At 72.9% G+C, this 111,065-nt stretch carries 109 protein-coding genes (1 of these 109 only partly in view); 47 read left to right on the top strand and 62 right to left on the bottom strand.

Going from position 1 to position 111,065, the window contains the following annotated elements; genetic code table 11:
- Window positions 1–140: 140 nt before the first annotated feature.
- The 4 genes from G127AT_RS11170 to G127AT_RS11155 all read right to left on the bottom strand — a co-directional run bounded on the left by G127AT_RS11170 (window position 141) and on the right by G127AT_RS11155 (window position 3,490).
- Entirely contained in the window at window positions 141–1,385 is a 1,245-nt protein-coding gene (locus G127AT_RS11170; RefSeq protein WP_210896897.1) for a sulfate/molybdate ABC transporter ATP-binding protein, read from the bottom strand.
- The gene (locus G127AT_RS11165) at window positions 1,382–2,149 is read right to left on the bottom strand and encodes an ABC transporter permease (RefSeq protein ID WP_210902078.1); all 768 of its coding nucleotides are present in this window, start codon (window positions 2,147–2,149) and stop codon (window positions 1,382–1,384) included. Before G127AT_RS11165 ends, G127AT_RS11170 begins: the two co-directional genes overlap by 4 nt.
- Before the next feature lie 113 nt (window positions 2,150–2,262).
- Window positions 2,263–3,021: a molybdate ABC transporter substrate-binding protein gene (gene modA, locus G127AT_RS11160; protein WP_210896895.1), complete on the bottom strand. Its 759-nt coding sequence runs from the start codon at window positions 3,019–3,021 to the stop codon at window positions 2,263–2,265.
- A gap of 67 nt (window positions 3,022–3,088) precedes the next feature.
- Window positions 3,089–3,490: a TOBE domain-containing protein gene (locus tag G127AT_RS11155; RefSeq protein ID WP_210896893.1), complete on the bottom strand. Its 402-nt coding sequence runs from the start codon at window positions 3,488–3,490 to the stop codon at window positions 3,089–3,091.
- A 145-nt stretch (window positions 3,491–3,635) separates the two neighbouring features.
- Between G127AT_RS11155 and G127AT_RS11150 the strand changes: the two genes are divergently transcribed.
- From G127AT_RS11150 to G127AT_RS11120, 6 genes are all read left to right on the top strand, one after another.
- The gene (locus tag G127AT_RS11150; protein ID WP_210896891.1) at window positions 3,636–3,860 is read left to right on the top strand and encodes a hypothetical protein; all 225 of its coding nucleotides are present in this window, start codon (window positions 3,636–3,638) and stop codon (window positions 3,858–3,860) included.
- A 190-nt stretch (window positions 3,861–4,050) separates the two neighbouring features.
- Window positions 4,051–5,205, top strand: coding sequence for a ThiF family adenylyltransferase (locus tag G127AT_RS11145; protein ID WP_210896889.1), 1,155 nt, complete (start codon window positions 4,051–4,053; stop codon window positions 5,203–5,205).
- Entirely contained in the window at window positions 5,202–6,428 is a 1,227-nt protein-coding gene (locus tag G127AT_RS11140; RefSeq protein WP_210896887.1) for a molybdopterin molybdotransferase MoeA, read from the top strand. Before G127AT_RS11145 ends, G127AT_RS11140 begins: the two co-directional genes overlap by 4 nt.
- Window positions 6,425–6,901 carry a cyclic pyranopterin monophosphate synthase MoaC gene (moaC, locus tag G127AT_RS11135; protein WP_210896885.1) on the top strand — a complete coding sequence of 159 codons (477 nt, stop codon included), beginning with the start codon at window positions 6,425–6,427 and terminating at the stop codon, window positions 6,899–6,901. Before G127AT_RS11140 ends, moaC begins: the two co-directional genes overlap by 4 nt.
- On the top strand, window positions 6,883–7,896 hold the full coding sequence (locus G127AT_RS11130; RefSeq protein WP_244857544.1) for an NTP transferase domain-containing protein: 1,014 nt from the start codon (window positions 6,883–6,885) through the stop codon (window positions 7,894–7,896). Before moaC ends, G127AT_RS11130 begins: the two co-directional genes overlap by 19 nt.
- On the top strand, window positions 7,893–8,126 hold the full coding sequence (locus tag G127AT_RS11120; RefSeq protein WP_210896883.1) for a MoaD/ThiS family protein: 234 nt from the start codon (window positions 7,893–7,895) through the stop codon (window positions 8,124–8,126). Before G127AT_RS11130 ends, G127AT_RS11120 begins: the two co-directional genes overlap by 4 nt.
- Window positions 8,127–8,485: 359 nt before the next feature.
- On the opposite strand, the gene moaA is transcribed toward G127AT_RS11120, so the two are convergent.
- From moaA to G127AT_RS11105, 3 genes are read right to left on the bottom strand one after another with little or no spacing between them, the layout of a single operon-like run.
- A complete protein-coding gene (moaA, locus tag G127AT_RS11115; RefSeq protein WP_244857543.1) occupies window positions 8,486–9,493 on the bottom strand; it encodes a GTP 3',8-cyclase MoaA in 1,008 nt (335 codons plus the stop codon).
- On the bottom strand, window positions 9,490–9,903 hold the full coding sequence (locus G127AT_RS11110; RefSeq protein ID WP_210902073.1) for a molybdenum cofactor biosynthesis protein MoaE: 414 nt from the start codon (window positions 9,901–9,903) through the stop codon (window positions 9,490–9,492). The genes moaA and G127AT_RS11110 overlap by 4 nt, the downstream gene beginning before the upstream one ends.
- The gene (locus G127AT_RS11105) at window positions 9,900–10,406 is read right to left on the bottom strand and encodes a MogA/MoaB family molybdenum cofactor biosynthesis protein (protein WP_210896881.1); all 507 of its coding nucleotides are present in this window, start codon (window positions 10,404–10,406) and stop codon (window positions 9,900–9,902) included. The genes G127AT_RS11110 and G127AT_RS11105 overlap by 4 nt, the downstream gene beginning before the upstream one ends.
- Before the next feature lie 349 nt (window positions 10,407–10,755).
- On the opposite strand from G127AT_RS11105, the gene G127AT_RS11100 reads away from it, so the two are divergent.
- The 7 genes from G127AT_RS11100 (at window position 10,756) to G127AT_RS11070 (ending at window position 20,537) form a co-directional block, all read left to right on the top strand.
- Window positions 10,756–12,081: an MFS transporter gene (locus G127AT_RS11100; RefSeq protein WP_210896879.1), complete on the top strand. Its 1,326-nt coding sequence runs from the start codon at window positions 10,756–10,758 to the stop codon at window positions 12,079–12,081.
- A gap of 6 nt (window positions 12,082–12,087) precedes the next feature.
- The gene (locus G127AT_RS11095) at window positions 12,088–15,840 is read left to right on the top strand and encodes a nitrate reductase subunit alpha (protein ID WP_210896877.1); all 3,753 of its coding nucleotides are present in this window, start codon (window positions 12,088–12,090) and stop codon (window positions 15,838–15,840) included.
- Window positions 15,840–17,477 carry a nitrate reductase subunit beta gene (gene narH, locus G127AT_RS11090; RefSeq protein ID WP_210896875.1) on the top strand — a complete coding sequence of 546 codons (1,638 nt, stop codon included), beginning with the start codon at window positions 15,840–15,842 and terminating at the stop codon, window positions 17,475–17,477. The genes G127AT_RS11095 and narH overlap by 1 nt, the downstream gene beginning before the upstream one ends.
- Window positions 17,474–18,244 carry a nitrate reductase molybdenum cofactor assembly chaperone gene (gene narJ, locus G127AT_RS11085; protein ID WP_210896873.1) on the top strand — a complete coding sequence of 257 codons (771 nt, stop codon included), beginning with the start codon at window positions 17,474–17,476 and terminating at the stop codon, window positions 18,242–18,244. The genes narH and narJ overlap by 4 nt, the downstream gene beginning before the upstream one ends.
- Window positions 18,241–18,999, top strand: coding sequence for a respiratory nitrate reductase subunit gamma (narI, locus tag G127AT_RS11080; protein WP_210896871.1), 759 nt, complete (start codon window positions 18,241–18,243; stop codon window positions 18,997–18,999). Before narJ ends, narI begins: the two co-directional genes overlap by 4 nt.
- A 321-nt stretch (window positions 19,000–19,320) precedes the next feature.
- Window positions 19,321–19,935 (top strand): ClpP family protease, encoded by a 615-nt coding sequence (locus tag G127AT_RS11075; RefSeq protein WP_210896869.1) that lies wholly within the window; start codon window positions 19,321–19,323, stop codon window positions 19,933–19,935.
- A complete protein-coding gene (locus G127AT_RS11070) occupies window positions 19,932–20,537 on the top strand; it encodes a ClpP family protease (protein ID WP_210896867.1) in 606 nt (201 codons plus the stop codon). Before G127AT_RS11075 ends, G127AT_RS11070 begins: the two co-directional genes overlap by 4 nt.
- 355 nt (window positions 20,538–20,892) lie before the next feature.
- Here the strand turns inward: G127AT_RS11070 and G127AT_RS11065 are convergent, their stop codons facing one another.
- The 3 genes from G127AT_RS11065 to G127AT_RS11055 all read right to left on the bottom strand — a co-directional run bounded on the left by G127AT_RS11065 (window position 20,893) and on the right by G127AT_RS11055 (window position 22,702).
- Complete coding sequence (locus G127AT_RS11065) at window positions 20,893–21,291, bottom strand: helix-turn-helix domain-containing protein (RefSeq protein WP_210896865.1); 399 nt, start codon at window positions 21,289–21,291, stop codon at window positions 20,893–20,895.
- An 81-nt stretch (window positions 21,292–21,372) separates the two neighbouring features.
- Window positions 21,373–22,014, bottom strand: a complete 642-nt coding sequence (locus tag G127AT_RS11060; RefSeq protein ID WP_210896863.1) for an SDR family oxidoreductase — start codon at window positions 22,012–22,014, stop codon at window positions 21,373–21,375.
- 112 nt (window positions 22,015–22,126) lie between these two features.
- Window positions 22,127–22,702, bottom strand: coding sequence for a GNAT family N-acetyltransferase (locus G127AT_RS11055; RefSeq protein WP_210896861.1), 576 nt, complete (start codon window positions 22,700–22,702; stop codon window positions 22,127–22,129).
- An 86-nt stretch (window positions 22,703–22,788) separates the two neighbouring features.
- On the opposite strand from G127AT_RS11055, the gene G127AT_RS11050 reads away from it, so the two are divergent.
- Complete coding sequence (locus G127AT_RS11050) at window positions 22,789–23,667, top strand: transposase (RefSeq protein WP_210896859.1); 879 nt, start codon at window positions 22,789–22,791, stop codon at window positions 23,665–23,667.
- On the opposite strand, the gene G127AT_RS11045 is transcribed toward G127AT_RS11050, so the two are convergent.
- Window positions 23,661–24,410: an EI24 domain-containing protein gene (locus tag G127AT_RS11045; RefSeq protein ID WP_244857542.1), complete on the bottom strand. Its 750-nt coding sequence runs from the start codon at window positions 24,408–24,410 to the stop codon at window positions 23,661–23,663. The two genes, G127AT_RS11050 and G127AT_RS11045, sit on opposite strands and share 7 nt — an antisense overlap.
- Window positions 24,411–24,461: 51 nt before the next feature.
- Here G127AT_RS11045 and G127AT_RS11040 point away from each other — a divergent pair, with 51 nt between their 5' ends.
- Window positions 24,462–24,647: a hypothetical protein gene (locus G127AT_RS11040; RefSeq protein WP_210896857.1), complete on the top strand. Its 186-nt coding sequence runs from the start codon at window positions 24,462–24,464 to the stop codon at window positions 24,645–24,647.
- Window positions 24,648–24,739: 92 nt separating this feature from the next.
- On the opposite strand, the gene G127AT_RS11035 is transcribed toward G127AT_RS11040, so the two are convergent.
- Entirely contained in the window at window positions 24,740–25,327 is a 588-nt protein-coding gene (locus G127AT_RS11035; protein WP_210896855.1) for a histidine phosphatase family protein, read from the bottom strand.
- A 145-nt stretch (window positions 25,328–25,472) separates the two neighbouring features.
- On the opposite strand from G127AT_RS11035, the gene G127AT_RS11030 reads away from it, so the two are divergent.
- Window positions 25,473–26,303 carry an SDR family oxidoreductase gene (locus G127AT_RS11030; protein WP_210896853.1) on the top strand — a complete coding sequence of 277 codons (831 nt, stop codon included), beginning with the start codon at window positions 25,473–25,475 and terminating at the stop codon, window positions 26,301–26,303.
- A gap of 115 nt (window positions 26,304–26,418) precedes the next feature.
- Here G127AT_RS11030 and G127AT_RS11025 read toward each other — a convergent pair whose 3' ends face one another.
- A complete protein-coding gene (locus tag G127AT_RS11025) occupies window positions 26,419–27,888 on the bottom strand; it encodes an MFS transporter (protein WP_210896851.1) in 1,470 nt (489 codons plus the stop codon).
- Window positions 27,889–27,997: 109 nt separating this feature from the next.
- On the opposite strand from G127AT_RS11025, the gene G127AT_RS11020 reads away from it, so the two are divergent.
- Complete coding sequence (locus G127AT_RS11020; protein WP_244857541.1) at window positions 27,998–28,444, top strand: MarR family winged helix-turn-helix transcriptional regulator; 447 nt, start codon at window positions 27,998–28,000, stop codon at window positions 28,442–28,444.
- A 55-nt stretch (window positions 28,445–28,499) separates the two neighbouring features.
- Here the strand turns inward: G127AT_RS11020 and G127AT_RS11015 are convergent, their stop codons facing one another.
- Complete coding sequence (locus G127AT_RS11015) at window positions 28,500–28,925, bottom strand: VOC family protein (RefSeq protein WP_210896847.1); 426 nt, start codon at window positions 28,923–28,925, stop codon at window positions 28,500–28,502.
- 393 nt (window positions 28,926–29,318) lie between these two features.
- A complete protein-coding gene (locus G127AT_RS11010) occupies window positions 29,319–29,717 on the bottom strand; it encodes a hypothetical protein (protein ID WP_210896845.1) in 399 nt (132 codons plus the stop codon).
- A gap of 656 nt (window positions 29,718–30,373) precedes the next feature.
- Between G127AT_RS11010 and G127AT_RS11005 the strand changes: the two genes are divergently transcribed.
- A complete protein-coding gene (locus tag G127AT_RS11005) occupies window positions 30,374–31,306 on the top strand; it encodes a 3-methyladenine DNA glycosylase (RefSeq protein WP_244857540.1) in 933 nt (310 codons plus the stop codon).
- Here the strand turns inward: G127AT_RS11005 and pcaC are convergent.
- The 12 genes from pcaC to G127AT_RS10945 form a co-directional block, all read right to left on the bottom strand.
- Window positions 31,234–31,650: a 4-carboxymuconolactone decarboxylase gene (gene pcaC / locus G127AT_RS11000; protein WP_210896844.1), complete on the bottom strand. Its 417-nt coding sequence runs from the start codon at window positions 31,648–31,650 to the stop codon at window positions 31,234–31,236. The genes G127AT_RS11005 and pcaC overlap by 73 nt on opposite strands.
- Window positions 31,647–32,423 (bottom strand): alpha/beta fold hydrolase, encoded by a 777-nt coding sequence (locus G127AT_RS10995; RefSeq protein ID WP_210896842.1) that lies wholly within the window; start codon window positions 32,421–32,423, stop codon window positions 31,647–31,649. Before G127AT_RS10995 ends, pcaC begins: the two co-directional genes overlap by 4 nt.
- Entirely contained in the window at window positions 32,420–33,874 is a 1,455-nt protein-coding gene (locus G127AT_RS10990) for a lyase family protein (protein ID WP_210896840.1), read from the bottom strand. Before G127AT_RS10990 ends, G127AT_RS10995 begins: the two co-directional genes overlap by 4 nt.
- A complete protein-coding gene (gene pcaG, locus G127AT_RS10985; RefSeq protein WP_210896838.1) occupies window positions 33,864–34,418 on the bottom strand; it encodes a protocatechuate 3,4-dioxygenase subunit alpha in 555 nt (184 codons plus the stop codon). Before pcaG ends, G127AT_RS10990 begins: the two co-directional genes overlap by 11 nt.
- Window positions 34,418–35,215, bottom strand: coding sequence for a protocatechuate 3,4-dioxygenase subunit beta (gene pcaH, locus G127AT_RS10980; protein ID WP_210896836.1), 798 nt, complete (start codon window positions 35,213–35,215; stop codon window positions 34,418–34,420). The genes pcaG and pcaH overlap by 1 nt, the downstream gene beginning before the upstream one ends.
- Before the next feature lie 154 nt (window positions 35,216–35,369).
- Entirely contained in the window at window positions 35,370–36,134 is a 765-nt protein-coding gene (locus G127AT_RS10975) for an IclR family transcriptional regulator (protein WP_210896834.1), read from the bottom strand.
- Window positions 36,135–36,354: 220 nt separating this feature from the next.
- On the bottom strand, window positions 36,355–37,563 hold the full coding sequence (locus G127AT_RS10970) for a M20 metallopeptidase family protein (RefSeq protein ID WP_244857539.1): 1,209 nt from the start codon (window positions 37,561–37,563) through the stop codon (window positions 36,355–36,357).
- Window positions 37,560–38,828, bottom strand: coding sequence for a metal-dependent hydrolase family protein (locus G127AT_RS10965; protein ID WP_210896832.1), 1,269 nt, complete (start codon window positions 38,826–38,828; stop codon window positions 37,560–37,562). Before G127AT_RS10965 ends, G127AT_RS10970 begins: the two co-directional genes overlap by 4 nt.
- 35 nt (window positions 38,829–38,863) lie before the next feature.
- Window positions 38,864–39,688, bottom strand: a complete 825-nt coding sequence (locus G127AT_RS10960; protein WP_244857538.1) for an ABC transporter ATP-binding protein — start codon at window positions 39,686–39,688, stop codon at window positions 38,864–38,866.
- The gene (locus tag G127AT_RS10955) at window positions 39,685–41,391 is read right to left on the bottom strand and encodes a dipeptide/oligopeptide/nickel ABC transporter permease/ATP-binding protein (RefSeq protein WP_210896830.1); all 1,707 of its coding nucleotides are present in this window, start codon (window positions 41,389–41,391) and stop codon (window positions 39,685–39,687) included. Before G127AT_RS10955 ends, G127AT_RS10960 begins: the two co-directional genes overlap by 4 nt.
- Window positions 41,381–42,430 carry an ABC transporter permease gene (locus G127AT_RS10950; RefSeq protein WP_210896828.1) on the bottom strand — a complete coding sequence of 350 codons (1,050 nt, stop codon included), beginning with the start codon at window positions 42,428–42,430 and terminating at the stop codon, window positions 41,381–41,383. Before G127AT_RS10950 ends, G127AT_RS10955 begins: the two co-directional genes overlap by 11 nt.
- Window positions 42,427–43,977 (bottom strand): ABC transporter substrate-binding protein, encoded by a 1,551-nt coding sequence (locus tag G127AT_RS10945; RefSeq protein ID WP_210896826.1) that lies wholly within the window; start codon window positions 43,975–43,977, stop codon window positions 42,427–42,429. Before G127AT_RS10945 ends, G127AT_RS10950 begins: the two co-directional genes overlap by 4 nt.
- A 175-nt stretch (window positions 43,978–44,152) precedes the next feature.
- Here G127AT_RS10945 and G127AT_RS10940 point away from each other — a divergent pair, with 175 nt between their 5' ends.
- Window positions 44,153–45,184: an Lrp/AsnC family transcriptional regulator gene (locus G127AT_RS10940; RefSeq protein ID WP_210896824.1), complete on the top strand. Its 1,032-nt coding sequence runs from the start codon at window positions 44,153–44,155 to the stop codon at window positions 45,182–45,184.
- Between the two features lie 585 nt (window positions 45,185–45,769).
- Here the strand turns inward: G127AT_RS10940 and G127AT_RS10935 are convergent.
- Window positions 45,770–46,783 carry an SDR family NAD(P)-dependent oxidoreductase gene (locus tag G127AT_RS10935; RefSeq protein WP_210896821.1) on the bottom strand — a complete coding sequence of 338 codons (1,014 nt, stop codon included), beginning with the start codon at window positions 46,781–46,783 and terminating at the stop codon, window positions 45,770–45,772.
- A gap of 167 nt (window positions 46,784–46,950) precedes the next feature.
- On the opposite strand from G127AT_RS10935, the gene G127AT_RS10930 reads away from it, so the two are divergent.
- Complete coding sequence (locus tag G127AT_RS10930) at window positions 46,951–47,196, top strand: hypothetical protein (protein ID WP_210896819.1); 246 nt, start codon at window positions 46,951–46,953, stop codon at window positions 47,194–47,196.
- A 24-nt stretch (window positions 47,197–47,220) separates the two neighbouring features.
- Here G127AT_RS10930 and G127AT_RS10925 read toward each other — a convergent pair whose 3' ends face one another.
- Window positions 47,221–48,207, bottom strand: coding sequence for a DUF5937 family protein (locus tag G127AT_RS10925; protein ID WP_244857537.1), 987 nt, complete (start codon window positions 48,205–48,207; stop codon window positions 47,221–47,223).
- A gap of 120 nt (window positions 48,208–48,327) precedes the next feature.
- Here G127AT_RS10925 and G127AT_RS10920 point away from each other — a divergent pair, with 120 nt between their 5' ends.
- Together G127AT_RS10920 and G127AT_RS10915 are read left to right on the top strand one after the other, a co-directional pair.
- Window positions 48,328–48,726, top strand: coding sequence for a cupin domain-containing protein (locus tag G127AT_RS10920; protein WP_210896815.1), 399 nt, complete (start codon window positions 48,328–48,330; stop codon window positions 48,724–48,726).
- A 2-nt stretch (window positions 48,727–48,728) separates the two neighbouring features.
- Complete coding sequence (locus G127AT_RS10915) at window positions 48,729–49,025, top strand: DUF4287 domain-containing protein (RefSeq protein WP_210896813.1); 297 nt, start codon at window positions 48,729–48,731, stop codon at window positions 49,023–49,025.
- 23 nt (window positions 49,026–49,048) lie between these two features.
- On the opposite strand, the gene G127AT_RS10910 is transcribed toward G127AT_RS10915, so the two are convergent.
- The 3 genes from G127AT_RS10910 to G127AT_RS10900 form a co-directional block, all read right to left on the bottom strand.
- A complete protein-coding gene (locus tag G127AT_RS10910) occupies window positions 49,049–49,420 on the bottom strand; it encodes a PLDc N-terminal domain-containing protein (RefSeq protein ID WP_210896811.1) in 372 nt (123 codons plus the stop codon).
- A gap of 139 nt (window positions 49,421–49,559) precedes the next feature.
- Complete coding sequence (locus tag G127AT_RS10905) at window positions 49,560–51,191, bottom strand: GMC oxidoreductase (protein ID WP_210896809.1); 1,632 nt, start codon at window positions 51,189–51,191, stop codon at window positions 49,560–49,562.
- The gene (locus tag G127AT_RS10900; protein ID WP_210896807.1) at window positions 51,188–51,940 is read right to left on the bottom strand and encodes an SDR family oxidoreductase; all 753 of its coding nucleotides are present in this window, start codon (window positions 51,938–51,940) and stop codon (window positions 51,188–51,190) included. Before G127AT_RS10900 ends, G127AT_RS10905 begins: the two co-directional genes overlap by 4 nt.
- A 126-nt stretch (window positions 51,941–52,066) precedes the next feature.
- Here G127AT_RS10900 and G127AT_RS10895 point away from each other — a divergent pair, with 126 nt between their 5' ends.
- Complete coding sequence (locus tag G127AT_RS10895; protein WP_210896805.1) at window positions 52,067–52,459, top strand: hypothetical protein; 393 nt, start codon at window positions 52,067–52,069, stop codon at window positions 52,457–52,459.
- Between the two features lie 30 nt (window positions 52,460–52,489).
- Here the strand turns inward: G127AT_RS10895 and G127AT_RS10890 are convergent, their stop codons facing one another.
- From G127AT_RS10890 to G127AT_RS10865, 6 genes are read right to left on the bottom strand one after another with little or no spacing between them, the layout of a single operon-like run.
- Window positions 52,490–53,278 carry a siderophore-interacting protein gene (locus G127AT_RS10890; protein ID WP_210896803.1) on the bottom strand — a complete coding sequence of 263 codons (789 nt, stop codon included), beginning with the start codon at window positions 53,276–53,278 and terminating at the stop codon, window positions 52,490–52,492.
- A gap of 60 nt (window positions 53,279–53,338) precedes the next feature.
- Window positions 53,339–54,313, bottom strand: coding sequence for a VOC family protein (locus tag G127AT_RS10885; protein ID WP_210896801.1), 975 nt, complete (start codon window positions 54,311–54,313; stop codon window positions 53,339–53,341).
- A 49-nt stretch (window positions 54,314–54,362) separates the two neighbouring features.
- Window positions 54,363–55,451, bottom strand: coding sequence for a 4-oxalomesaconate tautomerase (locus G127AT_RS10880; protein ID WP_210896799.1), 1,089 nt, complete (start codon window positions 55,449–55,451; stop codon window positions 54,363–54,365).
- Window positions 55,448–56,257 carry a DUF1932 domain-containing protein gene (locus G127AT_RS10875; RefSeq protein WP_210896797.1) on the bottom strand — a complete coding sequence of 270 codons (810 nt, stop codon included), beginning with the start codon at window positions 56,255–56,257 and terminating at the stop codon, window positions 55,448–55,450. The genes G127AT_RS10880 and G127AT_RS10875 overlap by 4 nt, the downstream gene beginning before the upstream one ends.
- On the bottom strand, window positions 56,254–56,958 hold the full coding sequence (locus G127AT_RS10870) for a 4-carboxy-4-hydroxy-2-oxoadipate aldolase/oxaloacetate decarboxylase (RefSeq protein WP_210896795.1): 705 nt from the start codon (window positions 56,956–56,958) through the stop codon (window positions 56,254–56,256). Before G127AT_RS10870 ends, G127AT_RS10875 begins: the two co-directional genes overlap by 4 nt.
- Complete coding sequence (locus G127AT_RS10865; RefSeq protein ID WP_210896793.1) at window positions 56,958–57,689, bottom strand: PIG-L deacetylase family protein; 732 nt, start codon at window positions 57,687–57,689, stop codon at window positions 56,958–56,960. Before G127AT_RS10865 ends, G127AT_RS10870 begins: the two co-directional genes overlap by 1 nt.
- A gap of 116 nt (window positions 57,690–57,805) precedes the next feature.
- On the opposite strand from G127AT_RS10865, the gene G127AT_RS10860 reads away from it, so the two are divergent.
- From G127AT_RS10860 to G127AT_RS10835, 6 genes are all read left to right on the top strand, one after another.
- A complete protein-coding gene (locus tag G127AT_RS10860; RefSeq protein ID WP_210896791.1) occupies window positions 57,806–58,435 on the top strand; it encodes a GntR family transcriptional regulator in 630 nt (209 codons plus the stop codon).
- A gap of 557 nt (window positions 58,436–58,992) precedes the next feature.
- Window positions 58,993–59,967, top strand: coding sequence for an ABC transporter substrate-binding protein (locus G127AT_RS10855; protein WP_210896789.1), 975 nt, complete (start codon window positions 58,993–58,995; stop codon window positions 59,965–59,967).
- Window positions 59,964–60,809 (top strand): ABC transporter permease, encoded by an 846-nt coding sequence (locus tag G127AT_RS10850; RefSeq protein ID WP_210896787.1) that lies wholly within the window; start codon window positions 59,964–59,966, stop codon window positions 60,807–60,809. The genes G127AT_RS10855 and G127AT_RS10850 overlap by 4 nt, the downstream gene beginning before the upstream one ends.
- Complete coding sequence (locus tag G127AT_RS10845; protein WP_210896785.1) at window positions 60,809–61,582, top strand: ABC transporter permease; 774 nt, start codon at window positions 60,809–60,811, stop codon at window positions 61,580–61,582. The genes G127AT_RS10850 and G127AT_RS10845 overlap by 1 nt, the downstream gene beginning before the upstream one ends.
- Window positions 61,572–62,396 carry an ABC transporter ATP-binding protein gene (locus tag G127AT_RS10840; protein ID WP_342344039.1) on the top strand — a complete coding sequence of 275 codons (825 nt, stop codon included), beginning with the start codon at window positions 61,572–61,574 and terminating at the stop codon, window positions 62,394–62,396. Before G127AT_RS10845 ends, G127AT_RS10840 begins: the two co-directional genes overlap by 11 nt.
- A gap of 186 nt (window positions 62,397–62,582) precedes the next feature.
- A complete protein-coding gene (locus tag G127AT_RS10835) occupies window positions 62,583–62,933 on the top strand; it encodes an avidin-fold protein (protein WP_244857536.1) in 351 nt (116 codons plus the stop codon).
- 3 nt (window positions 62,934–62,936) lie between these two features.
- Here the strand turns inward: G127AT_RS10835 and G127AT_RS10830 are convergent, their stop codons facing one another.
- Window positions 62,937–63,530: an Lrp/AsnC family transcriptional regulator gene (locus tag G127AT_RS10830; RefSeq protein WP_210896783.1), complete on the bottom strand. Its 594-nt coding sequence runs from the start codon at window positions 63,528–63,530 to the stop codon at window positions 62,937–62,939.
- Between the two features lie 141 nt (window positions 63,531–63,671).
- On the opposite strand from G127AT_RS10830, the gene G127AT_RS10825 reads away from it, so the two are divergent.
- Genes G127AT_RS10825 through G127AT_RS10805 form a run of 5 tightly spaced genes read left to right on the top strand, consistent with a single transcriptional unit; the run spans window position 63,672 to window position 68,960 of the window.
- On the top strand, window positions 63,672–65,273 hold the full coding sequence (locus G127AT_RS10825) for an ABC transporter substrate-binding protein (protein ID WP_210896781.1): 1,602 nt from the start codon (window positions 63,672–63,674) through the stop codon (window positions 65,271–65,273).
- A gap of 6 nt (window positions 65,274–65,279) precedes the next feature.
- A complete protein-coding gene (locus G127AT_RS10820) occupies window positions 65,280–66,341 on the top strand; it encodes an ABC transporter permease (protein ID WP_244857535.1) in 1,062 nt (353 codons plus the stop codon).
- Complete coding sequence (locus tag G127AT_RS10815) at window positions 66,338–67,312, top strand: ABC transporter permease (RefSeq protein WP_210896779.1); 975 nt, start codon at window positions 66,338–66,340, stop codon at window positions 67,310–67,312. Before G127AT_RS10820 ends, G127AT_RS10815 begins: the two co-directional genes overlap by 4 nt.
- Window positions 67,309–68,118, top strand: coding sequence for an ABC transporter ATP-binding protein (locus G127AT_RS10810; RefSeq protein WP_210896777.1), 810 nt, complete (start codon window positions 67,309–67,311; stop codon window positions 68,116–68,118). Before G127AT_RS10815 ends, G127AT_RS10810 begins: the two co-directional genes overlap by 4 nt.
- Entirely contained in the window at window positions 68,115–68,960 is an 846-nt protein-coding gene (locus G127AT_RS10805; protein ID WP_210896775.1) for an ABC transporter ATP-binding protein, read from the top strand. Before G127AT_RS10810 ends, G127AT_RS10805 begins: the two co-directional genes overlap by 4 nt.
- Before the next feature lie 223 nt (window positions 68,961–69,183).
- On the opposite strand, the gene G127AT_RS10800 is transcribed toward G127AT_RS10805, so the two are convergent.
- Together G127AT_RS10800 and G127AT_RS10795 are read right to left on the bottom strand one after the other, a co-directional pair.
- Complete coding sequence (locus tag G127AT_RS10800) at window positions 69,184–70,398, bottom strand: enterochelin esterase domain-containing protein (RefSeq protein ID WP_210896773.1); 1,215 nt, start codon at window positions 70,396–70,398, stop codon at window positions 69,184–69,186.
- 482 nt (window positions 70,399–70,880) lie between these two features.
- The gene (locus G127AT_RS10795; protein ID WP_210896771.1) at window positions 70,881–71,351 is read right to left on the bottom strand and encodes an SRPBCC domain-containing protein; all 471 of its coding nucleotides are present in this window, start codon (window positions 71,349–71,351) and stop codon (window positions 70,881–70,883) included.
- Window positions 71,352–71,686: 335 nt separating this feature from the next.
- Between G127AT_RS10795 and G127AT_RS10790 the strand changes: the two genes are divergently transcribed.
- A complete protein-coding gene (locus G127AT_RS10790) occupies window positions 71,687–72,502 on the top strand; it encodes a helix-turn-helix domain-containing protein (RefSeq protein WP_210896769.1) in 816 nt (271 codons plus the stop codon).
- A 190-nt stretch (window positions 72,503–72,692) separates the two neighbouring features.
- Here the strand turns inward: G127AT_RS10790 and G127AT_RS10785 are convergent, their stop codons facing one another.
- Window positions 72,693–73,142 (bottom strand): PaaI family thioesterase, encoded by a 450-nt coding sequence (locus tag G127AT_RS10785; protein ID WP_244857534.1) that lies wholly within the window; start codon window positions 73,140–73,142, stop codon window positions 72,693–72,695.
- Window positions 73,143–73,614: 472 nt separating this feature from the next.
- On the opposite strand from G127AT_RS10785, the gene G127AT_RS10780 reads away from it, so the two are divergent.
- Window positions 73,615–74,535, top strand: a complete 921-nt coding sequence (locus G127AT_RS10780; RefSeq protein WP_210896765.1) for a prenyltransferase/squalene oxidase repeat-containing protein — start codon at window positions 73,615–73,617, stop codon at window positions 74,533–74,535.
- Window positions 74,536–74,638: 103 nt separating this feature from the next.
- Here the strand turns inward: G127AT_RS10780 and G127AT_RS10775 are convergent, their stop codons facing one another.
- From G127AT_RS10775 to G127AT_RS10765, 3 genes are all read right to left on the bottom strand, one after another.
- Window positions 74,639–75,127, bottom strand: a complete 489-nt coding sequence (locus G127AT_RS10775) for a MarR family winged helix-turn-helix transcriptional regulator (RefSeq protein WP_210896763.1) — start codon at window positions 75,125–75,127, stop codon at window positions 74,639–74,641.
- Window positions 75,128–75,188: 61 nt separating this feature from the next.
- Window positions 75,189–75,782, bottom strand: coding sequence for an RNase H family protein (locus G127AT_RS10770; RefSeq protein WP_210896761.1), 594 nt, complete (start codon window positions 75,780–75,782; stop codon window positions 75,189–75,191).
- A 62-nt stretch (window positions 75,783–75,844) separates the two neighbouring features.
- Window positions 75,845–78,205 carry a DEAD/DEAH box helicase gene (locus G127AT_RS10765; RefSeq protein WP_425305855.1) on the bottom strand — a complete coding sequence of 787 codons (2,361 nt, stop codon included), beginning with the start codon at window positions 78,203–78,205 and terminating at the stop codon, window positions 75,845–75,847.
- Between the two features lie 294 nt (window positions 78,206–78,499).
- On the opposite strand from G127AT_RS10765, the gene G127AT_RS10760 reads away from it, so the two are divergent.
- Together G127AT_RS10760 and G127AT_RS10755 are read left to right on the top strand one after the other, a co-directional pair.
- Window positions 78,500–79,144, top strand: coding sequence for a histidine phosphatase family protein (locus G127AT_RS10760; RefSeq protein ID WP_210896760.1), 645 nt, complete (start codon window positions 78,500–78,502; stop codon window positions 79,142–79,144).
- A gap of 52 nt (window positions 79,145–79,196) precedes the next feature.
- Window positions 79,197–79,880, top strand: coding sequence for a TetR/AcrR family transcriptional regulator (locus tag G127AT_RS10755; protein WP_210896758.1), 684 nt, complete (start codon window positions 79,197–79,199; stop codon window positions 79,878–79,880).
- 478 nt (window positions 79,881–80,358) lie between these two features.
- Here G127AT_RS10755 and G127AT_RS10750 read toward each other — a convergent pair whose 3' ends face one another.
- The 4 genes from G127AT_RS10750 to G127AT_RS10735 are packed head-to-tail and all read right to left on the bottom strand — an operon-like array spanning window position 80,359 to window position 85,976.
- Complete coding sequence (locus tag G127AT_RS10750) at window positions 80,359–81,354, bottom strand: NAD(P)H-dependent flavin oxidoreductase (protein WP_210896756.1); 996 nt, start codon at window positions 81,352–81,354, stop codon at window positions 80,359–80,361.
- A complete protein-coding gene (locus G127AT_RS10745; protein WP_210896753.1) occupies window positions 81,351–83,555 on the bottom strand; it encodes a 3-hydroxyacyl-CoA dehydrogenase NAD-binding domain-containing protein in 2,205 nt (734 codons plus the stop codon). Before G127AT_RS10745 ends, G127AT_RS10750 begins: the two co-directional genes overlap by 4 nt.
- A 29-nt stretch (window positions 83,556–83,584) precedes the next feature.
- On the bottom strand, window positions 83,585–84,793 hold the full coding sequence (locus tag G127AT_RS10740) for an acetyl-CoA C-acetyltransferase (RefSeq protein ID WP_210896751.1): 1,209 nt from the start codon (window positions 84,791–84,793) through the stop codon (window positions 83,585–83,587).
- Between the two features lie 10 nt (window positions 84,794–84,803).
- The gene (locus G127AT_RS10735; protein ID WP_210896749.1) at window positions 84,804–85,976 is read right to left on the bottom strand and encodes an acyl-CoA dehydrogenase family protein; all 1,173 of its coding nucleotides are present in this window, start codon (window positions 85,974–85,976) and stop codon (window positions 84,804–84,806) included.
- Between the two features lie 183 nt (window positions 85,977–86,159).
- Between G127AT_RS10735 and G127AT_RS10730 the strand changes: the two genes are divergently transcribed.
- Window positions 86,160–87,371 carry an acyl-CoA dehydrogenase family protein gene (locus G127AT_RS10730; RefSeq protein ID WP_210896747.1) on the top strand — a complete coding sequence of 404 codons (1,212 nt, stop codon included), beginning with the start codon at window positions 86,160–86,162 and terminating at the stop codon, window positions 87,369–87,371.
- Window positions 87,355–88,104 (top strand): SDR family oxidoreductase, encoded by a 750-nt coding sequence (locus G127AT_RS10725; protein WP_210896745.1) that lies wholly within the window; start codon window positions 87,355–87,357, stop codon window positions 88,102–88,104. Before G127AT_RS10730 ends, G127AT_RS10725 begins: the two co-directional genes overlap by 17 nt.
- A gap of 36 nt (window positions 88,105–88,140) precedes the next feature.
- On the opposite strand, the gene G127AT_RS10720 is transcribed toward G127AT_RS10725, so the two are convergent.
- Entirely contained in the window at window positions 88,141–89,754 is a 1,614-nt protein-coding gene (locus G127AT_RS10720; RefSeq protein WP_210896743.1) for an alcohol dehydrogenase catalytic domain-containing protein, read from the bottom strand.
- On the bottom strand, window positions 89,751–91,379 hold the full coding sequence (locus tag G127AT_RS10715) for a long-chain-fatty-acid--CoA ligase (RefSeq protein WP_210896741.1): 1,629 nt from the start codon (window positions 91,377–91,379) through the stop codon (window positions 89,751–89,753). The genes G127AT_RS10720 and G127AT_RS10715 overlap by 4 nt, the downstream gene beginning before the upstream one ends.
- Window positions 91,380–91,538: 159 nt before the next feature.
- Between G127AT_RS10715 and G127AT_RS10710 the strand changes: the two genes are divergently transcribed.
- Window positions 91,539–92,783 carry a TetR/AcrR family transcriptional regulator gene (locus G127AT_RS10710; RefSeq protein ID WP_210896739.1) on the top strand — a complete coding sequence of 415 codons (1,245 nt, stop codon included), beginning with the start codon at window positions 91,539–91,541 and terminating at the stop codon, window positions 92,781–92,783.
- 3 nt (window positions 92,784–92,786) lie between these two features.
- Here the strand turns inward: G127AT_RS10710 and G127AT_RS10705 are convergent, their stop codons facing one another.
- The 8 genes from G127AT_RS10705 to G127AT_RS10670 all read right to left on the bottom strand — a co-directional run bounded on the left by G127AT_RS10705 (window position 92,787) and on the right by G127AT_RS10670 (window position 102,788).
- Window positions 92,787–94,280 (bottom strand): aldehyde dehydrogenase family protein, encoded by a 1,494-nt coding sequence (locus G127AT_RS10705; protein WP_210896737.1) that lies wholly within the window; start codon window positions 94,278–94,280, stop codon window positions 92,787–92,789.
- A 105-nt stretch (window positions 94,281–94,385) separates the two neighbouring features.
- The gene (locus G127AT_RS10700) at window positions 94,386–95,507 is read right to left on the bottom strand and encodes a phosphotransferase family protein (protein WP_210896735.1); all 1,122 of its coding nucleotides are present in this window, start codon (window positions 95,505–95,507) and stop codon (window positions 94,386–94,388) included.
- Window positions 95,504–96,922, bottom strand: a complete 1,419-nt coding sequence (locus G127AT_RS10695; RefSeq protein ID WP_210896733.1) for a cytochrome b/b6 domain-containing protein — start codon at window positions 96,920–96,922, stop codon at window positions 95,504–95,506. The genes G127AT_RS10700 and G127AT_RS10695 overlap by 4 nt, the downstream gene beginning before the upstream one ends.
- A complete protein-coding gene (locus G127AT_RS10690; RefSeq protein ID WP_210896731.1) occupies window positions 96,919–97,914 on the bottom strand; it encodes an electron transfer flavoprotein subunit alpha/FixB family protein in 996 nt (331 codons plus the stop codon). The genes G127AT_RS10695 and G127AT_RS10690 overlap by 4 nt, the downstream gene beginning before the upstream one ends.
- Before the next feature lie 69 nt (window positions 97,915–97,983).
- Window positions 97,984–98,760 (bottom strand): electron transfer flavoprotein subunit beta/FixA family protein, encoded by a 777-nt coding sequence (locus G127AT_RS10685; RefSeq protein ID WP_210896729.1) that lies wholly within the window; start codon window positions 98,758–98,760, stop codon window positions 97,984–97,986.
- Window positions 98,757–99,980, bottom strand: coding sequence for a CaiB/BaiF CoA transferase family protein (locus tag G127AT_RS10680; protein WP_210896727.1), 1,224 nt, complete (start codon window positions 99,978–99,980; stop codon window positions 98,757–98,759). Before G127AT_RS10680 ends, G127AT_RS10685 begins: the two co-directional genes overlap by 4 nt.
- Window positions 99,981–100,155: 175 nt before the next feature.
- Entirely contained in the window at window positions 100,156–101,376 is a 1,221-nt protein-coding gene (locus G127AT_RS10675; protein ID WP_244857533.1) for an oxygenase MpaB family protein, read from the bottom strand.
- Between the two features lie 227 nt (window positions 101,377–101,603).
- Window positions 101,604–102,788 (bottom strand): 3-hydroxyisobutyryl-CoA hydrolase, encoded by a 1,185-nt coding sequence (locus tag G127AT_RS10670; protein WP_210896723.1) that lies wholly within the window; start codon window positions 102,786–102,788, stop codon window positions 101,604–101,606.
- 253 nt (window positions 102,789–103,041) lie between these two features.
- On the opposite strand from G127AT_RS10670, the gene G127AT_RS10665 reads away from it, so the two are divergent.
- Genes G127AT_RS10665 through G127AT_RS10645 form a run of 5 tightly spaced genes read left to right on the top strand, consistent with a single transcriptional unit; the run spans window position 103,042 to window position 106,193 of the window.
- The gene (locus G127AT_RS10665) at window positions 103,042–104,298 is read left to right on the top strand and encodes an ATP-binding protein (protein ID WP_210896721.1); all 1,257 of its coding nucleotides are present in this window, start codon (window positions 103,042–103,044) and stop codon (window positions 104,296–104,298) included.
- A gap of 46 nt (window positions 104,299–104,344) precedes the next feature.
- Window positions 104,345–104,995 (top strand): DUF6518 family protein, encoded by a 651-nt coding sequence (locus tag G127AT_RS10660; RefSeq protein ID WP_210896719.1) that lies wholly within the window; start codon window positions 104,345–104,347, stop codon window positions 104,993–104,995.
- Window positions 104,996–105,055: 60 nt separating this feature from the next.
- Window positions 105,056–105,343, top strand: a complete 288-nt coding sequence (locus tag G127AT_RS10655; protein ID WP_210896717.1) for a type II toxin-antitoxin system Phd/YefM family antitoxin — start codon at window positions 105,056–105,058, stop codon at window positions 105,341–105,343.
- On the top strand, window positions 105,340–105,765 hold the full coding sequence (locus G127AT_RS10650; RefSeq protein ID WP_210896715.1) for a type II toxin-antitoxin system VapC family toxin: 426 nt from the start codon (window positions 105,340–105,342) through the stop codon (window positions 105,763–105,765). The genes G127AT_RS10655 and G127AT_RS10650 overlap by 4 nt, the downstream gene beginning before the upstream one ends.
- 41 nt (window positions 105,766–105,806) lie before the next feature.
- Entirely contained in the window at window positions 105,807–106,193 is a 387-nt protein-coding gene (locus tag G127AT_RS10645; protein WP_210896713.1) for an MmcQ/YjbR family DNA-binding protein, read from the top strand.
- Window positions 106,194–106,203: 10 nt separating this feature from the next.
- On the opposite strand, the gene G127AT_RS10640 is transcribed toward G127AT_RS10645, so the two are convergent.
- From G127AT_RS10640 to G127AT_RS10630, 3 genes are read right to left on the bottom strand one after another with little or no spacing between them, the layout of a single operon-like run.
- The gene (locus tag G127AT_RS10640) at window positions 106,204–107,787 is read right to left on the bottom strand and encodes a tripartite tricarboxylate transporter permease (RefSeq protein ID WP_244857532.1); all 1,584 of its coding nucleotides are present in this window, start codon (window positions 107,785–107,787) and stop codon (window positions 106,204–106,206) included.
- Entirely contained in the window at window positions 107,780–108,322 is a 543-nt protein-coding gene (locus tag G127AT_RS10635; RefSeq protein WP_210896711.1) for a tripartite tricarboxylate transporter TctB family protein, read from the bottom strand. Before G127AT_RS10635 ends, G127AT_RS10640 begins: the two co-directional genes overlap by 8 nt.
- Window positions 108,319–109,329: a Bug family tripartite tricarboxylate transporter substrate binding protein gene (locus G127AT_RS10630; protein WP_210896709.1), complete on the bottom strand. Its 1,011-nt coding sequence runs from the start codon at window positions 109,327–109,329 to the stop codon at window positions 108,319–108,321. The genes G127AT_RS10635 and G127AT_RS10630 overlap by 4 nt, the downstream gene beginning before the upstream one ends.
- Window positions 109,330–109,509: 180 nt before the next feature.
- Here G127AT_RS10630 and G127AT_RS10625 point away from each other — a divergent pair, with 180 nt between their 5' ends.
- Window positions 109,510–111,065: the 5' portion of an ATP-binding protein gene (locus tag G127AT_RS10625; RefSeq protein ID WP_210896707.1), read on the top strand. Its footprint extends 40 nt past the window's final position; the window shows 1,556 of its 1,596 coding nt (coding positions 1–1,556); the start codon lies at window positions 109,510–109,512; its stop codon lies off the right edge, out of view.

The following is a 111,065-nucleotide window of genomic DNA, read 5'->3' as shown; positions in this document are numbered from 1 at the left end:
GTCGCGCCGCCCATGCGGCAGAACCGGGCGCGACACGCGCGCACTCCTGCATTGCGCAAGGGGGTGCGCCAAGGGGGCGGGGCGGGAGGGCTGCCGGGCGGGGCGGGCGCGCGGGTGGATGCGGGGGTGCGCCGGGGCGGTCAGCCGGCGGCCGGGTGGAGGGCGACGTCGGCGGGGTCGATCGTGCAGAGCACGCGCGCGCCCGGGGCCGGACGCAGCTCCTCGGCGGCGCGCGCGTCGAGTTCGGCGTCGACGAACGCGCCCGCGTCGACGGCGAGCCGCAGTCGGACGCCGCCCGGGGCGGGGCGGAGGGCCGCGATGCGCGCCTCCCAGCGGTTCGGTGCGCGGACCGGCCGGGGTGCGGATGCCGCTTCGGCGCCCCTCGGGCGACCGCCCGCCACGGGTGCGGATGCCGGGGCGGCGCCCGCGGCATCCACCACCCGGACCCGCCCGGGGCGGAAGAGCGCGACGCCGGGCCCGGTGAAGCCGGCCGGTTCCGTCGAGGCGAAGGTGCCGGCCGGGGTGTCGAGGACGCCGTCGGCGGCCGTGCCCGGCACGAGCACGAAGCCCGCGATGGATGCCGCGAACGGCGTCCTCGGCGCCTGGAGCACCCCGTGGGTCGTTCCCTGCTCGACGATCACGCCCTGCTCGACGACGGCGATGCGGCCGGCGAGCACGATCGCGTCGATGACATCGTGGCTCACGACGATCGCCGGGATGCGGTCGGCGACGAGGATGCCGGCGAGCAGGGCCCGGATCTCGCCGGCCGCCTCGACGTCGAGGGAGGCGAACGGTTCGTCGAGCAGCAGCAGCTCCGGGCGGGCGGCCAGGGCGCGGGCGATCGCGACGCGCTGGCGCTGGCCGCCGCTGAGCTCCGCGGGGCGGCCGCCGCCGGAGCCGCCGAGGCCGACCGCGTCGAGCAGCCGCGCCGCCTCCGCACGGGCGTGGCCGCGGCGGACGCCCTGCGCGCGGGCGCCGAAGGCGACGTTCTCGAGCACGCTGAGATGCGGGAACAGTCCCGCATCCTGCTGCAGGAGCCCGATGCGGCGCCGCTCGGGCGGCAGGCGCAGGGGGCGCGACGCGCCGTCGGAGCGATCGACGCGGCCCTCCAGCAGTCGCCCGCCGAGGCGCACCTCACCCGCGTCCAGCGGAACGAGCCCGGCGAGAGCGGCCAGCAGCGTCGACTTTCCGGCGCCGTTCGGGCCGATGAGGGCGAGCACCTCGCCGGGGGCCACCTGCAGTTCCGCGTGCGCGGCGAAGCCGCCGCGGTGCACCTCGATGCGGGCGTCGAGGCCGTGCGGCCCGGCCGCGCGGGATGCGGCGGCGCGCGGCCGGTCGCGGTGCGATCCGGCATCCGCACCCGAAGCGCCCGCGGCCCCGCTCACCGTGCCGCCCCCGGCCGCCAGCCGCGCACCAGCACGAGCACGAGCACCGCCGCGATGACGAGCAGCCCGGCCAGGGCGACCGCCTCGCCGGTCGCGACGCCCGCGCCGTTGAACGCGGTGTAGATCGCCAGCGGCATCGTGCGGGTCGTGCCCGGCGCGTTGCCGGCGAACAGGGCGGTCGCGCCGAACTCGCCGAGGGCGCGGGCGAACGCCAAGGCCGTTCCGGCGAGGATGCCGGGCAGGGCGAGCGGCAGCGTCACCCGTCGGAAGACCGTCCAGCGGCCGGCGCCGAGCGTCGCCGCGACGGTCTCGAAGCCGGTTCCGCGGCCGCGGAGCACCCCCTCGACCGACAGCACCAGGAACGGCAGCGCGACGAACAGCTGCGCGAGCACGACCGCGGCTGTCGAGAACGGCAAGCGGATGCCGGCCTGCTCCAGCAGCGGACCGAGCCATCCGCTGCGGCCGAAGAGGAACAGCAGCGCAAGGCCGCCGACGAGGGGCGGCAGCACGAGCGGGACGGTGACGAGCGCGCGCAGGGTTCCGGCGACCGCGGGCCGCGCACGGGCGATGACGAGGGCGAGCGGGATGCCGAGGACGAGGCAGCAGGCCGTCGCGATCGCCGCCGTCGCGAACGACAGGCCGAGCGCCTGCAACGCGGCCGGCGACGTCGCATCGGCCGGGAAGCGCGCCCAATCGATGCGCGCGAGCAGGGCCGCGAGCGGGGCGAGGAGGGCGAGCAGGCCGATGGCGGCGGGCACGAGCATCCACCGGGGGGCGGATGCCGTGGTGCCCGGCCCGCCGCGCGCGCGCAGTCCGCCGCCCGCGGACGGGGCGGGGCCGGCCGCGGTGCTCGCGGTGCCCGCGGTGCCGCCCTCGCTCACGGCGCGAGGAATCCGTATGAGGCGAGCACCCGCCGCCCCTCGTCGCCGAGCACGAGGTCGACGAACCCCTGCGCTTCGGCACTCGGTTCGTCGCCGAGCGCCGCGATCGGGTACCGGTTGCGCACCTCGCCGGCGAGGACCGGCGTGATCGCCTCGAGTTCGGGGTTCGCCTTCGCGTCCGTCGCATAGGCGAGCCCGGCATCCGCTTCGCCGGCGACGAGCTTCGCGACGACCGCCGAGACGTTCTGCTCCTCGCTCGCCGGCGTGATCTCGACCTTCGCGAGCTCCAGCAGTTCGGTCGCGGCCGCCCCGCACGGCACCTCGGGGGCGCACACGACGACCCGTACTCCGGGCCGGGCGAGATCGAGCAGCGCCTCCACGCCCGCCGGATCGCCCGCCGGCGTGAGCAGCCGCAATTCGTTGCCTGCGAAGATCTCGGGATCGGCGGCGGCACCGGCATCCACGACCTGGGCCATGGTGCGCTCGTCGGCGGCCGCGAACACCTGCGCGTCGGCGCCCTCGACGATCTGGGTGGCGAGCGTGCTCGACCCGTCGAAGACGAGCTGCACATCGACGTCGGGGTTCGCCGCTTCGTACGCGGCCTCGAGTTCCGTGAAGGCCTCGGTGAGGCTCGCGGCCGCGTACACGGTCACGACGGTCTCGGAGGCTTCGCCGGATGCCGTGCACCCGGTGAGGGCGGCGAGCACCGCGGCGGCGCCGACGGCGGCGGTCAGGCGGGCGGGGGTGCGGGTCATGGGTGTCCTCCGTGTTCGGGTGCGGATGCCGGGCGGCGGCGGATGCCCGGCCGGCGCTGTTCGAGGCTCACCCGCGCTCCCGCGGGGCCTCGACGATGACGTTCGTCGCCTTGACGACGGCGACGGCGAGGCTGCCCGGTTCGAGCTCCAGCTCCCGCGCCGCCTCGGCCGACATGAGCGAGACCACCCGGTGCGGGCCGGCCTGGATGTCGACCTGCGCCATCACCCCGTCGATCTGCACCCGGGTCACGAGGCCCGTGAAGCGGTTGCGGGCACTGCGGCGCGCCCTGACCGGGTCGCCCGGCGCCTGCGCGAGCCGCACGGCGTGCTCGGCGAGCACCGCCCCCGCGATCGTCATGCGGCCGGCGGCGTCGCGCCCGGCATCCACCGCGCCCTGCTCCACCCATCGGCGCACGGTGTCGTCGCTCACGCCGAGCAGCTCGGCGGCCTCGCTGATGCGGTACTCCACGGGCTCAACTTACCGTGTTTGCGGAGCGTTATACGGGAATGCGCCGCATGTGCGGGGCGAACGGCAACGGTGCGCCGGGGCATCCGCTCGCCCAGGCCGGCGAAACCCCTATGCGCGTCGACCCGCCCCCGCATAGGGTGGGCGCATGGACGGCGACACCTGGTTCGCGATCATCATCGGCATCGTCGCCGTGGGCGGTGTGGCGTGGTTCCTGTCCAATCCGTCGTTCGGGGCGAGCGATCGAAGCCGCCGCCGCACACCCGGCGGCCGTGCATCCGACGAGATGCTGCACCCCGATGTCGGCCGTGCCCGCCGCCTCGGCGAGGCGCACGAGGACGCGGTGACGAAGCGCCGCCGCAAGCGTTCCTGACGCCGGCGCAGTCCGGGATCCGGCCCGCGCATCCACACCCGGCCCCCACCCCGCCCGGCCTCTGCGCAATGCAGGAACGCAACCGTGTCGCGGCGGGTTCTGCCGCATGGGCGGCGCGACACGCCGTGCGCGTTCCTGCATTGCGCAGGAGGGCGCCTGCCCGGCGCCGCGCGGTGGGTAACGTGGGCTCATGATCCGCCCGCTCGTCGAACCCGGCGCCGAACCCGGCCCCGCCGAGACCCTGCGCACCGCCCGGCAGACGCGCCTGCCCGGCATCGGCCCCGACGGGGCCCGCCGCATCGCGGCCGCCCGCGTGCTCGTGCTCGGCGCCGGCGGTCTCGGCTCCCCCGTGCTGCTCTCGCTCGCCGGCGCGGGCGTCGGAACCCTCGGCATCGTCGACGACGACGAGGTCGCCCGGCACAACCTGCACCGGCAGCTGCTGTTCGGCGTCGACGACATCGGCACCCCGAAGACGGCCGCCGCCGCACGCCGCATCGCCGGAATCGCCCCCGACACCGTCGTGCACGAGCACCGGCTGCGGCTCGACGAGGCGGAGGCGCGCCGCATCTTCACCGGCTACGACCTCGTCGTCGACGGCACCGACAATTTCGCGACGCGCTACCTGGCCGATTCGATCTGCGACGCGCTCGGGCTGCCGCTCGTGTGGGGGGCCGCGGTCGGCTACGACGCGCAGGTCACCGTGTTCTGGCGCGGCGCACCCGCCGGCCGGGCGACGCGCCTGACCGATCTGCACCCCTCGGCCCCGGCCGACGCGCCGAACTGCGAGGACGCCGGCGTGCTCGGCCCGCTGACCGCGCAGACGGGGGCCCTCATGGCCGCCGAGGTGCTGAAGCTCGTCACCGGGGTGGGCGATCCGCTGCTCGGCCGCATGGTCTCGATCGACGCCCGCTCGGCGTTGTTCCGCGAGATTCCGTTGCGGGCGGCGGGGGTGGATGCCGGGGCGACGGCGGACGCGGGGGTTGCGGCGAACACGACGGCGGTGGATGCCGGGCCGCACCCGACCGGGCGGAGCGCCCCCGCGGCATCCGCACCCCGGATCTCGGTGCGGGAGCTCCGCGAACGCCTCGCCGCCCGCGATGCCGGCCGCGACGCGTTCACCCTGCTCGACGTGCGGGAGGCGGCCGAACGGGCCGAGCGCTCCATTCCGGGTTCGATCCACCGCCCCCTCGACATGCTCGACCCCGCCGGGATCGACCGGGCGCACCCGGTGATCGTGCACTGCCACGGCGAGGCGCGCGCCGAACGGGCTGCGGCCTCGCTGTCGGCGGCCGGCCTCGACGTCGCCGTGCTGCGCGGCGGCATCGTCGGCTGGAGCGAATCGTGAGCGGGCCCGGCCCCCTCGAACCCGTCGAGGCGCAGCAGGCGCGCGTGCTCGCCGCCGTGCGGGTGCTGGGCTCCGAGAGCCTTCCGCTCGGCGCGGCCGCCGGGCGCACGACGGCGGCCGAGGTGCGTGCGGCCGTGCCCATCCCGGTCTTCGACAACTCCGCGATGGACGGGTATGCGGTGCACGCCGCCGACCTCACCGCGGCGAGCGCCGAGCGGCCGTCCCTGCTGCCGGTCGTCGCCGACCTCGCCGCCGGCACGGACCTGACCCCCGAGCTGCCGCAGGGGGCGGCCGCGCGCATCATGACGGGTGCCCCGCTGCCGCCCGGCGCCGATGCGATCGTGCCCGTCGAAGACACCGACGGCGGGGTGGATCGCGTGTCGATCCGCCGGGCGCCCGTCCGCGGCGCGCACATCCGCCGCGCCGCCGAAGACCTCGCCGTCGGCGACTCCGTGCTCGCCGCCGGAGTCCGGCTCACGCCGGCACGCCTGGCCGCAGCCGCCGCGGCCGGGCACGGCTCCCTCGAGGTGCGGCGGCGCCCGCGGGTGGCGGTCGTCGCGACCGGCAGCGAACTCGTCGCACCCGGCGCACCCCTGCGGCCCGGAAGCATCCACGACTCGAACTCGACCCTGCTCGCCGGCCTCGTCGTCGGCGCCGACGCCGAGCTCGTGCTCGCCGAACGCGTGCCCGACGACGACGCCGCCCTCATCGCAGCCCTGGCTCGCGCCCGCGCCGTCGGGGTCGATGCGATCGTGCTGTCGGGCGGGGCGAGCGTCGGCGCCTACGACGTCGCCCGCTCCGTGCTGGAGCCGCGCGGCATCGCGTTCCGCCGCATCGCCATGCAGCCCGGCAAGCCGCAAGGGTTCGGCGTGCTCGAGGGGGTGCCGGTGTTCGCGCTGCCCGGCAACCCGGTGAGCGTCGCCGTCTCCTTCGAGGTGTTCGTGCGGCCGGCGCTGCGCACCATGCAGGGGCGGGCGCCGTTCCCGCCGCCCGTGCACGCGCTCGCCGCCGTCGGCTGGCGCACGCCCCCCGAGCGCCGCCAGTACGCCCCCGTCGCCCTCGAATACGACGGGCCCACGCTGCTGGCCCGCCCCGCCTCTGCCGGCGGATCCGGATCGCATCTCGCCGGCAGCCTCGCCCTCGCCGACGGATTCGCCGTCGTGCCCGCCGAACGCAGCGAGGTGCGCCCGGGCGACGAACTGGCTGTCATGCTGGTCGGATGAGCGACGCCTTCACCCACCTCGACTCCGACGGCCACGCACGCATGGTCGACGTCACCGAGAAGACCCCGACCGTGCGCACCGCCTCGGCGCGCGCCTTCGTGCGGTGCTCCCCCGAGGTCGTCGCGGCGCTGCGCACGGGCGACGTGCCGAAGGGCGACGTGCTCGCCGTCGCGCGCATCGCCGGCATCCAGGCCGCGAAGAAGACCCCCGAACTGCTGCCGCTCGCGCACGTGATCGGCGTGCACGGCGCCGCCGTCGACCTCGACCTGGGCGACGCCGGCCTCGCGATCACCGCGACCGTGCGCACCGCCGACCGCACCGGCGTCGAGATGGAGGCCCTCACGGCGGCCTCGGTCGCCGCCCTCGCCGTCGTCGACATGGTCAAAGGCATCGACCGCGGCGTCGAGATCGCGCACGTGCGCATCGAGTCGAAGTCCGGCGGACGGAGCGGGGAATGGACGCGAACGGCCTGACGCCCGGGGTGGATGCGGCGGGCGAGGGCTCGCGAGTGGATGCCGTGAGGGCGGCCGGCCCCGGCGATGCCGCCCGCGGGGTGGACACCGCCGGCGGGGCCGAGCCCGATGCCGCGTTCGATGCGATCGTGCTCGCCGGCGGGCGTTCCGCACGCCTCGGGACGCCGAAGGCCGACGTGCGGATCTGCGGCACGACCCTGCTCGAACGAGCGATTGCGGCGACCGCGGGCGCGCGGCGCACCGTCGTCGTCGGGCCTCGCCGCGCCCTCCCGGCCGGCGTGCTCGCCGCGCGCGAGGAACCCGCGTTCGGCGGGCCGGTCGCCGGGATCGCCGCCGGACTGGCCGCGCTCGACGCAGCCCCGCCCGGGGCATCCACCGGGGCATCCACCCCGCCGTGGCTGCTCGTGCTGCCCTGCGATCTGCCGAACGCGGCCGGTGCCGCCGCAGCCCTCCGCGCGGGTTCCGAGCAGGCGGGCGCCGACGGCGTCGTCTTCGACGGCGAGCGCCCGCAGCCGCTGCCGGGCCGGTACCGCACCGCGGCGATCCGGGCACGCCTCGCCGCACTCGGGCATGTGGACGGCGCATCCATGCGGGCCCTCGTCGACGGCCTCGCGCTCGTTCGCGTGCCCGACCGCGGGGCGGTCGGCGCGGACGTCGACACGTGGCAGGATGTCGCACGAGCCCGCCGCATCGAAGGAGACACCATGTCCGGCACCCCCGAAGAACTCGATCGCTGGGTCGCCGCGCTCGCCGAAGAGCTCGGATTCGACGCGGCATCCACTCCCGTCGGCGGGGTGCTCGACCTCGCCCGCGATGCCGCGCACGGCGTCGCCCGCCCTGCCGCCCCGCTCACCGCCTACCTCGTCGGGCTCGCCTCCCAGGGCGACCCGGCCCGTTTCGAGGAGCTCGCCGGGCGGGCCCGGGCGCTCGCCGCACGCTGGCCGGACGCGGCGGCGCCGACGCCCGCTCCCCCCTCGGCGGGGGCCGGGGCGTGACGCTCATCCGGTACTTCGCCGCAGCGGCCGAAGCCGCCGGCCGACCGGAAGAGCCCACGTCGGCGGCCACCCTCGGCGAACTGCTCGACGGCCTGGCCGAGCGTCCGGGCCTGGCCGAGGTGGTCGCGCGCTGCTCGATCCTCATCGACGGCGTCCGCAGCGAGGACCGCGGCGCCCGCATCGACGGCGCCGCCCTCGTCGACGTGCTGCCCCCCTTCGCCGGCGGATAGGCGCCTCCGGCATCCGTCGGTCGAGTAGCGAAGCGTATCGAGACCCCGTGCGAGCAGGTCTCGATACGCGCTTCGCGCTACTCGACCGGCGCAACCCGGCATCCGTCGGTCGAGGAGCGAAGCGTATCGAGACCCCTTCCGAGCAGGTCTCGATACGCGCTTCGCGCTACTCGACCGGCGTGCCGCGGCATCCGTCGGTCGAGTAGCGAAGCGTATCGAGACTCCGTGCGAGCAGGTCTCGATACGCGCTTCGCGCTACTCGACCGGCGAACTGGTCTCGATACGCGCTTCGCGCTACTCGACCGACGAACTGGTCTCGATACGCGCTTCGCGCTCCTCGACCGGCGTGCGGGGCCGGCTCAGCCGCCGATGGCGCTCATGGGGCGGCCCGGCTGCAGGAAGCCGGGCTCGTCGATGCCGTGGCCGGCTCGCTTGCCCGCGATCGAGACGCGCATGACCTCGGCGAGGCGCTCGTCGTCGGCGCCGCCGCGGAGGAGGGCGAGGAGGTCGGACTCCTCGCGGGCGAAGAGGCAGTTGCGGAACTGGCCGTCGGCCGTGATCCGCACCCGGTCGCATGCGCCGCAGAACGGGGCCGTGACCGAGGCGATCACGCCGACCGAGGTGGGGCCGTCGTCGACGAGCCAGCGTTCGGCCGGCGCCGAGCCGCGTTCGCCGAGCGGCGTCAGGCGGAACGCCTCCGAGAGGGCCTCGAGGATCTCCTCGCCGGTGACCATCTCGACGCGCGACCAGACATGCCCGGCGTCGAGCGGCATCTGCTCGATGAAGCGCATCTCGGCGTCGTAGCCCTGGGCGAAGCGGACGAGGTCGACGAGTTCGTCGTCGTTCACGCCGCGCATCGCGACCGCATTGAACTTGATCGGCGCGAAGCCGGCCGCGCGGGCCGCCTCGATGCCGGTAAGCACGTCCTCCAGCCGGTCGCGTCTCGTGAGCTCGGCGAACCGCTCGGCGCGGAGCGTGTCGATGCTGATGTTCACCCGGGCGAGGCCCGCCTCGGCGAGCTCGGCGGCGACGCGGTCCAGGCGGATCGCGTTCGTCGTCATCGACACCTCGAGCGGCCCGGTCGGCCCCTCGATCGCGGCCATGCGGGCGACGACGTCGACGACGTCGGGGCGCAGCAGCGGCTCGCCGCCGGTCAGGCGCACCTCGACGATGCCGAGGCCGGCGGCGACCCGGGCGATGCGTTCGAGCTCGTCGGTCGTGAGGATCGACTGCTTTGCGATCCACGGCACGCCCTCGGCGGGCATGCAGTACGTGCAGCGCAGATTGCAGCGATCGGTGAGCGAGATGCGCAGGTCGCGGTGCACCCGGCCGAAGCGATCGACGAGGCCGCCCGCGTCGCCCTTCACAGTCCCACCCACTGCGACTCCCCCTCCGCGCTCCACTGCTTCTTCCAGATCGGCAGCTCGTGCTTGACGTCTTCGACGAGGGCCTCGCAGACGCGGAACGCCTCGGCGCGGTGCGCGGTCGCGACCGCGACGACGACGGCGGTATCGCCGACGCCGAGCCGCCCGATGCGGTGCGTCACGGCGATCCGGGTGCCGTCGGCGTCGTGCCGTTCGGCGAGCGAGCGGAGCACCGCCTCGGCGTCCGGATGCGCCGAATAGTCGAGGCGGACGACGCTGCCGGCGATGCCGGGGTCGTGGTCGCGCACCTGGCCGATGAATACGGCGACGGCGCCTGCGGCGTCGGACTGCACGGCGTCCAGGTGCGCGGACGCGTCCAGCGGCTCGTCCGAGATCGCGGCGAGGCGGATCATGCGGTGGCCGCCCGGTGCGCCGCGGCGTCGTGGTCCCCGCCATCGAGCTGCGAGAGCACGTGCGCCGCCACCGAGAGCACGACGTCGAGTCCGTCGGCGGCGCCGCCGGGCGAGCCGGGCAGGTTCGCCACGAGGGCGCCGCGACCCCCGGGTCCGGTCGCGATGCCGGCGAGGGCGCGCGAGAGCATCCCGTGCGAGCCTCCGCGCCGGCGGATCTCCTCGGGGATGCCGGGCAGCGTGCGGGCGAGCAGCGGGGCGGTGCCCTCGGGGGTCTCGTCGCGGGGCCCGATGCCGGTGCCGCCGGTGGTGACGACGAGGCGGGCGCCGGAGGCCACTGCCTCGGCGATCGCGGCTCGGACCGAGTCGGCTCCGTCGGGCACGAGCGCGCCGGCCGCATCCCACCCCGCCTCGCGCAGCCGCGCGACGAGCACGGGTCCGGTCGCGTCCGGCCGCTCGCCGCGGGCGGAGCGGTCCGACACGGTCACGACCCGGGCTGCCTCCATTCCGTCAGGGTAGCCGAGGCGGCCGTCGCCGCCGGCACCGCGGACCGGCACGCCGGGGCACGGCGCGCTCCCCGACCGCAGGCGGTGGGTGCGTGGCGCCGAGCGCGTGGCGCCCCTCGGACGGGGTGTACGGGGCATCCACCCCCGAACCCCCTTTCTACGGCGCGTAGAATCGGCGATCCGACCGCCTGCTCGAAGGCTCGCCACGCCGCGTGGTCAGGGCATTCTCCCCCGCTGGCGAGCAACCGGCGCGCCGGAGCAACTCTTGCCCTGACCATGAGAACGGGGTCAGACTGAGCCAAGACCGTGCATCACAGGGGCGGCGGACCGTGAACCACAGGGGGCGGCGATGAGCGATCCGAAACCGGCTGAACCGGGCAGCGAGCTGAAAGACGACCTGTCCAACTGGGATCCGGAGAACCCGGCACGCTGGTCGTCGAAGCGCGCATGGGGCACCCTGTGGATCACCACGTACACGATGTTCATCAGCTTCGCGACGTGGTACGTCGTCAGCGCGATCGCACCGCGCCTGAACGACATCGGCTTCGCCCTGGACTCCGGGCAGCTGTACTGGCTCGTCGCGATCCCGGGCCTCGCGGCGGGCCTCTTGCGCATGGTGTTCATGTTCCTGCCGCCGATCCTCGGCTCCCGCACGCTCGTGGTGGTCTCCGCCCTGCTGCTGCTCATCCCGCTGCTCGGGTGGACGTTCGTCGTGCGCGACACCTCGACGCCGTTCTGGGTGCTGATGGCGCTCGCGTTCGCAGCCGGCATCGGCGGCGGCACCTTCTCGGGCTTCATGCCCTCGACGAGCTATTTCTTCCCGAAGCGCCTGTCGGGCACGGCCCTCGGCCTGCAGGCCGGCCTCGGCAACTTCGGCATCTCGTTCATCCAGCTGATCACGCCGTGGATCGTGGGCTTCGGCCTGTTCGGCACGGCGGCGATCGCGCCCGAGGTGGATGTCGAGGGCGGGTACGTGTGGCTGCACAACGGCGGTCTCGTGCTCGTGCCCTGGGTGCTGCTGGCCGCCTTCCTCGCGTTCATGTTCATCAGGCGGGTGCCGGTGAAGGCGAACTTCCGCGAGCAGTTGAAGATCTTCGGTCTGAAGCACACGTGGATCCAGACGGTGCTCTACGTCATGGGCTTCGGCCTGTTCTCGGGGCTCGGCGCGCAGACGGGTCTGCTCATCGGGCAGCTGTACGGCGGCTTCGAGGGGGCGCCGAACGCGCTCGCGTTCACCTTCATCGGGCCGGCGATCGGCGCGCTCGTGCGTGCGGCGTGCGGCCCGCTCTGCGACCGCTGGGGCGGCGGCATCTTCACCCTCGTCGGCGCGATCGGCATGTTCGCCGGCTGCATCGTGACGATGTTCTTCCTCGCGCCGAGCGACGTCGGCCAGTTCTGGGGGTTCCTCACCGGCACCCTCATCATCATGTTCTTCTCGGGCCTCGTGAACGCCGGCACGTTCAAGCAGATGCCGATGATCTTCCCGAAGCTGCAGGCGGGCGGCGCGATCGGCTGGACGGCATCCGTCGCCGCCTTCGGCCCGTTCTTCGTCGGCGTGCTGCTGTCGAGCATCGGCGTGTTCCCGTTCTACATCTGGTCGGCGGCGCTCTGCCTGGTGAGCGTGTGGCTGGCCTGGTACTACTACGTGCGCCCCGGCGCCGAGGCAAGGAGCTGAACCTCCATGACGACCACCGAACCGCAGGGCAAGACCCGGCACGCCACCGACGGGGCGCTTTCGAACGGGCTCATCGAGCTCGGGCGCTTCTTCCGCAAGGGCGAGGTGGCGCCGGACCTCCGCAGCGTGTTCCTCGAGGGCGGCCGCAAGGGCGACGTGTTCTACCGCGACCGCTGGTCGCATGACAAGGTGGTGCGTTCGACGCACGGGGTGAACTGCACGGGCTCCTGCTCGTGGAAGGTGTATGTCAAAGACGGCATCATCACCTGGGAGACGCAGCAGACCGACTACCCGAGCGTCGGCCCCGACTCCCCCGAGTACGAACCGCGTGGATGCCCGCGAGGCGCCGCATTCAGCTGGTACACCTATTCGCCCACGCGCGTGCGCTACCCGTACGTGCGCGGGGTGCTGCTGGAGTCGTACCGGCGGGCGAAGGCCGAGCAGGGCGGCGACCCGGTCAAGGCGTGGGCGGCGCTCACCGACGACGCCGAGACGAGCCGCGCCTACAAGCGGGCGCGCGGCAAGGGCGGCCTGGTACGGGCGAACTGGGACGAGGTGCTCGAGATCGTCGCGGCCGCCCATGTGCACACGATCAAGCGCTACGGGCCCGACCGGGTCGCCGGCTTCTCGCCGATCCCGGCGATGTCGATGGTCTCGCACGGCGTCGGGGCGCGGTTCATCAACCTCATCGGCGGCACGATGCAGTCCTTCTACGACTGGTACGCCGACCTGCCGGTGGCCAGCCCCCAGGTCTTCGGCGACCAGACCGACGTTCCCGAGTCGGCCGACTGGTGGAACTCCAGCTACCTGATGATGTGGGGGTCGAACGTGCCGGTGACGCGCACGCCGGACGCCCACTTCATGACGGAGGCCCGCTACCGCGGCACGAAGGTCGTCGTCGTCAGTCCCGATTTCGCCGACAACACGAAGTTCGCCGACGAATGGGTGGCCCCGCACCCCGGCACCGACGGGGCGCTGGCGACGGCGATGGGGCATGTCATCCTCCGCGAGTTCCTCGCCGGATCCCCCGCCGAACGCGAGCCGTACTTCGCCGGCTACCTGACGAAATACACGGATGCGCCGTTCCTCGTGACCCTCGAGCCGCACGGCGACGGGCTCGTGCCGGGCAAGTTCCTGACGGCCGAGGACCTGGGGGTGGATGCCGCCAACGCCGCCTTCAAGCCGGTGCTCCTCGACGAGCAGGGCCGACCGCAGGTGCCGAACGGCACCCTCGGGCACCGCTTCGGCGAGGCCGACGAGGGCGACTGGAACCTGGACCTCGGCGACATCCGCCCGCCGCTGTCGATCGCCGACCTCGACGAGGGCCTGCAGCTGGCCGTCGACCTGCCCCGCTTCGACGTCGACCCGGGCGACCCCGAGGACGACCCGGAGCGGGCGCACGCCGGCGGGGCCGGTTCGGTGCGCCGCGGGGTTCCGGCCCGCCGCATCGGCGATCGGCTCGTGACGACCGTCTTCGACCTCATGCTCGCCCAGTACGGGGTGGGCCGCGACGGCATGCCGGGCGAGTGGCCGACGGGCTACGACGACGCATCCACGCCCGGAACGCCGGCCTGGCAGGAGGAGCTGACGGGGGTGCCTGCGGCGCAGGCGGAGCGGATCGGCCGCGAGTTCGCGGTGAACGCGCGCGACTCCGGCGGGCGTTCGATGATCCTCATGGGTGCCGGCACGAACCACTGGTTCCACTCCGACACGATCTACCGCACCTTCCTCGCCCTGACGATGATGACCGGCTGCCAGGGCGTGAACGGCGGCGGGTGGGCGCACTACGTCGGGCAGGAGAAGGTGCGCCCGGTGACCGGCTACACGCAGTACGGCACCGCGAGCGACTGGGTGCGGCCCGGTCGAGCGATGATCGGCACGGCCTTCTGGTACCTCGCGAGCGACCAGTGGCGTTACGACGGGCTGCCGGCCGATCTGCTGTCGGCGCCGACCGGATCGGGCCGCTTCGCCGGGCAGACGACGGCCGACCTGCTCGTCGAGTCCGCCAAGCGCGGGTGGATGCCGAGCTACCCGAGCTTCGACCGCAACCCGCTGGATCTCGTCGACGAGGCCGAGGCGGCCGGGGTGGATCCGAAGCAGTACGTCGTCGACGAACTCGACGCCGGGCGGCTGCGTTTCGCGTGCGAGGACCCGGACGATCCGGCGAACTTCCCGCGGGTGCTGAACATCTGGCGGGCGAACATCCTGGGCTCCTCGGGCAAGGGCAACGAGTACTTCCTGAAACACCTGCTCGGCACGGATGCGTCGCTCCGGGCGTCCGAGTCGACGATCGACCGCCGCCCCGAGTCGATGACGTGGCACGACGAGGCGCCGGAGGGCAAGCTCGACCTGCTCGTCACGAGCGACTTCCGGATGACGTCGACGACGCTGTTCTCCGATGTCGTGCTGCCGGCGGCGACCTGGTACGAGAAGTACGACCTCTCCTCGACCGACATGCACCCCTTCGTGCACTCCTTCAGCCCGGCGATCGACCCGCCGTGGCAGACGCGCACCGACTTCGACATCTTCGCCGGGCTCGCGGCGCGCTTCTCGCAGATGGCGGTCGAGCACCTGGGCGTGCGGAAGGACCTCGTCGCGGCGCCCTTGCAGCACGACACCCCGGATGCGATGGCGGCGCCGCACGGCATCGTCGGCGACGATCTGCCGCGGGTTCCCGGGGTGACGATGCCGAAGCTCGTCGTCGTGGAGCGCGACTACCCGCAGGTCGCCCGGCGGCTGCTCAGCCTCGGCCCGCTCGCGGCGAAGCTCGGTCTGCCGACGAAGGGCGTCGTGTACCGCGTCGAGGACGAGCTGGAGCGCCTCGCGAGCCTGAACGGGGTCGTGCCCGAGGGCCGCCAGGGCGCGGGATCCATCCGCCTCGACACGGCGGAGCGGGCCTGCGAGATGATCCTCGCCCTCTCCGGCACGACGAACGGGCAGCTCGCCGTGCAGGGCTTCCGCACCCTCGAGAAACGCACGGGCAAGCCGATGGCGTTCCTCGCCGAGGACCACGAGGGCGAGCACATCACCTTCGCGGATGTGCGGGCGCGGCCGATGAGCGTCATCACGTCGCCGGAATGGTCCGGCTCCGAGCACGGCGGCCGCCGCTACACGGCGTTCGCGCAGAACGTGGAACTGCTGAAGCCGTGGCACACCCTCACCGGGCGCATGCACTTCTTCCTCGACCACGACTGGATGGCCGAACTCGGCGAGCAGATGCCGGTGTTCCGCCCGCCGCTCGACCTCGCCCGCCTCTACGACTACCCGGTGCCAGGCGAGCGGGCCGACGCCGGCGGCGAGCAGGGCGTCGCGGTGCGCTACCTGACGCCGCACTCGAAGTGGTCGATCCACTCGGAGTACCAGGACAACCTCTTCATGCTCGCGCTCTCGCGCGGCGGCCCCACCATCTGGATGAGCCCGGGCGACGCGGACCGGATCGGCGTCGTCGACAACGACTGGATCGAGGCGGTCAACCGCAACGGCGTCGTCGTCGCCCGCGCCGTCGTCTCGCACCGGATGCCGGAGGGCACCGTGTACATGTACCACGCGAAGGACCGGACGATCGATGTGCCGAGGGCCGAGACGAGCGGGCTGCGCGGCGGCATCCACAACTCGCTCACGCGCATCCTGCTGAAACCGAGCCACCTGATCGGCGGCTACGCGCAGCTGTCGTGGGCGTTCAACTACCTGGGGCCGACCGGCAACCAGCGCGACGAGGTGACGGTCATCCGCCGTCGCAGCCAGGAGGTGGTGTACTGATGCGGGTCATGGCGCAGATGTCGATGGTGATGAACCTCGACAAGTGCATCGGATGTCACACCTGCTCGGTGACCTGCAAGCAGGCGTGGACGAACCGCTCGGGCGTCGAATACGTGTGGTTCAACAACGTCGAGACCCGCCCGGGGCTCGGCTACCCGCGCCGTTACGAGGATCAGGAGGAGTGGAAGGGCGGCTGGGTCCGCACCCGGAACGGCCGCCTGAAGCTGAAGGCCGGCGGCAAGCTGAAGAAGCTCGCCACGATCTTCTCGAACCCGAAGATGCCCGACATCCAGGACTACTACGAGCCCTGGACGTACGACTACGACATGCTGCTGAACGCCCCCGCCGGCGAGCAGACCCCGGTGGCCCGGCCGGTGAGCCTGCTCACGGGCGAGCCGACGAAGATCACCTGGTCGGCGAACTGGGACGACGACCTCGGCGGCTCCACGGCGACCATGGCCGACGACCCGATCCTGCAGCACATGTCGGAGCATGTCGCCGAGGAGTTCGAGCAGACGTTCATGTTCTACCTGCCGCGCATCTGCGAGCACTGTTTGAATCCCTCCTGCGTGGCCTCCTGCCCGTCCGGGGCGATGTACAAGCGCAGCGAGGACGGCATCGTCCTCGTCGATCAGGACAAGTGCCGCGGCTGGCGCATGTGCGTCTCGGGCTGCCCGTACAAGAAGGTCTACTTCAACCACAAGACCGGCAAGGCCGAGAAGTGCACCCTGTGCTACCCGCGCATCGAGGTCGGGCTTCCGACGGTGTGCTCGGAGACCTGCGTGGGGCGGCTGCGCTACCTCGGACTCGTGCTCTACGACGTCGACAAGGTCGCCGAGGCCGCCTCGGTCGAGGACGAACACGATCTGCTGGAGGCCCAGCGCGACGTGTTCCTCGACCCGCACGACCCGGCCGTGATCGCCCAGGCGCGCGCGGATGGCATCCCCGAGGACTGGATCGACGCCGCCCAGCGGAGCCCGATCCACCGCCTCATCAGCGAATACCGGGTGGCGCTGCCGTTGCACCCCGAGTACCGCACGATGCCGATGGTCTGGTACATTCCGCCGCTGTCGCCCGTCGTCGACGTGGTCGCCGGCAGCGGCGCCGACGGCGAGGACGCCCGCACCCTGTTCGCCGCGATCGACAAGCTGCGGATCCCGATGGAGTACCTCGCCGGCCTCTTCACCGCAGGCGACATGGAGCCCGTCGCCGAGTCGCTGAAGAAGCTCGCCGGCATGCGCTCGTACATGCGCGATGTGAACCTCGGCGCCGAGCGCGACGAATCGATCGCCGCCTCGATCGGGATGACGGGCGCCGAGGTCGAGGAGATGTACCGGCTGCTCGCGATCGCGAAGTACGACGAGCGCTACGTCATCCCCACCGCCCACGCCGAGCAGGCCCGCGACCTCGAGGAGCTCGCCTGCTCCCTCGACTACGAGGGCGGCCCGGGCATGGGCGGGGCGGGCCCCTTCGGGCAGTCCAGCGGCCCCGATGTGCCGGTCGCCGTCGAGAACTTCCACGCCCTCGCGAACCGGCAGCGCGCCGACCGGCCCTCCACGCCGGGCCGGGTGAACCTGCTGAACTGGGACGGCAACGGCAGCCCGTCCGGCCTCTTCCCGCCGAAGGACGAGGAATGAGGCTTCCCCGGCAGATCCGTTTCTCGCGCCCGCCGGCGCGCATCGCCCCGGTGCGCATCGACGAGCAGGCCCGCCGCAGCCTCCACATGGTGCTCTCGCTGCTGCTCGACTACCCGGGCGAGGCGCTGGACGACGGGCGCGTGCGCACGGCCGCGTCGAGTCTGCCGGAGCCGTTCGGCGAGGCGGTGCGCGAGTTCCTGTCGCGAGTGGATGCCATGGCGCGCCCCGAGCTCGAGGACCACTACGTGCGCACCTTCGACCTGAAACGCAAGTGCAGCATGTACCTGAGCTATTACGCGACCGGCGACACCCGCCGCCGCGGCACGGCGCTCATCGCGTTCCTCGACGCCTACCGCGCCGCCGGATGGGAGTTCGACGCCGCCGAACTGCCCGACTACCTGCCGGCCGTACTGGAGTTCTCGGCCCTCAGCGACTCGCCGATCGCCGCCGAGCTGATCGCCGCCCACCGCGAGGGCATCGAGGTGCTCCGCGAGGCCCTCGACCGGCTCGGCAGCCCCTACGCCGGGCTCGTCGGCGCCCTCTGCCGAAGCCTGCCCGAGCTCGACGAGGCCACCCTCGAGCGTTACCGCACCCTCATCGAGGAGGGGCCGCCTGCCGAAACGGTCGGCCTGCCCTTCCCGCAGCTGGCGCCGTACGGGGGCGGATCCACCGCGCCGCTCGGCGCCGCAGCCGGCCCCGCCGGAACCGCACCATTCGGAACCGCCTCTTTCGGAACAGCCCCGTTCGGATCGGAGACCGCACCGTGAACCCGCTCGACATCCTCGCCTGGGTCGCCTACCCCTACGCCGCCGCGGCCGTGTTCATCGTCGGCCACATCTGGCGGTACCGCTACGACAAGTTCGGCTGGACGACGCGGTCGAGCGAACTGTACGAGAAGCCGCTGCTGCGCTGGGGCTCGCCGATGTTCCACTTCGGCATCCTGATGGTCATCGTCGGCCACGTCGTCGGCCTCCTGATCCCCCGCGAGTGGCTCTACGCCATCGGCATCGACGAGCACATCTACCACATCGGCGCGACGGTGCTCGGCACGGCGGCGGCCGTCCTCACCCTCGCGGGCCTGGCGATCCTGATCTATCGGCGCCGCACCGTCGGCCCCGTCTTCCTCGCGACGACCGTCATGGACAAGATCATGTACGTCGTGCTCGGCGCGACCCTGCTCTTCGGCACCATCGCCACCATCCAGTTCCAGATCTTCGAGGGCGGCTACCAGTACCGCACGACCGTCTCGCCGTGGGTCCGCAGCCTCCTCGGCTTCCAGCCGCAGCCCGAGCTCATGGCGACCGTGCCGCTCTGGTTCCAGCTGCACGTGCTGACGGCGACGCTGCTGTTCGCGCTGTGGCCGTTCACGCGCCTCGTGCACGTGTTCTCGGCGCCCGTCGGCTACCTGTTCCGGCCGTACCTCGTGTACCGCTCGCGCGACGCCGTCGCCCCGGGCCGCACGCCCCGGCGCGGCTGGGAGGGCATCGAGGCGCCCGACCCGAAGCGGCTCACCAGGCCGTAGCCGCGCCCCGCCGGTCGAGGAGCGAGGCACGAGCGTATCGAGACCCCCGAGCACCGGGCCTCGATACGGCGCTGGCGCGCCTACTCGACCACCGTCCGCCGGTCGAGGAGCGAGGCACGAGCGTATCGAGACCCCCGAGCACCGGGCCTCGATACGGCGCTGGCGCGCCTACTCGACCACCGTCCGCCGGTCGAGGAGCGAGGCACGAGCGTATCGAGACCCGCCCCCTCCCCGAGTGGATGCCGGGTCGCGCTGCCACGGGCGGATCCGCTGCGAGCGGCATCCGCCCCACGACGCCGCCCGGCGCGCGAGGCTCGGATCATGAGCGAAACCGAGACCCCGCCGCCGCCCATCGACGCGGTGCTGACCGCACGCCTCTTCCACGAGCGCATCATCGTGCTCGGCAGCGAACTCGAGCCGGCCGGCGGCAACCGGCTCGTCGCCCAGCTGGCCGCGCTCGCAGCCGACGACCCGCGCCGCGACATCCGCTTCTGGATCAACAGCCCCGGGGGATCGGTCGTCGACATGCTCGCGATCCGCGACGTCATCCGCACGATCCCGAACGATGTCTGGACCGTCGCGACCGGCATGGCCGCCAGCGCCGGGCAGTTCCTGCTCTCGGCCGGCACCCCCGGCAAGCGCCGCGCGCTGCCGCACGCGCGCATCCTGCTGCACCAGGGCTCGGCGGGCATCGGCGGCACCGCCGTCGACATCGAACTGCAGGCCGAGGACCTCCGCCGCACCCGCGACACCGTGCTCGGCATCATCGCCGACGACACCGGGCAGCCGATCGAACGCGTCCGCGAGGATTCGCTGCGCGACCGCTGGTACAGCGCCGAAGAGGCCCTCGAGTACGGCTTCATCGACGGCATCCTGAGCGGCTTCGAGGAGTTCTTCGGCGACGCCGGCCGCCACGTGACGGGGATGCGCGCATGAGCTCCTACACGATCCCCTACGTCACCGAGCGCCGCGGCAACGGCGAACGCTCCCTGGACGTGTACAGCCGGCTGCTGTCGGAACGCATCGTCTACCTCGGCACCGAGATCGACGACGGCGTCGCGAACGTCCTCATCGCCCAGTTCCTGCACCTGGCCGCTGACAGCGCCGAGGCGCCCGTGCAGCTCTACATCAACTCCGCCGGCGGCGATCCGGGCGCCGCCCTCGCCGTCTACGACACGATGCAGCACATCCGCCCGCCCGTGGCGACGACCTGCGTCGGCCAGGCCGTCGGCCCGGCCGCGGTGCTCCTGGCCGGCGGCGCGGGCGGGCGGCGGTCGATCCTGCCGCACGGCCGCGTCGTGCTGCACCAGCCGGCGAGCCAGGGCCGCGGGCCCATCCCCGATCTCATCCTGCACGCCGACGAGGTCGTGCGCGTGCGCGCCGAACTCGAGGAGGCGCTCGCCCGCGACACGGGCAAGTCGGCCGCCGAGCTCCGCCATGACACGGATCGCGACCTCGTGCTGCCGGCGGCCGCGGCCGTCGCCTACGGCCTCGCCGACCACCTGCTCGCCGCCCCGCCCACCCCGCCGGTCGAGTAGCGAGGCACGAGCGCATCGAGACCTGCCCCGCACCCACCCCCGCCGGTCGAGTAGCGAGGCACGAGCGTATCGAGACCCCCGCGCACCGGGCCTCGATACGGCGCTGCGCGCCTACTCGACCACCGCCCCGCCGGTCGAGTAGCGAGGCACGAGCGCATCGAGACCCCCGAGCACCGGGCCTCGATACGGCGCTGCGCGCCTCCTCGACCGCCGCCCCGCCGGTCGAGGAGGGAGGCACGAGCGTATCGAGACCCGCGAGCACCGGGCCTCGATACGGCGCTGCGCGCCTACTCGACCACCGCCCCGCCGGTCGAGTAGCGAGGCACGAGCGTATCGAGACCCGCCCCCGCGCGCGTCAGGCCGCGAGGAGCGTTTCGGAGCGGGGCGCGGCCGCCGGCGGGGCGGCCACCGGCATCCACTCGCCGGCACGTTCGCCCGGGCGGATCGAGGAGCCGAGCTCGCGCACGAGGCCGCCGCGTGCGGGGGCCGACAGCCGGTCCGCGACGCGCCGCGCGAGGTCGAGGAGCGTCAGCCCGAGCGCAGCGGCGACCGACTCCAGGATCTCGCTCGAGGGCTCTTTCAGCCCCCGCTCGACCTCCGACAGGTACTGCGGCGACACACCGGCGGCCGCGGCGACCTCGGTGATGATGCGTTCCTGCCCGTGGCGTTCGGCGCGGAGCACCTCGCCGACGAGGTGGCGCCACAGGCGGCGCGGGGCGCGGGATGCGGCGGTGAACTCGATGACCTTGCCCATAGGCCGAGGCTATCCGCGGGCGGGCAGGCGCGGCAGGGCGATCCGCTCACAGCAGAACGCGGTGGATGCCCTGGCGCGATTTCAGCCGAGGGCGTCGGCGATCGGCGTCGAGCCGGCGTTGAAGCGGATCGTGCGGTGCGCCGTCTCCGGACGGGCCAGCACCTCGGCGGCGACCCGGGCGACGTCGTCGCGCGAGACGCGCCCGCTCGCCGTCGCCTTCGCGTCGATCGTGCCGGTTCCGGGGTCGTCGGTGAGGCTCCCCGGGCCGAGCACGGTCCAGTCCAGCGCGCTCGCCCGCAGGTGCTCGTCGGCGGCGGCCTTCGACTCGGCGTAGGCGTAGAAGGAGTTCTCGGGCGAGACGCCGTGGTCGGGCGAGGAACCGAAGTACGACACCATCACGTACCGCGTCACCCCCGCCTCGGCGGCGGCGTCCATCGAACGGATCGCCGCATCGCGATCGACGGCGTAGGTGCGGGCCGGATTGCCGCCGCCGGCCCCGGCCGACCAGACCACGGCATCGTGGCCGGCGATGACGGCGGCCAGCCCCGCGGTGTCGAGTTGCTCCACGTCGGCGACGACGGCGAACGCCCCGGTCGCCTCGACGTCGAGCGCCTGCCCGGGGTCGCGGATCACGGCATCCACCGTGTCGCCCCGATCCGACAGGATCCGCTCGAGCCGCAACGCGACCTTGCCGTGCCCGCCGATGATGAGAATGCGTGCCATGATGCGTCCTTCCCCTCAGCCTTCCACGCTACGGCCTCGCGGCGGCGGTGTCACCGGGGCGGCGCACCCGGAGCCCGTACAGGCCGGCCGCGCGCCCGCCGCCGCCCCGTCCTCAGAGCGGGAGCCGCATGAGCCAGCGCCGCAGCCCGGCCGAATGCGAGTCGGTCTCGAGCACCCGCTCGAAGCCGGCCGACTCGAAGAGCTCGGTCGTGCCCATGTAGGCGAGCGTTCCGTTCACGCGACCGCCCGCGGCATCCACCGGATACGCCTCGATCGCCGGCGCACCCTGCTCGCGCGCATACTCGACCGCGGCGCCGAGCATCGCCCGGGCGACGCCCTGCCGCCGGTACCCGGCGCGCACGACGAGGCACACGATGCTCCACGGGTCGAGCTCGTCGGCGAACGGGATCGTGCGCGAATGCATGAGGCGGTGGTACGTCGAGCGCGGACTCACCGAGCACCAGCCCGCCGGCTCCCCGTCGACGTAGGCGACGACGCCGGGCGGGGTCCCTTCTTCGGCGTAGCGGCGCAGCCGCCCCGGCCGGCCCGCGGCGCCGAGCGCTTTGCTCTCGGGGTTCGGGATCCGGTACGTCAGACACCAGCACGCCGGCGCACCGGCCTGCTTGGGCGCGAGCACGGTCTCGACGGCGTCGAAGCGGTCGGCGGTCGCGGGATGCACCTCGATCATCCCCCGATGATGGCGCGGATCCCGGGCCGCGTCCAGGTTGCGCGCGGGACTCGCCGCAGCAGCGCACCGTGCGGGAGGATGGAGGCATGGCGGCCCCCACGCTGGAGTCGATCGCCCGGGAGCTCTACACGACGCGCCCGGAGGCGTTCGTCGCCGCCCGCAACGCCCGCGCGGCCGAACTCGCGGGCGATACCGGGACGAAGGCCCTGGCCGCCGAAGTGCGGCGTCTGCCGCGGCCCGGCCCGGCCGCATGGGCGGTCGATCTGCTCGCCGCCGATGACGCGCTCGGCGAACTCCTCGGGCTCGGGGCCGAGCTGCGCGATGCGCAGTCCGCCCTGGACGCGGCCGCCCTCGCCCGTCTCGGCGGCGAGCGCCGCGAGCTCGTCGCCGGCCTCGTCCGGCGTGCGGCGGATCTCGCCGAAACCCACGGCGGGGTGCTCAGGCCGGCCGCCGCGGACGAGGTGTCGCAGACGCTGCAGGCGGCGACGACGGATGCCGCCGCTGCCGCCGCGGTCGCGAGCGGCCGACTGGTGCGCCCGCTCGAAGCGGTCGGGCTCGAGGTCGCGCTCGACGGCGCGATCGCCGGCGCGCTGCCGGAGCCGGACGCGAGCGGTGGCCGCCGCGGCCCGGGCGGCGTGCCGCGCGCCACGGCATCCACTCGCGGGAAGCCCGATGACGGTACCGATGACGCCGCCGCGCTGCGGGCTTCCCGGGCCGCGGCCGCGCGTGTGCGGGAGGCCGAGCGGGAACTCCGCCGCGCCGAGGCACGGCTCGCCCGGCGGCGGGTCGCGCTCGACGAGCTCGAGGAGGAGCAGGAGCGGCTCGAGGCGCGCCTCGCGGCCGTGCGCGAGGAGTCCGCGGCGGCCGGTCGCACGGCGGCGGCCGCCGAGCGGGAGCGCGACCGGGCCGACGACGCGGTGCACGCCGCCCGCGGGCGACTGAGCGGCGAGGGCTCGCCTCAGTGACCCGTGGATGCCGGGCGCGGTGCGTCCAGCATCCGCCGCGTGAGCATCGCCGCCCCCGCGACGGCCGCCGGCATCACCGCGACCGCGCCGAACGGCACCATGAAGCACAGCTGCACGGCGATGCCGAAGCCGAGTTGCCGGGCACCGAAGCCGCGCCGCACCCGGTGCCGGGCATCCGCCCCGAGGTCGCGTGCGGCCAGGCCCCGTGAGGTGAGCTCGCGGCCGAGCACCCACCCCGAGAGCACGACGCCGGCCACCGGGCCGAGCACGGCGCCGATCACCGGGACCGCGCCGGCCGCCGCCGCGGCGAGCGCCGCGACCAGGCCGAGGCCGATGAGCGCCGCCGCATCCGCGACGCCCCGCCAGAAGCCTGCCCCGCCGGCGGGCGGGTCGCCGGCCTCGGTCTCGACGGCCATCCAGATGCGCTCGTAGAAGGGGTCGCCGACGGCGAGCGTCACGGCTGTGAACGTGACCGCGACGAGCAGTACGGCCGCCGTGAACCCGGCGATGCCGAGCGCGATGCGCACCGCGCCGGCCCAGAACGGATGCCAGCCGTCGGCGAACGGCGTGACCAGGTCGACGAGCCCGGGCAGCTGCATGCCGAGCACGATGAGCGCGGCGAGCGCGAGCGCCCCGACGATCGCCGCCGGCACGAGGCCGAGGAACATGAGCCGGGGCCGCCGCCCCCAGAACGCGAAGCCGCGGCCGAGGTCGCCGATGCCGGCGAAGAACGCCGCGATCACGGGCTCAGCCTACGGTGCCGCGAGTCGGCGGGCATGCCGTAGCCTCGAATCATGAACCGCACCGCCTGGACCGTCATCGGTGCGATCGTCGCCGTCGTCATCGCCTGGTTCCTCGTGGGTGTGCTCATCGAGCTGCTGGGGTTCCTCGCCAAGCTGGTCCTGGTCGCCGCGATCGCCGTGGCCGTCTTCTTCGGGTTGCGTGCGATCTTCACGCGCACGAAGAGCCGCAGCAGCTGATCCCGCAGCACGCTCGGCTCGGGCGGCGCCGGCATGGGGCGCCGCGGCACGGGCTGCGCCACGGCATCCACTCGCCGGCCGAACCCCGCGCCTCAGGACGCGATGGCCTCGAGGTCCGCGAGCACGCGGTCGAAGGGCACGCCGCCGTGGGTCAGCACGGTCCAGCGCTGCTCGTGGCGCAGCATCGACGACTCGCCGTTCTTCAGGCCGGGCAGTCTCGGCCCGGTGTGCCCGGCGATGTGCGCGACCGTCGAGCGGATGAGGTTGCCGTGGGCGACGGCGAGCACGCGCTGCCCGGGGTGGATGCCGCGGATGCGCTCGATCCCGCGCAGCCCGCGCGGGCCGACGGCCTCGTGGGGTTCCATACCGGGGATCCCGGCCAGTTGACGCCGTCGCACTTCGGTGACCTCGAGCCCTTCGGCCTCGCCGAAGCCCTGTTCGATGAGGTCGTCGTAAGCGGGCCCGAGCGGGAGGGCGAGTTCGCCGGCGATGATGGATGCCGTTTCGCGCGCCCGCGACAGGGGCGAGCTGACGACGAGGTCCCAGTCGTGTTCGGCGAGCGCGGCGACGGCGTCGCGCGCCTGCAGCCGGCCGGTGTCGTTCAGGGGGATGTCGGTGGTGCCCTGGAACAGTCCTCGGAGGTTCCAGTCGGTCTGGCCGTGGCGGATGAGGGCGAGCATCCTGCCAGCCTAGGGTCGCCGGCCGGACGTTGCGTGTGCCGGCAGCCGGCTCCCGGTCCGCCGTCAGGGGCCGCTGATACCCTGCAACCGGACACCGCAGTCCGGTCTCAGAGGCGCGCGGTGTGATCTCAGGGAAAGAGGAATCATGACCAAGAAGATCGTCGTCGTGATCGGCGTCGGCGGCATGGGCAAGCTCATCGCGGAACGGCAGGGAGCAGGCCGCACGCTGCTCATCGCGGACTTCAACGCGAGCGCCCTCGAAGAGGTCGCCACCGCCCTCCGCGGCGACGGCCACGACGTCATCACCCAGCAGGTCGACGTCGGCGACCGGGCCTCGGTGGAGGCGCTCGCGCAGGCCGCGGCCGCCGCAGGCGACGTCGTCGAAGTCATCCACACCGCCGGCCTGTCGCCGACCCAGGCGCCCACCGAGGCGATCCTGCGGGTCGACCTGCTCGGCGTGGCCCACACGCTCGACGCCTTCGCCGAGGTCGTCGCGCCCGGCGCCGCCGGCGTCGTCATCGCGAGCATGGCCGGGACGATGGCCGCACCGAGCCTGCCGGCCGAACTGCAGCAGGCGCTGCAGTTCACGCCGACCGAGCAGCTGCTCGACATCCCGCTCGGGGCACCCGAGAAGCCGCTCGACCCGGGCGCCGCGTACTCGATCGCGAAGCGCGCCAACCAGCTGCGCGTGCAGGCCGCGAGCCTTGCCTGGGGCAAGCGCGGTGCGCGCATCAACTCGATCAGCCCCGGGGTGATCTCCACCCCGATGGGCCAGCTCGAGCTCGCCAGCGACAGCGGCACCCAGATGCGCGGCATGATCGACGGTTCCGGCACGGGCCGGATCGGCACCCCGACCGACATCGCGAACGCGGCCGCGTTCCTCCTCGGGCCGCAGGCCTCGTTCGTCACCGGCGCCGACCTGCTCGTCGACGGCGGCGCGGTCGCCGGCGTGTTCACCGGCGGCTCGCGCGGCTGAGCCCCGCGGGCCGGCACGGGCCGCCGAGCCGCGCACGGCGGTGCGCCCCGGCATCCACTCGCGAATGGATGCCGGGGCGCACTCGTGCCGGCAGGCTCTCAGGCCCGACCCGCCCTCAGGCCCGGGCGGCCTCAGACTCGGACGCACCGCCCCCGCCGTGCGAACCGCCCCCGCCGTGGCCGATGACGGACCCCGGCACGTGGCGGTACGGAATCGCGAGGGCGATCGCCCCGGCTCCGAGGGCGACCCCGCAGCCGATGAGGAGGCCGACGCGGAAGCCGTCGAGCGTGGGGATGGCGTGCCCGCCTCCGGCATCCACGCTCATGGTCGCGAGCACGACGCCGACGACCGCAGCCGACACCGAGGTGCCGATCGAGCGCATGAGCGAGTTCACGCTGTTGGCCGAACCCGTCTCACTGCGCGGTACGGCACCCATGACGAGGGCGGGCATCGCGCCGTAGGCGAAGCCGACGCCGGCGCTCGCGACCATCGTCGTCGCGAGCAGCCCCCAGAGGCTGCCGGTCAGCAGCGTCGACCCGCCGTAACCGACCGCCATGATCGCGCAGCCGACGATGAGGGTGACCTTCGGGCCGCGCGCCTGCGAGAGGCGGGCGCCGATCGTCGAGACCGCCATCATCGCGATGCCCGACGGCGCCATCCACAACCCCATCTGCAGCATGGACTGCCCGTGGCCGTAGCCGGTCGCGGCCGGCAGCTGCATGAGCTGCGGGATGATGAGCGACTGCGCGTACATGGCTGCGCCGATCAGCACCGAGGCGAGGTTCGTGAGCAGCACCTGGCCGCGGGCGGCGACGCGCAGGTCGACGAGCGGGTCGGCCCGCCGCAGCTCCCATGCGCCCCAGGCGACGGCGACGACGGCCGCGATGACGAAGAGCCCGAGGGTGATCGGGCTCGCCCAGCCCCACTCGGCGCCCTTCGAGACGGCGAGGAGCAGGGCGGCCAGCACGATGCTCAGCCCGATGGTGCCGACGGCGTCGAAGCGGCCGCGGGCCATCGGCGGCACGGGCGGCACCGCCCAGAGGATGAGCCCGATGCAGGCGAGGCCGACGGCGGCGATCACCCAGAACAGGATGCGCCAGTCGGTGTACTGCGCGACGGCGGCGGCGACGGGCAGGCCCACGGCGGCGCCGATGCCCATGGACGAGCTCATGAGCGCGATCGCCGAGCCGATGCGTTCGGGCGGCAGGGTGTCGCGCAGCATGCTGATGCCGAGGGGCACGACGCCGGTGGCGAGGCCCTGCAGGGCACGGCCGGCGATCATCCACCCGATGCCGCCGGCGAGCGCGGTGACCGCAGATCCCAGGATGAGCGGGATGAGCGCGATCAGCATGACCTTGCGTTTGCCGTAGAGGTCGCCGAGGCGGCCGGTGAGCGGGGTGGCGACGGCGCCGGCGAGGAGGGTCGCGGTGACGGCCCATGCTGCGGTCGAGGCGCCGGTGCCGAAGAGGGCGGGCAGCTCTCCGATGAGGGGGACGATGAGCGTCGAGGTGAGGGAGACGACGATTCCGGAGAAGGCGAGGGTCGCGATCAGCGGCCCGCTGCGCAAGGGCGCGGCGTCAGGCATGGAGGTCCTTCAGATTGATATGTATGATGCATACCCGTTGTATCATGCATATCCGGTGGATGGCTCCGCGTGCGAGGCTGGTGCTGCCGCCGGTCGAGAGGAGCCACGAGTGGATGCCACGCGCGCCATCGAATTCGAGACGATGCTGCTCAGCCGCCACCTCGTCGAGATCACCGGCCGCCGCGAGCGCGGCCGCCTCGACCGCAGCGCCTACACCCTGCTCAGCCGGCTCCGGATGGCCGGCCCCATGTCGATCGGGGAACTCGCCGACGCCTTCGGCCTCGACCAATCGACCCTGAACCGCCAGACCGGCACCATGCTGAACGCCGGCCTCGTCGAACGCATCCCCGACCCGGCCGGCGGCATCGCCCGCAAGTTCCGCATCACGGCCGAAGGCGAACGCCGAGTGGATGCCGACCGCGCCGTGAACCTCGAAGCGCTCTCCCGCATCCTCGCCGGCTGGCCGCCCGCCGAGGCGGCCGCCTTCGCCCACGCCCTCCAACGCTTCAACACCGACATCGAACGCCTGAGCGGCCGCATCTGGCCGCGGCCGTAGGCGCTCCCGAGGCGGGCGCGGTGCGCCCCGGCATCCACTCGGGGAACCTCGCGCGTCAACCGCCCATCGTGTTCGTGCCGTCCGAGAGGACGGGGTTGATGATGCCGAGCAGGTTGCCGTCGGGGTCGCGGAAGTACGCGAGGCGGCCGATGCCCGGCATGTCGTCCGGCGGAAGGGATTCGGCTGCGCCGAGCGCGATCGCCGCCGCGAACGTCGCATCGACATCGTCGACCGAGACCACCAGATTGCAGCCGTTGATCGGGGCATCGGCCGCCGGCGCCGGGCCCTCGCGCACGGTCAGGCCGCCGTTGATCCCGTACCCCGGCGCATCCGGGGAGACCGAACCCTCACCCGTCTCGATCGACCAGTACGCCATATCGCCGAACTGCGCGACCTTCCAGCCGAAGAGGTCCCGGTAGAAGATCGCGAGCCGCTCCGGCTCCGCCCCGTGGATCTCGAAGTGCACGACGAGTGCGGACATCGTTCCGTCCCCCGATCGGCCGCGGCTCTCGCGGCCTCCGCCGCCGACCCTACGCGCACCCCCGGGCAGCCGCCCCGAATCCCGGACGGGCGGCACCGGCCCCTGCAGCCCATCCTGGACGGGCGGCGTCGGCCCCTGCAGCCCATCCTGGACGGGCGGCATCGGCCCCTGCAGCCCATCCTGGACGGGCGGCATCCGCGGCCGGCGCCCTCGTTGGCGTCCGCGCCCGGCGCCGCACCGCCCCCACTCACCGCCACCGACTCACGCTCCGCCCCGCCGCCCCACTCACCGCCACAGCTCCACGCCCCGCCGCTGTTTCGGAGATAACCACCGTTTCGGATGCATTCCGCGATATCCATCCGAAACGGTGGTTATCTCCGGATCCGTGGCGGATCAGCGGCCGATGAGGCCGTTCAGCCAGCCGGGGCCGGCCACGCGCGTGCCCGGCGGCAGTCGGTCGCGCAGTCCTCGGTCGGCGGTGATGACGAGGAGGCCCGTGCCGTCGCCACCGAGGAACGCGACGATCTCCGAGTCGCCGTCGGCTGGGGCGACGACGAGGTCGAGCTCGGGCGGCGCCTCGGCGGTGGATGCGCGGCCCTCCACCACGGCGGTGACGGCGTCGATGCGGAGCTGCCCGCCGTCCGGGCCGGTGACGGTCGCTCCGACGAGGGGTGCGAGGCGCGCGAGCAGCCGGGTGGCCGCACCGGCGCGATCGCGCCACCAGCCGTCGGGGACGGAGCCGACGACGTTCGCGACGTCGACGACGAGCCGGAGGCCGGGGACGGGCTGCATGGGGCGATCATGCCACGGACGGGCCGCGGCATCCACGCCCCCGCATCCGCGCCCCGCCGAGGCGGCACCCTCGCGCGCCGGCGCCCGCGCTCGCGCTCGCCAGCATCCCGGAGATCGCCACGGAATCGGATGGATACCGGGGATTTCATCCGGAACCGTGGCGATCCCCGAATCTGTGGTGGAGAAAGCAGCGCCGCGGGGCAGTGGGCGAGGGGGTGATCGGTACCCAGCGCCCGGCGCGCGGCGACCGGCGCGCGGGGGTGATCGGTGCCCAGCGGCCGGCGCGCGGCGACCGGTGACTGCGCGCCGCGGCCGCTGCCAGCGCGCGGTGCCCGGTGCGCCAGCGCCGGAGGGCGACCTGGGTCGCCCGCCACGGTTCCGGAGATCGCCACGGAATCGGATGGATACCAGGGGATGCATCCGGAACCGTGGCGAACTCCGATTCCGTGGCGGCGCGGCACCGGGGCGGCGCGGCATCCGGGGCGGCGCGGGATCCGTGGCGGCGCGGCATCCGGGGCGCCGCGGCATCCGGGGCGCCGCGGCATCCGGGGCCGCCGCGGCATCGGGCGCGGCGCGGCATCGGGGCGCCGCGGCATCCGCGCCCCGCCGAGGCGGCGGCCCGGGCCCGCCCCGCAAGGCGAACTATCCTCGGATGGATGACCACGCCGACCCTGCGACTCGATGCCGCGGAGTGGCGGGCCCGCGAGGCGGCGCACACGGCACGCGCCGACGCGCTCACCGCCGGGCACCGAGCCCGGGCCGCGCGCGGCGAGAAGCACCCCATCGAGGACTTCCTGTTCAGCTACTACTCGTATGCGCCGAGCCTGCTGCGCCGCTGGCACCCGGGCGCCGGCGTCGAGCTCGCGGATGCGGGCGCCGAGCCGCGGGCCGCCTGGCGCTGGTACGCCGCGGGATCCACACCCGGAAGCGTCCGCGTCGATGCGGAGGCGATGCAGGCCGAGAAGGGGCCGCTGCTGCGCGGGGTGCGGCGGATGCTCGAGCTCACCGCCTCGCGCCAGGGCTCGTTCGGGTGCTTCGGGCTGCACGAATGGGCGATGGTCTACCGGGAGGACGAGCACCGGCATCCCGTGCCGCTCCGCCTCGGGCAGGCGGCGACGGATGCCGTCGTCGAATCCCATGAGCTGCGCTGCACCCACATCGACGCGTTCCGTTTCTTCACCGCCGACGCCGTGCCGCAGAACCGATACGCGCCGACCCGCGAGACGCAGCCCGAACTCGAGCAGCCCGGCTGCGTGCACGCCAACATCGACGTCTACAAGTGGGCGGTCAAGCTCGGCCCGCTCGTGCCCGGCGAGCTCCTGCTCGACGCGTTCGAGCTCGCCGGCGAGATCCGCCGCTTCGACATGCAGGCCTCCCCCTACGACCTCCGCGAATGGGGGCACGAGCCGGTGCCGATCGAAACGCCGGAAGGCAAGGCCGAGTACGTGCGCCGGCAGCGGGCGTTCGCGACCCGCGCCAACCGGCTCCGCCGCCGCATCCTCGCCACCGCGTTCCCTCAGTCGCCGAGGGTCGCGAACACCTCCCGCACGATGCGGAACGCCGTATTGGCGGCCGGCACGCCCGAGTAGATCGCCGACTGCAACACGATCTCGACGATCTCCTCGCGGGTCAGGCCGTTGCGGATGCCGGCGCGCACGTGCATCGCGAGCTCCTCCTCGTGGCCGTGGGCGATCATCGAGGTGATCACGGCGACGCTGCGGGAGCGGCGGTCCAGGCCCGGCCGGCTCCACACGTCGCCCCAGGCGGTGCGGGTGATGAAGTCCTGAAAGTCGGCCGTCTCGGGGGTGATGGATGCCGTGGCGCGGTCGACGTGCGCGTCGCCGAGCACCTCGCGGCGCACCCGCATCCCCTGCGCGTGGCGTTCGGCGTCGGTGAGCGGGCGGTCGCCCGCGTCGCCCGGTTTCCCGCTCATGCCTGCTCCTCCAGGAACTCGTCGATCAGGGCCGCGGCGGCCTCGGGCTGCTCGGCGGGCACGAGGTGGGCGGCATCGGCGACGCCGACGGCGCGGCCGTGCGGAACGCCGTCGGCGACCTCGCGCGCGGCGGCTTCGGGGGTGACCTGGTCGTGCTCGCCCCAGACGGCGAGCACGGGGGCCGCGACGGCCGAGAGCGCATCGCGCACGTCGTAGTCGGCGAGGGCATCGCAGCAGCGGGCGTAGCTCTCGTCGTCGGCGTCCTGCAGGGCGTGCAGCAGTTCGCCGGCGATGACGGGGTGCCGTTCCATGGAGCCGGGCGCGAACCAGCGCTGGGCCGAGGGGACGACGAGCGGCGAGGTGCCGTTCGTGCGGACGGCCGCGGCCCGGTCCGTCCACGTCTCGCGGGTGGCGATCTTCGCACCGGAGCACATGATGACGGCGCGCCGCACGCGCTCGGGGTGCCGCAGCGCGAGTTCGAGGGTCACGGCGCCGCCGAGCGAGACGCCGGCGACGTCGGCGGGGCCGCCGCCGAGCTCGTCGATCAGACCGGCGAGGGCGTCGGCCAGTTCGCCGACCGTGAAGTCCGCGTCGGCGGCGGGGGCCGCGCCGTGCCCGGGCAGGTCCCAGGCGACGATGCGGCGGCGGATGCCGAGGCGCGGCGCCGCATCGCGCCACAGAATCGTCGAGGTGCCGAGCGAGGGGCCGAGCAGCAGGGGGCGGGCGTCGCGCGGGCCGCCGAGTTCGACGGCGGCGAGGCGGGGAACGGTCATGCGTGGTCCTCGTGCGGGGGTTCGGGGGTGGATGCCGGGTCGCGCCCGTCGGCGTGCTCGGCCGGCGCCGCGGCGGCGTCGGGGGTGGATGCCGTCGCGCGCCCGGGCTGCTCCCCCGCCCGCCGCACGGCGCGGTCGGCGATGCGCGGCGCGAGCCCGAGGTACTCGGCGGGGTCGAGGAGGGCGGCGATGCCGGCCTCGTCGAGGCGGACGCCGGGTTCGGCGGCCAGGAGGGCTGCAAGATCCTCGCCGCCGACGGCGCGGTCGACGAGCTCCTGCACCCGTCCGCGGCCGAGCTGCGGGCCGAGCACGAGCATGAGGCGCTCGGAGACGGCGAGCGGGCCGGTGATGGCGAGGTTCGCGGCGACGCGATCCTCGTCGACGCGGAGGCCCTCGGCGAGTTCTGCGGCACCGGATGCGGCGCCGAGCAGCACGCGCAGCGCCTCGCGGAACGCGGGCAGTTCGGCGTGCCAGGCGCCGTCGGGGCGTTCGTCGGTCGCCTCGGCGGCGGCGAGGTGCACGGTCGAGACGAGCCCCGGCATCCGCTGCCCCGCCGCGCGGACGAGCACCGCGCGCACGGGGTTCCGCTTCTGCGGCATCGCCGAGGACCCGCCGCCGGATGCCTCGGCCAGCTCGCCGGACTCGGTGCGGGCGCCGAGGGCGACGTCGCCGGCGAACGCGGCGAGCGCCGCGACCGTCTCGGCGGCGGCCGACGCGACCCGCAGCACGGGCGTGCGCGAGGTGTGCCACGGAGCTGCGGCCCGCAGGCCGAGCTCTGCGGCGAAGGCCTCGGCGAGCCGCTCGGCCCCGTCCGCGCCGGCGATCTCGACGAAGGAGGCGAGCGTTCCGCTCGCCCCTCCGAGCTGCGCCGGAAGTGCGGCACCCGCTTCGGCCATGCGCGCACGAGCGTCGGCGATCGCCTCGAGGCGGCGGCCGTACCGGGCGCCGAGCGTCGTCGGCACCGAGTGCTGGGTGAGGGTGTGCGCGGCCGCGGGGGTCGCCCGGTACCGGGCGACGAACGCGGCGAGCGCCGCCTCGACGCGGGCGAGCGCGGCATCCGCCTCGGCGAGGGCACGGGCGGCCTGCAGGACGACGGCCGTGTCGAGGATGTCCTGGCTCGTGGCGCCGCGGTGCAGCCACTCGGCCGCGGCGGTGCCGGCGACGGCCTCGCGCAGGGCGCCCACCAGTGGGATCACGGGGTTGCCCCCATGGCCGGCTGCGGCCGCGAGGACGGGTGCGCTCACGGCATCCATTCGCCGGCGGAGCCGCTCGTCGAACTCGCCGAGCACGCCCGCCGGGGCGCAGCCGATGCGCACGTACGCGGCCAGCAGCGCCCGTTCGGTCTGCACGAGCGCGCGGGCGATCGCCTCGTCGGAGACCGCGGCGTCGGCGCTCGCCGGCGAGAGCAGCCCGACGTCGAAAACGGGCGCCGGCTCGCGTTCAGAACTCAAGGAAGACCGTCTCCTTCGCTCCCTGCAGGTGCAGATCGTGCTCCAGGTGGCCCGCCGGCGTGCGGCGTGCCACGAGCGTAGCGCGCTCGTCGGCCGTCAGGGAGGAAAGGAGCGGGTCCGCCGCGAGCGCGGCGTCGTCGCCCGGCAGGTAGATGCGCGTGAAGAGGCGGTCGAGGAGGCCGCGGGCGAACAGCGCGACGAGCAGGTAGGGCGCCTTGCCGGCATCCACCGCGCCGGGCGCCACGGTCCAGAACTCGTAGTGCCCGTCGTCGCTGGTGAGCGAACGGCCGAAGCCGGTGAAGGTGTGCCCGTCGCGCTTCAGGGAGCCGCGCGCGGTCGGGATGCGGCCGTCGGCGTCCGGCTGCCAGATTTCGACGACCGCGTCGGGCACCGGCATCCCGGCCCCGTCGAACACGGTTCCCGACAGCACGATCGCACCCGGGCTGTGCGGGTGGACGAGTTCGTGGCTCGCCGGGTAGTCGAGGCCGAAGGCGAAGAAGGGGCCGACGGTCTGGCCGGGGGTGGGCAGGAGCTGTTCGGGCATCAGTGCTCGCCCTCCTCGGGCTCGGACCAGATCGCTTTCGGGCCGGTGAGCACGATGTCCCAGCGGTAGCCGAGGGAGAACTCGGGGCTCGTGAGGTCGTGGTCGTAGGCGGCGACGAGGCGTTCGCGGTCGGCCTGGTTCGGGATCGACTGGTAGATCGGGTCGAGGGCGAACAGCGGGTCGCCGGGGAAGTACATCTGCGTCACGATGCGCTGGGTGAAGGCGCTGCCGAACACGGAGAAGTGGATGTGCGCGGGCCGCCAGGCGTTGCGGTGGTTCTTCCACGGGTACGCGCCGGGCTTGATCGTCGTGAAGCGGTACGAGCCGTCGTCGCCCGTGATGACGCGGCCGGCGCCCGTGAAGTTCGGGTCGAGGGGGGCGGGGTGCTGGTCGCGCTGGTGGATGTAGCGGCCGGCGGCGTTGGCCTGCCAGATCTCGATGAGCTGGTTGCGGACGGGCCGGCCCCAGCCGTCGAGCACGCGCCCGGTGACGACGATGCGTTCGCCGAGGGGTTCGCCGGTGTGCTGCAGGGTGAGGTCGGACTCGATCCGGGCGACGTCGCGCTGCCCGTAGGCCGGCGAGGTGAGCTCGATCGCCTCGGGGTCGGCGAGCTTCGGGTTCTTCGTGGGGTGCCGCAGGATGCTCGAGCGGTACGGTGCGAAGTCGATCTCGACGCCGGTGCCGGGGCCGCGGTCGCGCTCGGCGTGCAGTTCGGCGATCTCGCGGCTGATGGTGGACTGTTCGTCTTGCACGGCGGTCGCGAGCAGCGACTCGGGTGCGGGGGCTTGCTGGGTCATGCGTCTCGTCTCCTTCGACGGTGCCAGGCTTTCACCCCGCGAGTGGATGCCGGGCCGCACCGTCCCACTGAGTGGGAATGCCCCCGGCATCCACTCGCCTTCGGAGCTCTGCGCTCGCCGCCGCGGCCCGCGCACCCGCGGCCCGCGCATCCGCTCAGCGCAGGTCGGCCGCGATCTGCCGCGCCGCATCCACCACGAGCCGGCCCAGGCGCCGCTCATCGGCGCGCGCGATATGCGCGACCACGCCCACCGCGGCCGGCGGCAACCCCAGCACCTGCGGAATCGGCGCCGCGACCGACACGTTGCCGAGCGTCATCTCCTGCCTGGTCGTCGCCCACCCCCGCTCGCGCGCCTCGTCGATCTGCCGGCGCAACGTCGCCGCATCCAGCACCGTATGCACCGTCTCGCGCTCGCGCGGCACCGCCGCCAGGTACCGATCGAGGAAGTCCGCATCCACGCCCTCCAGCAACGCCTTGCCGACCCCTGTCGCATACAGCGGATGCCGCCCGCCCATCCGGCTCACCGTCGGAATCGCCCGCGGGCCGCTCAGTCGGGCGACGTACAGCGCCTCGGCATGCTCGGCCGGGCCGTCCAGCACCGCCAGATGCACGTTCTCGCCGATCGCCTCGTACAGTCGCCCGAGATGCGGCAGGGCGACCTCGCGCAACCGCATCGACAGCGGCGAACGCTCCCCCAGCTCCCACAGCACCGCCCCGATCGTCCACCCCGCCGGCGTTCGGGCGAGGAAGCCGAGCCGCTCCAGCTCGACCGCGAGGCGATGCACCGTCGAACGGGCCAGGCCGCTTCGGGCGGCCAGCTCGGCCAGCGGCAACTCGTCGTGGTCGTCGTCGAAGGCGCCCAGGAGGCGCGCGGCGCGGGCGAGCACCCCGTCGCCGGGGTCCGCGGTGCGTCCGGCCATGCCGCCTCCTCGTTCCGCCTCCATCCTGCACCGCCGCGCCGCGCGCCGTGCCGCCGCTTGCCGCGCCTGGCCGCCGCACAGCGACTTCCAGAAGTGCCGATCTCCCGCAGGAGTACGCACTTCCCGGCACTCCGGCGGGAGATCGGCACTCCTACGCGCAGATCCGCTTCGTTTCCTGCCACATCCAGCTGCGGCGGTGGATCGGAGGGCGGAGGCGCCGTCAGCCCAGGCGGCGGAGGGCGAGGCCGGCGAGCACCGCGGCCTGCTCGGCGAGCACCCGGTCGTCGAAGACGACCTGCGGCGAGTGGTTCGAGGGGCTCGTCTCGGCGTCGACGCCGTCGGGCGAGGCGCCGACGATCACGAAGGCGCCGGGCACGCGTTCGAGCACGAACGAGAAGTCCTCCGCACCCATCCACGGGTTCGGCAGCGGGGCGAAGGCGCCGGCGCCGAGCACCCCGGTGACGGCTTCGCGCACGGCATCCACCGCAGCCGCGTCGTTCACCGTCGTCGGATAGTGGCGCGTGAACCGCGACTCGGCGACGAGCCCGTGCGCGGCGGCGATGCCGTCGGCCAGCCGCACCGCCTCGCGTTCGATGACATCGATCGCCGCATCCGACAGGGTGCGCACGGTCGAACCGAGTTCCGCGTTCTCGGCGATGATGTTGCGGGCGCGGCTGCCGCGCAGCATCGTCACCGACAGCACCGCCGGGTCGAACACGTCGACGCGGCGACCCACGAGCGAGCCGAGCGCGAGGGCGAGCTCGGCGAGCGCCGGCAGCGGATCGACGCTCTTCCACGGCGTGGATGCGTGCCCGCCGCGCCCGTGCAGGGTCGCATAGAAGCTGTTCGACGACGCCATCGTGGCGCCCGGCCGCGCCCGGAACAGGCCTCGCGGCCCCGGTTCGACGTGCAGGGCGTAGGCGGCGACCGGCAGCGAACCGCTCGCATCCAGCAGCCCCTCGTCGAGCATGATCTTCGCGCCGCCCCAGCTCTCCTCTCCCGGCTGGAACATGAACAGCACATCACCGGCGAGCTCCTCGCGCCGCGCCGCGAGGAGACGGGCCGCACCCACGAGGCCGGCCGTGTGCAGGTCGTGCCCGCAGGCGTGCATCGCACCGTTCGTCGAACGGTAGGGCACATCGGCCTCCTCGGCGACCGGCAGGGCGTCCATGTCGCCGCGGAGCAGCACCGTCGGCCCGGGCCGGCCGCCCCGGAGCACCGCGACGACCGAGGTCGTCGCCCGCCCCGTCGTGATCTCGAGGCCGAGGCCGTCGAGGGCGTCGAGCACCCGCCGCTGCGTGCGCGGAAGTTCGAGGCCGACCTCGGGGTCGGCGTGCAGTTCGCGGCGCAACAGCTGCAGCCCGGGCAGGATCGCGCGCGCCTCGGCGAGCAGGGTGCTCGTGGGAGTCATGGTCGGGTCGCCGCTCATGCGGCCTCCTTCCGGGTGCCGGCTCTGGCCGGGTCGAACAGTCGGTGCGGGTCTTTCACAACACGACCCGCCTGCAGCACGGCCGCGATGCGTGCGGGGTCGCCGAGCTCCCGGATCCGGGCGAGGGGGTCGACGTCGCTCACGACGACGTCGGCGGACAGGCCCGCCTCGAGACGCCCCGTGACGCCGTCGAGCCGGAGCAGCCGGGCGGCGCCGCCGGTGGCGGCGATCACGGCATCCATCGGCGACATGCCGAGCGCGACGAGATGCGCGAGCTCCTCGAGGTTGCGGCCGTGCGGTCCGACGCCCGAGTCGGTGCCCATCGCGATGCGCACCCCCTGCTCGATCGCACGGGCGATGTTCGTCATCGTCGCCTCGGCCCACCGCGACTTCTTCTCGTAGTGGAACGCGGGCATCCGCTCCCGGTCGAGGGGGCGGAACGCGGTCGCGAGCGTCGGCACGAGGAAGATGCCGCGCTCGCCCATCATGTCGATCGCCGCGTCGTCGATGCCGTACCCGTGCTCGATGCTCGACGCCCCGCCGAGCACGGCCGCATGGATGCCGCGCACCCCCTGCGCGTGGGCGGCGACGGGCCGGCCGCCGTGCCGCTCGAGCTCGTCGACGACCGCGCGCACCTCGTCGATGCGCAGGCCCTCGTCGTCGGGGTCGTCGTGCGGGCTGCCCATGCCGCCCGAGGTCGCCACCTTCACGAGATCCGCCCCGGCACGGAGCAGCTCGCGCGTGACCCGCCGCACCTCGTCGATCGAATCCGCGAGCACCGCGAGCTCGTCGCCGGCGAGCCGGAACATTCCGCCGCGCACATGGAAATCGCCGTGCCCGCCCGTGTGGCTCATGAGTCGCACGGCCACCTGCAGCCGCGGGCCGCGGACGAGGCCGCGCTCGACGGCCGCCCGGTGCCCCGCCGAGATGCCGCCGAGGTCGCGCACCGTCGTCACCCCCGCGTCGAGCGTCGCCGACATGCGCGCCGCCGCCTCGTGCACGAGCAACGCCGGGTCGGTGTCGAGCGGGTGGTATCTGCCGAGGCCGGCGTCGAGCCCGAAATGCACGTGCGCATCGATGAACCCGGGCAGCAGCGTGCGCCCGCCGAGTTCGACGCACCGCTCCCCCGCCCGGCTCGGCCGGCCGGCGGCGGGGCCCGCGTACACGATCCGCTCGCCCTCGATCACGAGCGAGGCATCGTCGACCGGCGGCTCGGCGCCGCCCGTGATGAGGCGCGCCGCGGTGAGCACGATGCGGTCGGTCATGGTTCGGCCTTCGGTGCGGGGGTGGATGCCGTCGGTCACGCGAGTGAGAACCCCGGCGAACCCGGCACGGAATCCAGCAGGGCCCGCGTGTACGGGTGCTGCGGCTCGCCGTAGACCCGCTCGGCCGGGCCCTGCTCGACGATCTCGCCGCGATACAGGACGACGACGTCGTCGGAGACGTGCCGCACCACGGCGAGGTTGTGCGAGATGAACAGCATCGTGAGCCCCAGCTCGGTGCGGAGCCGGCCGATGAGGTTCAGGATCTCCGCCTGCACCGAGACGTCGAGCGCCGAGGTGATCTCATCGGCGATCACGAACTCGGGGCGGATGACGAGCCCGCGCGCGATCGCGATGCGCTGCCGCTGCCCGCCCGAGAACTCGTGCGGGTACCGGTCGATCGCGTCATCCGGCATCCGCACGAGCCTCAACTGCTCGAGGATCGCCTCGCGATGCGCGCGCACGCTCGGCCGCCGCGGGTCGACCGCTTCGGCCAGCGTCTGCCCGATCGTGCGGCGCGGGTCGAGGGAGGAGTACGGATCCTGCGGGATCATCTGCACGCGCCGCCGCATCGCGCGCCGCTCGCGGCCGCCCATCTCGGTGAGCTCCCGGCCGCCGATGCGGATCGAGCCCGAATCGGGCCGGACGAGGCCGACGAGGGCCTTCGCGAGCGTCGACTTGCCCGAGCCGGATTCGCCGACGAGGCCGACGGTGCGGCCGGCGGCGATCGACATCGAGACGGCGTCGAGGGCGCGGTGAGCGCGCGGGCCCGATCCGAACGTCACCGTGAGCCGGTCGATGTCGACCATCGCGGCCGGTTCCTCAATGGGTGCGGCGGCGGTCGCCGGCGTGGTGGTGCTCATCGTACGGCCTCCGTTTCATCGCGCCACTCGAGCACGGGCAGTGCGTCGAGCTTCTCGTCGAGGCTCGGCGTCGCGGCCAGCAGCGCCCGGGTGTACGGATGCCCGGCGTGTTCGGCGTCGAGCAGTTCCGCGTCGATCTCCTCGACGATGCGCCCGTCGTGCATGACGACGACGCGGTGGCAGAGGGCGCGGACGACGCCGATGTCGTGCGAGATGAACAGCACCGAGGTGCCGAGTTCGCGGTTCAGGCGGGTGATCTCGCGGAGGATTCCGGCTTGCACGGTCACGTCGAGGGCCGTCGTCGGCTCGTCGGCGATGATGAGCTTCGGATCGGCGGCGAGCGCGGCCGCGATCATGGCCCGCTGGCGCATGCCGCCCGACAGCTCGTACGGATGCTGACGGAGGCGCTCCTCGGGCTTCGTCATGCGCACGGTGCGGAGGGCGCCGACGATCGCGGCCCGCGCCTGGCGGCGGCTCTTGCCGAAGTGGGTCCGGAGCACCTCGGTGAGCTGCGTGCCGAGCCTGAGGGCGGGATTGAACGTCGACGTCGGGTCCTGGTAGACGAGGCTCACGGTCGTCGCCATCGTGCGGTCGTCGACGCGGCCGCGGAGGTCGAGCTCGCCGAGCGAAAGGCGCGCGGCATCCATCTGGAGCCCGTCGGGCAGGAGCTTCGCGATCGACATCGCCGTCAGCGACTTGCCGGATCCCGACTCGCCGACGATGCCGAGGATCTCTCCGCGGCCGATCGTGAACGAGACGCCGCGCACGAGGGGGCCGGCCGGGCCGGTGACGTGCAGGTCCTGCACCTCGACGATCGCCTCGGGCGCCGCGGCCGGGGCGGGCGGCACGAGGGCGCGCCTCAGCGATGCCGGCCGGGATACCCCGCGCGGGTCGGCCGCGGCGGCCAGGCCGTCGCCGATGAGCATCGCCGCGAGTGCCGTGACGACGACGAGCAGCGCCGGCCCGAGGGTCTGCACGGGACGGCCGGCGAGCAGCGACGGCAGCGCCTCGTTCAGCAGCTTGCCCCAGTCGTACTCTGGCGATTGCACGCCGAGGCCGACGAACGACAACGAGGTCAGCGCCGTCAGCGACTGGGCGAAGTTCGACGCGGTGAGCACGAGGAGGGGCTCGGCCATGTTCGGCAGCATGTGGTCGGTGATGAGACGGCGGTTGCCGACGCCGACGAGCCGGGCGGCGGAGAGGTAGTCGCGGCTCGAGATCTGCGCGGCGAGGTTCGCGGTGAGGCGGGCGAAGTTCGGGATGCCGGCGACGCCGATCGCCACGACGGCCGGGAGCGACCCGGCGCCGAGGATGGCGGCGACGACGAGCGCCAGCAGCAGCGCGGGGAAGGCGACGGCGGCATCGATGATGCGCAGGCAGAACTCGCGGCCGCGGGCCGGCAGCAGCCAGACGCTCGTGCCGACGAGCACGCCGAGCACGACGGCGATCGCGGTCGCCGCGGCCGTCATCACGAGGGTGAGGCGCGCGGCGACGAGGCTGCGGGCGAGCATGTCGTGACCGGAGAGGTCGGTGCCGAGCGGATGTGCGGCCGAGGCCGGTGCGGCGCGCTCGCCCATCTCCTCGGCAGCGCCGGTGAGGAAGAACGGCGCGAGGACGGCGATGATCACGACCGCCGCGAAGAGGACGACGCCGATCACGAGCCCGGGCGTCCAGCGGAATCGGCGTCTGGCGTCAGTCGGCATGGCCGCCTCCGAGGGTTCGGGAGTCGATGCATCCGAGGATGACGTCGACGAGGAGGTTGATGAGCGCCGCGAGCATCCCGAGCACGATGACCATGCCCTGGATGAGCGGGTAGTCGCGGTCGAGGATGGCCTTGATGATGCCCGAACCGAGCCCGGGGATCGCGAACACGGATTCGATGATGAGCGCCCCGCCGAGCATCCCCGACAGGATGAGGCCCGAGAGCGTGAGGGTCGTCGTGAGCAGGTTCGGCAGCGCGTACTTCAGGTGCAGCACGACGGGCTTCAGCCGCCAGCCGCGTGCGGTGCGGATGTAGTCGTTCTCGAGCACGACCTGCGTCTCGCGGCGCACGACCCGGGCGATGGTGCAGATCGGGCCGATCACGAGGGCCGCGATCGGCAGCACGAAGCTCGCCGCGCCGGATCGTGCGGTGAACGCGGGCGGGAAGAACGGCAGCAGCCCGACGCCGATCGCGAAGACGACGACGAGGAAGGTCGCCATGATGTAGCCCGGGATCGCGTCGAGGAAGCCGGTGACGGAGGTGAACGCGACGTCGAGGCCGCGACGGCGGCCGTTGCGCGTCGCGACGCCGACGGCCATGCCGAGCGGCACGGCGATCGCGAGGACGACGAGGATGCCGGTGAAGGCGATCGTCGCGGTGAACGCGAAGCGGTTGCCGATGATCTCGGCGACGGGCTGGTTGTACTGGAAGCTCGTGCCCAGGTCGCCCGTGAGCACCTGCGAGATGTAGGCGGCGAACTGCTGCCAGAGCGGTAGGTCGAGCCCGAGTTTCGTGCGGGTCGCCTCGATCTCGACGGTCGTCGCGTCGGATCCGGCGATCGCGACCGCCGGGTCGCCGGGGATCAGCTGCACCATGAAGAAGGCGAGGACGACGAGTGCGAGGAACGTCGCCGCGAGCCCCGCGATCCGGCGCACGGCGAATCCGAGCCACGGCGAGACGTGCCGGCCCGTGCGGGGCGCGGCGTCGCCGCCGGCGGATGGTGCTCCGCCGGCGGCGACGAGCGAGGCGGCCTCGGTCATCGCTCGGTGATGCGCATGGTCGACGGGTCGAGGTAGTCGCCGAAGACGCGCACGTCGAAGCCCGGGGCGGCGACCGCGGTCGCGACGATGGATGCCATGGGCGCGGCGTCGCTACGATCGAGCACCGTCTGGAACGCCCGGTCGATCACCGGGCACTGCGCCTCGGCATCCACGATCGTCATGGCTTCGTTCAGCAGCCCGTAGCCCTCGTCGTTCGGCACGCCCGTCTTGTTGCGACCGCCCTCGTCGGAGTACGGGCCCATGACGCGCAGCAGCGAGGAGGTCATCGTGCCGAGCAGGTTGATGTCGCCCTGCACCGTCACATCCCACGGGCCGTTCGTGCCCGTCGTCGTCGACCAGTTCGCGTTGTCCATCTCGGTGTAGTCGACCTCGGCGCCGGCCTTGCGGAGCATCTCGGCGACGTACTCGTTGCCCTGCGAGAGCAGGGTGGTGCCGACGAGGCGGATCTTCACCCCGGCGAGCGTCTTCGACGCGGCATCCACGTCGAACCCGGCCAGGCGCGACTCGTCCTCGCTGACGCACAGCACCCCGGGCGCCGAGACGGAGGCGATCGGCACGCCGAGGCCGGCGGTCGCGATGTCGGTGAATGCGACGGGGTCGACGGCCTGCGCGGCCGCGTGCCGCAGCTCCGGCTGCTCGCGGAAGACCGATCCCTCGCGCTGGTTGAAGACGAGGTAGGAGGTCATCGTGGACAGCTCGTGCTTCGCGTAGCCGTCGTCGGTGAAGCGGCTGATCTCCTCGCCGGTGATCGTGCCGACGTCCATCCCGCCCGACAGCAGCTGGGTGGCGAGCGTCGACGACTCGGCGACGGGGGCGAAGTTCACCGTCTTCGCCGGCACGCCTTCGAGGGGCTCGGCGAACTCGGGCCAGGCGTCGTAGTCGTCGCGGAGGGTCATCTCGTACTTCACGGCCGGTTCGGCGGCGGTCAGCGTGTACGGGCCCGAGAAGGCGCCCTCGACGGTGCCGGCCATGAGGCCCTCCGGGTCATCGAGACCGGCCGGGCAGACGATGCCCGTGTGGGGCAGCGCCATGCCGTACAGGAAGTCGGACCAGGGCCCGGAGAGCTCGGCGGTGACGGTGCCGGCGTCGTCGTCGGCGGTGAAGGCGGCCTCGTTCGGGCCGAATGCGAGCGAGCGTGCGGTGGATGCCAGTTCCGGATCGGCGAGGCGGTTCAGCGAGTCGGCGACGATCCCGGGGGTGATGGCGGTGCCGCCGGCGCACGTCGCGTCGTCGCGGATCGTGAAGACGTACTCGGAGGCGCTGACCGCCTCCCAGTCGGTCGCGATGCCGCCGACGAGCGTGTTGTCGGCGTCGCGGCGGACGAGCGTGTCATAGAGCATGCGGGAGACGACGTAGTCGTCGGCGGCCCGGGCGAGCGCCGGGTCGAAGCCGCCGGGGTCGGTGACGAGTTGCGCGTTGATGGTGTCGACGGATGCCGCGCCGTCGGCGGATCCGCCGGCGCAGCCGGTGAGGGCGAGCACCGCCGCCGTGCCGGCGGCCGTGACGAGGATGGAGCGTCGGTTCACTTCGGACCTCCTGCCGGCGCGCCGGCGTTGTCGGGGTGGCGGGCGTGCGCTGGGGCACGCCCTTCGGCCATGAGATTGACACCTACGATGGAGCAGCTCTCCGCCTGGTTGCAGAGCGATGTCAGAATCGTCAGGATTCTTGATCCGGAGCCCGGCGTGCTGCACGATTCTTGCCGTGGCGGACATCCTGGATTTCGAACTCATGAACGCGCTTCAGCTGGCCCCGCGCATCCCGTGGGCGCAGCTGGCGCCCATCCTGAACTCTGATCCGTCGACGCTCTCGCGCCGCTGGCACCGCCTCGTCGACGACCATGTGGTGTGGACGACCTGCGTGTACGCGGCCGTGCCGGCGCACGGCTCGCAGGTGCCCCTCGAGATGCGGGTGCGCGGTGCGATCGTCGAGATCGTCTGCGCCCCCGGGCGCCGGGAAGCCGTCATCCGGGCGATGAGCGAGCTTTCGCACATCTCGAGCGTGCACTGCACCTCGGGCGCCCGCGACCTCTACCTCACGATCTTCGCGCCCGGTCTGCTCGCGATCGACCGATACGTCGACGGGCTCGGCGACGTCATCGACGGCATCCTCGCAACGCGCACGCACTACATCCGCACGACCTTCCAGGACGGCGCGAGCTGGCGTCTGAACGCCCTCGCGCCCAGGCAGCGCCGTGCTCTCGAGGCGTCCCTGCCCGATCCGATCGCCCGGGCGGTGCCGACCCGCGCGCACCTCGAACTCATCGAGGCGCTCAGCCGCGACGTCCGCCGGCCGGTATCGGCGGTCAGCGCCGAATTCGGCAAGTCGCTCGCCGCCGTCTCACGCGGCATCGACACCCTGCTCGGCGCGCCGTGGGTGCGGTGGCGCGTCGATTTCGCGCACAATCTCGTCGGCTGGGACGCCTCGGCGACGATCTGGCTCGCCGTCCCCCAGGCCGAACTCGAGAAGGTCGCCGCCTCGCTCTGCCTGCTGCCTCAGGTGCGCTGGTGCGCCTCCGTCGCCGGCCCGGCGAACCTCATGGCGAGTCTGTGGCTGCGCGATCTCGACGAACTCGACGACATCGAGGGCAAGCTCACCAAGGTCTTCCCGCGGCTGACGATCACCGACCGCTGGCTGACGCCCCGGATCGCCAAGCGGCTCGGCAACGTCCTCGACGACAGCGGCCGCTGGGAACGCTTCGTGCCGACGAACGTCGGCGACTACGCGGTGGGCTGAGCGCGGCCCTGAAACGCGGCGCGCGCCGCTGGGAAGGCGGCGTGCCGCACCGGGGCCCCGATCTTTCCGGGGGTCGTTTCCTGCCACCTCCAGGCCGAATCCGTGAGGCGGATGGCGGGAAATGGCCCCCGGAAGCGGATCATGGGGGCGCAGGGGGGCGGCGCCGATCTCACGCCCGGCCCTCCCGCAGGAGTGCCGATCTCCCGCGCGACCCTCCCGCAGGAGTGCCGATCTCACGCCCGGCCCTCCCGCAGGAGTGCCGATCTCCCGCCGGAGTACGCACTTCCCGGTACTCCGGCGGGAGATCGGTACTCCTGGACGTCGATTCCGTTCCGGGGGTCGTTTCCTGCCACATCCACGCCGAAACCGTGATGCAGGTGGCAGGATATGACCCCCGGAAGCACATCGTGGGGGCGCAGGGGGCGACTGCCGGACGGGGCGTGCGAAGGATGGCGCGCGGCGGCGCGCACGAACGACGCGACGGGGCGCGCGAAGGGCGGAGCGCGCGGCGCCGCGCGCCCCGGAAACACAGCGCGGGTGGATGCCGGTGCGCACCGGCATCCACCCGCGAACCCGCGTGCGGGGTTACTGCACCGACCAGCCGCCGTCGGAGGGCAGCACGACGCCGTTGATGTTCGTGCCGTCCTCGCTCAGCAGGAAGGTGATCGAGGCGGCCAGCTGCTCGGCGGTCGCCAGGCCCGGGATCATCTGCTGGAACGGTGCCAGGCGGGCACTGCCGGCCTCGGAGACGTTCGGCGGGAACGGGATGCCGGTGGCGACGCCGCCGGGGGCGACGGCGTTCACGCGGATGCCCTTGGGGCCGTACATGAAGGCGGCGCTGCGGGTCAGGCCGACGACGCCGTGCTTGGAGACCGTGTAGGCGTTGCCGGAGGCGTTGCCGCGGATGCCGGCTTCGGAGGCGACGTTCACGACCGAGCCGCGGCCGGCTTCGAGCATCTTCGGCAGCACCGCGCGGGTGAGCTTGAAGACGCCGGTGAGGTTGATGCCGATGACGCGGTCCCAGATCTGGTCGCTCGTCTCGTGCAGCGGAGAGAAGTCGTCGTTGACGCCGGCGACGTTCGCGAGGCCGTCGATGCGGTCGCCGGCCGCGGCGATGACGCGGTCGAGGTCGTCCTGCTTCGTGACGTCGGCGGCGACGGGCACGACCTGCCCCTCGGGGAAGGTGCCGGCGAACTCCTGCAGCTTGTCGGCCGAGATGTCGACGGCGACGACCGTGCCGCCTTCCCGGGCGATCCGGGATGCCGTGGCGCGGCCGATGCCGGAGGCGGCGCCCGTGACGATGATCGTGCGGCCCGAGAAGCGGCCCGCGGTGACCTGTTCGGTCCAAGCGCCCGACTCGGTCTCCTCGGGCATGACGCCGCCGTTGACCTTCAGCACCAGATCGTCGACGACCGACTGCGGCATCTGCCCCTGGCTGAGGGCGACGAGCTGCTGCAGCGGCAGCCCCTTGATCGGCTCGAGCGTCTCTTCCGAGGCGCCGCTCTGGGCGAGGAGGCCGCGCACGAGCGGGCCGCCGTCCGGGTGATCGAGCCATTCCCCGATCGTGCTGTTCGCGGTGAGCGCCTTGTGCTCGGCCATGCCTGTCTCCTTCTCTCGGGATGACCCGGGTGTCGACTCGATTCTACGCGCCGTGGCTCTCGGTGACCGGGATGGATGCCCGGGCGCGACCGACGGCATCCGTCCACCGAATCGGGCGGCGCCGCGGCGACCGGGTTAGCGTGGAAGCCTGCAGAGGGGAGCAGACCATGACCGATTTCGTCGACCCGCTCGAAGAGCCCTACGCCGCCGACCGGGCTGCGGCGACCCCGCCCGACGCCGGGGCCGAGGAGGCCTTCGAGGCGCGCCGCGAGGCCGAGCGGCGCGAGGCCGAGAACGAGGCCGCCGAGACCCGCCCCGGCCCGAGCCCGGACGCCGCCGACGGCACGCAGGTCACCAGTGCGAGCGAGGGCGACGCCCTCGACCCGACGACGCCCGTCGACAACCTCGAATAGCGGGCACGCGTCGCGTGGCGCCGGTCACAGCCGCGCGCCGATGACGGCCTCGCCGAGGGGTGTGCGCAGGTGCAGCACGCGCGGGCCGTCGCGGCGGCTCGCGATGAGGCCGGCGTCGCGGAGCACGCTCAGGTGGTGCGAGGCGGTCGAGGCCGCGAGGCCGGCATCCGCTGCGACCCGGCTCGTCGTCCGCGGCTCCCCCGAGGCCAGCAGGATGCCGGCGCGAGCCGGGCCGAGCAGGGCGGCGAGCGCGGCGGCGGCGGATGCCGTCCGGCGCGCCCACGACTCGGTCACCCCCTCGGCCGGGTAGAACAGGGTCGGCTGCACGGGCGCTTCGGTGAGCACCGAGCATCCGCCGGAGAACACCGACGGCACGAGCCGCAGCCCGCTGCCGCGGCAGTCGACGATCTCCCGGTGGGCGGCGAGTTCGACGCGGACGGCGTCGGCCGACCACGACACCCGCGGGTGCAGTTCGGCGGCCATCGCGGCGATGCCGCCGAGGGCGATGCGCCGCGAACGCACGGCGACGTCGGCGCGGAGGATGCGTTCGAGCTGCGTCCAGACGGGGGTGAGCAGCGCCGCCCAGACCGCCTCCCACGCGTCGGCGATGCGCGCCCGCCAGACGACCGGGTCGGCGAGCATCCCCCGCACCGCATCGTGCCGGGCGCCGGTCGTGCGCACGAGCATCTTGCCGAGGTCGACCCGCATCCCGTCGATGGATGCCGCACGCAAGCGCTCCAGTTCGCCAGCGGCATCCAGATCCCACTCCGGTTCGGCGGTGAGGAAGTCGGGGAAGTACCCGCTCGGGCCGATCAGCACCGCGAGGGTGTCGAACGCGCCTTGCGGCACCCGGCCGCGCACGGCGCGCAGCCACCCCCACTGCATCGGATGCTCGGCGGGGCGCTGCAGCACCCGCACCGCATGGGCGAGCTCGTGCCCGGGCGAGAGCCCGAACCGGATCGCCGACACATCGTCCGGCGCGAGCCGGAACTCCACCACGTTTCGATCCACATCGAAAAGGTATCGGGGGTGGATGCCGGGGCGCGAGCCTGAGGGGACCGGCAGCGCATGCCGGGCACGCGGCATCCACCGGATGCCGGCGGGGCGGCATCCACCGGCGAAAGACGAGTCATGGACTACACGACGCAGATCCTCATCGAACCGAGCTTCGAGACGCCACCGCCCGAGGTCATCCCGGCCGAGGCGCTCGCCGTCGGCGACCGCGGCACCCGCCGCTTCGTCGGCCGCGACCACGGCGCCGGGGCCTCGTACTTCTTCGTCGACTACGAGGAGATCGGTTTCGGCCCGACGCTGCACTGGCACCCGTACGCCGAAACGTGGGTGGTGCTCGGCGGCACCCCGCGCATCACGATCGGCGAGCACGAGCTCACCGCCGCCGTCGGCGACACCGTCACGGCTCCGGCCGGCATCTGGCACCGCTTCGTGAACGCGGGCCCCGGCCGGCTGCGGATGCTCTGCATCCACGCCTCCCCCGTCATCATCCAGACCTTCGCAGACGCACAGGAGTAGTCATGTCGTTCCAGGCGTATCTCGACAATGCCGAGGCCCAGACCGGTCTCACCCCCCGGCAGTTCATCGCGCTCGCCCGCGAACAGGGATTCGCGGAGGGCGCGAAGGCCGGCCCCGTCATCGCCTGGCTGAAGGAGGCTCACGGGCTCGGCCACGGCCACGCCGCCGCCCTCGCGCACGTCATCACGAAGGGCCCGAAGATCGGCGCGAAGCACGTCGGCAAGGCCGGGCCGCACGGCGACGCCTCCGACACGCTCTGGCTCGACGGCGCGGCGAGCAATCCGGCGGCCGCCGGATAGCGGACCGCGCCGCCGGACCGAGCTCAGCCGTCGCCGGGCTGGCCTTCGAGCTCCCGGCGGCGTTCGGCGATCGCGCGACGCAACCGCTCCTCCTCGATCTCGCGGTCGAGGTCGGCGAGCTGCTCCTCGGTGGTGCGGGCGGGCGCCGGGGCGCGCATGGGCGCGGGTGCGGATGCCCGGTCGCGGCCCCACGGCATCCGCGCACCGCCGTCGGAGCCGCCGTATTCACGGCCGATCGCGAACCACAGGATCGAACCGATCAGCGGCAGCAGCACGACGAGCAGGATCCACACGAACTTCGGCATGTGCCGCACCTGCTCATCGCCCCGCATGATGAGGTCGATGAGCGCGGCGAGCATGAGGACGAGCGGCAGAAGCCCCAGCACGATCGGCATGGCGGAAGCATAGAGGACCGGCGATGCCCGCCACCAGATCGTGCCCCGAGTGGATGCCCGAGCGCGCCCGCATCGTGCCCCGAGTGGATGCCCGAGCGCGCCCGCATCGTGCCCCGAGCGGATGCCGGCGCGCGCCCGGTCAGTCCCCGCGCCGCATCGCGGCGGCGATGAACTCGCCGATCATGACGGCCGTGGCGGCCGGGCCGCGGCTCGGCGTATCGGGCAGGATCGAGGTGTCGGCCACGCGGAGGCCGGTCACCCCGTGCACCCGCCCGAACTGGTCGACGACGGCCGCAGGGTCGCCGGACGGCCCCATGGGCGCGGTGCCGCACATGTGGATCGCGGTGCCCAGGTGCCCGCGCGCCCAGGCATCCAGCGCCGCGTCGTCGCCGAGGGTCGCCTCGTCGAGTTCGGTGAGGCGGGCGACGTGCTCCGCGAATGCGTCGGCGGCCAGGAGCCGCGCGCCCGTGCGCAGGGCCTCGCGCATGCGGGTGCGGTCGCGTTCCTCTTCGAGATAGCGGTAGGCGATCGCCGGCATCGCGTGCGGGTCGGAGGAGACGAGCTCCAGGACCCCGCGCCCGACCGCTTGCTGCACGGCGACGATGAGGCTGAGATCGTCGGCGTGGATGGCCTGCTGCGCGAGCCGCTTCTTCGACACGCCCCGCAAGCCCTTCAGGGTCTCCAACGGGCGGGAGAGCGCCCCGGCGATGCCGCCGCCTGCGGCCATCGCCCGGCCGAGGGGCCTGAGCATCGGCATGATCTCGAGGTCGCCGGGCGTCGGCGAGCCCGAAGCGGTCAGGTGCAGCACGCTCTCGAAGAGCTGCGCCGGCCGGGCCGCGTCGAGGCGCCCGGCCGGCCGGAAGTTCAGGGTGATGTCGGGATGGTCGCTGAAGGCGGCCCCCACGGGCGCGTCCATGACGACGGGCACGCCGACCCCGCCCAGCTGCCCGGCCGGCCCCACCCCCGAGAGCATCAGCAGGTGCGCCGACTTGATCGCGCCGCCTGCGAGCACCACCTCGCCCGCGTCGATCTCCTCGAGGCGCCCGTCGGTCTCGGCGACGACGCCGATCGCGCGGCCGCCGGCGATCCGCACCCGGTGCACGAGCGTGCCGCCCTGCACGGTGAGGTTCGGGCGGGTCGCCCGCACGGCATCCACATAGCCGAGACCCGTGTTGATACGCACGCCGTCGACGATGTTCACCGGCAGCGGGCCGATGCCCTCCAGGGTCGACGGGTCGTTCTTGTCGGGGTCGTCGGCGAAGCCGAGCTCGCGGGCGGCGGCGTCGAAGAGGGTCGTGAGGCGGGCCGGGCGGGCCAGCTCGCGCCGCACGGGCATCGGCCCGCTGCCGCCGTGGATGCCCGTCTCGCCGTAATCCAGGTCGCGCTCCAGGGCGCGGAAGACCGGCAGCACGCGTTCGGGCGCCCACGCGGGGTTGCCGGCGGCCGCCCAGCGGGCGAGGTCGGTGTCGCGGGCGCGGATGAAGTAGCCGCCGTTCAGCGCCGTGGACCCGCCGAGCACCCGGCCGCGCGCGACCGTGTACGGCAGCCCCGGCGCGAGCTCGGCGGTGAAGCCCCAGTTCGCCGGGTGGCCGGGCATCGCCGCGCTCATGACCGAGGCGTCGAGCAGCTCCCGCGGGTAGTCGCGGCGCGCGGCGGCATCCGCACCCGCCTCCAGCAGCAGCACGCTGCGATCCGGGTCCTCCGACAGGCGCGCCGCGAGCGGCGCCCCCGAGGCGCCCGCTCCCACGACGACGACGTCGTAGCGGGTCATCGGGCCGGCACGGCCTCGCCGAGCCACTCCTCGAAGGTCTGCGTGCCGAGATCCGCATCCGGCCCCGGCAGCACCGCGCCCTCGCGCATCGCCCGGTACTGCTTGCCCGGCAGCGACACGCCGACCACGGGCCCGCGCAGCCCCTTCGCCTTCGCCAGCCGCCGCACCATGTCGTCGATCTGCTCCTCGCGCGGCCCGGCGAGGTCGCGGGCATGCCCCACGGCATCCGCCGCGGCCAGGGCGACGAGCCGCTCGCCGACCTCGCGTGCGGCGACGGGCTGCGAGCGCGCCTTCGGGGCGAAGTGGATGCCGGCGAACCCGTACCCGGCGAGCATCTGCTCGGCGAACTCGTGGAACTGCGTGGCCCGGAGGATCGTCCACGGCCGGTCGCCGGCCTCGATGACGTGCTCCTGCGCGAGCTTCGCCTCGTAGTATCCGTACGGGGCCCGGTCGATGCCGACGATCGACAGCGCCACATGATGGCCGACGCCGTGCCGGCCCTCCGCGGCGAGCAGACGGCAGCTCGCCGTCGTGAAGAACTCGCTCGCGGCGCGCTCCGACAGCGTCTTCAGATTGCTCGTGTCGATGACGGCGTAGACGCCCTCGAGGGCCTCGTCGAGGCCGGCGCCCGACATGAGATCGACGCCCGCCGAACGGGCCAGGACGACCGTGTCATGCCCTGCGGCGCGTGCCGCATCCACCGCGTGGGCTCCGATGGTGCCGGTTCCCCCGGCGACCGCGATCCTCACCGCGTGCTCCTCTCATCGCCGCCGCCGGCACCGAGCCGGCCGCGTGACCGCCTCACACCTTAGACCCGATTCGGGGGTCGCGGTGGGAACGGTGCGCGGATCCCGCGACTCCGGCACGATGGGGATATGAGCACTCCGCAGCAGTCAGAGCCGGCAGGTGTGCCGGCATCCGTCCCGGCATCCGGAACCGCCGGCGCGCCGAAACCCGGCCGGGTCCTCGCGCTCGTCGGCTTCGCCCTCGGCGTGCTCGGCGTGCTGCTGAACGCGGTCGGCAGCCTCGTCTATGCGGCACTGCTCATGCAGGGCTACGAGCAGCTGGCGATCGCCGCGAACGTGCAGTCGGTGCTGTTCGCGATCGCGACGGCGCTCGGCCTCATCGGCCTCGTGCTCGGCATCGTCGCCCTCACCCGTACGGGCGCCCCGAAGGGCTGGCCGGCCGCGGCGACGGTGCTCGGCGCCGTCATCGTCTTCGACGGGATCGTGGTCGGGCTGCAGAGCCTCGTGTACGTGCTGCTCTGATCGAGGCGCGCGGGGCCCGGCGACGTTCGGTCAGTGGGCCCGCCAGTACCCGCAGAAGGTGACGGCCTGCTTCGGCACACCGCGCTCGCCGACGAGGTGGCGGCGGGCGCCGGTGGCGAGCTTCGACTCCCCGGCGGCGAAGGCGGTGACGGACTCGTCGACGGCCAGCTCGCGCAGATGCTCGAGGGCTGCGACGCCTGGCGCCTGCCCGGGCTCGCGGACGATCCAGTGCACCTCGACGCCGTCGGGGGCTTCGTCGGGCTGCCGGTCGCCCTCGTCGGCGAGCTCGATGAGGGCGTCGCCGGCGGTGTCGCGGGGCAGGTCGCGGAGGATGCCGAGCACGGCCGGCATCGCCGACTCGTCGCCGACGAGGAGGGTGCGTGCGGCATCCACCGGGGAGAAACCCGCGCCCTGGTCGATGAGCGCGACGTGCGCACCGAGCGGCAGGCCCGCCGCCCACGGCCCGGCGACGCCATCGGACCCGTGCACCACGAAGTCGATGTCGAGCTCGCCGGCCTCGGCGCGGAACTCGCGGACGGTGTAGTTGCGGATGACGGGGCGTGTCGCACGCGGCAGCGTGAGATAGCGGAGGTAGCCGGCCATGTCGTAGGTGCCGGAGAGGTTGTCGAAGCGGGTGCCGTCGTTCGTCGGCACCGCGAGCCGGAACCACTGGTCGAAGCCGACGTGGCGCCAGTCGGCGAGCTGCTCGCCGGCGAGGGTGAGGCGCACGAAATTCGGCGAGATCCGCCGGGCCTCGACGACCTCGGCCGTGACGACGCCGGTCTCGGCGTGGGTGATGGTGATGTTGCTCGACGCCATCCGGGCCTCCTCTTTAGGTAAGCCTCACCTTAGCCGACATGCGTACCGGCGCAACAGCCCTCACACGAGGGGCGTGCCGTGCGTGTGGAAGGTGTCGATCGTCTTCAACCCCCACGCCTGACCCTTCGCGCGTTCGGCGGCCGTCCACGAGATCGTCTTCCAGTCGGGGGCGAGGATGAGGCGCGCGCCCGCGTTGCACAGCTCGATGCGGTTGCCGCCCGGCTCCCACACGTACAGGAAGAAGGTCTGCTGGATGGCGTGCTTGTGCGGCCCCGTCTCGATGTGGATGCCCGCTTCGAGCATGACGTCGGCGGCGCGCAGGATGTCCTCGCGCGTATCGGTCGCGAAGGCGATGTGGTGGAGGCGCCCGTTCGCGCCCGTCCAATCCTCGGTGTAGACGAGGTCGTAGCTCTTGTTGCCGAGGCTGTACCAGATCGCCGCATCCTCGCCCTCATCGGTGACGATGCGTTCGGTGCACCGGGCGCCGAGCACCTCGGAGAGGAAGCGGCTCGTGTTCGGCACGTCCTTCGTGAGGTAGTTGACGTGGTCGAGGCGGCGCACGTTCGCCCCGCGGCCCGGGAAGGCTGCGGCCTGGTTCTTCAGCGACGGCCGGTCGCCATCGCCCGCTTCGTACCAGTCGACGTCCCAGTACACGGCCATCGGGTGCCCGTCCGGGTCGGCGAAGCGGGTCACCTCCCCCAGCCCGCGCACGCCGTCGTCGAGGTCGACGCGCTGCCCGCTCGCCTCGATCGCGGCGCGCATCCGCTCGTACGCCCCGGCGCTCGCCGCCCGCAGGAACGTCGTGCCGACGCCGGCCTGCTCGCGTTCGATGAGGCGCAGCGTCCACGACTGGTAATCGTCCCAGGCGTGCAGGTACACGGAGCGCTCGTCGCGGCCGACCTCGGTGAGCGCCATCTGGTTCACGAAGAAGTCGCGGCTGGCCTCGAGCACGGGCGTGTACAGCTCGACGGGGCCGACATGGGCGAGATCCCGGCGGCGTTCGGGGTCGTGGGTGAGGGCTGCTTCGACGTTCATGGTGCTCCTGGGGTGCGTGATTCGGGTGTGGATGCCGGGGCGCGGCGGGTCAGGGAGTGGATGGCGCCGCCTGCGCCTCCTCGGGTTCCGGCGGGCGCGGGAAGACGCGCCCGTCCATGATCTTGCGGGCGGTTCTGACGACGGTGGATGCCGCGAGCGAGGTCTCCGGCCCGCTCCCGGCGAGCGTCACCTCGGCGGCGAAGGCTCCGGTGGGGTGCTCGACGAGCGCGGGGCGGCCTGCTGCGGCCGGGTCGAACACGACGGTGCCGGGGGTGCGGACGCCGGCGACGACCGAGACGGCGCCGAGCACCCCGATGGCTTCGTGCACGCGGTGCGGGATGAAGGTGCGGGTGGCGACGAGGCCGCCGTGGCGGGCGGGCGAGCAGATGGAGAGCTTGGGGACGGTCTGCCGGGTCACGTCGCCGAGGCCCATCTCCGTTCCTGCGGCCAGGCGCACGGTTTCGAGGCGGCTGCGCAGGGCCGCGTCGCCCTCGAGCACGGCGGGCGCCTCGTCGCCGGCGAGCCCGAGGTCGGCGGCGCGGATGAGGACGACCGGCATCCCGGCATCCACGCACGACACCTCGAGGCCGTCGAAACGGTCGACGAGCCGCCCCGTCGGGAACAACGGCGTGCCGTCGCCGGGGAACTCGAGCCGCACCGGCGCGGCGGGGAACGGGACGCCGCTCATCTCCTCGGCACCGTCGTAGTCGACCCGGCCGCCGGGGGTCTGCACGGTCGCGACGACGAGCGCCGGCGAGGGGTTCACGCGGCGGATGCGCACGGTCGTCGTCTCGGGGCCGGCGGCGACGAGGCCGCGTTCGATCGCGAAGGCGCCGACGCCGGCGAGCAGGTTGCCGCAGGTCTGCGCGTCGGAGACGATCGGGCGGTCGGGCACGACCTGCAGGAAGAGGTAGTCGACGTCGGCGTCCGGGTCTGCCGAGGGCGAGACGACGGCGACCTTGCTGGTGAGCGGATGCCCGCCGCCGAGCCCGTCGATCTCGCGCGCGTCGGGCGAGCCCATGATGCGGAGCAGCAGCCCGTCGCGTTCGGCGGGGTCGGCCGGCAGTTCGTCGGCGAGGAAGTAGGCCCCTTTCGAGGTGCCGCCGCGCATGAGCATGCACGGGATGCCGGCGGTCACGGTGCGAGCCTCGGCACGGCCTCGCCGCCCTCGCCGGCCGCCGGGTCGCCGGCGACCAGGGCGAGCACGCGGGCGACGGCGCGGGCGATGTCGGCGCGGCCGCCTGCGGCCTCGGCCATGTCGGCGGCGGCCTCCATCTCCTCGATACGGCGGCCGGCGTGCGTGGCCGTGCCGTCGAGGAAGCCGGCGAGGGCTGCCCGGTCGAGGCCGGTGAGGGTGTCGACGAGGTGCTCGCCGAACCAGTCGCCGAGCCCCTCGCGTTCGGCGGCGCGGAGGGATTCGATCATGACGCCCGTGAGCCCCTTCACGAGCAGGCTGCGGAGGAGTTTGCGGGCGGCGGCGGTGCCGGGCGGGCCGGGCAGGACCTCGACGGGCAGGCCCGCGGCGGTGAGGATCGCCGCGAGATCGCCGGCCCCATCCCCCGAGACCAACACGGGGGTACCTGCAGCGCCGCGGCGCACGGGCGCCATGATGGCCGCGTCGGCGAAGCGGATGCCGCCGGCCGCGGCGCGTTCGGCGAGGTCCCGTTTGCCGGCGGGGCCGCCGGTGGCGAAGTCGCCGTGCAGGGCGCCGGCGGGGGCGTGTTCGCGGGTGGATGCCAGGGCCTCGGCGGAGTGGGCGGCCGTCGTGAGGGCGAGTACGGCATCCGCACCCGACACCGCCTCGGCCGCGTCGGCGGCGAGCCGCACCCCGTCGATCTCGGGGGCGGCGAACGGATCCCAGGCGGTCACCTCGGCCGTGCCGGCGAGGGCGCGGGCGAACATCCGCCCCGCCTCGCCGAGGCCGAGGATCGCGACGCGCGTCATCGCTCCCCCTCGGGCAGGCGGTCGACGTATTCGACGCCGAGGCGCTCCAGCAGGGGCCGGAGCCCGTAGAGCTCGACGCCGAGGGCGCCGCCGGCGAACTGCGCGCGCTTGGCCTCTTCGCCCGCGATTCGGGCCTCGGCGGCGTCGGCGACCTCGGCGCCGCGTTCGATCGGCAGCACGAGCACCCCGTCGTCGTCGGCGACGACGATGTCGCCGGGGCGGACGGGGCATCCGTCGACGACGACGGGCACGTTCACCGAACCGGCGCTGGCTTTGACCGTGCCCTGGGCGTGCACGCCGCGCGCCCAGACGGGGAAGCCGGCCTCGCGGAGCACGGCGATGTCGCGCACGCCCGAGTCGGTGACGAGGCCGCGGACGCCGCGGGCGGCGAGCGAGGTCGCCAGCAGGTCGCCGAACATGCCCGTGACCGACTCGCTCGTGGTGGCCACGACGAGCACGTCGCCGGGGCGGCAGACCTCGACGGCGGCGTGGATCATGAGGTTGTCGCCCGGCTGGCAGAGCACGGTGACGGCGCTGCCGGCGATGGCGGCGCCCTGCTGGCGGGGCAGGACGTGCGGGCCGAGGAGGCCGATGCGGCCGGCGGCCTCGTGGGCCGTGGCGACCCCGGCGGCTCCGAGGCGGTCGATGACGGCGGCCTCGGCCCGGTCGATCTCGCGGACGACGAGGTGGCGGGCGGGCATCAGGCCAGCTCCGAGGCGACCTGCGGGTAGACGCGCTGGAAGGCTTCGGCGCGGGTGTTCACCGGCAGGCCGAGGTTCGGGCCGCTGTTGCGCTTGGCCTGCACGCCGCGGCGCTTGCCGAGGTCGGTGTAGTACTCGACGAGGTGGCCCTGAGCGCCGAGGGCGTTCATCGCGGCGACTTTGCGATCCCACACCTCGGTGATGTCGAGGAGCACGTCGGGTGTGAAGCCGCACACCTCGCTCTGGTGGGGTTCGAAGCAGAAGACGGGCGGGGCGCCGATGACCTCGCCGGGGCCGGCGACGCCGGGCGCCTGGGCGAGGACGCGGGCGCGCATGGCGATCTCGGCGGCCTTCGGATGGTCCATGTTGTAGGGGTCGGCTGCGGCGTGGGTGAGCACGACCGAGGGCTGCAGCTCGCGGTAGAGGTCGATGAGCTGCTGGACGAGTTCGGGCGTCTCGACGAGGGGGTAGTCGCCGGCGTCGAAGAAGCGCACCTCGGCGCCGAGCGCGTCGGCGGCGGTCTGCCCCTCGGTGCGGCGCAGCTCCTTGATCTCCTCGAGCGTCTTGCCGGCGCGCCAGGCACTGGCGGATTCGCCGCGCTCCCCGAAGCTCAGGCAGGCGATGACGGCGCGCTGACCGCGGTGTGCGGCCAGGGCGATCGCCCCGCCCGCGCGCCAGACGAAATCACCGGGGTGCGCCGTGACGACGAGAAGCGGCGACTGATTCGACATTGAACCTCCAAGTACGTGTCGGAACATGCTATGCACGTCGTCACCATGATTGTCAACAATTTTGCTGACGACATGCGCTGCGACAGAATAGCGGATATCCGACGAGAGGATGACCCGTGACCGATGTGCAGGACGTGCGGACGAGGCTGCGCAGTGCCATCCTCCGCGGGGACTACGCGCCCCGGCAGCGCCTCATCGAGGCCGACCTCGCCGAGGAGTACGACGCCAGCAGGTTCGCGATCCGCAACGCCCTCATCCAGCTCGCCGCCGACGGGCTCGTCGAGCTGCAGCCGAACCGCGGGGCCCGCGTGCGCGAGATCGGCGTCGACGAGGCCATCGAGATCACCGAGATCCGCCAGACGGTCGAGGGGCTCGTCGCCGCCCGCGCCGCCGAACGCATCGACGACGAGCAGATCGCCGAGCTCCGGGATCTCGGCGCGCAGATGAGCGAGGCCGTCGCCGCCGGCGAGCTCATGCGCTACTCCGACCTGAACGCCGCACTGCACTCGCGCGTGCGCGAGATCGCCGACCATGCGACGGCCGCCCGCATCCTCGAGCAGCTGAACGGGCAGATGGTCCGGCACCAGTTCCGCCTCTCCCTCTACCCCGGGCGGCCCGCCGTCTCCCTGCCCGAGCACCTCGCGATCGTGGATGCCGTGTGCGCACGCGACCCCGAGGCCGCCGCCGCCGCGATGTCGGCGCATGTGCGGAGCGTCATCGAGACCCTCGCCACCGGCGACCGCTGACCCCGCCGGTCGCCTCCCCCACCCGCCGGTTGAGGAGGCGCCCCCGGCGCCGTATCGAAACCCGCCGGTTGAGTAGGCGCCCCCGGCGCCGTATCGAAACCCGCCGGTTGAGTAGGCGCCCCCGGCGCCGTATCGAAACCCGGCGGTTGAGTAGCGAGGAACGAGCGTATCGAAACCCGGCGAGGCGCCTGCCCGGCTCCGGCGAGCACGCTCACGAGGTTTCGATACGGCGCTGGCGCGCCTCCTCAACCGGCGGATCGCGCGCTCCCGGCGATCCGTGCGAGGTTTCGATACGGCGCTTGCGCGCCTCCTCAACCGGCGGATACGGCACTGGCGCGCCTCCTCAATCGCCGGATCCGGCGATTCGTGCATCCCTTCCGCTCGCGCGGGACGGCGTCGGCCGGCCCGTCGTAGTCTCGTCAGGACCGGCGTTCCCCGGATTGCTGACAATTTCGTCGCCGGAATTGACAGCGATTCCTCGGTGGTCGTAAGGTCGCCCCAGTTCGGTTCGCACCACGGCCCGGCACCCGCCGGCCGTCCGATCACAACGGAGTGACATGAAGCACACCCTGCGCACCCTCGCGGTCGCGGCAGCCGCCGTCCTGGCCCTGTCCGGCTGCACCGACTCCGACGCCGGCGGCTCCGCCGCGCCCTCCGACGGCGGCGGCGAGCTCACGCCCATCACCGTCGGGCTCATGCCGGTCGCCGACACCGCAGCCCTCTACCTCGGCGAATCCCTCGGCTACTTCGAAGACGCCGGCCTCGACCTCACCATCGAAACCGCCACCGGCGGCGCGGCCATCGCCCCCGCCGTCGTCGCCGGCGACTACCAGTTCGGCTTCAGCAACATGCTCTCGCTCATGGTCGCCAACGAGAAGGGCCTCGGCCTGAAGTCGGTCTCGGCGGCCGTGGCCACCACCGGCGACACCTCCGCCGACATGGGCGCCGTCATCGTCACAGCCGACAGCCCCATCCAGTCCCCCGCCGACCTCGCCGGCAAGAAGATCTCCAGCAACACCGTCGGCAACATCAACGAGGTCGTCACCCGCGCCGCCATCGACGCCGCAGGCGGCGACGGATCCACCGCCGAATTCGTCGAAGTCGCCTTCCCCGACACCATCGCCGCCGTCGAGAACGGCCAGGTCGACGCCGGATTCGTCGTCGAACCCTTCGTCACCGCCGCCCTCGAAGCCGGCGACCGGGTGGTCAGCTACGCCTACGCCGAATTCGACGACAGCCTCGACATCGCCAGTTACTTCACCACCGCGGCCTACGCCGACGAGAACCCCGAGATCGTCGAAGCCTTCCAGCAGGCGATGGCCAAGTCCCTGAAGGCCGCGCAGGACGACTCCGACGCCGTGCGCGACATCATCGGCACCTACACGAAGACCGACGCCGAGGTGCTGGCGAAGATGGTGCTGCCGAAGTACCCGAGCGAGATCGACCGCGACGCCGCAGCCAAGCTCGGCGACGACGCCGTGAAGTACGGCGCCCTCACCGCCGCACCCGACCTGGACGCCCTGCTGCCTTGACCGTGAGCACGACCGAACCCCCGACGGTCGCCCCCGCGGCGCCCGAGCGACGGCCATCGCGCCGCCGCCCGGGCGCCGCCCTCGGCAGCCTCCTCGGCCTCGCCGGCGTCATCGTCTTCCTCCTCGTCTGGGAACTCGTCAGCCTCACCGGCCTCGTCGACCCCCGGTTCCTCCCGCCCGCCCACAGCGTCGTCATCCGCTTCGCCGAATACCTGCGCGACCTCGCCTTCTGGCGCGACGTCGGCGAAACCATGACCGCCTGGGCGATCGGCCTGGCCATCTCGATCGTCGCCGGCGCCGTGCTCGGCTTCGCCATCGGATCCAGCCGCTTCCTCGAGCACGCCACCCGCTCGACGATCGAGTTCCTGCGCCCCATCCCCTCCGTCGCCCTCATCCCCCTGGCCGTGCTGCTGTTCGGCATCAAGATCGAATCCAGCCTGCTGCTCATCGTCTACGCCTCGTTCTGGCAGGTGCTCATCCAGGTCATCTACGGCACGCAAGACGTCGACCCCGTCGCCGACGCCACCGCGAAGAGCTACGGCCTGAACCGCTGGCAGCGCATCGTCCACGTCGTCTGGCCGACCTCCCTGCCCTACCTCATGACCGGCATCCGCCTTGCCGCGACCGTCGCCCTCGTCCTCGCGATCACCGCCGAACTCGTCATCGGCACCCCCGGCCTCGGCAAGCAGATCGCCGACACCAAAGACGGCGGCGACGTGACCGCGATGTACGCGCTCATCCTCGCCACCGGCCTCATCGGCGTGGCGATCAACCTCCTGGCCCGCCTCGTCGAACGACGAGCGCTGAAATGGCACACCTCGGTGCGGACGGAGCTCGTGTGATGACCGCCCTGAAGAACCTCGCCTACCTGCTCGCCCTGCCCGTCCTCCTCATCCTCTGGTGGTGGTGGGCGACCATCGGCACCACGAGCTTCTTCGCGCCGACCCCCGGCGAACTCGTCACCACCTTCGTCGACACCTGGTTCGGCCCCCGATTCCAGCAGGACATCCTGCCGAGCCTCGGGCGCCTCCTCGTCGGCATCGTCCTCGCGATCGTGCTCGGCGTCGGCCTCGGCATCCTCATCGGCTCGGTCAAACGGCTGCGGCAGCTCACCGAGCCCCTGCTCGAGTTCTTCCGCGCCGTGCCGCCCGTCGTGCTCATCCCGCTGCTCATGCTCTTCCTCGGCATCAACGACTTCATGAAGGTCATCGTGATCGTCTCCGGATCGATCTGGCCGATCCTGCTGAACACCGTCGAAGGCGTGCGCGCCACCGACGAGGTGCAACGCGACACGTGCGCGAGCTACGGCATCCGCCGCCTCGACCGGCTCCGCTACCTCACCCTGCCGGCCGCGAGCCCGCAGATCCTCGCGGGCGTGCGGCAGTCCCTGTCGATCGCCCTCATCCTCATGGTCATCTCGGAGATGTTCTACAGCTCCTCCGGCCTCGGCTTCACGATCGTGCAGTTCCAGCGCACCTTCGCGGTGCCCGAGATGTGGTCGGGCATCCTCGTGCTCGGGCTCATCGGGCTCGGGCTGGCCCTCGTCTTCCGCGTCGTCGAACGACGCATCCTGCGCTGGTACTACGGTCTGAGAGAGGTGCAGCGTGAAAGCTGACACGACGTCCACCCCCGCCCACGAGGGGGCCATGCTCAAGGTCGCCGGGCTCCGCAAGGTGTACCCGACCGCCGGCGGCGGTTTCGAAGCCATCCGCGACCTCACCTTCGAGGTGCCCGCCGGCCAGCTCGCCTGCATCGTCGGCCCCTCCGGCGCCGGCAAGACGACGCTCCTGAAATGCGTCGCCGGCCTCCTGCCGCGCACCGCGGGCGTGCTCGAACTCCACGGCAAGGACATCACGGCCCCGCCGAAGACGATGGCCGTCGTGTTCCAGGAGTACGGCCGCAGCCTCTTCCCGTGGATGAGCGTGTCGGCCAACGTCGAGCTCCCCCTGAAGAGCGCGGGCGTGCCGAAGGCCGAACGCCGGGCGCGCGCCGCCGAAGCCCTCGAACAGGTCGGCCTCGCCGACGCCGGCGCCAAATACCCGTGGCAGCTCTCCGGCGGCATGCAGCAACGCGTCGCGATCGCCCGCGCCGTCGCCTACCGCCCCGAAGTGCTGCTGATGGACGAGCCCTTCGCCGCAGTGGATGCGCAGACCCGCGCCGACCTCGAAGACCTCGTCCTGAAGATCTGGCGCGAGCTCGGCATCACCATCCTCTTCGTCACCCACGACATCGACGAGTCCGTCTACCTCGGCCAGCGCGTCATCGTGCTCTCGGCGGCCCCCACCGTCGTGCAGGACGACGTGCGCATCGAGCTGCCCGGCGAGCGCGACCAGCTCCGCACCCGTTCCCTGCCCGAGTTCGCCGAGCTGCGCACCCACGTCTTCGAGGAGATCCAGCGCGCGAAGGCCGAGGCGGGCCGCGCCGCGTAGGCGCGCTCTCTCCCCTCCTCCCGCCCCGCCCGCCCCCGCTCACCGCGCCCCCGCAGGTGAGTGGACAAGAATGCAGGGTTGCGCCGCGCCCGCACCCTGCATTCTTGTCCACTCACGTTCCGCGGGGTGCCGGGCACAGGGGGGCGGCGCGGGAGGCGACCGCGTCATGCGGGCATAATCGGCTGGGTGAACGCTTCTGCACGACAGCCGTCGCTGGACGGCCGCCGGTTCCGCATGGTCTCGTCGACGACCTCGGCCGTCGACCCCGACGCCCCGAGCATCTTCCGCTACCGCGAACGCGACGGCCTCGTCTGGGGCGAATACACGGGCGACACCGTCGCTCTCGGGCGCTTCGTCGGGCGCCGCGAGGGCGACCGCATCGCCATCAGCTTCGGCCACGTGCTCGCCGCCGGCGGCGAAGTCGTCACCGGCACCGGGGAGAGCGACATCGAGTCGGAGGCCGGGGTACTGCGCCTCGTCGAGCACTACGAGGCGGACGGCAGGCCGCAGCTGAGCGTGTGCGTCGAAGTCGCCTGACGGCTACGCCCCCCGCGGCGGGAACCCGTCGCGGCCCGCGGCCGCGGGGGTCCATCTCGTCATGCCGAGCCGCGCGATGTCCGGCCGCGCCGGAACATCCGTCGGCAGCACGTACGGCAAGCGGATCACCTCGTCGAGGACGACGACGCTGACGACCGCCTTCACCGCCGGCACCTGCGCGACCACCCCCGTCGCGAAATCGTGGATTCCGGCGACATCGGTCGCACGCACGAGCAGCATCGCATCGTGTTCGCCGGTCGTGATCGCGCAGTACTCGACCTCGGGCATTTCGGCCAGCGCAGCGCGGAAGACGCCCCAGGCCTGCGGATGGATCGTGACGAAGACGAGCGCGCAGATCGCCAGACCGGCGCGGCCCGGGTCGACCCGGGCCGAGAAGCCCGTGATGACGCCGTCGCGGGTGAGGGCCTCGACGCGCGCATACGCGCTGGCGCGCGAGATGCCGACGCGCTCGGCGAGGGCGGCGATCGAGATCCGCCCGTGCTCGCGGAGCACGCCGAGGATCTCGTACGCGACGTCGTCGAGGGCCTGCGCACTTCGTCCAGGAACCTGACCCGTACCCGGTTCGCGAGTGGACATTCTGCCGCCTTCTCCCCTCCGCCGCGACATCGCTTCACATGATGACGGCTGATATTGGACATATCGCGTCGGTTCGTGACACTCTAACGCTCGTCGTCCACAGCATCCATCGGCGACGTCGACCCTGCACCAGGAGGTCCCATGCGCGCTTCCGCCCGCTTCCGCACCCGCTCCGCCGCCGCCGTGGCCTTCGCTGCGGCCACGGCTCTCGTCCTCGCCGGCTGCTCCGGCGGCAACTCGGCCACGAAGGACGACGAAGGAGCCGCCGCCGGCTCCCTCGTCATCGACACCGCGTTCTCCATCGAGACCGCCGACCCGGGCCACACGTACGACCCGACGGGCAACATGCTCGCCAAAGCGCTCTACGAGACCCTCGTCGACTTCGAAGGCTCCGACGTGTCCACCCCGGTGCCCGGGCTCGCGACTTGGACGGAGAACGACGCGGCCACCGAGTTCACCTTCACCCTCGAAGACGGACGGGTCTTCTCGGACGGCAGCCCCATCACCGCCGACGACGTCGTCTACTCGCTCACCCGCGTACAGGGGATGGCCGAGGCGAAGCCGAACTTCCTGCTGAACGGCATCACCATCGAGGCCGTCGACGAGCAGACCGTTCGCTTCACGACCGAGACGCCGCTGTTGCAGCTGCCGGCGATCCTCGCCAACCCGGCCCTCGGTATCGTCAACGCCGGAGTCGCCCAGGCCAACGGCGGCAGCGGCGACGCCGACGACAGCGCCCAGTCGTTCCTCGACGGCGAGTCGGCCGGCTCCGGTCCGTTCGTGCTCGACTCGCTCGACCTGACCTCGCAGATCGTACTCACGAAGAACGAGAAGTACAACGGCGACGAGGAGTCGGCCTACGACCGCGTCGTCATCCGCAACGTCACCGAGAGCGCCACGCAGCTCATCAACCTGCAAGGCGGCGACTCGATGGTCGCACTCGACCTGAACGGCGACCAGGTCGAGGGCCTCGGCGACGGCTTCACGGTCGACTCGGTGCCGTCGGGCCAGACGATCTTCCTGCTGCTGAACCAGTCGGCCGATATCGCCGGCGAACTGGCGAACGTGAAGATCGCGGAGGCGATCCGCTACGGCCTCGACTATGACGCGCTCCTCGAGCTCGCCGGGGCCGGCGCCACGCAGGCCACCGGCGTCATCCCGACCGGCTTCGAAGGCGCCCTCGAGGACGGCGTCGCCCAGGACCTCGAGCGTGCGAAGGCGGCCCTGGCCGAATCCGGCTACGCGGGTCAGAAGCTCACCCTCCAGTTCCCGAACGACTACCCCGTCGGCGGCGTCGAATTCACCCCGCTCGCCGAGCGGATCCAAGACCAGCTCGCCGGCATCGGCCTCGACGTCGAACTGGCGCCTGCCCCGTTCGCGACGGAGCTCGACGCCTACGTCAACGGCACCGAGGGATTCGGCCTCTGGTTCTGGGGCCCCGACTATGCGGACTCGGCGAACTTCCTGCCGTTCGCTCCGGGTCTGAAGGTCGGTCTCCGCGCCGGCTGGGCCGCCGACGCGAACCCCGAGATCGCCGGCCTGGCTGCGACCGCCGCCTCGGCGACCGACCCCGAGACGCGCACCGCCGATTTCACGGCGTTCGCCGAGGCCATGCAGGCGGACGGCCCGTTCGTACCGCTCATCGTCCCGGGACGCAACATCGCCACGGCCGACACCGTCGCGGGAGCCGTGTACAACTCGGTCTGGGACGTGGACATCGCCGAGATCACGCCCGCCGGCTGAGCTCGCGTGAGCACCGCCGCACCCACGACGCGCAGGCGCCCGGCCGGGTCTCCCCTGGCCGGGTTCCTCCTGCGCCGGCTCGGAACGTCGATCCTGCTCATGGTGGGCGTGACGATCGTGACCTTCGCGCTGACGAATCTTGTGCCGGGCGACCCGGTCTCGGCCGCGCTCGGCGAGGGCGCATCCCAGAACCCGGCCACGCGCGAGGCCTTCATCCGCGAGCACGGGCTCGATCAGCCAGCCGTCGCCCAATACTTCCTGTACATGGGCAATCTCCTGCAGGGCGACCTCGGCCGCTCGATCGTGACCGGTCGGCCCGTCTCCGCCGACCTCGCGACCGCGGTGCCGGCGACCCTCGAGATCGCCGTCTGCGCCATCGTCGTGAGCCTCGCCCTGAGCATCCTCCTCGGCACCCTGGCCGCCTATCGCCGCGGGCTCGTCACCGACCAGATCGTTCGCGTCGTGACCCTCGTCGGCCTCAGCATCCCGACGTTCTGGCTCGCGCTGCTGTGCTTCTCGTTCTTCTTCCTCCAGCTCGGCATCGCGCCCGGCTCCGGCCGCATCTCACCCGCGATCACGCCACCGCCGACGATCACCGGCCTCTACACGGTCGACTACCTGCTGAACGGCGACCCGGTGGGCTTCCTCGACGCCCTCGCACACCTCGCCCTGCCCGTGCTCGTGCTCTCGCTCGTCACCACCGGGCTGCTGACCCGCTTCATCCGCACCGCCGTGCTCGAGGTGCTTTCGAGCGACTACGTGCGGGCCGCACGGGCCAAGGGGCTCTCGGGCGCCCGCGTCGTCTTCGACTACGTGCTCCGAGGAGCGGCCCTGCCCATCCTGACCGTCACCGGCGTCGCCTTCGGGGCGCTGCTGTCGGGAACGGTGCTCGTCGAATCGGTGTTCGCCTGGCCCGGCCTCGGCACGTACGCGTACAACGCGGCCGCGAACCTCGACCTCAGCGCCATCATGGGCGTCGGCCTCGTCGTCGGGCTCGTCTACCTCGTCATCAACCTCATCGTGGACCTCCTCTACGGCGTGCTCGACCCGAGGGTGAGACTCGCATGACCACTCGTCCCGCCCGCCCGGCACGCTGGACCGCTCGCCGCTGGCCCCAAGCCTGGCGCAGCCCCCTCGGCATCATCGGGGCCGTCATCGTCATCGTATGGATCGTGATCGCCTTCACCGCGCAGTGGTGGGTGCCGTACCCGCCGAACGCACAGGTGCTGCCGCGCCTGCAGGAGCCCGGCGTCGCCACGATCCTCGGAACCGACGGCACCGGACGCGATGTCTTCTCGCGCCTCATGAGCGGAGCGACCGTCACGATTCCGCTCTCACTCATCCTCGTCGTCGCCGCCCTCGTCATCGGCACGGTCGTCGGGGCCGTCGCCGGCTACTTCGGCGCCTGGATCGACGAGGTGCTCATGCGCGTCACCGACCTCGTAATGGCTTTCCCCACCGTGATCCTCGCGATGGTCGTCACGGCGTCGCTCGGGCCGTCGCTGTACAACGCCGTCATCGCGGCGGTCGTCGTGTCGTGGCCGCAATATGCGAGACTCACCCGGAGTATCGTGCTCTCGCTCCGCTCACAGAACTACGTCGTCGCCGGTCGCCTCCTCGGGCACTCGCCGCTCCGCAGCCTCTGGAGCGACATCCTGCCGAACATCGCCGGCCCGGTGGTCGTGCTCGCAACCCTCGACGTCGGCACTGCCATCCTGCTGCTCTCCGGGCTCTCCTTCCTGGGCCTCGGCGCGCAACCGCCGACGGCGGAGTGGGGCTCGATGATCTCCTCGGCCATGCAGAACTTCGACGCTTGGTGGCTCGGCCTCTTCCCGGGCCTGGCGATCCTCACCGTCGTCCTGGCGTTCAACTTCCTGGGCGATGCGCTGCGCGACGTGCTCGACCCCGCCTCCGAAGTTGCACGCGAGATCGCGACCGGGCCGGCTTCGGACGGGGCGGTCGAGGCCGCCGAGTCCGCCGGCGCCTCGCCGCTCGCGCCCGGGCTGCCGGCGGCCGGACCCGACGGAGGTCGTTCATGAGCGCACTCGTCATAGACGACCTCCGCATCGAGCACGGCGGCCGCCCCCTCGTCCGCGGTGTCGACCTCGAGCTGCGGCCCGGTCGGGTGCAGGGCCTCGCCGGTGAATCCGGATCGGGCAAGACCCTCACTTCCCTCGCCGTGCTCGGGCTGCTCCCGCGGGGCATGCGGGTGTCGGGCTCGATCCGCCTCGACGAGACCGAACTGCTCGGTCTGCCCGGGCGACGCCTGAACGCGATCCGCGGGCGCCGCATCGCGATGGTGTTCCAGGATCCCTCGTCAGCGCTGCACCCGCAGCTCACCGTCGGCCACCAGCTGACCGACCACATCCGTACCCACCTCGGGCTCGGTCGGGCCGCCGCTCGCTCCCGCGCCGAGGCGCTCCTCGACCGGGTGCAGCTGCCCGATCCGGCAGCGGCGCTGCGGAGGTACCCGCACCAGTTCTCGGGCGGGCAGCGTCAGCGCATCGCCATCGCGTCCGCGCTCGCCTGCGACCCCGACGTGCTGCTCGCCGACGAACCGACGACCGCCCTCGACGTGACCGTGCAGGCCGGCATCCTCGCCCTGCTGCGCGAACTCGCCGTCGAACGCTCGCTCGCCATGCTCCTCGTCACCCACGACCTCGGCGTGATGAGCGCGATCGCCGACGACGTCGCCGTCATGCGCGACGGCCGCATCGTCGAGTCGCAACCGCGCGCGGCCCTCTTCACCGCGCCGGAGCACGACTACACCCGTCAGCTGCTCGCCGCCCTGCCCGGCTCGGGCCGGGGCGGGAGCGACGGCAGCGAACAGGAGGCCGGCCGATGACCGGGACCCGGGTCCTCGACGTGGAACGGCTCGTCGTCCGCTACCCCGGGCACCCGCCCGTGACCGCCGTCGACGGCGTCTCCCTCGAAGTCGGCACCGGTCGCACCGTCGCCCTCGTCGGGGAGAGCGGATCGGGCAAGTCGAGCCTCGCACGCGCCGTCGTCGGCATCGAACGGCCCGCCGAGGGCCAGGTGCGCTTCGACGGCGCCCCCGTGCCGCCGCTCGGGCTGCGACGCCGGACGGGTGCGTTCACCGGTATCCAGATGGTGTTCCAGGACCCGTCGACCTCCTTGAACCCCAGGCGCCGCATCGGCGATCAGATCGCCGACGGCGCCCGCGCAGCCGCGGCGCGAGGACAGCAGCCGGGCACCCCCGAGGAGTGGCTCGAACGCGTCGGCCTTCCGGCGGCGGCCGTCGCCAGCTACCCGCACGCGTTCTCCGGTGGGCAGAAGCAGCGCATCGCGATCGCCCGTGCGCTCGCCGCCCGACCCCGCCTCCTCGTCGCCGACGAACCCATTTCCGCCCTCGACGCGTCGACGCAGGCGAGCGTCGCGCAGCTCATGCGCGACCTCGTCGCCGAGATCGGCGCGGGCATGCTGTTCATCTCGCACGACCTCGCGGTCGTCCGCCGCATCGCCGACGACGTCCACGTGATGTACGCGGGCCGCGTCGTCGAGTCGGGGCCGACCGACCGCGTCTGGGCCGGCGCGACGCATCCGTACACTCGGGCCCTGCTCGCGGCGGTGCCCGAACCGGACGGCGCCGGGCGCATCCCTCGCGCGCCCAGCACCGAGGAACGCGCCGCCTGGGCGGACGCCCCGGCCGTGTACACCGGCGCATAGCGGGCCGGGCGCGGCGCGCGTCCCTACGCCGCGCCCTGGCCGCTGTCGATTCGTCACTCTCGACAGTCGACGCCCACTCGCACTGTTCCTCGGTGACGAATCGACGACGACGCCCATCGCACCGTGAGTGGACAAGAATGCAGGGTTGCGCCGCGCCCGCACCCTGCATTCTTGTCCACTCACGTTCCGCGGGGTGCGGCGCGGACGCGCGCCCGGGTGCGCGTCAGCGGAGGGCGTCGAGGCTGCGGAAGAGTTCGTGCCGCCACCACGCGTAGTCGTGCCCGCCGGCATAGGGCGTGAAGGCGGCGTCGAAGCCGCGCGCGGCGGCGAGCTCCGCGAAGCGGCGGGCGTGCGGGGCGATGACCGGTTCCCAGTCGCCGGCGCTCAGCATGAGCCGTGCGGCGGGCGGATGCCGGTCGAGCCGCGCGGCGAGGTCGCCCGTGCCCGGCTCCCCCGCGGCGCCCGGGCGCCCGCCCGGATCCGCGGCGTCGGCCCGGAAGTGGAAGGAGCCGCTGCGGGCGATCGCCGTGCCGGCGAGATCCGGGCGCGTGATGGCGATGCCCGCTGCGGCGAGCCCGCCGAAACTCTCCCCCGACACGACCGTGTGCTCCGCGGCGTACCGGATGCCCGCCCCGGCGAGCGCGGGCAGCACCTGCGTCTCGAGCAGCGCGGCGGCGGCGACCGGATCGGGCAGTTGGCGGGCGCGCACATCGAGCGAGATCGCATCGACCAGGGCGACGGCGAACGGCGGACCCTCGCGGCGCACGAGGGCGTCGGCGATGCCCAGCCCATGCCAGGTCTCGCCGTCGAACAGGACGAGCAGGCGGCCGGGGCGGGCGCCCTCCGGCATCCACACCCGGATGCTGCGCGGGCCGTGCTCGGGGTCGTGCGCGACGAGCGTTCGGAGCGTGCCGGGTGTGCGCACGGGCGCGCCGGCCGCCCAGGCCGGGTGCACGGGCGCGGCCGGCATCGTAAGCACGGACGAGGCGTCGCCGAGGGGGTTCGGGATGCGCTCGGCGCCATGCGGATCTGGGACGCCGAGACGGTGCACCCGGCGCCAGCCGTCGCGCGTGCGGCCGGCATCCACCGGCAGCTCCGGATCGCTCGCGAAGCGGTAGCTGGCCGCCGCCCGCTCGTCGATGAGGACGGTCGCCGCGAGCACCCCCGGCGCGACCCGTTCCAGAAGCGCCGGCGTCACATCGGCACGATGCTGATCGGTGAGCCCGTTGACGTGGAGCAGCACGCGGGCGCGCGGGTCGGCATCCGCCCACGAGAACGTCACCGCGCGGTACGCACGCCCGCCTCGCACGACGCGTTCCCCGATGCGCGGCGGGCCGGCCTCCGCGATCGGCGGATTCGGCACCCGCACGATGCCGCGCGAGGGGTCGGGGCCGCCTGTGGGCGCCTGCGCGGGTTCGGGGGTGGATGCCGGATGCACGCCCTCGATGCTAGGCGGCGCCGCTGGGGCGCGGCCGAACTCGCCCTCGAAGGCCCGATCTCCTGGTGCCGGGATTCGAGAACTCCACCGGGAGATCGGCGCTCCTGCGGGTCGCCGACCTGGCATCGGCGCGCCGGGGCAGCCATGCGCTCGGGCTTCGACGCTCGGCGTCCGTGCCCTCCGGCATCCACACCTGGACCCGCGCACCACGTCCCGACCTCAGCATGCAGGAGTGCGAACCTCCCGCAGGAGTGCCGGGATTTCGGTACTCCTGCGGGAGATCGGCACTCCTACGCGAGCGTTCACGGGAGATCGGCACTCCTGGGCGAGCGTTCACGGGAGATCGGCACTCCTGGGCGAGCGTTCACGGGAGATCGGCACTCCTGGGCGAGCGTTCACGGGAGATCGGCACTCCTGCGGGTCGCCGACCGGGCAGCGGCGCGCCGACGCGGCCGCGCGCCACGGCATCCACACCCCGGAACTCAGCCCATCGGCAGGGCGCGGCCCGTCTCGATGTAGCTCTTCCAGCTCGACAGCACGAGCGGCCACGATTCGCTCGTATGCTCGCGGGCGGGGTTGCCGGGGCTCCACTCGTCGTTCGTGAACACGACCTTCGACAGGCCGGGCCCGGCCGGCTCGATCCGCCAGGTCATCCGGCTGGTGAGTTCGGCGTGGTTGTCGCGGTAACTCGGCCCGGGGTGCTCGACGAGCTGCAGGATGCGCGGCGCCTCGGCCTGCAGCACCTCGCCGTAGACGTGCACGGTCTCCGCGCCGTCCTCGCCCGGGCCGACGTACTCGTAGCGACCGCCGGGGGCGAGTTCGCCGCGCAGCACGCTGCCCCACATGACGGCGCGATTGCCGGCGTCGCCCGTGATCGCGTCCCACACGGTCTGCGGCTCGGCGGCGACGAAGAAGGTGGATTCGAATGCGGTGTCTTCTGCGATTTCGGTCATGCTCCGACGGTATGGATGCCGCGGGGCGCCCGTCTTGCACGAACGCGACAGCGGGGGCGGTGTCGGGCGGCGGGGGCCGCGGGGCCGGGCGGCGGCGCGGGGCGGGCGGCGCGAAAGGCAGGCCGAATCGACCGGGTGGCACCGAAACAGGCCGAATCGACCGCACCGGCGACGGGATGGCCTGCTTCCGTGACGGTGGGGCGCGTCCCAGCCTGTCGTGGCGGCGCGAGTGGATGCCGCCGGGCGCGGCGGGCGATGTCGGTGGGGGTATCCATACTGGGGCCATGGACGACCGGCACTGGCGGGCGCGCGCGGGCGCGCCGAGGAGTCGCGGGGTGCTTGCCGCACAGCCGGGGCAGCCCGCGCTCGCCGTCGACGGCGACGACCGGCAGCCGGTGCGCATGAGCCGGCGCCCGCCCGCGCCCGGGCTCGCGGAGCTCGTGCGGCACGTCTGGATCCCCCGCTGGCGGCTGCCGCCCGGGGCGAGCGTCGCGCAGCGGGTGCTCGAGTATCCGTCGACGAACCTCGTCGTCGAATCGGGCGATCGGCGCGCGATCGTGCACGGCCCCTCGCCCGGGATGTCGACCCGGGCACTCGAGGGCGACGGGTGGGCGTTCGGCGTGCTGCTGCAACCCGGCACGGCCCGCGCGCTGCTCGGCATCGCGCCGCGCGAGCTGATCGGCCGATCGGCGCCGGTGTCCGCCCCCGGCGCGGAGCGGATGGCGGCGGGCGTCGCGGCATCCATAGCGGGCGGCGACGACGATGCCGCGATCGCGACGTTCGAGCGCTGGCTCGGCGGGCTGGGTCTCGAACCGGCGCCCCGGGCGCGGCTCGTACGCGAGCTCGTGGCGCGCGCCGAGGACGACCGCGGCATCGTGCGGGTCGAGCAGCTCGCGGAGATCGCCGGGACGGGGGTGCGCCGGCTCGAACGCCTCGTCCGCGAGGAGCTCGGGCTCACACCGAAGTGGCTGATCCGCCGCTACCGCTTGCAGGAGGCGTCCGCGCGGCTCGCCGAGCCCGGGCATCCGCCGCTGGCCGAACTCGCCGCATCCATCGGATACGCCGATCAGGCGCATTTCACGCGCGAGTTCCGCACGGTCATCGGCGTGCCGCCCGGCCGCTACGCTCGCGAGGCCCGCGCCGAGCGCTGAAGCCGGGCGCTCCGCGAGACCCGCACCGGGCCCTGAAGCCGGGCGCTCCGCGAGACCCCGGGCGCGTCAGGCCCGGCCGCCCACCGAAGCCCGGTCGGCCGCGTCACGCGCGACGTTCCGCCCGCCTCGGCCGCGTCAGGCGCGACGCTTCTCGCGGACGTAGACCTCGCGTCTCGCCGCCTCGGCCGCGTCAGGCGCGACGCTTCTCGCGGACGTAGACCTCTCGTCGCACGCGGGCGACGACGTCGCCCTCCCGGTCGGTGATCTCGGTCTCGAACCATTCGAGGACTTTCGCGCCCCCGCGGGCACGCTCGCGCAGTTCCTCGGCCTTGGCTCGGGGCACCTCGAAATGCGCCGACAGCACACCGCGGCCCGGCTTGACGAACTCGATCTCACCGCGCGTGTCCCACACCATGTAGTCGCGGCCGAGCTGGTGCATGACGAGCATGAAGTAGTACGGGTCGGTCATCGCCGACATCGAACCGCCGAACGCGGTCTTCACGAAGTTGCGGGTGAAGACGTTGACGTGCAGTTCGACGTCGGCGCTCGTCCAGTCGTCGGCGAACCGCCTGACGCGGATGCCGCTGAACAGGTTCGGGATCCACAGGCTCATGCCGACGGCGAGTCGTCTCGGGGTCATGCGCATGGGCACGATCATGCCCGCGAATGGATGCCGGTGCGAACCCGTTGTGCGGTTCGGCCAAATGGCCGGGCGCCGGTCGGGCATCGGCCAGGCGCCGGTCGGGCACCTCCGGGCGCCGGTCGGGCACCTCCGGGCACCGGTCGGCCGCCGGTCGGGCCGCCGCCGGACGGGCTGCCGTCGGACGGGCCGCCGCCGGACGGGCCGCCGCCGGTCGACCTCCGCCGGGCCACCACCGGCATCCGGCGGCGCGGTGGTCGGGCCGGCACTCCGGGCGTCGCACTTCTGCGCAATGCAGGAACGCACACGGTGTGTCGCACCCTGCGATGCGGCAGCACCGCCCGCGACACGACTGCGCTCCTGCATTGCGCAGGAGGAAGGGGCGGCGAATGCGCAGGAGGAGAGGGCGGCGGGGCGAGCGCGGGCGGCGGGGCGGGCGGGGAGTGTCGGTGGGGGCGGGCAGGATGGGCGCATGGATACCGTGGCGTGGTTGCTCGAGGCGGAGGACCCCTCGATCCGGTGGCAGGCGATGCGCGACCTGGGCGGTTCGCCGCCGGCCGAGGTGGCCGCCGAACGGGCGAAGGTCGCCACGGAGGGCTGGGGTGCGCGTCTGCTCGCCCTGCAGCCGGCCGATGGATGCTGGGGCGGCGACGTCTACGGCGAGAACGGCGACCGGCGGAGCGTCACCTGGACCCTGCACCTGCTGCGCCGCCTCGGGATCGACCCCGCCCAAGCGCCGGTGCGCGAGGCCGTGGAACGCGTGCGCACCGGCGTGCACTGGCGCGAGCAGGAGGGCGGGCTCCCGTACTTCGAGGGCGAGGTCGAAGCCTGCATCAACGGCGGCGTGCTCGCCCTCGGCGCGTATTTCGGGGTGCTGGACGGCGCCGACCGTCTCATCGACGTGCTGCTGTCGGAGCAGCTCGATGACGGCGGATGGAACTGCGACGCCCCCGAGTCGCAACGCTCCTCGTTCGACTCGACGCTGTGCGTGCTCGAAGGGCTCGCCGAGTTCGAGCGGGCCACGGCATCCACCCGCCCCGACGTCGAGACGGCACGCCGCCGCGGCGAGGAGTACCTGCTGGAACGCAACCTCTACCGCCGGCTCAGCACGGGCGAGATCGTGCTGCCGCGGTACGCGAACTTCGCGTTCCCGCCGTACTGGACGTACGACGTGCTGCGCGCCCTCGACTACTTCCGCGGCACCGGCGATCCGCCCGACCCCCGCATCGGCCCGGCCATCGAACTCCTCCTGCACGCCCGCGACGCCGACGGACCATGGCCGGCCGGTGCGCCGTGGGAGGGCGAGGTCTACTTCGCGGTGGATGCCCCGGAAGGCCGCCCCAGCCCGTGGAACACCCTGCGCGCGCTACGCGTGCTCGACTGGGCGCGATAGGGCGCAGCCGCGCCGAGCCGCCGTCCACGCGGACCGCCGCCGACGCGACGCCTACTGCGCGAGCGGGTGCGTGCGCGAGCAGGTGCCTGCGCGAGCAGCTTGCCTACGCGAGGCGACGGAGGAGGGCGGCGAGCGTCGCCTGCTCCTGGGCGGTGAGTTCGGCGAGCTCGATCGCTTCGCGTTCGGCGAGTCCGCGCATCGCCTCGTCGACCCGCGTCACTCCCTCGGCGGTGATGCGGACGAGCACGCTGCGCCCATCGCGGGGGTTCGGGCGGCGTTCGACGAGCCCGCGGCGCACGAGGTTCTCGATGCGGTTCGTCATCGCGGCGCTGCCGATCATCGTCGCCGCGATCAGTTGGGCCGGGCTGAGTTCGTGCGGCGGCTCCTCACGACGGAGGGCGGCGAGCACGTCGAACTCCCATGCGGCGAGCCCGGCGGACTTGAACGCCTCGCCGCGCAGCTTCGCGAGACGGTTCGCCGCACGGCGCAGGCGCGACATGACGTCGAGGGGCGTGAGGTCGACGGCGGGCAGTCGCCGCGACCAGGCGTCGATCAGCAGATCGACCTCGTCATCGCGTTGGCTCGCATCCATACTCCGAAGGTACCGGCTCGCACTCCGTGCGCCGCGGAGTGCGGATGCCGCGGGCGCCCGCTCAGAAGAGCGTCGCCGCGGGGGCCGACGGGCCGCCGGTACGACCGGCGCCCGGAGCGGCGGCATCCGGCGCGGCGGCATGCGGCTGCGCACCGGCATCCGCTCCGCCCGGCGCGACCGCCCTGCGCGGCTCGCCCGGAAAGCCCGGTCCGGCATCCACCGCAGAACCGCGCTGGTAGGCGATCGCCGCCCCGCGGGCACGCTCGTCGGCGGCTTCGTTCAGCGGGTGTCCGGTGTGGCCGCGGATCCACTCGAAGCGGTAGCGGCGCCCCTGGATCGCCTCGTCGAGCTGCTTCAGGATCTCGACGTTCATGACGGGCTTGCCGTCTGCCTTGCGCCAGCCCTTGCGCTTCCAGCCCGGCATCCACTTCGTGACCGAGTTGATGACGTACTGGCTGTCGCAGAGGATGACGAGGTCCTCGTCGCGGTGGGCGGTCGCGCGGAAGAGCTCGAGCACCGCCGTCAGTTCGCCGATGTTGTTCGTGCCGTGCCGCCAGCCGCCGGCCGCCCACGTGCCCTCGTCGACGTACCAGGCCCAGCCGGCGGGCCCGGGGTTGCCGAGGGCGGATCCGTCGGCGGCTGCGGTGATCGTCACAGGTGCTCCTGGGGGTCGGGTGGATCGGGGCGGGTGGATGGCGGGTCGCGCGAACGGCCCGCTCAGGCGTCGCGCGAGGGCTTGTGCCGGGGCTTGCGGGCCGGGCGGTCATCGTGGTCGCGGGCCTCGGGGCGATCCCGGTCGTCCCGGCGGTCGGCGCGATCGTCGCGGTCGCTCCGGTCGTCGCGACGGCGGTCGTCGCGTTCGAATCGGCCCCCGCGATCGTACCGGTCGCCGCGGTCCCCGTCGCGATCCCGGCCGTATCGGCCGCCCCGGTCGCCGTCGCGATCCCGGCCGTATCGGTCGCCGCGGTCCCCGTCGCGATCCCGGCCGTATCGGCCGCCGCGATCCGCATCCCGGTCGTATCGGCCCCCGCGGTCGCCGTCGCGCCCGTATCGGCCTCCGCGATCCCCGTCGCGGTCGGAACGATCCCGGTCGGAACGCCCGCCGCGGTCGGCCCGCGAGGGGCGGCCGCGATCCACACGCAGCTCGATGGGCCGGCCGTTGATGCGCGTGCCGCCGAGCCGGTCGAAGACCTCCTGCGGGAGGTCGGCGGGCAGCTCGACGAGCGAGAAGTCCTGGCGGATGTCGATCGCGCCGAAGTCCTCGCGGCGCAGGCCCCCCTCGTTGGCGAGGGCGCCGACGATCTGGCGCGGATCCACCCGCTGGCGCCGGCCGACGGCGATGCGGTAGTTCGCGAAGCCCGACGCGGGCCGGGCACGGCGGTCCGGTCGGCGGTCGCGGTCGTCGCGATCGAAGCGGTCGCCGCGGTCGAAGCGGTCGTCGCGGCCGCCGGCGCGGTCGTCGCGTCGGCGCTGCTCGCGGAACGGGCGGTCGTCCTCCGGCGAGAGCAGCAGCGGCTCCTCGCCCTGGGCGAGCACGGCGAGGGCGGCTGCGACATCCGCCTCCGGAACGTCGTGGTGCTCGACGTAGTGAGCGATGATCTCGCGGAACCGTTCGATGCGGTTCGTCTCGCCGAGCGCGGCGGTGATGCCGTCGTCGAAACGCGCCAGGCGGGTCGCGTTGACCTCGTCGACGCTCGGCAGCTGCATCTGCGTGAGCGGCTGCCGAGTCGCCCGCTCGATCGAGTTCAGCAGGCGGCGCTCGCGAGGCGTGACGAAGCTGATCGCCTCGCCCGAGCGGCCGGCGCGGCCCGTGCGGCCGATGCGGTGGACGTAGGACTCGGTGTCGATGGGGATGTCGTAGTTGACGACATGGCTGATGCGGTCGACGTCGAGGCCGCGGGCGGCGACGTCGGTGGCGACGAGGATGTCGAGTTTGCCGGCCTTCAGCTGGTTCACGGTGCGCTCGCGCTGCGCCTGCGCGACATCGCCCGAGATCGCGGCGGCGGAGTAGCCGCGCGCCCGCAGCTTCTCGGCGAGCGTCTCGGTCTCGTTCTTCGTGCGGACGAAGACGATCACCCCGTCGAAGGGTTCGACCTCGAGGATGCGCGTCAGGGCATCCACCTTCTGGGCGTACGAGACGACGAGGTAGCGCTGGGCGATGTTCGCCGAGGTCGTCGTCTTCGCCTTGACGTTGATCTCTTCGGGGTCGTTCAGATACCGCGACGAGATGCGGCGGATCGCCGGGGGCATCGTCGCCGAGAACAGGGCGACCTGCTTGTCGTCGGGGGTGTCGGCGAGGATCGTCTCGACGTCCTCGGCGAAGCCCATCTTCAGCATCTCGTCGGCCTCGTCGAGCACGAGGTACTTCAGCTCGGAGAGATCCAGGGTGCCCTTGTCCAGGTGGTCCATGATGCGGCCCGGGGTGCCGACGACGATCTGCACGCCGCGCCGGAGCGCCGACAGCTGCACGCCGTAGCCCTGGCCGCCGTACACGGGCAGCACGTGCACGCCGCGAAGGTGTGCGGCGTACCGCTCGAACGCCTCGCACACCTGCAGGGCGAGCTCGCGGGTGGGCGCGAGGACGAGGGCCTGCGGGGCCTTCTGCGCGGGATCCAGTCGCGACAGGATCGGCAGCGCGAACGCGGCCGTCTTGCCCGTGCCGGTCTGGGCGGTGCCGAGCACGTCGCGGCCGGCGAGCAGCGGCGGGATCGTCGCGGCCTGGATCGCCGACGGCGTCTCGTAGCCGACGTCCTTCAGGGCCTTCAGGACGCGGTCGTCGAGGCCGAGGCCGGCGAAGCCGGCGTCCTCGGGCACGGACGGCGACTCGGACGCGGGCGGCGCATCCTGGGTCGCGGCAGGTTCAGCGGGCGACGACTCCGCGTCGGACGGTTCGGCGTCGGTCGCCGCCGGCTCGGTCGACTCGGCCGGCGCGGCCTCGGTCGGCCCAGCGGTCGACTCGCTCGTCGACTCGCTCGTCGGCTCGGTAGTCGGCTCGGCCGACGTAGCCTCCGCCGGCTCGGCGGTCGCCGCATCGTTCTGTGGCGCATCCGCCTCGTTCTGGGCATCCATTGCGCTCATGCACTCAACGGTAGTCGCTCGCCCTGTGGGAACACCGGTGCGGGTCCCACCGCCGCGAGCCGTCGGCCCCTGACGCTCCGGCCGGCGCGGCATCCGCCCGTCGGGGAACCCGGCCGAAACGCCGTCGTGCGGCGGATGCGCGCGGCGTCTCGGCCGGTTCCCCCGGCGGAGCGCAGGCGCGACCGCCGTAGCAAGCGGCGGGCACCAGGCGGCGGGGCCGGATGCCGCGCACGGATGCGACGCGGTGGATGCCCGTGCGCGGATGCCGTGGGCGCCGGGGCGTAGCCTGGCGGAATGACGACCTTCTTCCTCGCACGGCACGGCGAGACGGTCTGGCACGCCGAGCATCGCTACGCGGGCAACTCGGACGTGGCGCTCACCCGGCACGGCCTCGGGCAGGCGGCCGCCCTCGGGGCGTGGGCGGTGGATGCCGCGCTCGACGCGATCGTCGCCTCGCCCCTCAGTCGCGCGAAGCGCTCGGCGGCCCCGTCCGCCGAGACCACCGGCCTCGAGCTGCGAGTGGATGCCCGGCTCACCGAGATCGACTTCGGCGAGGCCGAGGGGCTCTCCCCCGCCGAACTGGAAGCGCGGCTTCCGGAAGCGTGGGCTGCGTTCCGCGAAGCGCCGGCCACGCAGCCGTTCCCCGGCGGCGAGAGCGGGCGCGACGGCGTCGCCCGCGCACTGCCGGTCTTCAACGAACTCGCCGAGGAGTTCCCCGACGGGCGGGTGCTCATCGTGGCCCACGCCACCCTCATCCGGCTGCTGTTCTGCGAACTCGCCGGCATGGATCCGGACGGCTACCGCGACCTGCTGCCCGTGCTCGGCAACTGCACCGTCACCACGGTCGTCTACCCGTGGGCGACGGAGTCGCGCGCGGTGCACCGGCCCCGCATCCGCCTCCTCGGCTACGACGTGCCGCCCTGGAGCGCAGGCCCCTGAATCCTGCGCCAGACGGTGCGGCCGGCATCGAATTTAACTAAGATTCGAAACCATGGAGCGAGCGCGAGTGGATGCCGGTGACGCCCCCGAGGTGCGGGGCGCCGCGGCATCCGCACCCGATGCCGCCAAGCCCGCCCCCACGAAATCCGCCCGCACCCGCGAACGCATCCTCGACGCCGCCGCGCACGTCCTGAGCCGCAAAGGCTACGCCGGCACGCGCCTCGCCGACGTCGCCGCGCACGCCGGCGTGCAGGCGCCGGCGATCTACTACCACTTCGCCTCGCGCGACGAACTCATCGAAGAGGTCATGTGGGTCGGTGCGGCGCGCGTGCACGCGCATGTCGTCGCCGAACTCGACGCGCTGCCGACCGAGGCGACCCCGCTGGAGCGCATCCTGAAGGCCGTCGAGGAGCACCTGCGTTACGAGCTGGCGATCTCGGACTACACGACGGCATCCATCCGCAACGCGAACCAGGTGCCCGAGGAGCTGCGCGCGAAATCGGCGGCCGAGGAGGCCGCATACGCGCGGCTCTGGCGCGATCTGCTCATCGCGGCGCAGGAGGCCGGGCAGCTGCGGGCGGATCTGGATGTGACCGTGTCGCGGTTCCTGCTGCTCGGCGCGATGAACTGGGCGGCGGAATGGTGGAACCCCAGGCACCGCACCCTCGAAGACCTCGTCGCCGCCACCCAGGAACTCGTCCGGCACGGCCTCGGCGCACCCCCGCCGGTTGAGTAGCGACGCAGTCGCGTATCGAGACCCCCACGGCACCGGGTTTCGATACGGCGCTAGCGCGCCTCCTCAACCGGCGGGTGGGCGCGCCCTCGCCGGTCGAGTAGCGACGCAGTCGCGTATCGAGACCCCCACGGCACCGGGTTTCGATACGGCGCTAGCGCGCCTCCTCAACCGGCGGGGTGGGCGCGCCCTCGCCGGTCGAGTAGCGACGCAGTCGCGTATCGAGACCCCCGCGGCACCGGGTTTCGATACGGCGCTAGCGCGCCTACTCAACCAGCGGGTGGGCGCGGTCCGCCGGTCGAGTAGCGACGCAGTCGCGTATCGAGACCGAGGGTTTCGATACGGCGCTGCGCGCCTACTCAACCAGCGGGGTCGGCGCGGTCCGCCGGTCGAGTAGCGACGCAGGAGCGTATCGAGACCAAGGGGTTTCGATACGGCGCTTCGCGCCTACTCAACCGGCGATACGGCGCTTCGCGCCTCCTCAACCGACGGGGGCGACCGCCGGTTCGCCGAAGAGGGCGAGCTTGGCCCGAAGCACCGCCTCGGCGTCGGCGACGATGCGTCGCACGACCTCGCCCGCGTTCGGGATGTCGCGGATGAGGCCCTGCACGAGGCCGACGGTCCAGATGCCGGCGTCGAGATCGCCGTCCTCGAAGACCTTGCGGCCGCGGGCACCGGCGACGAGCGGCTGCACGTCCGGGAACTGCCCGCCGGCGGCCAGGATCTCCACGACCTCGTCGCTGACGGCGTTCTTCGCGACCCGGGCGGTATTGCGGAGGCTCCGGAAAATCAGGTTCGTGTCGAGCTCGCTCGCCTCGACGATGCGCTCTTTCACCGTCTGCGAGATGGGCGATTCGACGGTGCACATGAAGCGCGAGCCCATGTTGACGCCGTCGGCGCCGAGCGCGAGGGCTGCGGCCAGGCCGCGCCCGTCGCCGAAGCCGCCGGAGGCAATGAACGGGATGGAGAGGGCGTCGGCCGCGGCCGGGATGAGGACGAGGCCGGGCACGTCGTCTTCGCCCGGATGCCCGGCGCATTCGAAACCGTCGATCGAGACGGCGGTCACGCCGAGCTTCTCGGCCTTCAGGGCGTGCCGCACGCTCGTGCACTTGTGGATGACCTTGATGCCGTGCTCCCGGAACATCTCCATGTGCGGCTCGGGGCTCGACCCGGCGGTCTCGACGATGGTGACGCCCGCATCCACGATCGCCCGCCGGTATTCGTCGTAGGGCGGCGGGTTGATCGAGGGGAGGATCGTGAGGTTCACGCCGATCGGCTTGTCGGTCAGGCGCCGGGCCCGCTCGACCTCCTTCACGAGGTCGGCGGGGGTCGGCTGGGTGAGGGCCGTGATGATGCCGAGGCCGCCGGCCTCCGAGACGGCCCCGGCCAGCTCGGCGCGGCCGACCCACATCATGCCGCCCTGCACGATCGGATGCTCGATGCCGATCGCCTCGGTGAAGCGCGTCGTGAGGCTCATTCGTAGACCTCCCCGGTCTCGGCGCGGGCCACGAGGGAGGCCGGCGGCAGGAAGCGGTCGCCGTAGACGGCGGCGAGCTCGCGGGCGCGGGCGACGAATCCGGCCAGGCCCCCCTCGTACTGGTTGACGTACTGCAGCACCCCGCCTGTCCAGGCGGGGAAGCCGATGCCGTAGATCGAGCCGATGTTCGCGTCGGGCACGCTCGTCAGCACCCCGCTGTCGAGGCAGTCGATCGCGTCGAGGGCCTCGGCGAAGAGCATCCGCTCCTGCAGGTCGATGAGCGGCAGCACGGTTCGGCCGGATCCGTATCGTTCGCGCAGCCCAGGCCACAGCCGCATCCGCTTGCCCTGCTCGTCGTAGTCGTAGAACCCGGCGCCCGCCTTGCGGCCGGGCCGGTCGGCATCCACCACCATCCAGTCCATGACGGCCTCGGAGGGGTGCTCGACCCAGGTGCGGCCCTCGGCCTCCTCGGCCGCGCGGGTCTCGAGGCGGATCTTGCGCGACAGTGAGATCGTCAGCTCGTCGAGCAACTGCAGGGCTCCGGCGGGGTACCCGGCCTGCAGTGCGGCCTGCTCGACCGAGGCGGGTTCGACGCCCTCGCCGACGGCGGCGACGGCCTCGGCGATGAACTGCCCGATGACCCGCGAGGTGAAGAAGCCGCGCCGGTCGTTCACGACGATCGGGGTCTTCTTGATCTGCAGCACGTAGTCGAAGGCGCGTGCGAGGGTCTCGTCGCTCGTCGCGGCGCCCCGCACGATCTCGACGAGCGGCATCTTGTCGACGGGCGAGAAGAAGTGCACGCCGATGAAATCGGCGCTGCGCTCGACGCCCTCGGCGAGGAGGGTGATCGGCAGGGTCGAGGTGTTCGAGCCGAGCACGGCGTCGGGCTCCACGAGATCCTGGATCTCTCGGAACACCCCCTGCTTGACCTCGGGCGACTCGAAGACGGCCTCGATGACGAAGTCGACGCCGGCGAAGTCGGCGGCATCGCCTGTCGGGTGGATGCGTGCGAGGAGCGCCTCGGACGCCTCGGGGCTCGTCTTTCCTCGCGCGAGCGCCTTGGCCTCGAGGCCGCGGGCGTAGTCCTTGCCCCGGTCGGCGGCGTCGGCCGAGACGTCTTTCAGCACGACCTCGATGCCGGCCTTCGCCGACACGTAGGCGATCGCGGCGCCCATCATGCCGGCGCCGAGCACGCCGAGCTTCGTCACGGCACGCTTCGGGATGCCCGCGGGGCGCGAGCCGCCGGCGTTGATGTGCTGCAGGTCGAAGAAGAACGCCTTGATCATGTTCTTCGCGACCTGCCCGTGGGTGAGGCCGACGAGCGCACGGGTCTCGACCTTCGAGGCGGTCTCGAAGTCGACGTAGGCGCCTTCGACGGCGGCGGCCATCGCCGCCCGCGGGGCCGGCATCGGGGCGCCCTTGGTCTGCTTGCGGAGCATCGCCGGGATCGCCGGCAGCATGCCGGCCAGGGCCGGCGAGGTCGGCGCGCCGCCGGGCAGGCGGAACCCGTGTTCGTCCCAGGGTTTGACCGGTGCCGGGTTCGCGGCGATCCACGCCCTGGCGGCCGGTATGAGCTCGTCGGCCGTGGCGACGAGCCCGTCGACGAGGCCTGCGGCGAGCGCGTCTGCGGGGGTGAACTTGGTCGCCGGCAGGATCACCTCGGACAGGGCGCGCTGGAGCCCCAGCATACGGACGGTGCGGGTGATGCCGCCGCCGCCGGGCAGGAGCCCGAGCGAGACCTCGGGCAGGCCGAAGCGCACGCCCGTCGCGTCGAGCGCGATGCGATGGTGGCAGGCGAGGGCGACCTCGAAGCCGCCGCCGAGGGCGGTGCCGTGCAGTGCGGCGACGACGGGCTTGCCGAGGAGTTCGAGGCGGCGCAGGTCGGCCTTGACGGCGTCGATGTGCGCGGTCTCTTCGGCGGCCTTGTCGGGGTCGGCGGCGCGCAGCAGGTTCAGGTCGCCGCCGGCGAACCAGCTGCGTTTGGCCGAGGCGAGGACGACGCCGGTGATGGTGTCGCGTTCGGCCTCGAGGCGGTCGACGGTCGCCCGCATGGCGGCGACGTAGTGCGGGTTCATGGTGATGACGGCGTGGTCGGGGTCGTCGAGGGTGACGACGACGATGCCGTCGTCGCCTCGGTGCCAGGCGTAGCCGGTGTAGGCGCCGGACGTGTCGACGTCGGCCCGTTCGATGGTGTCGGTCATGTTCGTTCGCTCCTGTCGTTCCGTGCCGTTCACACCCGCTCGATGACGGTGGCGATGCCCATGCCGGCGCCGACGCAGAGGGTCGCGAGGCCGCGTCGCAGTTCGCGTCGTTCGAGTTCGTCGAGGAGGGTGCCGAGGATCATCGCGCCGGTGGCGCCGAGCGGATGCCCGAGGGCGATGGCCCCGCCGTTGACGTTGACCTTGTCGTGCGGGATGTCGAGTTCCTTCTCCCAGCGCATGACGACGGCCGCGAAGGCTTCGTTGAGTTCGAAGAGGTCGATGTCGCGGGCGTCGAGGCCGGCGCGGTCGAGGGCTTTCCGGGTGGCGGGAGCGGGGCCGGTGAGCATGATCGTGGGTTCGGAGCCGGTGACGGCCGTGGCCACGATGCGGGCGCGGGGGGTGAGGCCGAGGCGCTCGCCCACTTCGGCGCTGCCGATGATCATGAGGGCGGCGCCGTCGACGATGCCCGAGGAGTTGCCGGCGGTGTGCACGTGGTCGATGCGTTCGACGGCGTGGTATTTCTGCAGGGCGACGGCGTCGAAGCCGGCTTCGGCTCCGGGGCGGGCGAAGGCCGCGGGCAGTTCGGCGAGGGCTGTGGCGGTGGTGCCGGGGCGGCGGTGCTCGTCGGTGTCGAGCACCAGGACGCCGTTGGCGTCGCGGACGGGCACGACCGAGCGGGCGAAGCGTCCTTCGCTCCAGGCCTGTTCGGCGCGGCGCTGCGATTCGGCGGCGTAGGCGTCGACGTCGGAGCGGTCGAAGCCGTCGAGGGTGGCGATGAGGTCGGCGCCGATGCCCTGCGGCACGAAGTACAGGTCGTAGTTCGTGGTCGGGTCTTGGGCGTACGCGCCGCCGTCGCTGCCGATCGGCACGCGCGACATGGATTCGACGCCGCCGGCCAGCACGAGGTCTTCGAAGCCGGAGGCGACCTTCTGCGCGGCGAGGTTCACGGCTTCGAGCCCGGAGGCGCAGAAGCGATTGACCTGCACGCCGGCGACGGTTTCGGGCAGGCCGGCGACGAGCGCGGCGGTGCGGGCGATGTCGCCGCCCTGTTCGCCGATGGGCGAGACGACGCCGAGCACGATGTCGTCGACGACGGCGGGGTCGAGGCCGGGGTTCCGTTCGAGGAGGGCGTGGATCAGGCCGACCACGAGGTCGACGGGTTTGGTGCCGTGCAGCGCGCCGCCGCGGTTGCGGCCGCGGGGGGTGCGGACGGTGTCGTAGATGTATGCGTCGGTCATGTGCGTCCTGTCAGAGTCCGAGGCTCCGGCCGACGATCTCTTTCATGATCTCGGTCGTGCCGCCGTAGATGGTGGTGATCCGCGCGTCCTCGTAGTCGCGCGCGATGCGGTATTCGCGCATGTAGCCGTAGCCGCCGTGGAGTTGCAGGCAGCGGTTCACGGTCTGCACGTACTGTTCGGTGGTCCAGAACTTCGCGGCCGCGGCGTCTTCGGCCGACAGTTCGCCGCGGGTGTGGCGCAGGATGCACTGGTCGATGTATGCGCGGCTCACCTGGGCGGCGGTGTGCATCTCGGCGAGTTCGAAGCGGGTGTTCTGGAAGGAGCCGACGGGCTTGCCGAAGGCGTGGCGTTCGGTGACGTAGGCGATGGTGCGTTCGACGACGCCCTCGGTGGATGCCACGGCGGCCGCCGCGATCGAGAGGCGTTCCTGGGGCAGGTTGCGCATGAGGCCGAGGAAGCCCTGGCCCTCTTCGCCGAGGAGGTTGCCGGCGGGCACGCGCACGTTCTCGAAGACGAGCTCGCTCGTGTCCTGCGCGTGCAGGCCGACCTTCTCGAGGTTGCGGCCTCGGCTGAAGCCGGGCCGGTCGGTTTCGACGACGAGGAGGCTGAGGCCCTTGTGCGGGTCGTCGCCGGTGCGGACGGCGGTGACGACGAGGTCGGCGTTCTGCCCGTTGGAGATGAAGATCTTCGAACCGTTGACGACGTAGTCGTCGCCGTCGCGCACGGCGGAGGTGCGGATGCCGGCGAGGTCGCTGCCGGTGCCGGGCTCGGTCATGGCGACGGCCGTGATGAGGGTGCCGGCGGCGATGCCGGGCAGCCAGCGCGCCTTCTGCTCGTCATTCGTGAGTTCCAGGAAGTAGGGGATGACGATGTCGTTGGAGAGGGCGATGCCGGCCATGCCGCTCGAGACGGGGTTGCGGGCGAGTTCTTCGCCCATGACGGCGTTGAAGCGGAAGTCGTTCGCGCCGCCGCCGCCGAACTCCTCGGGGATCGTGAAACCGAGGATCCCGGTCTCGGCGGCGAGCTCGAAGAGCCGCCGGTCCACCCGGCCCTCGGCGTCCCAACGGTCGGCGTTCGGGCGGGCATGGCGTTCGACGAAGTCGCGGACGAGTTCGCGGAACCCCTCGTGTTCTTCGTCGTAGACGGCCCGGACCCGGTCCGCGGCCTGCAGCGTCTCAGGCATATGTCGATCTCCTTCGATCCGATTGGTCTCCCCGTTGCGGTCGAGTGTATGGCGGAACCGCATTTTTTACAACAGATTAGAAAAAAATGCGCGAGACCCTTGCCGCCCGCCGTGTGGTATCGGAGAATCGACCCGGGCGTTTTTGAATCGCCATGAAAGAGCACCACCGACGCAAGGACGCGCATGGCCACCGAACCCACCGAACGCGTGCGCGACTTCGTGCGCGAGACCGTCATCCCCGTCGAAGAACGCGAACACGGCGAACTCCACCGCCCGTACGACGGGCCCGGCATCCACCCGCGGGAACGCGCGCTCCGCGCCGAACTGCAGGACGCCGGCCGCGATGCCGGCCTGGCCACCCCGCAGCTGCCGGTCGAATGGGGCGGCCTCGGTCTCACCGCACTCGAGCAGGCGGCCGTGTTCGAGGCGGCCGGCTACTCGCTCTTCGGCCCGATCGCCCTGAACATCGCCGCCCCCGACGAGGGCAACATGCACCTGCTGCTGCACGCCGCCTCGCCCGAGCAGCGCGAACGCTGGCTCCGGCCGCTGGCGGCCGGCCGCATCCACTCCGCCTTCGGCATGACCGAACCGCCGCCGGGCACCGGCAGCGACCCTCGCGCCCTCACCGCCCGCGCCGAACGCGTGCCCGGCGGCTGGCGCCTGAGCGGCGAGAAGTGGTTCATCACCGGCGCCCGCGAAGCCGGCCTCGTCATCGTGCTCGCCCGCACCTCCGGCGAGCCGGGCGACGCCGGCGGGGCGACCATGTTCCTCGTGCCCGGCGACGCCGACGGCCTCACCGTCGAACGCGACGTGCACACCCTCGACGCCGGCCTCTACGGCGGGCACAGCCTGCTCCGCTTCGACGGATGCTTCGTGCCCGACGACGGCGTGCTCGGCGACGTCGACGAGGGTTTCCGCGCAGCACAGGTGCGGCTGGCGCCGGCCCGCCTCACCCACTGCATGCGCTGGCTCGGCCTCGCCGGCCGCGCGCAGGACCTCGCGCTCGCCCACGTCACCGCACGCCGCGGGTTCGGCGCGCGGCTGGCCGACCTCGGCCTCGCCCAGCAGCACATCGCCGACACCGAGATCGACCTCGCCGCCTCGCGTGCCCTCATCCGCGACGCCGCCCGCCTGCTCGACGCCGGGCAGGACGCCGGCACGGCGTCATCCATCGCCAAGACCTTCGTGGCCGAAGCCGTCGGCCGCATCGTCGACCGCAGCGTGCAGCTGGCCGGCGGCCAGGGGGTCTCGGAGGAACTCCTGCTGTCCCGGTACTGGCGCGAGGTGCGCCCGTTCCGCATCTACGACGGATCCAGCGAAACCCATCGCTGGTCGATCGCCCGGCGCGCCGTGCGCGCCCATGAGGAAGGACGCCGCCATGACCTCGCCCGCTGAGCCCGCCCCGCGCGCCGCACTCATCACCGGCGCCTCGCGCGGCATCGGCCTCGCCGTCGCCCGGCGGCTGGCCGCCGAAGGCTACGCGCTCACCCTCTCGGCCCGCACCCCGGAACCCCTCGAAGCAGCCGCCGCCGAGCTCGCCGGCCCCGGCACCCGCGTCGTCGCGGTGCCCGCCGACGCCGCCGACCCCGATGCCCTCGCCGCGCTCCTCGCCCGGCACGAAGCGGAGCACGGCCGCCTCGACGCCCTCGTGCTGAACGCCGGCATGGGCTTCGGCAGCCCCATCGCAGAGACCCCGCTGCGCCGCGTCGACAAACACGTCGCCCTGAACTTCCGCGGCCCGTTCGCCCTCGTCTCAGCCGCGCTGCCGCTCTTGCGCCGCACCGCCGCACTCGACGCGCGCGGCGCCCGCATCATCGCGCTCGCCTCGCTCGCCGGCCTCATGCCCGAACCCGACCTCGCCGCATACTCCGCGACGAAGGCCGCACTCGTCTCCCTCTGCGAATCGGTGTGCCTCGAAGAGGGCACCCGCGGCGTGAGCGCCACGGCGATCTGCCCGGGATACGTCGACACCGAACTCGCCGCCTGGAAGACCGACGAGATCCCCGCCGAGGAGATGATCCGCGCCGACGACATCGCCGAGCTCGCCGTCGCCCTCACCCGGCTCTCGCGGCACGCCGCCGTGCCCCGCCTGGCGGTGAACCGGCCGGGCAGCCTGTTCCAGGCCTGAGCGGGCACCGCGTCACCGGGGCCGGGCGCCCAGCCGTCAGCCGCGGCTCGGGATCTCGCCCGGGTCCTCCGCACGCTCGAGCAGGAAGAGGAACGGGCGCCCGGCGTCGAGCGTGCCCTCCCCCGCCATGACGCCGAGCAGCGTGTCGGCGTCGACCCGCACGAAATGGTCGTGCACCGGCATCCGGTCGTAGAGCATCGTCGCCGTCACGCGGCCGCGATGCTCCATGCGCACGAGGCTCGCCCCGCCGCCGCGGGAAAGGCGCAGGTCGGCCACGAGGCCGCCGGCGCCGTCGTCGCACACGATAGGCCGCACCGTCTCGTCCGAGACGAAATGCTTGCCGACCCACGCGGCCCGCTCGAGCGTGCGGAGCATCCCGTGCCCGGTGTCGAACGCACGCCCGCGCCAGAACCCGCGGAGCTCGGCCGGGCCGACGGTCGGCAGCACGTCCCAGATCGCGAGCAGCTCGTCGACGTCGGCCCGCACACCGGGCGCCGCGAGCGCCCGAAGGCGTGCGGGGACGGTGGTCGGGGCCGGTGCCGGCGGCACCGCATCGGCGGGGTCCATGACGAGCACCGGCTTCACCGCCGACCCCGAGCGCGCGGCGGCGACCGCCTCGTCGACGTCTCCGAAGGCGAAGGTGCGGATGAAGCGGTCGACCGGGAAGAGCCCGGCCCGCCAGAGCCGGGCGAGCATCGGGACCAATGCGGCGGGCCGCGCGTCGCCCTCGATGACACCCGAGATCGAGCGCCCCCAGAGCAGGCGCGACTGGCTCACGGTCACGGGATTCGCGCCGGACCGCAGGGCGACCGTCGCGCAGGCGCCCGGCGAGGCCAGCGCGGCGAGCGCCGCCTCGACCGCGGCCGGGGTGCCGACGGTGTCCAGCACCCGGTCGGCCGGCCGCGTGGCGCGGAGGAGGGCGGCGAGCTCCTCGGGTTCGACGGCGGCCGTCGCCCCGAGTTCGAGGGCGAGCGTCCGTCGTCCGGCATCGGGTTCGACGACGACGACATCGCCGCATCCGCTCACGTGGGCGGCGAGCATCCCCGAGAGCCCGACGGCGCCGGCACCGAGGACGACGAGCCGGTCGCCGGGGCCGGGCCGCAGGGTGCCGAGCACCGTGCCGGCGCCCGTCAGCACCCCGCAGCCGAGAGGCGCGGCGATCGCGAAGGGAACGTCGTCGTCGATCGGCACGACGTTCGAGGCCCGTGCGATCGCGAAGGTCGCCCAGGAGGACTGCGCCATCCACGACCCGGAGATGACCTCGCCGCCCTCGCCCCGCAGGGTCGCCGAGCCGTCGGGCCTGGCCCCGGCCGAGTTCCGCCGCCCGAACTGCTCGCAGTACGCGGGGTGCCCGCTCGCGCAGCGCGCGCACACCCCGCACGAATCGAAGGTGAGCACGACCCGGTCGCCCGGTTCCACGCCCGCCGCCGCCGATCCGGTCGCCTCGACGACGCCGGCGCCCTCGTGCCCGAACACGGCGGGGAAGCCGAACGGCACCGCGCCGTCGATCGCCGTGAGGTCGGTGTGGCAGATCCCCGAGGCGGCGATGCGCACGAGCACCTCGTCGTCCCGGAGTTCGTCGAGGCGCACGGGCGAGGGCACGGGCGCGTGCCCCCGCCCGGCGACGACGGCGGCGAGCGCAGCGGTCACCGGGCGGTCACCGGGTCGCTTGCGCGCAGCACGCCCTTGTCGACCTTGCCGCCGCCGTTGCGGGGCAGCGCCTCGACCACGACGACGTGCTTGGGCCGCTTGAAACGGCCGAGGCGGCCGTCGAGGAAGGCCTCGAGCTCGTCGACGGTCGGCGCCGCCGCGCCCGGCATCGGCGCGATCGCCGCGACCGGGACCTCGCCCCAGCGCTCGTCGGCTCGACCGTAGACGGCGACCTCGAGGATGTCGGGGTGGGCGTCGAGGGCGTTCTCGACCTCGGCGCAGTAGACGTTCTCGCCGCCGGAGATGATCATGTCCTTCTTGCGGTCGACGACCCAGACGAAGCCCTCCTCGTCCTGCCGAACGAGGTCGCCGGAGTGGAACCAGCCGCCCTCGAAGGCCGCCGCGGTCTCATCGGGCTTCCGCCAGTACCCCTTCATGAGCGTCGGCCCCCGGTAGACGATCTCGCCGACCTCCCCGACGGGGACGTCGTGGAAGTCCTCGTCGACGACGCGGGTCTGGATGGTGGGGATCGGCTTGCCGACGGAGCCGATCTTGCGGCGCGAGTCGGCGCCGCGCAGCACGCAGGTGATCGGCGACATCTCGGTCTGGCCGAAGACGGCGACGTTCATCGCGTCCGGGAACTTCTCCTCCATCGCCCGCAGCACGCCGTCGGTGGCCGGCGCGGCGCCCCAGCTGATGATGCGGAGCGCGAGGTCCCTGTCCTCGATGCCGGGCAGGGCGCAGATCGCCTGCCACTGCTGGGGCACGTTGAAGACGATCGTCGCGCGCGACTGCTCCCAGGCGTCGACGATCGCGGCGGGATCGAAGGCGCCGAGGGGGTGGAAGATCGTCGGGATGCCGATGATGAAGTTCGGTGCGATCGAACCGAGGCCGGCGATGTGGAAGAGCGGTGCGGTGAGGAAGGCGATGTCGCTCTCGTCGACGATGCCGTTCGCGCGGATGCAGGTGATGGCCTGCGCGTACAGGTTCAGGTGGTCGAGCATGGCGCCCTTGGGCCGCCCGGTGGTGCCCGAGGTGTACATGATGAGCGCGGTGGTGTCTTCGGCGACGTCGGGGGCGGTGAAGTCGCCGGGGTCTTCGGCGACGAGGTCCGCGACGGATTCCTGCCCGTCGCCGGCTTCGCCGAAGACGAGGACCTGCTCGATGCGCGTGGTGAGGGCGGCGACGGCGCCGACGAGGGGCGCGAGCGGGGCATCCACGAGGATGACGCCGGCGTCGGCGTCGTCGACGATGTAGGCGATCTCGGCGGGCGAGAGGCGGATGTTGATCGGCACGGCCATGGCGCCGAGGGTGTTGATCGCGAAGACCGCTTCGACGACCTCGGGGCTGTTCAGGGTGAGGAGGAGGACCCGGTCGCCGTGTTCGACGCCGCGGCGGCGGAGGGCTGCGGCCAGGGCGTTGACGTGCTCGTGCACCTGCCCCCAGCTCGTGTCGCGGTCGAGGTAGCGGAACGCGAGGGAGTCGGGCCGGTTGGCGGCGTGGGCGGCGACCTGGTTCATCCAGTGGTTGCGGCGGGCGGCCGCCGGGATGGCGGAGGGCCCGGGGCCGGGTGCGGTTTCTGTGCGGGGTGCCGCCTCGGCGAGGGGCGGGGCTTCGGTGCTCATTCGGAATCCCTTCGTACGACGCTGTACCGTCGCCGCTCGCGGGCGACGCAGGTGGCCCCAGTATGCACGGCCGCGGGCCGGATGTCACGACTTTTGTTAATCCGGAATCACATCGTTGCCGCTCATGGCGGGCCGAGCGGCCTGCGCTAGCCTGTCGGGATGGGCACGACGTCGGCGACCGCATCCACCGCCGCGCCCCGCCGCACCCGCCCGAAGGACCGCAAGCAGCGCATCGCGATGGCCGCCGCGACCCTGTTCTCGGAACGCGGCTACCACCAGGTGAGCCTCGGCGAGGTCGCCGCCGAGGTGGGCATCTCGGCCCCGGCCCTCTACCGGCATTTCCCGAACAAGTACGCCCTCTTCCTCGATGCCGCCGAGCGCCTCGTGCACGGGCTCCTCGAGGTCACCGAGCCCTTCGCGGGCGGCGAGGGGCCCGCAGTGGATGCCGCGAGCACCGATCCCGCCCGCACCGACCCGGCCGGCGCCGACTACGACGCCCTCGTCCACGCCCTCGTCGAGGCCACGATCGACAACCGCCGCACCGGCGGCCTCTACCGCTGGGAGGGCCGCTACCTGCACCCCGACGACCGGCGTCGGCTCGGCGGGGACTTCGCCGAGCTCGGCGCGCGCGTCCGCCGCGCCGTGCAGCGGATGCGGCCGGGGCTCGGCGAGGACGACGCGCGCATGATCGCAGCCGCCGCGCTCAGCGTCGTCGCCTCGATCACCTCGCACCACGCGAGCCTGGGGCGCCGCCAGCTCGCCGAACTGCTCGGCGATTCGGCCCGTGACGTCGCCGACGCCCGCCTTCCCGCGCCGGCCGGATCCGCCGCGCCCGACACCCCCGGCGTTCCGCCGGCATCCAAGCGCGAGCTGATCGTGCGCGAAGGGCTCCGCCTGTTCCAGCAGCGCGGCTACCACGAGACCTCGATCGAGGAACTGAGCGCCGCCGTCGGCCTCACCCAGTCGGGCTTCTACCGGCATTTCGCGAGCAAGTCCGAGCTGCTGCTCGAGGCCTGCGTGCGGGCCGCCGAACGCCTCGGGGCGACGACCGCCGACGCCCTCGAGGGCGCCGCGGGCCCCGCCGAGGCCCTCGACCGCCTCATCGACGGCTACATCGCCCACAGCTTCACGCACCACGAGCTCATGAGCGTGTACTTCTCCGACATCGGCGCGCTGCCGGGCGACGAGCAGGAGCGGCTGCGGGGCATCCAGCGCCGGCACGTCGACGAGTGGGTCGGCCTGCTGCGGGCCGTACACCCGGATCTCACCGCGCAGGCGGCGAGGTTCCGGGTGCACGCCGGGCTCAACGTCGTCGTCGACCTCGGCCGGCTCGTGCACTTCGACGACGCGCCGGCGACGCGGGCGCGGGTCGCATGCCTGGTGCGAGCGGCGCTGGGTCGCTGAGCCTCACTTCCGCTTGGCGTGCAGCATGTGCAGCATCCGCTCGGCGAGGTGCATGTCGCGTGCCGAGCGGTCGATGCGCAGCAGATCGATGAAGGGCTTGCTCGTCTGCACGGCCACCGACTTCGCGACCGAGAACTCGCGCAGGCCGTCGGCGCCGTGGATGCGGCCGAAGCCCGACTCGCCGCGGCCGCCGAACGGCAGCGAGGGGATGCCGGCGAAGCCGAGCACGGAGTTCACGCTGACGGCGCCGGCCCGCAGCCGGAGGGCGATCCGCCGCCCCTGCTTCAGATCGCGGGTGAAGACGGATGCGGCCAGACCGTAGGCGGTGTCGTTCGCCTTCGCGACGGCGTCGTCCAGGGAGGCGGCGCGCTCGACGACGAGCACCGGCCCGAAGGTCTCTTCGCGCACGACCGCGCAGTCCCCGGGCACCTCGGTGAGCACGACGGGGGCGACGTAGGCGCCCTGCACGGCGTCGGCGCCGCCGGCGACGGCCCGGGCCCCGCGTTCGATGGCTTCGCCGATGTGGGCGGAGACGATGCCGAGCTGCTTCGACATGGTCATCGGCCCGTAGCTCGCGGATGCCTCGGGGCCGGGCTTCAGCGCCGCGACCGCAGCGGCGAGGCGCTCGAGGAACTCGTCGTGGACGGGCGCTTCGACGTAGACGCGTTCGACGCCGGCGCAGGTCTGGCCGGCGTTGCCCATGCCGCCGAATACGGCGAAGGCGACGGCCTGGTCGAGGTCGGCGTCGCGGGCGACGATCATGGCGTCCTTGCCGCCGGCCTCGATGACGACCGGCGTGAGGCGTTCGGCGCAGGCGGCCATGACGCGCCGGGCGGTGCCGGGCGAACCGGTGAAGGCGATCTTGTCGACGTCGGATGCGGCGAGGGCCGCACCGGTGGCCCCGTCGCCGATGACGACGGTGAACGCGGCCCTCTGCGGTACGGCGCGGCGCCAGGCGTCGGCGAGCCAGCGGCCGGTGGCCGGGGAGAGCTCGCTCGGCTTGAAGACGATCGCGTTGCCGGCGGCCAGCGCGTAGGAGATGGATCCCATGGGGGTGTAGACGGGGTAGTTCCACGGCCCGATGACGCCGACGACGCCGTAGGGCTCGTAGCCGACGCTCGCCGACTGGTTGTAGCTGGCGAGCCCCGAGGGCACCTTCCGGCGGGCGAGCACCTTCTCGGCATGCTTGGCGGCCCAGTCGAGGTGGGTGAGGGCGAGGGTGATCTCGAGCACGCCGTCGTCGGGCGTCTTGCCGGTCTCGCGGGAGATGACGCCGGCGAGTTCGCGGGCGCCGGCGGCGATCTCGGCCTTCCAGGCGAGGAGTGCCTCGCGGCGGCCGCCGGGGCCGAGTGCGCGCCAGCTCTCCGCGGCCGCGCGGGCCTCGGAGACGGCACGTTCGACGTCGGCAGGCGACGCGAGCGGGTATGCGGCGACGACGGAGCCGTCGCGGGGATCGGTGGAGGTCAGTTCGGCGGAGCCGTCGGCGATGAGGGTCATGGCCGTCCCTTCGACGTTGAACGGGTGGGCTGGTGTGGATCCGGCATCAAGTGAATGCTGATTCACATTAGCCGTGCGGCGGCCCCTGCGGCAAGAGGCGCGCCCTCAGCGTTCGGCGAGCGCCTCGGCGGCGACCTCGAGCAGACGCGGCACGCCGGCCTCGAGGCCCGGGGCGAACGTCGTGTCGTCCGGGCGCTCCCCGTCCAGCCAACGCGTGTAGATCGCCTCGCTGAACACCGCCGACTTCCACAGTGCGAGCGCGCGGTACCAGCCGAGCCGGCTCGCATCCGCACCCGTCAGCCGCTCGTAGCGCTCTGCGAGCCCCGCCCGGTCGAGGAAGCCCGGGCGGGCCGTCACCGGCGAGAGCTCCATCGTCGTCGGCACGCCGCCCGACGCCTCGGACCAGGTCGCGACGAGATACCCGAGATCGGCGAGCGGATCGCCGAGCGTCGACAGCTCCCAGTCGAGCACGGCGGCCACCTCGGGCCGCCGCCCGGTGCCGAACATGAGATTGCCGAGCCGGAAATCGCCGTGCACGAGCGCGTGGCGCTGCGTCGCCGGCATCGTCGCCGCCAGCCGTTCGGCGAGCTCGCCGACGAGCGGCAGCTCGCGGCGCGACACCTTGCCCCACAGGCCCGCGAAGCGCGACACCTGCCGTTCGAGGTACCCCTCGGGCCGACCGTAACCGGCGAGCGGACCCTCGCGGACGTCGATCGCGTGCAGGGCGGCGAGCGCATCGACGGCGGCCTCGGCGACGCCGCGGCGGTCCCGGGCGGTGTCGAAACGGGCCGGCACCTCGTCGGTGATGACGTCGCCGTGCAGACGGCGCATGAGGTAGAACGGCACCCCGAGGGGCTCCGGGTCCTCGCAGACGGCGAGCACCTCGGCGACCGACGCCCCGGCATCCCGGAGCAGCAGCTGGATGCGCGCCTCGCGCAGCATGTCGTGCGCCGACGGCGGCAGCGGCGGCCGCGGGCCGCGACGCAGCACCGCCTCGACGCCGCCGCGGCGCAGCAGGAAGGTCGCATTCGACTGCCCGTCGCCGATCCGCGCCCACTCCACCGGACCGTCGCCGAGGCCGCGCTCGTCGAGGAAGGCGGTCACGGCGTCGAGGACGAGCAGCGGCGGCACCGGCATCCGCGCCGCCTCTTCCGCGGTCGCCGCGACGTCGCGGCCGTCGGGCCGCTCGGTGAGCACCGGCCCGGCCTCGCGCGTCTGCTCGCTCATCGCCGGCTCACCCGCCCGAACAGGCCCGCGATGGGCGCGAGCACGAGCGGACGGGCGGCGATCCACGCGGCCGCGATGACGAGCAGGGAGGCGCAGAAGACGGCGAAGCCGACCCAGTTCACCGCATCCTGCCCGCCGTACATGTGGTTCAGGTTGCGCAACGCCCCGGTCGCGAACACGAGGCCGACGTGCATCACGACGAACGCGACGAAATACAGCATGACCGGGAAGTGGATCGCCCGCGCGAGCTCGATCGGATACGCCCGGTTCAGCCGTTCGGCACGTGCCGGCCACCAGCCCGACATCCGCACCCCCGTCACGGCCGCGAGCGGCGCCGCCAGGAACACCGTCGCGAAGTACGCGAGCTGCTGCAGGGCGTTGTAGTTCGTCCAGCCGTGCTCGACCGGCCAGTCGAGCGAGGCGTACTGCAGGAGCGCAGACGCCGCGTTCGGCACGACGGCCCAGTCGCTCGGCACGATCCGCATCCACTGCCCCGTCACCGCGAGCAGCACGACGAACACGAGGCCGTTCGCCAGCCACAGCACGTCGAGGCTCTGGTGGAACCACGCGTTCAGCGGGATCTTCCGCTCGGGCCGGCGACGCGACGCCCAGTACGCCGCCGGCCGCCGTTCGCGGCGCACCTGCAGGCCCGAACGCACGATCAGGACCATGAGGAACACGTTGCAGAAGTGCTGCCAGCCGAGCCAGGCCGGGATGCCGACGGGCGCCGCGGCCGGCAGCGGCGCCTCGCCGGGGTATTCGGCGAGGAACGCCTGCACGGGCTCGAGGCCGCGCAGCCAGCGCGCGAGCAGCACCACCGCGAGCACGGCGACGACGACGCCCGCGGCCACCAGCGCCCAGCGGGCGGCCCGGCGGCGGGCAGTGGCTTCGGGGGCGGTGGATGCCGAGAGCGCAGTGGATGCCGGGGGCGCAGTGGATGCCGTTGGGGCGGTGGATGCCTCAGGGGCGGTGGATGCCGCAGGTGCGACGGCGGGCGCGCCCGAGACCGGCGGCGCCGGCGCGAATCCGGCGGGCGGCCACGGCTCGCCGCCGGGCACCCGCGGCAGTCCGCGACGGAGCGGGGCCCCGGCGGACCCCGCCGATGCGGAGACCGCGACGTCCGGGCCGGCGATACCTGCGACGGCGCCCGCGGCATCCACCCCCGAAGAATCGGCGGCAGCACCGGCACCAGGGTCGTCCACCCCCGCAGGCCCCGATGCAGGCACCGCGACCGCGCCCGCGGCATCGACCGCCGCGACACCGGCGGCGCCCGCAGCAACGGTGCCCGAGGCATCCACCGCAGCGGACTCCGCGTCGAGGCCTGAAGCGGCCGACCCCGGCACCTCCCCCACCGGCGGCCACGGCTCGCCGCCCGGCACCCGCGGCAGCCCGCGGCGGAGCGTCGGAGCGCTCACGAGGACACCCGCTCCGATTCGAGGGCGGCGATGAGCTGGGGAACCACCCGGAACACGTCGCCGACGATGCCGAAGTCCGCGATGTCGAAGATGGGCGCGTCGGCGTCGGTGTTGATCGCGACGATGGTCTGCGAGGTCTGCATGCCGGCACGGTGCTGGATCGCGCCCGAGATGCCGAGGGCCATGTACAGGCGCGGCGACACCGAGACGCCGGTCTGACCGACCTGGCTCTGCTGGGCGACGTAGCCGGCGTCGACGGCCGCGCGCGAGGCGCCGACCGCGGCGCCGAGCGCATCCGCGAGCCGTTCGACGAGCGCGAAGCCCTCGGCGGAGCCGAGCCCGCGTCCGCCCGAGACGACCTTCTCGGCACCGCGGAGTTCGGGGCGGGTGCTGTCGGCGACGCGTGGTTCGACCGAGGCGATACGGGCCGCGGGCCGACCGCTCGGCGGCACCGCGAGACGTTCGGCGACGGTCGGGCGCGCCGCCGCACGGGCCGTGACCGCACCGGGGCGGATCGTGATGACGGGGGCGCCGTGGGTGGCCGCCGAGACGACGTCGTAGGCGCCGCCGAATGCGGAGTGCCGGACGATGACGCCTTCCTCGTCGCGGTCGACTCCGACGGCGTCGACGGCGAGCGCCGCCCGTGCCCGCACGGCGTAGCGGGCGGCGGCCTCGCGCGCGTCGAGCGTGTGCGCCGCGAGCACGGCGACCGGTCCGACGGCCGCGGCGGCGGTGTCCAGGGCGTCGGCGAGCGGCACGGCGACGGTGCCGCCGGCGACGGGCGCAGCCCCGGCGGCGAGCAGCACGCGTGCCGCGCCGAGGGCGGCGGCCGCGGCGGCGAGGGCATCGCCGGCGGACTCGTCGGCGGGGGCGATGAGGGCGACGGGCTCGCCGATCGCGTCGGCGGCGGCGAGGAGGCCGGCCGCCGTGCCGGCGAGGCCGCCGTCGGGGGCGACGTCGAGCAGCACGAGGACGGGGGCTGGGTCTGGCATCTCGGCTTCCTTCATGGGTGGGGCTGGGCCCGCGAGCGGGCGGGGCTGGCGGTGGTCGGCGTCCGGTGCTCAGGCGAGGCGTTCGGCGGCGAGGAACTCGGCGAGGCGTTCGCCGGCGTCGCCTTCGTCGATGATCTTCACGCCGGCTGCGCGCGGCGGCCGCGGCGCGACGGCGATCATGATCGATCGGGCGGATGCGTGGTCGTCGGCGTCGATGCCGAGCTCGGCGAGGTCCAGGGTCTCGATGGTCTGCTTCTTGGCGGCCATGATGCCCTTGAAGCTCGCGAGTCGGGCGTCGGGCAGCTTCTCGGTGACCGAGACGATCGCGGGCAGTTCGGCGCCCGCGGCCACGGCCCCGTATTCGGTCGCGCGTACGCCGTCGACGCGGCCGTCGCCGATCTCGACGGAGTCGAGCCCGGTGAGCTGGGCGATGCCGAGGTGTTCGGCGATCATCGCCGGCACGACGCCGCCTCCCCCGTCGGTGGACCGGTCGCCGGCGATGACGAGCTCGGCGCCGATGCGGTCGATCGCGCGGGCGAGGGTCTCGGCGGTGAGGCCGAGGTCGGCCCCGAGCAGGGCCTCGTCGACGACGTGCACGGCCCGCCCGGCGCCCATCGCGAGGGCGCGGCGCAGGCTCGACGCGGCGGCGGCCGGCCCCATGGCGAGGGCGACCACCTCGGTGCCGGGGTGTTCGTCGCGGTGGCGCAGCGCGAGCTCCAGGGCGCGTTCGTCGATCTCGTCGATCACCCGCTCGCCGGCCTCGCGTTCGGCGAGCCCCGTCTCGAGGTGCAGGGCGCGGGCGCCGTAGGTGTCGGGCACGTCTTTGACGAGCACCAGGATTCTCATGCTTCCTCCATGGTCCAGGCGGCGAGGGCGTCGTCGAGGGTGCTGCGCGCGGGCCGGGCGGGGGTCCGGCCGGGTGCGGCGCCGTCGAAGCGCGGGGCGGCGGCCGGCGCGAGCCGACCGTGATGGTCGAGGTGGATGCCGCGGGCGACGGCCTGCGGGTGCGCCGGGGCCTCGCGCATCGACAGCACGGGCGTCACGCACGCCTCGGTGCCGTCGAAGGCGGCGGCCCACTCGTCGCGGGTGCGGCTCGCGAACGCGGCGGCGAGGCGGCCCCGCAGCTCGGGCCAGTTCGCGGGGTCGTCGCGCGCCGGCAGGGTTGCCGCGTCGAGGCCGAGACCGTCGAGCAGGGCACCGTAGAAGCGTGCCTCGAGGGCGGCGACGGCGACGTGCCGGCCGTCGGCGCACGCGTACACGGTGTAGAAGGGGGCGCCGCCGTCGATGAGGTTCGCGGCCCGTTCGTCGCGCCACCGCCCGGAAGCGGCGAGGGAGAACTGGGCGTGGCCGAGCTGGGCGACGCCGTCGATCATGGCGGCGTCGATGGTGCGGCCGCGCCCGGTGCGGGTGCGTTCGAGGAGGGCGGCGAGGATGCCGGTGACGAGGAACATGGCGCCGCCGCCGTAGTCGGCGACGAGGTTCAGCGGCACGACCGGGTGCTCGGCGGGGCCGATGGCGTGCAGCATCCCCGTGATCGAGAGGTAGCCGAGGTCGTGGCCGACGCGATCCGCCCACGGCCCGCTCTGCCCCCAGCCGGTCATGCGGCCGTAGACGAGCCGGGGGTTGGCGGTCCGCAGTTCTTCGGGGCCGAGCCCGAGGCGTTCCATGACGCCGGGCCGGAAGCCCTCGACGAGCACGTCGGCGCTTGCGGCGAGCGCGCGCACCCGGGCGAGGTCGTCGGCGTCCTTCAGATCGGCGACGACGATCGTGCGGCGGCGGAGCATGGTGTCGGCCGGGTCGGCGGGCAGTTCGCCGGGCTCGGGGCGCTCGATGCGCACGACGTCGGCGCCGAGATCGGCGAGGAGCATCGCGGCGAAGGGGGCGGGGCCGGCGCCGGCGAACTCGACGACGCGGATGCCGGCGAGGGGTGTCGGGCCTGCGGCCGACTCCCGGGCGGATGCCGCGGTCCGTGCAGCGGGCCGGGCGGCCGGTTCCCCGGCGGATGCCGCGCCCGGCGCGGCGGGCCCGCCGTAGGGGGCCGCCTTCGCCGCCGGTGCCGTGCTCACGCGATCACTCCTTCGGGATCAGGGCGACCGTCGGGTCGCCTCGCGGCCATTCTGCCATCGGCGGCCGCGCGGTCAAGCCGAAAACGTGAATCCGGATTCACTTTTTGGGTCGGGTCGTCGAACAGACGGGGCGGGTGGATGCCGTGCCGCACGGCATCCACCCGCCCCGTCGTCTTCACGGGCGGTTCATGTCGGGGATCGTGATGGGCGTCGTCGTCCCCGACTCCCCGCGGTTCAGGAACGCCATCGCGAGCGCACGCACGAACTGGTCGAACATGTAGAAGCTCACCGGCGCGACCGGCAGCAGCCCCTCGCGGAAGGCGATGTACGTCGGCCACCCGGCGCGGATGGTCGCCGCGGCCACGTAGTCGCGGCGCAGCCCGAGCCAGTCGCCGACCTCGTTGCCGAGCTGGTAGCGCACGAACTCGTTCAGGAAGCCGCGCGTGACGCCCAGGTCGACCTGCGCGGTCAGCCCGAGGAGCACCTCGGCGAGCTCCTGCCCCTCCTGGGTCCAGGTCAGCTGCGGGGTGAGGATCTCGGCGGCCTGCGCATGCGCGGCATCCCACGTCGCCGGGATGTACTCGTCGCGCACGCCGAGGAAGTGCAGGGCGACCTGCCACGAGTGCAGGAAGGCCTCCTCGTCGGCGCGCGTCATCGGCACCCGCCACTCGCGGAGCTTCCGGTGCGCGAAGGTGCCCGTGGAGTGGAAGGTGACGAGGATGTCCTGGTTCGAGATCGGGATCTCCTCGTCGGCGACCGCCTGCCAGTGCGGCGACTGCGGCAGCAGATGCCGCACGGCGGCGTGCACCATGCGCGTCTTGTTCGAGGTGACCACGAATTCGCCGCTCTGCTCGAAGGCGTCGATGTCGCTCAGGTCGTACCCGAAGGAGAAGGTCTTCGCCGCGCGGTCCTGCATGTCGGCGCCGCCCTTGGACCAGTACACCGACTTCGCCTCGCGGGGGATGACGGTCGACATGATGCCGCCGCCGATGCCGTAGATGACGAAGAGGTAGAGGTCTTTGCGCCGGTTGAAGTCGGCCGCACGGCGGAGCTTGGTCATGTCGGCCCACTCGGGCATCTGCGTGCTCGACTGCAGCCAGGTCGACAGTTCGGGCGGCAGCCCCGTGGGCAGGGGCTGGTTGTTGTGCACCCACGGCAGGATCGCCTGGTTGACGGCCGGCACCTGGCCGCTGTCGATGACGTTCGCCATGATGCGGTCGATGTCGTCGTCCCAGACCCACTGCGGGTCGGTTCCTGATCCGCTGCCGAGCACGGATCGCGTCGGCGACCAGGTCCACGGGGACCTGCCTGCCTGCGCGGCCTGTGCGGCCTGCGGTGCGAAGACGCCGCCCAGCCCGAGGGCTGCTCCCAGCGTCAAGACGGTGCGTCGGTTCATGTCGGCCACGTTGCCTCCTGCTTGTGAACAGCGGACGGTCCCGCAAGCGCCGTCGTCGGGGCGGCACCGTGGAACCCGCGAATCCATCCGCACTGGTGAACGTGCGTTAACTTACGGAAGTGAATGCAGGTTCACAAGAGCGGCGCGCGGAATCGCCGATCGTGAGCGGATGCCGGGGCGCGCGAAACCGGGGCGCAGCCCGCCGGCGCGCCCCGCCTCGACCGCCTCTACGCCCGGCGCGCCCCCCGCCCGGCGGCCGCGGCCGCGGCCTGCTCATCCTCGGGGATGCCGAGCCCGCGCGGGAACACGCTGTGCCGCAGCGGGGTCTCCATCGCGGCGACGATGTCGGTGACGTCGACGGCGGAGAGGTCGGCCGGCTTCCAGTCGGGCACGACCGCCTGGTGCAGCGTCTCGGTGTTCTGCGCGACGAGGGCCTGGACGCCGGTGAACATGTCGGGCTGCGTGGTGAACCAGCGGGCGAGGCGGAGCTCGCGTTCGAGCGCCTCGCGCAGGGTCTCGCCGTCGCGCGCGGCCCGCACCGAGCGCAGGGTCGCCACGAGCGCCGTCGGCGAGAGCCCGAGCAGCGTGTCGGCGGCTTCGGTCGCGTGCGCGGCGGCATCCGGATCCATCGACTCCGATGCCCGCAGCCCCCCGACCTCGCGGCCGCTCGAGAACACCCACAGGCGCTCCAGGATCTCCTGCACGGTGTCGGCCGAATAGCAGGCGTCGATCCAGTCGCGGCGGGCCATCACCGCCGACTCCCCCGGCGAGACGGCGAAACGCCGCACCTTCTCCTCGGGAGCGGCCGTATCCACCGCATCGGCGAGGGCGGCGGTCAGCTCCCCGATGCGCGCCGCGGGCACGACGGCATCCGCGAAGCCGAGCGCCACGGCATCCGCCGCCGCCATATCTGCCGAGTTCAGGGCGAGATACGTGCCGATCTCGCCGGGCGTGCGCGCGAGGCGCCAGGTCGCCCCGCCGTCGGGCACGAAGCCGTAGCCGGTCTCGGGCTGGCCGAGCTTGACGCGGTCGCTGACGACCCTGAGGCCCACATGACCGGCCAGCGAGATGCCGCCGCCCATCGTCATGCCGTGCATGATCGACACGATCGGCTTGGGGTGCTCGGCGAGCTTGGCGATGAGGCGGTACTCGTCGCGGAAGAACACGGTGCCGATCGTCATGCCCTCGGCCGCGCGGGTCAGGATCTCACGGAAGTCGCCGCCGGCGCAGAAGCCGTAGTCGCCGAGGCCCTCGAGCAGGATCGCCGACACGGCCGGGTCCGTCGCCCACGCGTCGAGCGTCTCGGTCAGGGCGTGCATCATCTCGAGGTCGATGGCGTTGATCGAGTCGGGTCGGTTGAGGCCGAGGCGGCCGAGCCGACCGACGACCTCGGCATTGACAGGGGAATTCACCTGCACCACGCTAACGGTTCTTCGCCGGGTGCGGATGCCGGATCCCACCCGCTCCGGCGCCCCGCGCCGCACGGGGCGTGCGCGTGAGCTGCTCGCAACCGCACGCGGATGCGGATCACCGCATCGGGCGAAGCGATTCGGCGGATCGCCGGCAGCAAATCGGCGAACCAGATGAAGCAAATCGGCGGATTGGAGGCAGCAAATCGGCGAGTTCTTTGCTCCGATTCGATCCGCGAAACCGTATACTCCCTGCATGGCCGCCCTTCTGGACCGACATGCGACCCCCATCGGGCACGAACTCCTCGAGTTCTTCCCGGGATTGATCATCGAAGGTGCCCGCCAGGTCGGGAAGAGCACGATCGCGCGACGACTCGCGCGCCCTGACGCGCGCATCCTGAACCTCGACGATCGACAGACGCGCGCCGCAGCAGAAGCGGATCCGAGCGGATTCGTGGCGCAAGCGGAAGGGGCCCAGCTCGTCATTGACGAGATCCAACGCGTTCCCGAACTCACCCTCGCCGTCAAGTCCGCCATCGACGCCGACCGACGAGCTGCTCGTTTCATCATCACGGGATCCTCAAGCCTGCTTCGGGTGAAAGGCACCGCCGATAGCCTCGCCGGCCGCGTTGCACGCCTCCCCCTGTACGGGCTCAGCCGCGGAGAGGCCGCTGGAACCCGCGATGATTTCGCCACTGCGCTCGGCGATCGCCTCGACGAGCTCCCGACGTTCACGTCAATCGACAGCCGAGCCGGGTACACCGAGATCCTCGCCGCCGGCGCATATCCGGAGATCCGAGATGCGCGACCATCGATCAGGGCTGCGTGGATCGACGCCTACCTTCAAGGCATCATCGGGCGCGACATGGTGGAGCTGCGCCGGGAGGTTCAACCAGGCCGCGCCATGGCAGTTCTCCGGACGCTCGCAGGCCGCCAGTCCGCGGAGCTCGTGAAAAGCAGGCTCGCCGAAGAAACCGCGGTGCCGCCCCGAACCATCACGGGATACCTCGATCTCCTTCACGATGTCGGCCTTATTGCAAGCATCCCTCCGTGGACCCCCAACATCTCGAAGCGGGAGATCGGCCGATCGAAGACATTCGTCATCGACTCCGCCGTGGCGATGTGGCTCGCACGCCTCACACCCGCTCAGCTCACCAGGATCGAATACGGCGAGGCTTTCGGCGCCATGCTCGAAGGGTTCGTCGCCGCAGAGCTCCTTCGGCAGCGCACCTGGTCACAGCGACGATTCGACCTCTTCCACTACCGCGAACGCAATACGGACGAGGTCGATATCATCCTCGAGTTCGACGATGGAGCGGTCATCGCTCTCGAGGTCAAGGCATCGACATCCTTCAGCTCGCGGCACTTCACAGGGCTCGCCCGGCTCCGAGAACGTCTCGGCGATCGCTTCCAGGCAGGAATCGTCTTGAACTCGGGTTCGCAAGGCTATCGCTATGCCGACCGGCTTTTCGGCGCGCCCATCTCCGCGATCTGGCAGTTCAATGCTGGATAGCACCCCGTGCACGCACGCTGCGTGCCACAGGCCCTAACGTTGCCGCATGACCTCTGCGCCGCCCCGGGCATCGGCCCGGGCATCCGCCCGCCCGGCTCTGCGCACCGTCGGCCGGCTGGCCGCCGCCTTCGCGATCGCCCTCGTGCTGGGCGCACTGACGTCGTTCGGGCAGGCGGCGCTGCCGGACGCCCTGGCGTCCTTGGCGAACTCGGCAGGCGGATGGACCATCCCCACGGCGATCGTCGTCGGCCTGCTCGCGCGCGGTCGCGGCGAGGCCGCGGTCGGCGGTGCGCTCGCGTTCGTCGCCCTCACGCTCGGCTACGCGCTGGCATCCACCGCGCGCGGCTTCCCCTTCGATCCGCTCGCGTGGAGCCTCATCGGCGTCGTCGCCGGGCCCGTCGTCGGCCTGTCGGCGTTCGCCCTGCGACGGCCTCGCCGCCGTGCGGCCGGCGCCGCGATCCTCGGCGGCATCCTCCTCGGCGAGGGCGTGTACGGCCTCACCGTCGTCTCCGAGACGACGAGCCCGGTGTGGTGGTGGATCGAACTCGCCCTCGGTGCCGCGCTCGCACTGGCCGTGGCTCTTGCCGCACTCGGCCGGCGCCGCCTCGGCGACGCGATCCTGGCCGCCGGCGGCGCCGTGCTCGTCGCCGCCGCGTTCTGGGCCGCCTTCAGCGCCCTGCCGCTGATCTGGGGGTAGGCGTTCGCTCAGCAGCCGCGCGAACGAACGAACTTCGTACATACACGTACAATGGTGTACATGTCTGCCGTATCGGCCTCGGAGGCCCGCCAATCCCTGCCGGCGCAACTCGACCGTGTCGAGCGCGGCGAGGAGATCGAGATCACGCGGCACGGCCGAGTGGTCGCCGTGCTCGTGAGCCCCGACGCTCTGCGCCTTCGCCGGTCTTCCGAGCGGACAGCACGTGCGGACGAACTCGGAACCCGCCTCGAGCAGAGCAGGCGGCAGCCGGTGCGCCCCGTTGCCGCCAACCGTCGCCGCATCGATCGCCTCGCGCAGGCGGTGCGCGACGACCGCGCACCGCGATGACCGTGCTCACGGCCTTCGACGCCGACGTTCTGATCTACACGGCGAACGCCGGCCATCCGCTCGGGCGACGCATCCTTCCCCTCTTCGACACGGTCGACGAGGCGCCTATCGGCATCGGATCGACGCTCCTGCTGCCGGAGGTGCTTGCGAAGCCGGTGCGACGCGATCCCGAATCGGCGGAGGCGGCTGCCCTGCTCGGTCTCATCGCGCGCCTCGAACTGCGCCCGTTCGACGAGGCGACCGCCCGCCTGGCGACGGTGCTGGCCGCCGACTACGGGCTCCGCGCCGCCGATGCCGCCCACCTCGCGACCGCGGTCGTCGCCGGCGCCGACCGCTTCCTCACGAACAACACGAAGGACTTCCCCCGCACGATCACCGACATCGAGGTCGTCTACCCGGCCGACCTGCCCGACCCGGGCTGAGTGCGGCCCCGGGTGTCGGCGGGTCCGCGTAGGCTCGCCGCGTGCCCACCCTGGATGATGTGCGCCGCATCGCCGCCGAGCTGCCCGGCAGCGAGGAGCGGACGTCGAGCAGCGGCGCCTCATGGCTCGTCCGCCGCAAACCGTACGCATGGGAATGCCGCCCGTGGCCGAGCATCCCCGACGACATCCGCGAGATCGTCGCACGCGAACTCGTCGTCTCGGTGATGGTCGAGCGGCCCATCGACGCCCTCGCCCTCGTGCAGATGGAGCCGGCGGTGTTCCTCCGCACCACCACGCCGTGGAACGAACCGAAGGTCTCGTTCCGCATGGCCGGCATCGAGCTCGATCACCTCGCCGAACTCGTCACCGAGGCCTGGCGCGTGCAGGCGCCGAAGTACCTGCGCCGGGAGTTCGACGGGGAGGGGTGACGGGCCTCACTCAGTCGCGCCGGGTCTCCGCCTCGATGTCGGCCTCGACGGCGTGCATCGTGCTCGTGTCGGTGTCGGCCGCCATATCGACCTCCTCGAAGCGACGTCGACGCCGCTTGAGCCAGAGGCCGCCGACGAGGAACACCGCCAGGGCCGCGTAGATCACGATCGACGGGGCGCCCTGCACCAGGATGATCGGGTCGCCCTGGCTGATCGCCATCGCCTTGCGCAACTGCTCCTCGGCCATCGGCCCCAGGATCGCCCCGACCACCATCGGCGAGACCGGGTACCCGTGCCGGCGCATCAGGAAGCCGATGATGCCGAGCACGAGCAGCACCCCGATGTCGAAGACGGTGAAGTTCGCCGCATACGCACCGAGGCCGGCGAAGACGAGGATGCCCGAGTAGAGGTACGGCCGCGGGATCTGCAGCACCTTCGCCCAGATGCCGACCAGCGGCAGGTTCAGGATGACGAGCACCACGTTGCCGATGTAGAGGCTCGCGATGAGGGCCCACACCAGGGCCGGCTGCGTCTCGAAGAGCAGCGGCCCGGGGCGGATCCCGTAGGTCTGGAACGCGGAGATGATGATCGCCGCGGTCGCCGTCGTCGGCAGCCCGAGCGTCAGCAGCGGCACCAGGACGCCGGCGGCGGCCGCGTTGTTGGCCGCTTCCGGTCCGGCCACGCCTTCGATGGCGCCCTTGCCGAACTGCTTCTTGTACGGCTCCTCGGCGAGCTTGCGCTCGGTCGCGTACGACAGGAACGTCGCCACATCCGCACCGCCGGCCGGCACCGACCCGATGGGGAAGCCGATCGCGGTGCCGCGCAGCCACGGCTTCCACGACCGCTTCCAGTCGTTCCGGGTCATCCACGTGCGCCACTTCCCCGACACGGGGATCAGCGGCAGCGCTCCGTGCCGCAGTCGCGACCCGACGTAGAGCGCCTCGCCGACCGCGAACAGGCCCACGGCGATGATCACGACGTCGATCCCGTCGCCGAGGTTCGGGATGCCGAAGGTGAACCGTGCCTGACCGGTGAGGGTATCCGTGCCGACCAGTCCGAGGAACAGGCCGAGCGACAGCGAGATCAGCCCGCGGACGGCGCTGCCGGACAACAGCGCGCCGACCGTCAGGAAGGCGAGGACCATCAGGGCGAAGTAGTCGGCGGGGCCGAGGGTGACCGCGAAGTCCGCGATCCACGGCGCCGCCAGGGTCAGCAGGACGGTCGCGAGCGTTCCGGCGATGAACGAGCCGATCGCCGCCGTCGCCAGTGCCGCCGTCGCGCGGCCCATCCGCGCCATCTTGTTGCCCTCGAGGGCCGTCACGATCGAGGCGGACTCGCCGGGGGTGTTGAGCAGGATCGACGTCGTGGATCCGCCGTACATGCCGCCGTAGTAGATCCCGGCGAACATGATGATCGCGCTGGTGACGTCGAGCGTGTAGGTGAGCGGCAGCAGCAGGGCCACCGTCATGGCCGGACCGATGCCCGGCAGTACGCCCACCGCGGTGCCGAGGATGGCGCCGAGGAACGCGAACATCAGGTACTGCGGCTGCAGCGCCTGGGCGAATCCGTCGATGAGCAGCTGGACGCTATCCACCGAACACCTCCGGCAGGTAGTCGCCGAACGCCGGCAGGGAGAGCCCGAGCAGCGTTCCGAACAGGATCTGCGTGAGCAGGCCGAGGCCGAGGCCGATCAGCGCGGCTTTCCACCAGCTCTTCCCGCCGAGCGCGAGCGAGGAGCAGGTGAAGAGGACGACGACCGCCAGGGGCCACCCCGCGAGCGGGATCACCACGATCAGCGAGGCGAAGGCGAGCACGATGAACAGCACGGTCCGCCACGAGGTGCGCACGTCCGGGTCGACGTCTTCGCCCTCGTCTGCTTCGCCGACGTCGCCGCGCAGCACGGCGATGAACGCGATCGCCGAGGTGACCGCCATGAACACGGTCACGATGATCGGCAGCACGCGGGCGCCGAGCACGTTCGACGAGCCGATCGGCTCGCGGATCGTGAAGCTCAGGGCGAGCGCGAACACCGCGAACGCGAACAGCACCCCGACGAAGACGAGTTCGCCGGTGCGGCGGGCGCGTGCTTCCGCGCCCGCCGCACCGGCGATGTCCGGGGAGGACGTCATTCGAGCAGACCGATCGTGTGCAGGGTCTCCTGCGTGGTCGCGATGTCGGCGGCGAGGAACTCGTCGAAGTCCGACCCCGTCAGGTAGGCGTCGGTCCAGCCGTTCGTCTCGACCAGTTCCGTCCACTCATCGCTCGAGTGGATGGCGTCCACGGTCTCGACGAGCGCCGCCTTCTCGTCGTCGCCGATGCCGCCGGGTGCGATCAGGCCGCGCCAGTTGGTGAGTTCGATCGCGACGCCCTCGTCGGTGAGGGTGGGCACGTCCGGGAGCAGCTCGGCCGGTTCGCCGGATGAGACCGCGAGCGCCCGGAGCTTGCCGGCCTCGACCTGCTCGGCGAACTCGCCGACGCCCGAGATGCCGGCGTCGACCTGGCCGCCGAGCAGCATCGTGAGGGCTTCGCCGCCGCCGGAGTTCGCGATGTAGTTCAGGGTGTCGGGCACCTCGTCGGCGGTGACGCCGGCTTCGAGCAGCAGCATGCCTGCGAGGATGTGGTCGATGCCGCCGGCCGAGCCGCCGGTGATCGCCATGCCGGCACCCTCCTCGACCCAGCCGTCGAGCAGGTCGCCGATGCTCTCATAGGGCGAGTCGGCCGGGACGACGACGACGAGCGGCTCCTCGGTGAGCTTCGCGATCGGCGTCATGTCTTCGATGCGGTCGGCCGACGCGTTCGTCTCGACGGCGCCGACCATGACGCTGCCGGTGATCATCAGCGTGTTCGGGTCCTTCTCGGTGGCCAGCGACGCGAGGCCCACGGTGCCGCCCGCACCGCCGATGTTGCTGACGGGCGCCGACTTGACCGTGCCCGAGCCGGTCGCCGCCTGCCCGAGGGCGCGCCCGGTCTGGTCCCAGCCGCCGCCCGGGTCTGCCGGCACGATGATGTCGACCGAGTCGATCGCGGACGATCCTGCATCGGCGGATCCGCCGCCCGAGCAGGCGGCGAGCGCGAGCGCGGCGACGGCGGCGATACCGCCGAATGCGATGCGACGGATGATGGGCTGCGGTGACATGGGCTCCTCCTCGAGTCCGTGGCCGGCGCTCCGCCGGGCCTCGCCGATGCTATGAGCCCGATCGGCGGAGGGCCAGATTCTGGTCACGGGATCGGGTTTCGGTCGTTCTGTTCACGGCCGGCCACCCTCCGCCAGGGGGCGGGCTCACGGCCGCCCTCGGCGCCGCTTAGGCTCGACTCCATGAGGAAGGCGATGTCGCTCCGCATGCAGATGCTGCTGCTGCAGGTCGTCGTCGTCCTCGTCATCGTCATCACGGCGGGCCTGGCCGCCCTGTGGATGCAGAGCGAGCAGATCCGCGAGGCATCCCGTGACCGGATGATCGCCGTCGCCCAATCGGTCGCCCAGCTGCCGGTCGTGATCGATGCGTACGACGACCCCGACCCCGCCGTGACCATCCAGCCGCTGGCCGAGCTCATCCGCAGCGCCTCGGACGTGACCTACATCGTCGTCACCGATGCCGACGGCGTCCGCTTCTCGCATCCGAACCCGGACAACATCGGCGAGGTCGCGTCGACGCCGCCGGATGCCGTGCTCACCGGCGATATCTACATCGGCACCCAGACCGGAACGCTCGGCGAGTCGTGGCGCGTCAAAGTGCCCGTGCACCGTGACGGGGAGGTGATCGGCCAGGTCTCCGTCGGGATCCTCGAGTCCGACATCGCCGAGGACTTCGCGGGCGATGCCACGGTGCTCATGCTCGTGCTCGGTGCCGCCACCCTGGTCGCGATCGTCGCCGCCGAAGGGGTCACGCGACTGGTGCGGCGGCGCATCTACGGCCTCGAGCCGGAAGACATCCGCGCGCTCCTGGAGACCCGCGACGCGGCCCTCCACGGCATCCACGAGGGCCTCATCGCGTTCGATCCGCAGGGGCGCGTCTCACTCTGCAACGATGCGGCCGCGGCCCTGCTCGCCGTCGACGACCCGGGATCCGTGGTCGGCTCCCCCGTCTCCTCCCTCGCCGACGGCGGACTCGTCGCGCTCGTCGGCGAGACCGCCGACACCGAGCCGTCGCCCTCCGCCCCGCAGCGGATCGTCCTGGCGGGCGAGCGCGCGCTGCTCGCCCGGGCGACGCCCCTCCGCATCCGCGGCGAGGTCGCCGGCACCGTGGTGATCCTCATGGACCGCACCGAGGTCGATCATGCGCTGCGGCAACTGGCCGGCGCCCAGAGCCTCGCCGAGAGCCTGCGCGCGCAGCAGCACGAGTTCGCGAACACCCTGCACACGATCGGCGGGCTCATCGATCTCGGCGAAGCGGATGCGGCACGCCGGGTCGTCGAACGCGCAAGCGACGGCGGTGCGCTGACGCACGCGACCCGGGATTCCGGGATCGGGCACCCCGAAGTCGCCGCGCTCCTGCTCGCCAAACGCGCCCGCGCCCGCGAGCTCGGGGTGGACCTGGCGGTCACCCCGACCTCCTCCCTCTCCGACGACGTCGACGGCGTCGACCTCGTCACGGTGCTCGGCAACCTGATCGACAACGCGCTCGATGCCGCCGGCGCGCACGGGCGGATCGAGATCGATCTCGAGCAGACCCCGGATGCCGTCGTCATCCGCGTCGACGACGACGGGCCCGGCGTCGCCGCCGCCGACCGCGACCGGGTGTTCGACCAGGGTTACTCCACGAAGCCCGGCGACCGTCCGCGCGGGTACGGGCTCACGCTCGTCGCACGTGTCGCGTCCCGTCGCGGAGGAGCCACGACCGTCGCCGATTCCCCGTCGGGCGGCGCCCGCATCAC

This window comes from Agromyces archimandritae, assembly GCF_018024495.1.
Taxonomy (GTDB): Bacteria; Actinomycetota; Actinomycetes; order Actinomycetales; family Microbacteriaceae; genus Agromyces; species Agromyces archimandritae.
This window is presented reverse-complemented; position numbering and strand designations above follow the sequence as displayed.

What these genes read in the sequence shown, in the direction of transcription:
- G127AT_RS11165 (WP_210902078.1), bottom strand. Translation starts at nt 2,149, where the DNA reads ATGCTCGTGCCCGCCGCCATCGGCCTGCTCGCCCTCCTCGCCCCGCTC.
- modA (WP_210896895.1), bottom strand. Translation starts at nt 3,021, where the DNA reads ATGACCCGCACCCCCGCCCGCCTGACCGCCGCCGTCGGCGCCGCCGCG.
- G127AT_RS11150 (WP_210896891.1), top strand. Translation starts at nt 3,636, where the DNA reads ATGGACGGCGACACCTGGTTCGCGATCATCATCGGCATCGTCGCCGTG.
- G127AT_RS11145 (WP_210896889.1), top strand. Translation starts at nt 4,051, where the DNA reads ATGATCCGCCCGCTCGTCGAACCCGGCGCCGAACCCGGCCCCGCCGAG.
- moaC (WP_210896885.1), top strand. Translation starts at nt 6,425, where the DNA reads ATGAGCGACGCCTTCACCCACCTCGACTCCGACGGCCACGCACGCATG.
- G127AT_RS11130 (WP_244857544.1), top strand. Translation starts at nt 6,883, where the DNA reads ATGGACGCGAACGGCCTGACGCCCGGGGTGGATGCGGCGGGCGAGGGC.
- G127AT_RS11110 (WP_210902073.1), bottom strand. Translation starts at nt 9,903, where the DNA reads ATGATCCGCCTCGCCGCGATCTCGGACGAGCCGCTGGACGCGTCCGCG.
- G127AT_RS11105 (WP_210896881.1), bottom strand. Translation starts at nt 10,406, where the DNA reads ATGGAGGCAGCCCGGGTCGTGACCGTGTCGGACCGCTCCGCCCGCGGC.
- G127AT_RS11100 (WP_210896879.1), top strand. Translation starts at nt 10,756, where the DNA reads ATGAGCGATCCGAAACCGGCTGAACCGGGCAGCGAGCTGAAAGACGAC.
- G127AT_RS11095 (WP_210896877.1), top strand. Translation starts at nt 12,088, where the DNA reads ATGACGACCACCGAACCGCAGGGCAAGACCCGGCACGCCACCGACGGG.
- narH (WP_210896875.1), top strand. Translation starts at nt 15,840, where the DNA reads ATGCGGGTCATGGCGCAGATGTCGATGGTGATGAACCTCGACAAGTGC.
- narJ (WP_210896873.1), top strand. Translation starts at nt 17,474, where the DNA reads ATGAGGCTTCCCCGGCAGATCCGTTTCTCGCGCCCGCCGGCGCGCATC.
- G127AT_RS11075 (WP_210896869.1), top strand. Translation starts at nt 19,321, where the DNA reads ATGAGCGAAACCGAGACCCCGCCGCCGCCCATCGACGCGGTGCTGACC.
- G127AT_RS11070 (WP_210896867.1), top strand. Translation starts at nt 19,932, where the DNA reads ATGAGCTCCTACACGATCCCCTACGTCACCGAGCGCCGCGGCAACGGC.
- G127AT_RS11065 (WP_210896865.1), bottom strand. Translation starts at nt 21,291, where the DNA reads ATGGGCAAGGTCATCGAGTTCACCGCCGCATCCCGCGCCCCGCGCCGC.
- G127AT_RS11060 (WP_210896863.1), bottom strand. Translation starts at nt 22,014, where the DNA reads ATGGCACGCATTCTCATCATCGGCGGGCACGGCAAGGTCGCGTTGCGG.
- G127AT_RS11055 (WP_210896861.1), bottom strand. Translation starts at nt 22,702, where the DNA reads ATGATCGAGGTGCATCCCGCGACCGCCGACCGCTTCGACGCCGTCGAG.
- G127AT_RS11050 (WP_210896859.1), top strand. Translation starts at nt 22,789, where the DNA reads ATGGCGGCCCCCACGCTGGAGTCGATCGCCCGGGAGCTCTACACGACG.
- G127AT_RS11040 (WP_210896857.1), top strand. Translation starts at nt 24,462, where the DNA reads ATGAACCGCACCGCCTGGACCGTCATCGGTGCGATCGTCGCCGTCGTC.
- G127AT_RS11035 (WP_210896855.1), bottom strand. Translation starts at nt 25,327, where the DNA reads ATGCTCGCCCTCATCCGCCACGGCCAGACCGACTGGAACCTCCGAGGA.
- G127AT_RS11030 (WP_210896853.1), top strand. Translation starts at nt 25,473, where the DNA reads ATGACCAAGAAGATCGTCGTCGTGATCGGCGTCGGCGGCATGGGCAAG.
- G127AT_RS11025 (WP_210896851.1), bottom strand. Translation starts at nt 27,888, where the DNA reads ATGCCTGACGCCGCGCCCTTGCGCAGCGGGCCGCTGATCGCGACCCTC.
- G127AT_RS11015 (WP_210896847.1), bottom strand. Translation starts at nt 28,925, where the DNA reads ATGTCCGCACTCGTCGTGCACTTCGAGATCCACGGGGCGGAGCCGGAG.
- G127AT_RS11010 (WP_210896845.1), bottom strand. Translation starts at nt 29,717, where the DNA reads ATGCAGCCCGTCCCCGGCCTCCGGCTCGTCGTCGACGTCGCGAACGTC.
- G127AT_RS11005 (WP_244857540.1), top strand. Translation starts at nt 30,374, where the DNA reads ATGACCACGCCGACCCTGCGACTCGATGCCGCGGAGTGGCGGGCCCGC.
- pcaC (WP_210896844.1), bottom strand. Translation starts at nt 31,650, where the DNA reads ATGAGCGGGAAACCGGGCGACGCGGGCGACCGCCCGCTCACCGACGCC.
- G127AT_RS10995 (WP_210896842.1), bottom strand. Translation starts at nt 32,423, where the DNA reads ATGACCGTTCCCCGCCTCGCCGCCGTCGAACTCGGCGGCCCGCGCGAC.
- pcaG (WP_210896838.1), bottom strand. Translation starts at nt 34,418, where the DNA reads ATGCCCGAACAGCTCCTGCCCACCCCCGGCCAGACCGTCGGCCCCTTC.
- pcaH (WP_210896836.1), bottom strand. Translation starts at nt 35,215, where the DNA reads ATGACCCAGCAAGCCCCCGCACCCGAGTCGCTGCTCGCGACCGCCGTG.
- G127AT_RS10975 (WP_210896834.1), bottom strand. Translation starts at nt 36,134, where the DNA reads ATGGCCGGACGCACCGCGGACCCCGGCGACGGGGTGCTCGCCCGCGCC.
- G127AT_RS10970 (WP_244857539.1), bottom strand. Translation starts at nt 37,563, where the DNA reads ATGAGCGGCGACCCGACCATGACTCCCACGAGCACCCTGCTCGCCGAG.
- G127AT_RS10965 (WP_210896832.1), bottom strand. Translation starts at nt 38,828, where the DNA reads ATGACCGACCGCATCGTGCTCACCGCGGCGCGCCTCATCACGGGCGGC.
- G127AT_RS10960 (WP_244857538.1), bottom strand. Translation starts at nt 39,688, where the DNA reads ATGAGCACCACCACGCCGGCGACCGCCGCCGCACCCATTGAGGAACCG.
- G127AT_RS10955 (WP_210896830.1), bottom strand. Translation starts at nt 41,391, where the DNA reads ATGCCGACTGACGCCAGACGCCGATTCCGCTGGACGCCCGGGCTCGTG.
- G127AT_RS10950 (WP_210896828.1), bottom strand. Translation starts at nt 42,430, where the DNA reads ATGACCGAGGCCGCCTCGCTCGTCGCCGCCGGCGGAGCACCATCCGCC.
- G127AT_RS10935 (WP_210896821.1), bottom strand. Translation starts at nt 46,783, where the DNA reads ATGGCCGAGCACAAGGCGCTCACCGCGAACAGCACGATCGGGGAATGG.
- G127AT_RS10930 (WP_210896819.1), top strand. Translation starts at nt 46,951, where the DNA reads ATGACCGATTTCGTCGACCCGCTCGAAGAGCCCTACGCCGCCGACCGG.
- G127AT_RS10920 (WP_210896815.1), top strand. Translation starts at nt 48,328, where the DNA reads ATGGACTACACGACGCAGATCCTCATCGAACCGAGCTTCGAGACGCCA.
- G127AT_RS10915 (WP_210896813.1), top strand. Translation starts at nt 48,729, where the DNA reads ATGTCGTTCCAGGCGTATCTCGACAATGCCGAGGCCCAGACCGGTCTC.
- G127AT_RS10910 (WP_210896811.1), bottom strand. Translation starts at nt 49,420, where the DNA reads ATGCCGATCGTGCTGGGGCTTCTGCCGCTCGTCCTCATGCTCGCCGCG.
- G127AT_RS10905 (WP_210896809.1), bottom strand. Translation starts at nt 51,191, where the DNA reads ATGACCCGCTACGACGTCGTCGTCGTGGGAGCGGGCGCCTCGGGGGCG.
- G127AT_RS10895 (WP_210896805.1), top strand. Translation starts at nt 52,067, where the DNA reads ATGAGCACTCCGCAGCAGTCAGAGCCGGCAGGTGTGCCGGCATCCGTC.
- G127AT_RS10890 (WP_210896803.1), bottom strand. Translation starts at nt 53,278, where the DNA reads ATGGCGTCGAGCAACATCACCATCACCCACGCCGAGACCGGCGTCGTC.
- G127AT_RS10885 (WP_210896801.1), bottom strand. Translation starts at nt 54,313, where the DNA reads ATGAACGTCGAAGCAGCCCTCACCCACGACCCCGAACGCCGCCGGGAT.
- G127AT_RS10875 (WP_210896797.1), bottom strand. Translation starts at nt 56,257, where the DNA reads ATGACGCGCGTCGCGATCCTCGGCCTCGGCGAGGCGGGGCGGATGTTC.
- G127AT_RS10870 (WP_210896795.1), bottom strand. Translation starts at nt 56,958, where the DNA reads ATGCCCGCCCGCCACCTCGTCGTCCGCGAGATCGACCGGGCCGAGGCC.
- G127AT_RS10865 (WP_210896793.1), bottom strand. Translation starts at nt 57,689, where the DNA reads ATGTCGAATCAGTCGCCGCTTCTCGTCGTCACGGCGCACCCCGGTGAT.
- G127AT_RS10855 (WP_210896789.1), top strand. Translation starts at nt 58,993, where the DNA reads ATGAAGCACACCCTGCGCACCCTCGCGGTCGCGGCAGCCGCCGTCCTG.
- G127AT_RS10845 (WP_210896785.1), top strand. Translation starts at nt 60,809, where the DNA reads ATGACCGCCCTGAAGAACCTCGCCTACCTGCTCGCCCTGCCCGTCCTC.
- G127AT_RS10830 (WP_210896783.1), bottom strand. Translation starts at nt 63,530, where the DNA reads ATGTCCACTCGCGAACCGGGTACGGGTCAGGTTCCTGGACGAAGTGCG.
- G127AT_RS10825 (WP_210896781.1), top strand. Translation starts at nt 63,672, where the DNA reads ATGCGCGCTTCCGCCCGCTTCCGCACCCGCTCCGCCGCCGCCGTGGCC.
- G127AT_RS10815 (WP_210896779.1), top strand. Translation starts at nt 66,338, where the DNA reads ATGACCACTCGTCCCGCCCGCCCGGCACGCTGGACCGCTCGCCGCTGG.
- G127AT_RS10810 (WP_210896777.1), top strand. Translation starts at nt 67,309, where the DNA reads ATGAGCGCACTCGTCATAGACGACCTCCGCATCGAGCACGGCGGCCGC.
- G127AT_RS10805 (WP_210896775.1), top strand. Translation starts at nt 68,115, where the DNA reads ATGACCGGGACCCGGGTCCTCGACGTGGAACGGCTCGTCGTCCGCTAC.
- G127AT_RS10795 (WP_210896771.1), bottom strand. Translation starts at nt 71,351, where the DNA reads ATGACCGAAATCGCAGAAGACACCGCATTCGAATCCACCTTCTTCGTC.
- G127AT_RS10785 (WP_244857534.1), bottom strand. Translation starts at nt 73,142, where the DNA reads ATGACCCCGAGACGACTCGCCGTCGGCATGAGCCTGTGGATCCCGAAC.
- G127AT_RS10780 (WP_210896765.1), top strand. Translation starts at nt 73,615, where the DNA reads ATGGATACCGTGGCGTGGTTGCTCGAGGCGGAGGACCCCTCGATCCGG.
- G127AT_RS10775 (WP_210896763.1), bottom strand. Translation starts at nt 75,127, where the DNA reads ATGGATGCGAGCCAACGCGATGACGAGGTCGATCTGCTGATCGACGCC.
- G127AT_RS10765 (WP_425305855.1), bottom strand. Translation starts at nt 78,205, where the DNA reads ATGAGCGCAATGGATGCCCAGAACGAGGCGGATGCGCCACAGAACGAT.
- G127AT_RS10760 (WP_210896760.1), top strand. Translation starts at nt 78,500, where the DNA reads ATGACGACCTTCTTCCTCGCACGGCACGGCGAGACGGTCTGGCACGCC.
- G127AT_RS10755 (WP_210896758.1), top strand. Translation starts at nt 79,197, where the DNA reads ATGGAGCGAGCGCGAGTGGATGCCGGTGACGCCCCCGAGGTGCGGGGC.
- G127AT_RS10750 (WP_210896756.1), bottom strand. Translation starts at nt 81,354, where the DNA reads ATGAGCCTCACGACGCGCTTCACCGAGGCGATCGGCATCGAGCATCCG.
- G127AT_RS10745 (WP_210896753.1), bottom strand. Translation starts at nt 83,555, where the DNA reads ATGACCGACACCATCGAACGGGCCGACGTCGACACGTCCGGCGCCTAC.
- G127AT_RS10740 (WP_210896751.1), bottom strand. Translation starts at nt 84,793, where the DNA reads ATGACCGACGCATACATCTACGACACCGTCCGCACCCCCCGCGGCCGC.
- G127AT_RS10735 (WP_210896749.1), bottom strand. Translation starts at nt 85,976, where the DNA reads ATGCCTGAGACGCTGCAGGCCGCGGACCGGGTCCGGGCCGTCTACGAC.
- G127AT_RS10730 (WP_210896747.1), top strand. Translation starts at nt 86,160, where the DNA reads ATGGCCACCGAACCCACCGAACGCGTGCGCGACTTCGTGCGCGAGACC.
- G127AT_RS10725 (WP_210896745.1), top strand. Translation starts at nt 87,355, where the DNA reads ATGACCTCGCCCGCTGAGCCCGCCCCGCGCGCCGCACTCATCACCGGC.
- G127AT_RS10715 (WP_210896741.1), bottom strand. Translation starts at nt 91,379, where the DNA reads ATGAGCACCGAAGCCCCGCCCCTCGCCGAGGCGGCACCCCGCACAGAA.
- G127AT_RS10710 (WP_210896739.1), top strand. Translation starts at nt 91,539, where the DNA reads ATGGGCACGACGTCGGCGACCGCATCCACCGCCGCGCCCCGCCGCACC.
- G127AT_RS10705 (WP_210896737.1), bottom strand. Translation starts at nt 94,280, where the DNA reads ATGACCCTCATCGCCGACGGCTCCGCCGAACTGACCTCCACCGATCCC.
- G127AT_RS10700 (WP_210896735.1), bottom strand. Translation starts at nt 95,507, where the DNA reads ATGAGCGAGCAGACGCGCGAGGCCGGGCCGGTGCTCACCGAGCGGCCC.
- G127AT_RS10690 (WP_210896731.1), bottom strand. Translation starts at nt 97,914, where the DNA reads ATGCCAGACCCAGCCCCCGTCCTCGTGCTGCTCGACGTCGCCCCCGAC.
- G127AT_RS10685 (WP_210896729.1), bottom strand. Translation starts at nt 98,760, where the DNA reads ATGAGAATCCTGGTGCTCGTCAAAGACGTGCCCGACACCTACGGCGCC.
- G127AT_RS10675 (WP_244857533.1), bottom strand. Translation starts at nt 101,376, where the DNA reads ATGAACCGACGCACCGTCTTGACGCTGGGAGCAGCCCTCGGGCTGGGC.
- G127AT_RS10665 (WP_210896721.1), top strand. Translation starts at nt 103,042, where the DNA reads ATGGCCGCCCTTCTGGACCGACATGCGACCCCCATCGGGCACGAACTC.
- G127AT_RS10660 (WP_210896719.1), top strand. Translation starts at nt 104,345, where the DNA reads ATGACCTCTGCGCCGCCCCGGGCATCGGCCCGGGCATCCGCCCGCCCG.
- G127AT_RS10655 (WP_210896717.1), top strand. Translation starts at nt 105,056, where the DNA reads ATGTCTGCCGTATCGGCCTCGGAGGCCCGCCAATCCCTGCCGGCGCAA.
- G127AT_RS10650 (WP_210896715.1), top strand. Translation starts at nt 105,340, where the DNA reads ATGACCGTGCTCACGGCCTTCGACGCCGACGTTCTGATCTACACGGCG.
- G127AT_RS10635 (WP_210896711.1), bottom strand. Translation starts at nt 108,322, where the DNA reads ATGACGTCCTCCCCGGACATCGCCGGTGCGGCGGGCGCGGAAGCACGC.
- G127AT_RS10630 (WP_210896709.1), bottom strand. Translation starts at nt 109,329, where the DNA reads ATGTCACCGCAGCCCATCATCCGTCGCATCGCATTCGGCGGTATCGCC.